Genomic DNA, 113,204 nt, shown 5'->3' with positions numbered 1-113,204 from the left:
ACGCTCGGCGCGAGCACGAGCTTCGGGATCCAGCGATCGGCGAAGGCCGACATCGGCGACGTACGCCGTGCGGCGGCAGCGCCGGATCCGTTTCCGCTAAGAGGGGCAGCCACTTGATTCGACTCCTGGAACGAGGGCGACGCAGGCCGGGCCGGCGCCGGGTACGACACGGGCCCGCGGGCGAGCCCGTTTGCTGCACATGCAAAAACGCCCGGCCGATGAAGCGTGTCCGGCCGGGCGCCTGGCGCGCGTTACTTGACCTTCGCGGCCTTCGCGAGCGCGGCGACCGCGCTCTTCGAATCCTGCTGCGAGTTCATGAACTTCGTCACGACGTCGGTGATCGCGCCGGCGGTCGCGTCGCCTTGCGCCATGCCGTGCGCGAGCGACGGCACGAAGCCGCCCGACTTGATCGCGGTCTGCTCGTCGGCATACGACTTCTTCGCGCAGTCGTCGAACTTGTCCATCTTCACGCCGAGACGCACGGGCACCGAGCCCTTCAGCAGGCTGAACTGCTCCTGGAACTCCGGCGTCATGATCGTCTTCGCGAGCGCGAGCTGGCCCGGCGTCGCGTTCTTCTCGCCCTTCTGCTGGAAGAACACGAACGAATCGACGTTGAACGTGTACGAATTCGCGGTGCCCGGCACCGGTGCGCAGACGTAGTCCTTGCCCGCCTTCTTGCCGGCGTTCTCGAACTCGCCCTTCGCCCAGTCGCCCATGAACTGCATGCCGGCCTTGCCGTTGATGACCATCGCGGTCGCGAGGTTCCAGTCGCGGCCGTTACGACCGGTGTCGAAGTAGCCCTGGATCTTGCGCACCGTGTCGAACACCGACAGCATCTGCGGCGACGTCAGCGTCGCCTGGTCGAGGTCGACCAGCGCCTTCTTGTAGAACGCCGGGCCCTGCGACAGCACGACGTCTTCCCACAGCGTCAGGTCCTGCCACGGCTGGCCGCCCATCGCGACCGGCTGGATGCCCGCGGCCTTCAGCTTGTCAGCCACCGCAAAGAATTCGGGCCAGGTGGTCGGCACCTTCGCGCCGACCTTGTCGAGCGCGGCCTTGTTGATGTACAGCCAGTTGACGCGGTGCACCGAGAACGGCGCGGCGACGGTATGGCCCTTGTACTTGATGATCTTGTCGATTTCCGGCGGCAGGTTCTGCTTCCAGTCGCCGGCGGCCGAATCGATGTTGACGAGCACGCCCTGATCGGCCCAGTCCTGGATCAGCGGGCCCTTGATCTGCGCGGCCGACGGGGAATCGCCGCTGATCACCTTGGTCTTCAGCGCGGTCATCGCCGCGGCGCCGGCGCCGCCCGCGACCGCGAAGTCCTTCCACACGTAGCCCTGCTTCTGCAGGTCGTCCTTCAGGACGCCGACGGCCTTCGACTCGCCGCCCGAGGTCCACCAGTGCAGCACGGTTACGTTCTCGGCTGCCTGCGCCGCCACGGCGCCAGCCATCAGACCCGCGGCGCAGAGCGCGCCCATGATCGAGCGAACTTTCATTACTTATCTCCTCCAGACTGAATCAACTCGTGAGGTTCCCCGACGGGGAACCGGCTTCTTGATAAACGACGGGGAAATCGAGCCGCGGGACGCATGCAGCGTACGGGGCCGATGACCGGCCGGGCTCTTACAGAAAGCGTGAATCGAGATTCAACGGCGTGTCTCCTCTTTGTGTTTCTGGCCCACCGCGATGCCGCGGCGCGAGCCCGGGGGCGACGGCGCGCGATGATGCGCTCCGTCAATGTCCGATACCATTCGGCACAAGGCGTTCCCGAAGGCGAAGCTCGCGCAGTTCATCGACCGCACTTCTTTTTTTCTTCACCCAGGTGCTACCCCTTGCGGCGGATTGTAGTTAAACTACAATTCAGTGTCAAAAATATTTTTATCGCACTACGGATCGCTTCCAGCACCCCCAACACGGCGGAGACACATGCATACCGATTCCAGCTTTACCTTCGTACTTTTCGGCGGCACCGGCGATTTGTCGATGCGCAAGATCCTGCCCGCGCTGTTCGAAGCGCACCGTGCGAACATGCTGGCGGACGGCGGTCGGATCGTGGCCGTCGCACGACACGAATCGGATCGGGCGGGCTATCTCGAATGGGTCGACACGCACGTGAAGCCGCATGCGGCGAAGGCGGCCGGCAACGCGTTCGACGACGCGGCGTGGAAGTCGTTTCTCGACCGCATCGAGTACGTGAAGCTCGATCTCGGCCGTGCGGAGGACTACGTCGTGCTGCGCGACGCGATCGCATCGCTGCCCGGCATCCGCGTGTTCTATCTCGCGACCGGCCCGTCGCTGTTCGTGCCGATCTGCAAGGCGCTCGCGTCGGTCGGCCTGAACGAAGGCTCGCGCATCGTGCTCGAGAAGCCGCTCGGCTACGACCTGAAGTCGTCCAACGCGATCAATGACGCGGTCGGCGAGATTTTCGCGGAAGGCCAGATCTACCGGATCGACCACTACCTCGGCAAGGAGCCGGTACAGAACCTGCTCGCGCTGCGCTTCGGCAATGCGCTGTTCGAGCCGCTGTGGCGCCGCGAATGGGTCGAGAGCATCCAGATCACGATCGCGGAAGAGCTCGGCGTCGAGGCGCGCGGCGATTTCTACGACAATACGGGCGCGCTGCGCGACATGGTGCAGAACCACCTGCTGCAGTTGCTGTCGATCGTCGCGATGGAGCCGCCGCACTCGATGGATTCCGACTCGGTACGCGACGAGAAGCTGCGCGTGCTGCGCGCGCTGAAGCCGATCGATCCGCGCGACATCGGCAAGGTCGCGGTGCGCGGCCAGTATCATGCGGGCGTGATCAAGGGCGCGCAGGTGCCGGCCTACGCGACCGAGCCGGGCGTGAAGCCCGACAGCCAGACCGAAACCTTCGTCGCGCTGAAGGTCGAGATCGAGAACTGGCGCTGGGCCGGCGTGCCGTTCTTCCTGCGCACCGGCAAGCGTCTGGCCGACCGCGTCGCGGAGATCGTCGTCAACTTCCGCCCGGTGCCGCACTCGGCGCTCGGGCCGACCGCGCTGCGCCCCGGTTCGAACCGTCTCGTGATCCGGCTGCAGCCGAACGAGACGATCCGCCTGTACTGCCTCGCGAAACAGCCGGGCGAAGGAATGAACCTCGCGAGCGTGCACCTCGACCTCGCGTTCGACCAGTTCTTCAAGGAAGGGCAGATGGAGGCGTACCAGCGCCTGCTGCTCGACGTGATCAACGGCCGGCTCGCCCTGTTCGTGCGTCGCGACGAACAGGAAGCCGCATGGCAATGGGTCGAGCCGATCCTGAACGAATGGGCGCGCACGCTCAAGCCGCCGAAGCCGTACGCGGCGGGCACGTGGGGGCCGGCCGCGTCGAGCGCGATGCTCGCGCAGCACGACACCTGCTGGCTCGAAGAAGAAAACTGATGCAAACCGTTGCGGCGTACGCCACCGTACGCGGCAACGTGCTTCACGATTCGTACGATTTGAACAGACAAAGCAGTCCGGAGGAGATGTGATCGAGATCCACGCTTTCGACACCCAGGAAGCGCAAAGCGAAGCGCTCGCGCGCGCCGTCGGCGATGCGCTGCGCGCGGCGCTCGCCGGCCCCGCGCGCCCGACGCTCGCGGTGTCCGGCGGCACCAGCCCGCGCCCGTTCCTGCATACGCTGTCGCACGCGGCGCTCGGCTGGGCCGGCGTCGACGTCACGCTGGTCGACGACCGCTGGGTGCCGGACGACGACGCGGCCAGCAACGCGCAACTCGTGCGCGACACGCTGCTGCAGCGCGCGGCGGCCCCTGCCCGCTTCCTGCCGCTCGTCGACACGCGCAGCACGCTCGACGCGCACGTCGCCGCGTTGAACGCGAACCCCGACTACCGCGTGCCGACCGTCGCCGTGCTCGGCATGGGCGAGGACGGCCACACCGCGTCGATCTTCGCCGACGCGCCCGAATGGGACCACGCGATCACGACGTCCGAGCGGTTCGTCGCCGTGCATCCGGGCGCGGCGCCCCATGCACGCGTGAGCTATTCGCTCGATGCGCTCAAGCGCGTCGACCGGCTGTTCCTGCTGATCGCGGGCGCCCGCAAACGCGACGTGCTCGACGCCGCGGCCGCGTCGCTGCAGAAGAACGCGATTTCCCAACTGGCCAACGACAAGGGGACCCAGCTCGATGTCTACTGGTGCGCAAAGTAAGGCGGTCGTCGCGGGTCAGCATGCCGACGGCCCGCGCCTGCTCGCGGACGTCGGCGGCACCAACGCGCGCTTCGCGCTGGAAACCGGCCCCGGCGAGATCACGCAGATCCGCGTGTATCCCGGCGCCGACTATCCGACGATCACCGACGCGATCCGCAAGTATCTGAAGGATGTGAAGATCAGCCGCGTGAACCACGCGGCGATCGCGATCGCGAACCCGGTCGACGGCGACCAGGTCACGATGACCAACCACGACTGGAGCTTCTCGATCGAGGCGACGCGCCGCGCGCTCGGCTTCGACACGCTGCTGGTCGTCAACGACTTCACCGCGCTCGCGATGGCGCTGCCGGGCCTGACCGATGCCCAGCGCGTGCAGGTCGGCGGCGGCGCGCGTCGCCAGAACAGCGTGATCGGCCTGCTCGGGCCCGGTACCGGGCTCGGCGTGTCGGGGTTGATCCCGGCCGACGACCGCTGGATCGCGCTCGGCAGCGAAGGCGGCCACGCGTCGTTCGCGCCGCAGGACGAGCGCGAGGATCTGGTGCTGCAATACGCGCGCAAGAAGTTTCCGCACGTGTCGTTCGAACGCGTGTGCGCGGGCCCCGGCATGGAAATCATCTATCGTGCGCTCGCCGCGCGCGACAAGAAGCGCGTCGCCGCGACCGTCGACACGGTCGAGATCGTCGAGCGCGCGCATGCCGGCGACGCGCTCGCGCTCGAAACGGTCGAATGCTTCTGCGGGATTCTCGGCGCGTTTGCGGGCAGCGTCGCGCTGACGCTCGGCGCGCTCGGCGGCGTGTACATCGGCGGCGGCGTCGCGCTGAAGCTGGGCGAGCTGTTCACGCGCTCGTCGTTCCGCGCGCGCTTCGAGGCGAAGGGCCGCTTCACGCACTATCTCGAGAATATTCCGACCTACCTGATCACCGCCGAATACCCGGCGTTCCTCGGCGTATCGGCGATTCTCGCGGAGCAGTTGTCGAACCGTTCCGGCGGTGCGTCGTCGGCCGTGTTCGAGCGAATCCGCCAGATGCGCGACGCGCTGACGCCGGCCGAGCGCCGCGTCGCCGATCTCGCGCTGAACCATCCACGCTCGATCATCAACGATCCGATCGTCGACATCGCGCGCAAGGCCGACGTGAGCCAGCCGACCGTGATCCGCTTCTGCCGTTCGCTCGGCTGCCAGGGGCTGTCGGACTTCAAGCTGAAGCTCGCCACCGGCCTCACCGGCACGATCCCGATGAGCCACAGCCAGGTGCATCTCGGCGATACGGCCACCGACTTCGGCGCGAAGGTGCTCGACAACACGGTGTCCGCGATCCTGCAACTGCGCGAGCACCTGAATTTCGAGCACGTCGAGAACGCGATCGAGATCCTGAACGGCGCGCGCCGCATCGAGTTCTACGGGCTCGGCAACTCGAACATCGTCGCGCAGGACGCGCACTACAAGTTCTTCCGCTTCGGCATCCCGACGATCGCGTACGGCGACCTGTACATGCAGGCCGCGCCGGCCGCGCTGCTCGGCAAGGGCGACGTGATCGTCGCGGTGTCGAAGTCGGGCCGCGCGCCCGAGCTGCTGCGCGTGCTCGACGTCGCGATGCAGGCCGGCGCGAAGGTGATCGCGATCACGTCGAGCAACACGCCGCTCGCGAAGCGCGCGACCGTCGCGCTCGAGACCGACCACATCGAGATGCGCGAGTCGCAGTTGTCGATGATCTCGCGAATCCTGCATCTGCTGATGATCGACATCCTCGCGGTCGGCGTCGCGATCCGTCGCGCGTCGACGAACGGCGAACTGCCCGAAGCCGTCGCGCAGGCGAAAGCGCGCGCCAGCGACGACGAAACGGCCGACGTGCTCGACTGGCTGAGCCACGGCGCGTCGCCGGCGGCGAAGGACGTCGCGCGGGACTGACGCTTCGGCGAAACGCCGTCGATCCACGACACCCCGCACGCTGGATTCAAGCCCGGCGTTCGGGGTGTTTCGCATGAGCGGACCACCCCGCACGACCGTGGCCCGGCAGGCATCGACGATGCCTTCTGCCGACGGCGCGCGTGACGTCATACGTTCGTACACGCTCCCATTTTCGAACAAGTCCAATTGTCAGCAGTTGCCCAGGCTCGGTAACTTCCTTCACTCCGCGTGATGCCGCCATCCCGGCCCGACGTGAGAAATGACGTGTTTCTCACGGCCCCCGATTGGCATCGACAGCATCACGTTCATCCAGTTTGCGGAGAGGGATATGCGTAGACCAAGCTTTTCAGCCGCATGGGCAGCAGCAATGCGCATTTACGCGCCGATAAATCCCGCGGTGAAAGTTGCGCGAACGATTGGGGGCAACGTGACCACCAATATCCAGCGATGGGACAAAGCAGAAGTGATCAAATTCCCTCCTTCGCTGGAAGGCAGTACCTTGGACGATAGGCAGGGGATCGTTCTCTTCGAGGTTTCAGCCTCGTCGATAGCCTGAGAGAGGAATACTATAATGAACAACACCTATGCGTTTGGTGCACATCGAGATCTCACGCCGATGGAGCTGTTTTTCCTTGTCTTTATCGATGAGACATGCAAGGAGCTTGGTGTTGACGATGTAGCAGCAGTGGTTGCCATTGTGGCCGGTCAAAATTGGATGCCAACACGAGCGAAGCCCTTTGGTACCACGCCGGGTACTTCTGTTGCGTCGATATTGAGTCGCAAGTATCTGAACTACGATTTGAAGAAGAAGATCCTCCCAACGCTGACCAATGCCAGCGTCAAGCGCTTGAAGTTCATTCTGGTAAGAAACATTGGGGTTTTCGTTGGGCGCGCGGTTCCTGTCGTTGGCTGGGTCATTGCTGCCAAGGATGTCACGATGATCAGCATTCGTTCCGTGTCGCGCTATAACGCGCTTGTTAAGCCTGAGGACAAGGTGTTCTGATGAGCCAGTTTACATGGAACGAGTTTGAGGATTTTGTGAGAAGGGAGGCCGGTGTTAGTCCCAAAAAAATTCTCACAAAAAGTCATGCCATCGAAGGTGATTTGGATATCACTGGCGACGATGCGGTCGAATTTATGGAGCGCTTCTTCGATAAATTTCCGGTGCAAGTTGGAGATTTTGAGTTCAATCGCTACTTCTCAGGAGAGGGCTTTAGCTTGATTGAAGTGGCGCGGATGGTTTTCTCCAGAAAACGCCGAGAAAAATATGACAAAGTGCCACTGACTCTGGGCATGCTCTATCAGGCTATTTTGGATGGAGAGTGGAGCAATCAGCGCTTGGAAAGCCTACCGCGCTGATTGCACCTCGCCAAATGGGCCGGTTTATTTTTAGGCGATGTGTTGGATCTGTGCATACCTCCGGAGTCCGCCATGAGTCAGGATCCGCTGCTCCGGTGTGTGATGTTCTGGGCACTGATGTTCGTGGTACAACCCAGCCACGCCACGGATACGTCGTCGTCGCCACAAGCCGGCGCCCGAACCTACGCGTAGAACTACAAGGACATGGTGCTCGCCGAATGCACCGCGACCGCTTATCGGAATGAGCCGTCCGCTGCGATGGACGCGAGAAGCAGCGCCAGTGCACTAAAGGATTGGACCGACTTCGATCTGGAGCGGAACCCCGACGCGGGCAAATCGCTGGTCAATCGTTTTCTTGCTCGCGACTGTCGCAATCCGGTCGTCGAATCTGAAATCAAGGGTGTGAGATTCGATTTTTTAAAATGCCTGGATCTGTATCACAGCCAGGAACTCGAGACCGAAGTCGGGCGATTCGTAACCAACCCGAAGCGCAGCTATCGACTCGACAATCGCTCGCCAGACCGTTCCAAGTGATGTAGAGGTGGGAAGTTCAAACCCGTCCACCGCGCTCCTCCGTCAGTTCCGCGGCGCCGCTCAGGCGCCCGCCTTCACCGGCCGCCCGTGCCAGCGCAGCACCAGATAGCGCCCGACGAAGCACAGCACGCCGGTCACGCCAATCGTCACGCCCATCGCGAACGGCGTGCCGTCCGCGAGTGCACCGATCGCAACGCTCGCCAGCGCGCCGAGCGCGAGCTGCATCGCGCCGAACACGGCCGCCGACGCGCCCGCGTTGTGCGGATAGCGATGCATCAGGTCGGTCGTGCAGTTCGCGGACAGGATCCCGACCACGCCGACGACGAAGAACAGGCACACGACGATCGACCACAGCCCGCCCAACCCGGTCAGCGCGACGAACGCGACCGCGAGCGACGCGATGCAGCTCACGAGCGACGCGGCCGCGATGATGCGCAGCGAACCGATACGGCCGACGAGGCGCGTATTCGCGAAGTTGCCGATCATGATCCCGACGACGTTCAGGCCGAACAGCAGCCCGTAGTGCTGCGGCGACACGTGGAAATACTCGATGTACACGAACGGCGTCGCGGTGATGTACGAGAACATTGACGCGAACGCCATCCCGCCGCACAGCATGTGCCCCCATGCGACGGGGTCGGACAGGATGCGCCCGTACGACGCGAACGACGCGAGCACGGCCGCGCTCTTGCGCCGCTCCTTCGGCCAGGTTTCGGGCACGCGCAGGTACGCGGTCGTCGCGCAGAGCGCGCCGAACACGGCCAGCACGACGAACACGCCGCGCCAGCCGGAGAAACGCAGGATCTGGCCGCCGATCAGCGGCGCGAGCAGCGGCCCGACCGCGGTGACGATCGCGACCATCGACAGTACCTTCGCCGCGTCGCTCGGCTCGTGCGCGTCGCGCGCGATCGCCCGCGCGAGCACCGACGCGGCGCCGGCGCCGAGCGCCTGCAAAAAGCGCACGACGATCAGCATGTCGATCGAACCCGCCACGAAGCAGCCGATACTCGCGAGCGTGAACAGCGCGATCCCGCCGAGCAGCACGGGGCGGCGGCCCCACGTGTCGGACAGCGGGCCGTACAGCAGCATGCCGATCGAGAAACCGGCCATGAAGCTCGTCAGCGTGCGCTGCGCGGCGCCGGCGCTGACGGAGAAGCCCGCGGCGATCGACGGCAGGCTCGGCAGGTACATGTCGGTGGCGATCGGCCCGCAGGCCGCGAGCGCGCCGAGCAACAGGATCAGCCGGGCATCGGGCCGGCGCCGGACGACGTGGGACATGGGTATCCGGAATGGGAGCCCGCGCGCATCGGGGCGCGCGTGGCGGTGAAGACGGGAAGCCGCGCCGCAAGCGGCGCGTTCAGGCCCATGATTGTACGCGCAACTTTTTTGCGTGCCTCGGGCTGCATGCGGCGGCGGGCAGGAACCCGCCCACGCGCGTCGTGCGCCGAACCAGCGCGCGGGCGGATTCGATTAAGCTTGCTGCTTGCCGCTCTTGTCTGACCTATTCGACGTACGACCGACCCGATGACCGCTTTCCTGCTGATCTGGAGCCCCAAGAAATGGCCATGGCCCGAATTGCCCGACGTCGCCGCGCGCGTGAAGGCCGGCGAGGCCGTGCATGACGTATGGGGCTGCGGCTTCGCGCGCGGCATCCTGCCCGGCGACCGCGTGTTCCTGCACCGCGTCGCGAAGGAGCCCAAGGGCGTGTTCGGCTCCGGCTACGTGACGCGCGCGCCATACGAGGTGCCCGATTCGTCGACCAGGCGCGGCTACCGGCTGTGCATCGACTTCGTGTACGACTGGCTGGTCGACGCGCACCAGGACGTCGTGATTCCGCGCGACGCGCTGCGCGTCCATCCGTATTCGGTACAGACCTGGGATGCGCAGAGTTCCGGCTCGTCGATCAAGCCGATGGTCGAAGGTCCGCTCGAAAAGCGCTGGGCCGAGCTGACCGGCAAGCGCAAGCCGCCGCGGTAAGCGGAAACCGGGTCGCATCGGGGCCGCCTTTCTGTCCGGCCGATTCCCCCGGCGCGCCGAAAGGCCGCGGACCGGCCGGCGGGCTTGCCGCGCGTGTCTCCGGTACAATCAGACGATCGTTCCGCCCAGGCGCCGCGGCCCGTGCACCGGCCCCCGCGCCCTTCTCTCGCAGGTTTCGCTCATGTCCAACAATCAGATCCTCTTCGAACGCGCCCAGAAGACCATTCCGGGCGGCGTCAACTCGCCGGTGCGCGCCTTCCGCTCGGTCGGCGGCACGCCGCGCTTCGTCGCGCGCGCGCAAGGCCCGTATTTCTGGGATGCCGACGGCAAGCAGTACATCGACTACATCGGTTCGTGGGGCCCGATGATCGTCGGCCACGTCCATCCGGAAGTGCTGTCGGCCGTGCAGAACGTGCTCGCCGACGGCTTCTCGTTCGGCGCGCCGACCGAAGCCGAGATCGAGATCGCCGAGGAAATCTGCAAGCTCGTGCCGTCGATCGAGCAGGTACGGATGGTGTCGAGCGGCACCGAGGCGACGATGAGCGCGCTGCGTCTCGCGCGCGGCTTCACGGGCCGCAGCCGCATCGTCAAGTTCGAGGGCTGCTACCACGGCCACGCGGACAGCCTGCTGGTCAAGGCCGGCTCGGGCCTGCTGACGTTCGGCAACCCGACGTCGGCCGGCGTGCCCGCCGACATCGCGAAGCACACGACCGTCCTCGAATACAACAACGTCGCCGCGCTGGAAGAAGCGTTCGGCGCGTTCGGCGACGAGATCGCCGCGGTGATCGTCGAGCCGGTCGCCGGCAACATGAACCTCGTGCGCGGCACGCCCGAATTCCTGAACGCGCTGCGCGCGCTGTGCACGAAGCACGGCGCCGTGCTGATCTTCGACGAGGTGATGTGCGGGTTCCGCGTCGCGCTCGGCGGCGCGCAGGCGTACTACGGGATCGCGGCCGACCTCACCTGCCTCGGCAAGGTGATCGGCGGCGGGATGCCGGCCGCCGCGTTCGGCGGCCGCCGCGACATCATGGCCCACCTCGCGCCGCTCGGCGGCGTCTATCAGGCCGGCACGCTGTCGGGCAACCCGATCGCGGTCGCCGCGGGGCTGAAGACGCTGCAGCTGATCCAGGCGCCCGGCTTCTACGACACGCTCACCGCGCAGACGAAGCGGCTCGCCGACGGCCTCGCGGCCGAAGCACGCGCGGCCGGCGTGCCGTTCGCGGCCGACTCGATCGGCGCGATGTTCGGCCTGTACTTCGCCGAGCGCGTGCCGGGCAGCTTCGCGGAAGTCACCAAGAGCGACGTCGAGCGATTCAACCGCTTCTTCCACCTGATGCTCGACGAGGGCGTGTACTTCGCGCCGTCCGCGTACGAAGCCGGCTTCGTGTCGAGCACGCACGACGACGCGGTGATCGACGCGACGCTCGCGGCCGCGCGCCGCGCGTTCGCGGCACTCGCCGCCTGACCCGGGGTCGCGCGCATGTTCTCGGATACCGACTTCGCCCACATGCAGCGCGCGCTCGCGCTCGCGGCGCGCGGCATGTACACGACCGCGCCGAATCCGCGCGTCGGCTGCGTGATCGTCAAGGACGGCGACGTGATCGGCGAAGGCTTCACGCAGCCGGCCGGCCAGGACCACGCGGAAGTGCAGGCGCTCAAGGACGCGCGTTCGCGCGGCTACGACGTCGCGGGCTCGACCGTCTACGTGACGCTCGAACCGTGCAGCCATTTCGGCCGCACGCCGCCGTGCGCGAACGCGCTGATCGACGCGCGCGTCGCGAAGGTCGTCGCCGCGATGGAAGACCCGAACCCGCAGGTGTCGGGGCGCGGCCTCGGAATGCTGCGCGACGCGGGCATCGACGTGCGCTGCGGGCTGCTCGCGAATGAAGCCGGCGAGCTGAACATCGGCTTCGTGTCGCGGATGACGCGCGGCCGCCCGTGGGTGCGGATGAAGACCGCCGCATCGCTCGACGGCCGCACCGCGCTGCCCTCGGGCGAAAGCCAGTGGATCACTGGCGAGGCCGCGCGCCTCGACGGCCATGCGTGGCGCGCCCGCGCGTGCGCGATCCTCACCGGTATCGGCACCGTGCGCGAGGACAATCCGCTGCTGACCGTGCGCGGCATCGACACGCCGCGCCAGCCGCAACGCATCCTGGTGGACAGCCGCCTCGACCTGCCGCTCGACGCGCGGCTGCTCGAAGGCGCGCCGTTGCTGATCTTCTGCGGCCGGCTCGACGCCGCCGGCGAACTGCGCGCGAACGTGCTGAAGTCGCGCGGCGCGGAAATCGTGCCGCTCGCGAATGCGCACGGCAAGGTCGACCTGCCCGCGATGCTGGCGGCGCTCGGCGCGCGCGGCGTCAACGAGCTGCACGTCGAGGCCGGCCACAAACTGAACGGTTCGCTGCTGCGCGAACGCTGCGTCGACGAATTGCTGGTGTATCTGGCGCCGAGCCTGCTGGGCGCCGACGCGGCCGGCATGTTCGATCTCGCCGCGCCGGCCAGCCTCGAGGCGCGCACCCGGCTATCGTTCCACGGTATCGAACGGCTCGGCGACGACCTGCGCATCCTCGCGCGTGTCGCGCCGCCCGACGCCTCTCACTGAACGGAATCGCCACGATGTTTACCGGAATTGTCGCGGCCGTCGGCCGCATCGAAACGATCGCCCCGCTCGGCACGTCGGCCGATACGGGCGTGCGCCTGACCGTGCAGGCCGGCGGGCTCGATCTCACCGATGTCGCGTTGGGCGACAGCATCGCGATCCAGGGCGCGTGCATGACGGTGATCGAGAAGACCGACACCACGTTCGACGTCGACGTGTCGCGCGAAAGCCTGAACCGGACGGTTGGCCTCGCGCAGCCCGGCGAAGTGAACCTCGAGAAGGCGCTGCGCGCGCATGACCGCCTCGGCGGGCATATCGTGTCGGGCCATGTGGACGGCCTCGGTACCGTGTCGCGCTTCGCACCGGTCGGCGAGTCGCACGAACTGCGAATCGTCGCGCCGCGCGAACTCGGCCGCTATCTCGCGTACAAGGGGTCGATCACGGTGAACGGCGTCAGCCTGACCGTCAATACGATCGACGATCGCGCGGACGGCTGCGAATTCTCGATCAACCTGATTCCGCATACGGTCGAAGTCACGACGCTGCGTCACGTGAAGGCCGGCGACAAGGTCAATCTCGAAGTCGACATGATCGCGCGGTATGTGGAGCGGATGCTGTCGGCATCGCAGGGCGTGCATCAGGACTGAACAAGCAGATCCTCTGTATATGGAATGACGGCTGGCGGTTCGTTTCGGCATTGTTTGGGCGTCGCCACGGCCCCGTCGCTCCTCCACTCACCGACCGCCGTGCCGATCGTATGCGGTAACCGAGCTGGCGCCACCGGGCATTGCTCGTACCCTACTTCGTGCCGTGCCGCTCTTTCTCTGGTCATCCGAAATGCCGGCATCGCGATCGGGTTCGGTCGATGGCCGTCGGGCCAGCCCACATCTGGCCGAACGGCCAACGACGCGCACGGGCCATGCCGTCGCGCTAAGATGCGTCGACAGCGGTTTCCACGCCACCACGTACGACGCGCCGCGTAGCGGCCGCCACTCTTCCCATTGGAGTCCCCCATGTCCATCTCGATGTACCAGGCTTCGCTGCCCGTCCTGATCCGCGGCCTCACCAACCTGCAGCACATCCTCGGCAAGGCACAGGCGCATGCGGCCGAAAAGCAGATCGATCCGTCGGTGTTCATCGGCGCACGCTTGTACCCGGACATGCTGCCGCTCGTCCGCCAGGTCTACATCGCGACCGATACGGCGAAGGGCTGCGCCGCGCGGCTCGCCGGCGCCGAGATCCCGAGCTACCCGGATGTCGAGCAGACCTTCGACGAACTGCACGCACGCATCCAGAAGACGATCGACTACCTGAAGAGCTTCGACGCCGCGCAGATCGACGGCAGCGAGACGCGCCAGATCGTGCTGAAGATGCGCGTCGGCCCGATCGAGTTCACCGGCCAGTCGTATCTGCTGAATTTCGTGCTGCCCAACTTCTTCTTCCACGTGACGACCGCGTACGACATCCTGCGCCACAGCGGCGTCGAGCTCGGCAAGCTGGACTACCTCGGCGGGCGCAACGAGCACGCGTGACGCGCGGCCGGGCCACGTCCGGCCCGCAACCGTCCGCACCCGCGCGCAGGCCGGCCGCAGCGCTTTCCGGAGCACGCGCGGGCCCCGCGCGGCCCGCGCCAGCCGAAACGCCGTCCGGCTGGCGTAAAATACGCACTTTCCTCTTTCTCGCCCCCTTATGACGCTCGCCTCCACGCTCGACATCATCGCCGAGCTGAAAGCCGGCCGGATGGTGATCCTGGTCGACGAAGAAGACCGCGAAAACGAGGGCGACCTCGTGATCGCCGCCGAATTCGTCACGCCGGAAGCGATCAACTTCATGGCCAAGTACGGCCGCGGCCTGGTTTGTCTGACGTTGACGCAGGAACGCTGCAAGCAGCTTCACCTGCCGCTGATGACCTACCGCAACGGCACGCAGTACGGCACCGCGTTCACGGTCAGCATCGAAGCGGCCGAGGGCGTGACGACCGGCATCTCGGCCGCCGACCGGGCGCACACGATCGCCACGGCGGTCGCGCACGACGTGCGCCCCGAGCACATCGTGCAGCCGGGCCATGTGTTCCCGATCATGGCGCAACCGGGCGGCGTACTCGTGCGCGCGGGCCACACCGAGGCCGGCTGCGACTTCACGGCGCTCGCGGGCCTCACGCCGGCCGCGGTGATCTGCGAGATCATCAAGGACGACGGGACGATGGCGCGCCTGCCCGACCTGATCGAATTCGCGAAGGAACACAACCTGAAGATCGGCACGATCGCCGATCTGATCCAATACCGCAGCCGCACCGAATCGATCATCGAGCGGATCGCCGAGCGCACGATGCAGACCGCGCACGGCACGTTCCGCGCGGTGCTGTACCGCGACCAGCCGAGCGGCTCGCCGCACATCGCGCTGGTGCGCGGCGCTCCGTCGCCCGATGTCGATACGCCGGTGCGCGTGCACGAGCCGCTGTCGGTGCTCGATCTGCTCGAGACGGGCATCTCGACCCACTCGTGGACGCTCGACGCCGCGATGCGCGACATCGCGGAACGCGACCTCGGCGTGATCGTGCTGCTCAACTGCGGCGATACGAAGGAACACCTGATCGACGTCTTCAAGGCGTTCGACGAGGAAGAAAGAGCTGCCGCGCTCAAGCGCCGGCCGGTCGATTTCAAGACGTTCGGCATCGGCGCACAGATCCTGCGCGATGTCGGCGTCGGCAAGATGCAGGTGCTGTCGAATCCGCGCAAGCTGGGCAGCATGTCCGGCTACGGCCTCGAAGTCACGGGCTTCATTCCGATGCCCGGCGGCGAAGCCAAGTCCTGCCCGGCGTCCCACGCGTAACCCGCCACGGCGCTTTCGCCCTATAACCGTTCATCCACACCACGGACCAGATCATGGAAATCGGACAATACCAACCGAATCTCGAAGGCGACGGCCTGCGTATCGGCATCGTGCAATCGCGCTTCAACGAGCCCGTGTGCAACGGCCTCGCCGACGCGTGCGTCGAAGAACTGGAACGCCTCGGCGTCACCGGTGAAGACGTGCTGCTCGTGTCGGTGCCCGGCGCGCTGGAAATCCCGCTCGCGCTGCAAAAGCTCGCCGAAAGCGGCCAGTTCGACGCGCTGATCGCGCTCGGCGCGGTGATCCGCGGCGAGACCTACCATTTCGAACTCGTGTCGAACGAGAGCGGCGCGGGCATCACCCGCATCGGCCTCGACTTCAACCTGCCGATCGCCAACGCCGTCCTGACGACCGAAAACGACGAGCAGGCCGTCGCGCGCATGACCGAAAAGGGTCGTGACGCGGCACGCGTCGCGGTCGAGATGGCCAACCTGACGATGGCGCTCGACCAGCTCGGCGACGACGAGGACGAAGAGGAAGACGAAGACGAAGACGACGAAGAGGAGCGCGCATGAAGAAGAGCGCCCGCCGACAATCGCGCGAGCTGGCGACGCAGGGCCTGTACCAGTGGCTGCTGTCGAACGCGCCCTCCGGCGAGATCGACGCGCAACTGCGCGGCGCGCTCGGTTACGACAAGGCTGACAAGGAACTGCTCGAAGCGATCCTGCACGGCGTGATCCGCGAGCATGCGACGCTCGTCGAAGCGCTGGCGCCGTCGCTCGACCGTCCGATCGATCAGCTGTCGCCGGTCGAACGCGCGGTGCTGCTGATCGCGACGTTCGAGCTCACGCACCATGTCGAAACGCCGTACCGCGTGATCATCAACGAAGCCGTCGAACTTGCGAAGACGTTCGGCGGCTCCGACGGCTACAAGTACGTGAACGGCGTGCTCGACAAGCTCGCCGCGAAGCTGCGCCCCGCCGAAACGCAGGCGCGTCGCAACGGCTGATACCGTTGGTTGGTCCACGGGCGCGCAAGCGCCCGTTTTTCATTCTTTTCTCCCTCCGCCCTGCCCGCCGATGAATACCACCGCCGATTCGCTCGTCACGCTCGCCGCACGCGTCGACGCGATCCAGCCCTTTCATGTGATGGAACTGATGAAGGAGGCACAGCGGCTCGAGTCCTTGGGGCGCGATGTTATCCACATGGGCATCGGCGAGCCGGATTTCACCGCGCCGGAGCCGGTTGTCGAGGCCGCCGCGGCCGCGCTGCGCCGCGGCGTCACGCAGTACACGAGCGCGCTCGGCATCGCGCCGCTGCGCGAGGCGATCGCCGCGCACTATGCACGCGCATACGGCCTCACGGTCGCCCCCGAGCGGATCGTCGTGACGGCCGGCGCATCGGCCGCGCTGCTGCTCGCATGCCTCGCGCTGGTCGGCCGCGATGACGAAGTGCTGATGCCCGATCCGTCCTACCCGTGCAACCGGCACTTCGTCGCGGCGGCGGAAGGCCGTCCGGTGCTCGTGCCGAGCGGCCCGGACGCGCGCTTCCAGCTCACCGAACACGACGTCCGCACGCACTGGAACGAGCGCACGCGCGGCGTGCTGCTCGCGTCGCCGTCGAACCCGACCGGCACGTCGCTCGAACCGGACGAACTGAAGCGGATCGTCGAAGCGGTGCGCGCACGCGGCGGCTTCACGATCGTCGACGAGATCTACCAGGGGCTCAGCTACGACGCCGCGCCCGTGTCGGCACTGTCGTTCGGCGACGACGTGATCACCGTGAACAGCTTCTCGAAGTATTTCAGCATGACGGGCTGGCGGCTCGGCTGGCTCGTCGTGCCGCCCGCGCTCGTCGGCACGTTCGAGAAGCTCTCGCAGAACCTGTTCATCTGCCCGTCCGCACTCGCGCAACATGCGGCGCTCGCCTGCTTCGAGCCCGCGACGCTCGACATCTACGAAACACGCCGGCTCGAATTCAAGCGCCGCCGCGATTTCATCGCGCCGGCGCTGGAGCGGCTCGGCTTCACGGTGCCGGTGATGCCGGACGGCGCGTTCTATGTGTATGCGCATTGCGGCGGCGTCGCGCACCCGGCGGCGGGCGACAGCGCTGCGCTCACGCAGGCGATGCTGCACGACGCTGGCGTGGTGCTGGTGCCGGGCATGGACTTCGGTGTCCATGCGCCGCGCGACTATATCCGCCTGTCCTATGCGACGGCCTACTCGCGGCTCGAAGAGGCGGTCGACCGGCTCGGGACGCTGTTCGGGCAGCGCTGACACCGCGACCGGCGCACCGGGCGCTTCACGCACCGCAAAAAAGAAAAGCACCCGAATCGGGTGCCTTTCTCATGCCCAGTCGTGCCGGCTGAAGCCGCGCGACGCCGGTGACGTTATGCGCCGAGCTCCGAATGATCGGCATGCGACTGCTTCGCGGTATCGACGCTCGCGTCGTCCTGCGACGCGGCTTCCTTCGGCGCCGCCTTGACCGAGGTCGTACCGTCGAGCGTCGCATGCACGCGCTTCGCGCCGCCGGCTGCGGCCGTCACGGCAGCGGCGGTGACGATCGGCTTCGCGGGTTGCGCGGGCGCCTGCGGCGCGTTGATCGGCACGCTGCGGCCACGCGCGACGTCGCGCAGGCGACCGCGCTCGGCCATCACCTTCGAGCCGTAGCCGTTGTCGTCGGGGTTCGTCGAGCCGTTATACAGACGCAGGCCATTCGCGAGCGAGCCGCCGCGCGCGATGCAATCCTTCAGCACCAGTGCGCCGACCTGCAGGTTCGCAAGCGGCTGCAGCGCGGTATCGGTGCCACCGAAATACTCGAACTTGTCGGAATGGACCTTCGACATGACCTGCATCAGCCCCTTCGCGCCGACGCCGCTTTCGGCGTACGGGTTGAAGCCCGATTCGATCGCCATCACGGACAGCAGCAACAGCGGATCCAGGCCGACGTCACGACCGGTCTGGAACGCAGCCTTGACGAGCTGCCCGAGCGGCTCCTGCGCGACGCGGTAACGGCGCGACAGATAAGTGGCGACGAGCGCCTGTTCGCGGTTCGACGCGAGCGCGCGATCGTCGCGGGCATCGGCCGCCACGCGCTGAATCGGAATCAGCTTGGCCAGTGCGACCGGCGACGGGCCGGTGCGGGCCGGATCGGACGCATCGCCCTGCGCGCCTTGAGCGCCCTGCGCGGCGGTTTCCGGTGCGACATCGAGGCCGACCGCAAGCGCATCCGTTTCGGGACTGTCTTCCTGCTGCGGCTGCGCACCGGCAGGCGCGAAGTTCGGCAGCGGATGGCCGGACAGCAGACGCGCCGGACCGGCCTGCACGGCCGCGGATACGACCGGCATCAGCTTCGCGGCGAGCGTGCCGCGGACGGTTGGCAGCAGCCACAGTGCGAGCGCAACCGCGACAGCGAAACAGCCGACAACGCTGAATAGATGGTGACTGACACGCGTCCCGCGACGCAGCAAGTTGCGCACGATTTGCGCATGCTGCTCAGTGGGACGCCACGATAACCAAGCGTTCATTCAGATCATCTCCCATGAACATGACTCGTGCGGCTCGCTCAGCTCGAAGGCGAGACAGAAAACGCGCCGCGGAATCACGACGCCGCACGCCTTGGTTGGGACGCGCAAGCATCGGGGAAACGGTATAAGTACCGTTCGAGGCCACGGTGTAAGAGGGCCGGCGCCTTCGCACATTGGGCGAGGCGGGCATACGCGGTGGCACCCACGCAAAAAACCAGCGTCTGGTAGCGCTGGCTAGGACTACGACAAAAGCCGTCGAAGACGCCGTGCAGGGTTCGGCGGACGGTGACGCGCTGCGTCAAAGATCGGTGATTGGCGGCTCGAAGCCTTTTACCCTGCAACCAATGTGAGCGGATTCTAGCAGGGTTTTATAGATCGTCAACACTATAAAAACTCAAATCTATAACAAAAAGTAATTTAAAACACCTCTTCAGAACGCGAGCCCCGTGCCGTAGGGGGTTTGCGCGCGATCGACTTTTTCTCCGCCGGGCGGCCGCATGGCTGCCCGGGGTAAAATCGTCGGTCAATTCGGGGTCGCAGCCGGCCGCTGCCCCGCCCATCGCTGCCCGCTCATGCGGGCTGCCCGGACCTTCTTCATGAAATACAAAGACTTACGCGATTTCATTCAGCGCCTCGAGGCGCTCGGCGAACTGCGGCGCGTCACGCAGCCCGTGTCGCCCGTGCTCGAAATGACCGAGCTGTGCGACCGCGTGCTGCGCGCCGGCGGCCCCGCGCTGCTGTTCAACGCGCCGCCCGGCAATGCATTTCCGGTACTCGGCAACCTGTTCGGCACGCCGCGCCGCGTCGCGCTCGGGATGGGCGTCGATGCGGGCGACGATGCCGCGCTCGGCTCGCTGCGCGATCTCGGACGCCTGCTGTCCGCGCTGAAGGAGCCCGATCCGCCGAAGAGCCTGAAGGACGCCGGCAAGCTGCTGTCGCTCGCGAAGGCGGTGTGGGACATGGCGCCGAAGTCAGTGTCGTCGCCGCCGTGCCAGGAGATCGTGTGGGAAGGCGCGGACGTCGACCTGAACAAGCTGCCGATCCAGACCTGCTGGCCCGGCGATGCGGGGCCGCTCGTCACGTGGGGCCTGACGGTCACGCGTGGGCCGAACAAGTCACGCCAGAATCTCGGCATCTACCGCCAGCAGCTGATCGGCCGCAACAAGCTGATCATGCGCTGGCTCGCGCATCGCGGCGGCGCACTGGATTTCCGCGAATTCGCGCTGCAGAACCCCGGCAAGCCGTATCCGGTCGCGGTCGTGCTCGGCGCCGATCCGGCCACGACGCTCGGCGCGGTGACGCCCGTGCCCGATTCGCTGTCCGAGTACCAGTTCGCCGGCCTGCTGCGCGGCAGCCGCACGGAGCTCGCGAAGTGCCTGACGCCCGGCGTCGACACGCTGCAGGTGCCCGCGCGCGCGGAGATCGTGCTCGAAGGCTTCATTCATCCGCAGGAAGGCGCCCCTGCCCCCGCTCCGGCCGGCGCGCCGCCGCGACCGGCAGGCAACGCGGCGGCCGCGTACGAACACGCGCTCGAAGGGCCGTACGGCGACCACACCGGTTATTACAACGAGCAGGAGTGGTTTCCGGTGTTCACCGTCGAGCGCATCACGATGCGCCGCGACGCGATCTACCACTCGACCTACACGGGCAAACCGCCCGACGAGCCGGCGGTGCTCGGCGTCGCGCTCAACGAGGTGTTCGTGCCGCTGCTGCAGAAGCAGTTCACGGAAATCACCGACTTCTACCTGCCGCCCGAAGGCTGCAGCTACCGGATGGCCATCGTCCAGATGAAGAAGAGCTACGCGGGCCACGCGAAGCGCGTGATGTTCGGCGTGTGGAGCTTCCTGCGGCAGTTCATGTATACGAAGTTCATCGTGGTCGTCGACGAGGACGTGAACATCCGCGACTGGAAGGAGGTGATCTGGGCGATCACGACGCGCGTCGACCCCGTGCGCGACACGGTGATGGTCGACAGCACGCCGATCGACTATCTCGACTTCGCGTCGCCGGTAGCCGGACTCGGCTCGAAGATGGGGCTCGACGCGACCAACAAGTGGCCGGGCGAAACCAGCCGCGAATGGGGCCGCCCGATCGAGATGGACGCGGCCGTGAAGGCGCGCGTCGACCGGCTGTGGCAGGAGATCGGCCTCTGACGCCAGGCGGCCGGTGCCTTGCCGGCCTGCGCATCGCAATCGCCGCAAATACCCAGAAGATGAGCTTTCCGCCCGCCTCCATGCTGTCCGACGGATTCTTTCTGTCGCTTTCGTTGTGTCTCGACATCGGCCTCGTGAACGTCGCGATGCTGTCGCTCACGCTATCGCACGGCTTCCGCCCGGGCTTCTGGCTCGGCGTCGGGTCATGCGTCGGCGATCTCGTCTACGCGGCGCTCGCGCTCGCGGGAATGGCCGTGCTGCTGCAGTTCGAACCCGTGCGGTGGATCGTGTGGATCGGCGGCGGCGCGGTGCTGCTGTTCCTCACGTGGAAGATGGCGCGCGAAGCGCTGGCGCCCGCCAAGGCGGCCGACGACGACGCGGACGACACCGCGCCGCCACGGGCGAGCGCACGGCGCAGTTTCCTGCGCGGGATGCTGCTCGCGATGTCGTCGCCGAGCGCGATCCTGTGGTTCGCGGCGGTCGGCGGCGCGCTGATCGCGAAAGCCGGTGCGACCACGCCGGCCACCGCGTCGGTGTTCCTGTCGGGCTTCTTCCTCGGCGGCCTCGCGTGGACGCTTTTCATGTGCACGCTCGCCAGCCAGGGCCGCAAGCGCGCGGGCGCCGGCCTGATGCGTGCGTGCCATGTCGCGTCGGCGCTGCTGTTCGCGTATTTCTCGTACAGCGTGATCGTCGGCGGCTACCGCGACCTGATCGTGCACGCGGTTTAATCGCCATCGCGCTGCCGCGCCGGCCACGGCGCCGAACGTCAGCCCCGATGAAAAACGGCGCAACGCCCCTCGCGGAACGTTGCGCCGTTTTGCCGCGCGCGGTCAGGCCGCGCGGGACGAATCAGCGACGCCAGTAGCCGTGATGGCCCCAGCCGCCATAACCATGGCGCCAGTACGGACGACCGTAGTAGCCACCGACGACCACCGCGGGCGGCGGCGCATAGTAAGCCGGCGCCGGCGCGTAATAGACGGGCGGAGGTGGCGGCGCGTAGTACACGGGCGGCGGCGGTGCATAGACGGGATACGCGGGTGCGACCGGGATACCGATGCCGACCCCGATCGACACGTGAGCCTGCGCGGCGCTTGCGGCGCCCAGGCCCAGCGCGGCGGCGGCGATGAACGGAATGAGCTTTTTCACTTCGATTCTCCTGCTGGAGCGGTATTTTGGCGCTCCTGTCGGCAACGGCGGGCATGCACGTCGCATGCAAGCAATGTAGCGAAAACCCGCCCCGCGCGTATCGCGCATTTGTTGCAAATTGCAATTGCACGCGGCCCGAGGCGTCGCGCGGCGCGGTGCCCGATGCAGGCTGCCACCCTTGCGCGTCGCATGATTCCGTCCGAGGAGCCCGGCCCCGACACCATGACCGGTCAGTCTTACCGGCTCCGGTACGTGTAACGGGCACGCGTACGTAATGAACGATTACAAATTCGAGACAAGATGCCGACATTTCAAGCGGGCCGCGGACGCGCGGCATTTCGGGGGTCGGATTCGCAGATCAAGATTCGGCCATGGCGCCTGACGTCGGCCCACATACGAATCGCACCGCATACCGGTAATTCATACGTGCGTCCGCCCGACCATCTGCCTTCCCCGACACCGCCGTCATTCCTGCGATACTGGCGGCTGCTTCGTTTCCGCTTACATCCGCCGCCATGCCGCTTCCCGACACACCCCGCCTCGGCTTCATCGGCGCCGGCCGCCTCGCGCGCTGTATCGCGCAGCGCTTCGCGCAGGCCGGCTTCCCGGTCGTCGCGATCGCGAGCCGCACGCCCGCGTCGGCCGCCGGCCTCGCCGCACGGATCGACGGCTGCCGCGCGGTCGACACCCCGCAGCAGGTAGTCGACGCCGCCGACCTGATCTTCGTGACGACACCCGACGATCATCTCGCGTCGAGCGCCGCGGCGCTGCGCTTCGACGCATCGCGCGCCGCCGGCCAGGCGCTCGTCCATTGCAGCGGCGCGTCGGCGGTTGCGCTGCTCGATCCGGCGAAGCAGCAAGGCGCGGCCACCGGCGGCTTCCATCCGCTCTATCTGTTCGGCGGCACCGATGCCGACCTTGCGCGCATCGACGGCTGCTCGATCACGATCGAAGCGGACGGCGCGCTGCACGCGACGCTGCTGCGACTTGCCGCCGCACTGGGCTGCCATCCGCTGTCGATTCCGGCCGGCGGCCGGATGCTGTATCACGCGGCCGCGCACTACGCGGCGAGCTTCGCGCTGTGCGGGCTGTCGGAAGCGGTCGAGCTGTGGCGCGGCCTCGGTTTCGACGAGGACGCCGCGCTGCGCGCGCTGTTGCCGATGCTCGCCGGCACGATCGAGACCGCCCGCGACAAGGGGCTCGCGAATGCGCTGGCCGGGCCGGTATCGCGCGGCGACACGGGCATCGTCGAGCGCCAGCTCGCGCTGCTCGAGGCGCGCGGCGGCGATCATGCGGCGCTGTACGCGCTGCTGACGCGCCGCGCGGTCGCGCTCGCGGCGAAGCGCGCAGCACCGCCGGCGTCGTTGCCGGCGCTGGCCGAAGCCGTCGAAACCTCGCTCGCACGCGTGGCCGCGCACCCCTCCCCGTCGCGAGACGAGGCGTGATAAGGTGTCGGCCGATGCGCCGCCAACCGGCGTTGGCGGCCGCACGCTACTGACTGTATAAAAAGGATGCCAACGATGTTCGGCGAGATCGCCCGTTTTCTGCTCAATACCGTCTTCACGCTATTCGGCGCCGCGCTGATTCTGCGCGTCTGGATGCAGGCCGTTCGCGTGCCGCCGTACAACCCCGTCACGCAAGCCGTCCTGCAGGCGACCAACTGGCTCGTGCTGCCGCTGCGTCGCGTGATCGCGGGCGTACGCGGCATCGACTGGGCCAGCGTCGTCGCCGCGCTGCTCACCGCGCTCGTCTATGTCGTGCTGATGGTCGTGATGGCCGGCTTCGATCCGGCCGCCGTGATCGCGACGCTCGTCGTGGTCGCGCTGCTCACCGTCGTGAAGTGGGCGCTCAACCTCGTGATCTGGATGACGATCCTGATGGCGCTGCTGTCGTGGCTCAACCCGCGCTCGCCGGCGATGCCGATCCTCTACCAGCTCACCGCGCCGTTCCTGAACCCGCTGCGCCGCGTGATCCCGAACCTCGGCGGCATCGACCTGTCGCCGATCCTGCTGTTCGTGATCGTGCAGGTGCTGCTGATGATCGTCACGCGCGCCGCCGTGTCGCTGACGATGTTCGGCATCTGATCGGCGCGACGCCCTATGCCGCCGGCCCCTGCGCCGGCGGTGCGCCAAGCGTGTCGATCACGCCGAACTGCGCGGGCATCATCGCGTAGCACACCCGCACTTTCTCGCGCGACAGCCGCTCGAGCAGCCGCTGCGCTTCTTCCTCGGTGACGACGAACTCGACCTCGATCGCGAGCGAACCCTGCAGTTCGAAGAAGCGATCCTCGTGCAGCACGCGATGCTGGCCGAAACCGGCCATCGCGCGAAACGCGGAACCGCCCGCGACGCCCATCCGGTTCGCCTCTTCCAGCAGCCATTCCCACAGCGGCTTGCGGCGCAGCCGGTGCCGCTCGTGCACATAGAAGCGTAAAAAGACCCTGTCCATCGCCCCCTCCGATGGCGGCCCCGCTCAGGCCGCCGCGAGCCATGCGCGCGCGGTCCACATGCCGAGCGCCGTCAGCGCGAACGATCCAGTCAAGTGTAGGGCAGCCACCGCCAACGCCCATCCGAATTCGCCCTCGAGCGCGTGCGTCATCACTTCGACCGAATAGGTCGAAAACGTCGTGAGGCCGCCGAGAAAGCCCGTGATCACGAACAGCCGCCACTCGGGCGGCAACCCGACGCGAACGGTGAACACGACGGCGGCCACGCCGATCACGTAGCCGCCGATCAGGTTCGACGCGAGCGTGCCGAGCGGCACCGCGGGAAAGAAGGCGTTGAGCGCAAGGCTCAGGAACCAGCGCAGCAACGCGCCGAGGCCGGCGCCGACGAAGATCGCGACGATCGAATAGAACAAGGGCATCCCTCATGGTCGGCACCGCGCGGCGCACGCGGCCTACGCTGAACTGTATGCGGAATCGCGCCGCGCCGGCAATGCCGACGGGCCGGGTCAGCAGGCGGCGAATCGTGTCGCGAACGCATGACGCGTTTCACGATTTTCACACGCGTGCCGTCGTGGATATTTACCGAACGATTACATCCGACATTACAAATAAACTTTGAATCGACTGATTATTTATCCGCCTTTTAAAAACCGATAAAGCAGTTCGATCCGGTTCACGACAACCCTGCACAACGCCCACGTCAAAAGGGCTCCACGTACTTTCCCTTATCAGACATTCCCGTATCCGGCCGATATTCGATGTAATTACCGTCGGCGATTTCGTAAAATTGTTTCGCCACTCCACCCGATCGACATGGAGACTCAAAAATGAACAATATGCACCTGTCATCCATGTTGATCCCGGCGCTGTGCGCGTCGCTGCTCGCGTCGAGCGTCGCGCTCGCCGACGGCAGCGGCCCGCCACCCTACGTCGAAGGCAACCGCGCACCGAAAGGATTCGCGCGCCCGCCGTTCCACACGAAGCCGCGTGCGAGCACGGCCACGATCGCCGGCCTCACGCCGGCGCTCACGCGGCATGCATACGGGTTCGACGCGATCGCGAACCAGGGCGACGGAATGGTCGTCGCGATCGTCGACGCGTACGACGACCCGAAGATCGAATCCGATCTCGGCGTGTTCAGCACCGCGTTCTCGCTGCCGGCCTGCACGTCGTCGAACGGCTGTTTCACCAAGGTGTACGCGCACGGGGCACGGCCCAAGCCCGATTCGGGCTGGGCGCTCGAGATCTCGCTCGATGTCGAATGGGTGCATGCGATCGCACCGAAGGCGAAGATCGTGCTCGTCGAGGCCGCATCGGCCAGCTTCAGCGACCTGCTGGCCGCGGTCGACGTCGCGGTCAAGCGCGGCGCATCGGTCGTGTCGATGAGTTTCGGCGGCAACGAATTCAGCAGCGAGACCGGCTTCGATGGCCACTTCAACGTACCGGGCGTCACGTTCGTCGCATCGTCCGGCGACAGCGGCACCGGCGCCGAATACCCGGCCGCGTCGCGTTACGTGGTATCCGTCGGCGGCACGACGCTGTCGTCGGACACGGCCGGCAACTACATCGGCGAGGCGGCATGGAGCGGCAGCGGCGGCGGCGTGAGCAACGTCGAGGCCGAGCCGGCCGGCCAGACCGCGTGGCCGGTTCCGGTGGCCGGCAAGCGCGGCGTACCCGACGTCAGCTACGACGCGAATCCGTCCAGCGGTTTCGCGGTGTACGACTCGGTCACCTATCAGGGGCAGGCCGGCTGGTTCCAGGTCGGCGGCACGAGCGCGGGGGCGCCACAATGGTCGGCGCTCGTCGCGATCGCGAATTCGCTGCGCACGGCGGCCGGCAAGAAATCGTTGAGCGGCACCTACGACACGCTCTATACGGTCGGTAAAACCGCGTACGGCAGCGACTTCCACGACGTGACGACCGGGTCCAACGGCAATTGCGGCAGCATCTGCAATGCGGCGGGCGGCTACGACTACGTGACAGGCCTCGGTTCGCCGATCGCGCCGGCGCTCGTGCAGGCGCTCGTCGCGCGGCCGTAATCGCGCGGCCTCGGCCGGTGGATTCGCGGCACGTGGTTCAGCCGCCGCGCCACGCGCGGTCGAGCGCGTTCAGCGTCGCCAACGCGCCGCCCTTCAGCCCGATCACGTCCGTCCGGCGCGCATGCGCTTCGCGCGCGTTGATGCGGATCACGTCGGCGCCGAGCCGTTCGCTCAGCAGGCGCACGGTCGGAATCGCGGTGCCCGCGCCGATCTCGACCACGGCGACGCGCCCGGCCTGCGCGATCCAGTCGTCGAGCGCGCGCTCTTGCGCGTCATAGCGCGCACCGAGCCAGCCGGTGTCACCAAACATCAGGATGTTCGGCCGCGCGAGCCCGCCGCAGTGCGGGCAGCGCGGCATGTCGCTCACGAGGCGGCACGTCGCTTCGTCGACAGCCGGCACGAACGGCGCCGCATCCCACGTGTCGTCCGTGCACGGGCGCAGGCACTGCATCGCATGAATCGAGCCGTGGATCTCGACGATGCGCGCCGGATCGAAGCCGGCTTTCTGGAACTGGCCGTCGACGTTGCTGGTCAGCACGAAGCCGCCGTTCGGCATCGCGTCGATCCAGCGGCGCAGGATCGCGAAGCCGGCGTGCGGCACCGTCGCACGGTACAGCGCGAGACGATGCCCGTAGAAGCCCCAGGCGAGGGGCGCACGTGCACGAAACGCGTGCGGCGACGCGATCTCGTGGAATTCGAAACGCTCGTGGCGCAGCGCCGGATACGCGCGCCAGAAACCATCCGTGCCGCGAAAATCGGGCAGTCCGGAATCGACGCCGATGCCCGCGCCGGCCGTGACGAGCAATGCGTCGGCGCGTGCGAGTGCGGCGACGGCGGACGCTATGAGATCGGCGGGAAGCGGCGCGGCGGCGGAATCAGCGGGATCGGAAGAAGGCATGATGGAGAAGCAGTGGCGTCGAGCGTTGCACGAGTGGCGTCGCGATCATACGCCGGTTCGGACGCTGCGCTGCATCGGCTACGCAATGCGGCGTGCTGCACTACACGCGCCGGCTATGGGCGAGGCGAGTGCCGGCCGTCCGCACGCGCCGCACCGGCGATGCCGCCAACCGGCGCCCATGCTCGCTCAGTCAGCCGAATCGTCCTGCGCAACCGGCATCTCGTCGACCGCGAAATAGACCGGCTTGCCGAGTTGCCGCGCAAGCGCCACGTCCGCATCCGCCCCGCGCGACGCGCCGTCGATGCACAACACCGCATCGCAACGTCGCAGCAGCCGGTGCGCGGCCGGATACAGGAAGGTTTCGCTGACGGCATCGCCGACCTGCGTCGACCCGGCCGCGGCCGCGAGCGGCAACGACACCCATTCGCCGATCATCGCACGTGCCCGCGGCGATACACGGCGAGCGCCGCCGCTTCCAGCCGGTGCAGGTTCGCGGCGATGCGGGCAGGGTCGCCGTCCGTGCCGCTGCGATAGGGGCCGGCGACCAGCACGAGCTGCGGCGTCATGCGGCGCGCGCGCCGGCGGTTTCCCGCAGCGCGACGTACTGCAGCAGCATGATCGTCTTCGCATCGACGATCTCGCCGCGCTCGACCGCGTCCAGCGCCGCCCGCAGCGGCATCTCGACGACTTCGAGATCTTCACCCTCTTCCGCGATGCCGCCGCCGGCATTCGTGCGCAGCGACGCATCGTATTCGCCGACGAAGAAATGCAGCTTCTCGGTCACTGAACCCGGGCTCATGAACGCCTCGAACACCTTGCGCACGCCGCGCACGCGATAGCCGGTCTCCTCCTCGGCCTCCGCGCGAATGCGCGCTTCGGGCGTTTCGTCGTCGAGGAGGCCGGCCGCCGCCTCGAGCAGCATGCCGTCGTGCCCGCTCACGAACGCCGGCATCCGGAACTGCCGCGTCAGCAGCACGTCGCCCGTCTCGGCATGGCGCAGCAGGATCGTCGCGCCGTTGCCGCGATCGTAGGTCTCGCGGCTCAGGCGCTGCCACGTTCCGTCGCGGCGCAGGAAATCGAACGTCACCTTCCGCAGCACATACCAGTCGTCGGACAGCACCGTCGTATCGACGATGCGGACCCGCTCCCGCGTTGCAGCCATTGCAGCCTCCGGTTCGACAAAGGACGGCGCCCATGGTAACGTGCAGCTTCGTGCAATTTCAAGAATTTTCGTGCAAACACGATGCTGACGACACAACGCAAGAAGGCGATCCTCGACGCGCTCGCGCGCGACGGCCAGGTACTGGCCGCCGAGTTGAGCGTGCAATTCGGCGTATCCGAAGACACCGTGCGCCGCGATCTGCGCGAGCTCGCGGCCGAAGGGCTGCTGCAGCGCGTGCATGGCGGCGCGCTGCCGGCGTCGCCGGCCATCGCGCCGTTCGCGCAGCGCGAGGCGCTCGAAACCACGGAGAAGCGACGCATCGCGCGGCGGGCCGCGCAGATGATCGCGCCCGGGCAGGTGGCGATCGTCGACGGCGGCACGACCTCCGCGCTGCTCGTCAGCCAGTTGCCGGCCGACCTGCGCGCGACGATCGTCACGCACAGCCCGAGCGTCGCGGTCGCGCTGGCCGCGCATCCGTCGATCGACGTGATCCTGATCGGCGGGCGGCTCTACAAGCATTCGATCGTCGCGGTCGGCGCCGCGGCGATGGAAGGCATCGCGCGCATTCATGCAGACCTGTACTTCATGGGCGTCACGGGCGTCCATCCGGTCGCCGGCCTGAGCACCGGCGATTTCGAGGAAGCGGCGATCAAGCGCGCGCTGGCCGAACGCGCGGCCGAGACGGTCGTGCTCGCGTCGCAGTCGAAACTGCGCGCGGCGTCGCAGTTCGTGATCGGCGACCTCACGCTGGCGCAGACGATCGTCGTCGAGAAGGAAACCGACGCCGCGCTGACGAAGCCGATCGAGGCCGTGGGCGTGACGGTGGTGCGCGCGTAGCGCGCGGGGCGCTCGCATGCGCCGAATCGGTTGCGGGCGGCACCGCGCCCGTACCGAATCCATGTCAGCGTGCTGACAGGCACCGCTTGCTAACATGGGCGATCGCCCGATCGCCACGTGCTACCCGCCCGATGCCCCCGCCCTCCACCACGACGCCTCAGGTACCGCCCGCCGGCGACGCTCCGCCGCCCGGCATCCTCGCGCTGTTCATCGCGTTCGCGCAGATCGGCCTGACCAGCTTCGGCGGCGGTCTCAGCGGGCGGATGATGCGCGACTTCGTCCACGAGCGGCGCTGGCTCGACGAAGAGGCTTTCCTCAACGGCCTCGCGCTGTCGCAGGCGTTGCCGGGTGTCAACGTGAAGAACCTCGCGATCTGGATCGGCTACCGGCTCGCCGGATGGCGCGGCGCGGTGGCCGGCTTCACCGGCATCATCGCACCGCCGGCCGTGCTGATCGTGCTGTTCGGCGTCGCGTTCTCGACCCTCACCCGCTTCCCGCTCACGCATGTCGCACTCGCCGGCGCGGCGGCCGCGGCGATCGGGCTATCGATCTCGATGGCGATCACGGCGGTGCGCCGGCTACCGCGCCGCGCGCTGCCGTTCGCGGTAATGACGCTCACGTTCGTGTCCGTCGCGGTGCTGCACTGGCCGCTCGTATGGACCGTGCTGATCGGCGGCACGCTGAGCGTCGCGCTCGAATACCGCCGTGCGGCCGCCGCGCCGGCCGGGAGCGACGCACGATGAACGCGTCCGCACATTACGCAGCGCTGTTCGGCGTGTTCGCGCCGCTGTCGATCGCGACGATCGGCGGCGGGCAGGCGGTCATCGCGGATATCCAGCGGCAGGTCGTCGACGTCCATCACTGGATGAGCGCCACGCAATTCGTGAACGACTTCGCGATCGCGCGGATGGCGCCGGGCCCCGGCTCGCTGCTGGCGACGCTGATCGGCTGGCAGGTGGCCGGTTTCTGGGGCGCGGTGATCGCGACGCTCGCGCTGTTCGGCCCGACCGCGTTCCTGATCTACGGCGTCGCGCATCTATGGCGGCGGCACCGGGGCGCACGCTGGCAAATCGCGCTCGAAGCCGGCCTGCGCCCGGTCGCGGCCGGCATGATCCTCGCGTCGGTGTGGGTGCTGCTGCAGGCGCTCGACGGCGGCTGGGCCGCCCGCGCGATCGCGGTTGCGTCGACGCTGTGCGTGATCTACACGCGCGTTCATGCGCTGCTGCTGATCGCGATCGGCGCGCTACTGCTCGTGGGTGTACACACGCTCGGCGGGGTGTAGCGCGGCGGCGCCGTCATCGCACCGGCCGTCGCGTGATCGTCTAAGCCCCACGAAACACCGGCGCACGCCGCTCCGCGAACGCGCGCAACCCTTCGTCGAAATCCGCGCCTTCGCACGCCTGGCGACGCAGCTCGGTGATCCGCTCGAACGCGTCGGCCGGCAACGGCCGTGCGTCCTGCAGCACGCGCAACTGCTCCTTCACCGCGTGCACCGCGAGCGGCGCCTTCGCGGCAATGGTGCGCGCGACGTCGAGCGCCGCGTCGTCGACCCCGCCCGCGTCAGCCAGCCGGTTCACGAGCCCGTGATGCGCGGCGCGTTCCGCATCGAGCGGCTGCGCGCAGAAGAACATCTCCTTGAGCACATGGATCGGCAGGTTGTCGTGGAAGCGCAGCAGGCCGCTCATCGAATACGGCAGGCCGATGTTCGCGGGCGTCATCGCGAAACGCGCGTCGCGCGCCGCGACGACGAGATCGCAGCTCATCACGAGATCGACCGCCCCGCCCCACGCCGATCCGGCCACCGCCGCGATCACCGCGCCCGGATAGGTCCGCACGCGCCGCAGCGCGCGTTCGAGCGGTTTGCCATACGCGAGCGGATCGCGGTCGTCGGCCAGTTCGCGCAGGTCGTGCCCCGCGCTCCACACGTCGCCGCTGCCGTCGTTGGACAGGATCACGACCGGCGGCGGACGGTGCCCGGCCAACGCATCGAGATGCGCGACGAGGGCATCGAGCAACGGCGCGTCGAGCGCATGCCGTCGCGCCGGATTCCCGAACCGCACGCGCGCGATCCGCTCGCCGATCCAGTCGACCGTCACGCTCGAGGCCCCGTCGTGTTTCGTCATGTCGGTCATTGCACGGCCTCCGCCACCGCATCGGCCTGGAAGATCGCGCGCCCGGCCAGCAGTGCGTCGATCGCGTCGTCGCCGTAGCCGGCTTCGCGCAGCACATCGACCGTATGCTCGCCGAGCAGCGGCGGCGCATGGCGCGTGCGCGGCGCGGGCACGTCGTCGTCCATCCCGCCGAGCGGCGTGACGACCTGGCGCAGCGTGCCGAGCGTCGGATGCGCGACCGGCTCGACCAGCCCGCAATGCGCGAGCTGCGGATCGTCGAACACTTCGTCGAGCGTATGAATCGGGCCGGCCGGCAGCCCGGCCTCGACGAACCGTTGCGTCCAGTCGCGCTTGCCGCGCGTGCGCAACCGGCTTTCGAGCAGCGCCTTGAGCTCATCGCGATGCACGACGCGCGCATCGTTGGTCGCGAAGCGCGGATCGTCGGGCAGCGCGGGCAGATCCAGCAACTGGCACAGCCGCAGCCACATGTCGGTCGTGATCGGCGCGAGGTTGAGCGGGCCGTCGGCCGTCTCGAACACGCCGTACGGCGCGATCACCGCATGCGCATTGCCGGTACGGCGCGGCACGTCGCCGAGGCTCAGGTAGCGTTGCCCATGCACGCTCAGCAGCGCAACGAGGCTTTCGAGCAGCGACGTGCCGACATGCTGGCCGCGCCCGGTGCGCTCGCGCTCGAACAGCGCGGCCATCACGCCGGTCGCGACCCACATCCCCGAGCTGAGATCGCCGATCGCGGTGCCCGTGCGGGTCGGCTCGCCGTCCGGGAAACCGGTGAGGCTCATCAGCCCCGCATAGCCCTGCGCGATCTGGTCGAAGCCCGGCCAGTCGCGCAGCGGGCCGCGCGGGCCGAACGCGGTGACGCTGCCCATCACGAGCCGCGGGTCGCGCGCGCTGAGCTCAGCATAGCCGAGCCCCATCGCGTCCATCGTGCCCGCCTTGAAATTCTCGATCACGACGTCGGCCTGCGCGATCAGGCGCCGCACGACGTCGAGGCCGGCCGGCTGCCGGAAGTCCACGCAGATGCCGCGCTTGTTGCGGTTGCAGGACAGGTAGTACGTGCTCACGCCGCGATCGAACGGCCCCCACGCGCGGCTCATGTCGCCGTGCGGCCCCGATTCGACCTTGATCACGTCGGCGCCGAGATCCGCGAGCACCATCGAGCAGAACGGCCCCGACAGCGCGCGACTCAGATCGACGACCTTGATTCCTGTTAATGCCTGCATTCCGGACTCCTGATATTGATGGGTATGTCTCGAACGACTGCGGCATTTCGCTCATTCGGGCAGCGTCTGGTGCCGCGTCTCGACCGCGAACGGCAGAATCAGGATGCCGAGCCCGAACACGGCCGCGGTCCATGCGACCGGCACGCCGAGCGATCCGTAACCGTGAATCGCAGCGCCGAGCAGGAAGTTCACGCCCGCGCCGATGAAGCGGCCGACCGACGCGTTGAACGCGAACGCGGTGGCCCGCACGCGCGTCGGATATTGCTCGGGCAACCACAGCGAGAAGATCGCGAAGTTGCCGCCGAAGAAGCCGAGGAACGCGAGCGATACCATGAACGCAGCGAGCCCGTTCGACTGGTAGAACGCCCAGCCGAACGCGAACACGATCGATGCGGCCATCCCCGCGAAATACACGCCGAGCGCGGTACGCCGGCCGAGCCGTTCCGACAGCCACGGCGCCACCAGGCAGCCGGCAATCGTCGCGCACGACAGGATCGCCGCGCCGATCGACGCAAGCCGCAGCGCGCCGACGTGATCGATGCCCGCGCGCGCCGCCAGCGTGGTGACCGCGCTCGCCTCGTAGACGGAGCCGGCCCACAGCCCGACGATCGCGACGCCGACGAGGCTCGCGCTCGTCAGCGTGCGGCGCCGGAACGCCGGCGCGAAGATCTCGCGCAGCGGATGCGCGCGCCGTGCGTCGGCCACGTCGCCGTCGCGCGCGTCGTGCCGCCGCCACTGCCCCGGCTCCTTCACGCGCATCACCGTGAACACCGCGAGCAGCGCGGGCGCCAGCCCGCACAGGAACATCGCGCGCCAGCCGTAGGTCGCGCCGATCGTGTAGTTCAGGCAGGCCGCGATGAAGAAGCCGAAGTAGTAGCCCGTCTGCAGGTAGCCGGCGCCCATCTTGCGGCGGTCTTCCGGCCAGCTCTCGGCGACGTAGGTGCCGGCGAGCGCCCATTCGCCGCCGACGCCGATCCCGGCGATCAGCCGGCACGCGGCCAGCGCCCACACGTCGTGCACGAACGCGGCCGCGCCGGTGAACACCGAATAGATCAGGATGCTCGCCGCGAGCGTGCGCACGCGGCCGAAGCGATCGGCGAGCGGCCCCCAGATGAACGACAGCCCCCAGCCGATCAGAAACAGCGCGAACAGGATCGAGCCGTACATCCCCAGATTCGCGGGCGTCGCCGCGATGCCGGACGCCGGCAGCAATTCCGTCAGCGCGGGAATCAGCACGAGCGCGTAGATCACCGAATCCACGCCGTCGAGCACCCAGCCCGCGTACACCGCCCAGAAGCCCTTGACCTGCTCGCGCGTGAGCGGCGTGCGCCGCGGCTTCGCGCCGGCCGCCGGCGCGTCGATCGCCTTGAACATCTTCGTCTCCTTGCCGGCGGGGGCCGGCTCTTGCGCCGCGTCCGGTCCGGAATGGCCGGCAGTCGGGCTCTTTTGTGAGACGAGTATAGAAACGCTATCGATCGCTGAAAAATATGATATTCATCTTGCTCGATCGGATTGGCTTATGGCTCGAATGGGGCACGATTCGGGTTTGAATCGGGAGACGGCGGCGATGGACTTGAGACAGTTGCGCTATTTCGTGAAGGTCGTCGAATGCGGCAACGTCACGCACGCGAGCGAGGCGCTGCACGTCGCGCAGCCGGCGGTGAGCCAGCAGATGCGCAATCTCGAGCAGGATCTCGGGATGCAACTGCTCGAACGAAGCGTGCGCGGCGTCGCGCCGACCGCCGCCGGCCGCACGCTGTACCGGCACGCACTCGAACTGCTGCGCCAGGCCGACGGCACGCGCGAGCTGCTGCACCGCGACGCCGACACGCCGCAGGGCCGCGTGACCGTCGGCATGCCGTCGAGCACCGCGCGCGTGCTGGCCATTCCGCTCGCCCGCGCGGTGCGCGACCGCTATCCGGGCATCATGCTGGAGCTGATCGAAGCGCCGAGCGCCGATCTCGACACGCTGCTCGAACGTGCGCGGCTCGATCTCGCGATCGTCGTCGATGCGGTCGACACGCGCGGGATCGCGATCCACCGGCTGCTGACGGAAACGCTGTACCTGATCACGTGGCCCGGATTCCCGGTGCCGGACGCCCCCGTGCCGCTCGACGCGATCGCGCGGATGCCGCTCGTGCTGCCGAGCGCGCCGAATACGATCCGCAACCGCGTCGACTGGGCGATGCGCGAGGCCGGGCTGTCGTACGAGATCAGCTTCGAGGCGAGTTCGACCGGGCTGCTGTTCGCGGCCGTGATGGCGCAGCTCGGCGTGACGATCCTGCCGTGGACCGCCGCGCACGTCGAGATCGAGGAACGCAAGCTCAAGCTGTCGACGGTCGCGCACCGGCTGTTCGCGCGCGACCTGTCGCTGTGCTGGCACGACACGGCGCTCGTCAGCAACGCGGTGCAGAAAGTGAAGGCCGAAATCGTCCGGCTGTTCGATACGCTCGGGCAGCGGCCGGAATGGGCGGCCGGCCGGGCATTGACAACGCCCCCGGCGCCCCTTAACGTGGCTCCATCGTAACCATCACCGGTTCAGCTTAAGAGGTTGTCGGCTCGCTCGTGCTCGACACCTCCGCCTTCCTCGAAGGCCTGCTGCTTGGCGCCGGCCTGTTCACGTCGGTCGGTCCCAAGGACGCCTTCGTCATCAAGCGCTCGATTTCGAGCCCTCACCTGCTCTCCATCGCCGTCGTCTGCGCGGGCAGTGACGCATTGCTGATCGTGCTCGGCGCGCACGGGCTGTCGGCATTGCTGTCGCGCCATGCCGCCGTGGTGGCGGCCGCGCTGTGGGCCGGTATCGCGTATCTCGCGGGCCACGGCCTGCTCGCGCTGCGCTCGGCGATCGTCGGACGGGAGCCTGAGCATGTAGATGGCTCACGCGTCGCTAGCGAACCCACGCGGTCGCGCACGCTGCTCGCGACCGCCGCGGTTTCGCTGCTCAATCCGTATGCATGGATCGATACGGTGCTGCTGCTCGGGACCGTGATCGTGAGCCACCCGCCGTCTGCCCGCGCGCCGTTTGCGATCGGCGCGATGACTGCGTCGCTGGCGTGGTTCCTGATGCTCGTCTATGGCGCACGCGCGTGCCCTGCGTGGTTCGCCCGTACGCTCGCGTGGCGCGTGCTTGACGGCTTCGTCGCGGTGATGATGCTCGGCTTCGCGGTGCGTTTCGCGATCGACGCGCTTTAGGCGTCAGCGGCCCGATACCGATATCGCGCGGAACGCGTCGTGCGCGTGGGCATGCAGCTCGAACCCGATACCCGGCGCCTGCGGCACGCGCGCGTATCCTGCGTCGACGATTTCGCCATCGGCGAGTCCGCTGAAGGGTTCGAATGCGAACGGGCTGACTTCCGCGCCGCCGAGCCCGAGCGCCGCGACGACATGCAACGAGAACAGATGGCCGCCGTGCGGCCAGAACGCGTCGCGCCGCCAGCCGCGCGACACGAAGTGATCGACGATCTGCAGATAGCCCGGCAGCCCGTAGCTGTGCACGGGATCGAACACCAGCACGTCGCGGTCGGCACGCAAGCCGCCGTAGCGGTCGAGCAGCTTCGCCTCCGCGAGCGAGAACAGCGCTTCGCCTGCCGCGATTGGCGGTGCGTACCGCGCGGCGACGTCTGCCTGGAGCGGCAGGTCGAGCGGATCGCAGATGTCCTCGAACCACCACAGATCGAACGGCGCGAGCATGTCGACGGCCCGGTCGACGGTCGTCGCGTCGTACGTGTTCATCGCGTCGACCGCGAGATGCGAAGGGCCTGCGAGCTGTGCGGCAGCGGCTTCGATGCGGCGCCGGTCCTGCTCGAAATCCGCACCGCCGATCTTGATCTTCGCGTACGTGTAGCCGAGATCGACGATCCGGCGCATCTCGTCCGACAGGCGTGCGAGATCGTCATGCGGATAGCGGTAGCCGCCGCCCGCGTACACGCGCACGCGTGGTGCTGCCGTGCGTTGGAGGCGCTCGGCGAGAAAGCGATGCAGCGGCAGGTCGGCGATCTTCGCGGCGGCGTCCCAGATCGCCATGTCAAGCGTGCCGACCGCGACGCAGCGTTCGCCGTGCCCGCCCGGCTTCTCGCCGGCCATCATCGCGCGCCAGGCGCGGAACGGATCGAGGTTCGTGCCGGCTTCGTCGGCGAGCGTGTCGGCGGCGGCGAGCAGACGCGGCGCGAACCGTTCGCGGATCAGGCCGCCCTGCGCGAAGCGGCCAATCGACGCGTAGCCGTAGCCCGTCACCGGGCGGCCGTCGCGCACGACGTCAGTGACGACCGCAACGACGCTCGTGGTCAGGCCGCCGGATGCAATCGCCGGATCGGCATAGCGGGATACGGGAATCGCGCGTTCGTGGACCGCGGTGATACGCATGGTCGGGCTCCGGAGGGGCGTGCGGCGCAGGCGGGAGGTTCGTGCGCTGCAGCGGAAACGGTGGGCGGATCGCTGCATCTTAGGGGTTTGCGTGACGGCGTGCAGAGCCGGCGGCGAGCGTTATCGCGTCGTGGCTGGGCAACCACGCGTCGCATTCTTCGTGGTGGCGGTCGGATAGCCGAGCGCGTCGAGCGTGTAACTACGCTCGGCGCGCTGTTTCCGAACCTCGCGGAATCTCCGTTTGCCCCCGACTTCGTGAACCGGATGTGGAGCGATAACGGTATGCGTGCCTTGGATCGAATCGACCGACCCGTCAGGCAAAGACGAAGTACTTGCGCACCGTCTCCACCACTTCCCACGTGCCCTTCATGCCGGGTTCGATCACGAACACGTCGCCAGCTTTCAAGTGCTGCGGCTCCTCGCCTTCCGGCGTGATGATGCAGTAGCCATCGAGGAAGTGGCAGTACTCCCATTTTTCGTAGTTCACCTCGAACTTGCCCGGCGTGCAGATCCAGGTACCCATGATCTTGCTGCCGTCCTTCGAGACGTACGCGTTGAGGTTCACGGTGTGCGGATCGCCGCCAATGCGCTTCCACTTGGTCGCGTCAAGGACAGGCGTCGGGCAGGTTTTGCGCAGAACGGTGATGAAATCGGACATGTCGGCTCCAGACTGACGATCGTGTGAGAGGTCTGTCACGTTAGTTCGAAAGCCTTGCCCGGGCTTGTATGCTTCCGACGCCGACTCGTCTATTTTCGACATGGGCGGGCGTGTAAGCGCGCCGCCATCGCGTTTGTAGTCGGGCCTCGGCACCGCAGCGCCGCTCTTGTTACTGCCGACTTGCTGGCGCGTAGCCGGCGCATCGCGCGGGTGCGTGCACCCCGAGCGCGAAGCCGGTTTGCCGGCTGCTCCAACGCATCACTTGTAACATCACGACCAAACCCTGTACAATCACCCGTTCTGCGGGCGTCGTATAATGGCCATTACCTCAGCTTCCCAAGCTGATGACGTGGGTTCGATTCCCATCGCCCGCTCCACTTTCCGGCTGCACAACAGCCTGCGCATGAGCCGCCTCGTCGAAGGCGGCTTTTTTGTACCATGCGCCGAATCGCCCGGCAGCACTGCTGCGCAACGGGTCCTCGCCCGAACCGAGCCTTTCTCTGTACCGATGATGCACGACGATCCGAACGAAGCCGGCCTGCCGCCGCACGACGACGCCATTCCCGACGAAGCCGACCAAGCTGCCGAAGGCGCCGACGAAGTCAACCCGCTGCACCACCGCCGCATCCGCAGCTTCGTGACGCGCGCCGGCCGCGTGTCGACCGGCCAGCGCCGCGCGCTCGACGAGTTCGGCCCGCGCTTCGTGGTTCCGTTTGCGCCGGAAATGCCCGACTGGGACGCGATCTTCGGCCGCAGCGCGCCGCGCATCCTCGAGATCGGTTTCGGGATGGGCGCGTCGACCGCGGAAATCGCCGCGCACCGCCCGGGCGACGACTTCCTCGGCGTCGAGGTGCACGAGCCGGGCGTCGGCGCGCTGCTGAAGCTGATCGGCGAGCAGAGTCTGTCGAACATCCGCATCATCCAGCACGACGCGGTCGAGGTGCTCGAGCACATGATCGCGCCGGCAAGCCTCGACGGCGTGCATATCTTCTTCCCCGATCCGTGGCACAAGGCGCGTCACCACAAGCGCCGGCTGATCCAGCCGCCGCTCGTCGCGCATCTCGCGTCGCGCCTGAAGCCCGGCGCGTACCTGCACTGCGCGACCGACTGGCAGAACTACGCGGAGCAGATGCTGGAAGTGCTCGGCGCGGAACCGACGCTCGAAAACACGGCCGCCGATTACGCACCGCGCCCCGACTACCGCCCGGTGACGAAATTCGAACGGCGCGGGCTGCGGCTCGGCCACGGCGTGTGGGACCTGGTGTTCCGCAAGCGAGCAGACTAAGCGCGCCCCCGCTCCGCGCAGAATAAAGAAAGCCCGACCGGCATCTCACGCCGGTCGGGCTTTTTTCATGGAGCGGCGCATCGACCGCTCGCCAACCTCACGCCCAGTTCAGCCACCCGCTGTAACCCACCAGCAACACGAACAACCCGAACGCGATCCGATACCACGCGAACACCGTGAAATCGTGCGTCGCGACATAGCGCAGCAGCCAGCGCACGCACACGAACGCACTGACGAACGCGGCAACGAGCCCGAGCGCGAACAGCCCGAGCGAATCGACGGTGAACGCCTGCCAGTCCTTCACGGTTTCATAGAGCGTCGCGCCGAAGATGATCGGAATCGCGAGAAAGAACGAGAATTCGGTGGCCACGCGGCGGTCGAGCCCGAACAGCATCCCGCCGATGATCGTCGAGCCCGAGCGCGACATGCCGGGCACCAGCGCGAAGCACTGCGCGATCCCGACCTTGAGCGCGTCGAGCGGCGTCAGCGCATCGACCGACATCACGCGCGGCGGCTCGCTGCATTCGCGCTGCCGCGCCTCGGCCCACAGGATGATCGCGCCGCCCACGACGAGCGCGAAGGCGACGGGTACCGGCGAAAACAGCACGGCCTTGATCTTCTTCTCGAACAGGAGGCCGAGCGCGATCGCGGGAATCGTCGCGATCACGACGTTCAGCGTGAAGCGTTGCGCATCGGTCCGGCTCGGCAGCCCGGACACGACGGACACGATCCGTTGCCGGTATTCCCAGCAGACCGCGAGGATCGCGCCGAACTGGATCACGACGTCGAACGTCTTCGCGTGCGAATCGTTGAAATTCAGGAAGCTGCCCGCGACGATCAGGTGACCGGTGCTCGACACCGGCAGGAATTCCGTCAGCCCCTCGACGACGCCGAGGATCAATGCCTTGCAGATCAGGATCCAGTCCATCCGTGGCCCAACTCCGAAATGGTCGAAAGAAAAGGCCACTCTTGCGCGCGCGGCCCGCCCGGCCGTGCGCGCGCCGTCGTCACTTTTCGACGATCGCCACGCGTATGCCGTTTGTAAGGATCGTAATTGTACCGGGTTCGTAGTTCACCCCGGCAAATTGCAGTTGTTCCGGCTTGAACGTGTAGATCGGGTAGTTGGTCAGCAACTGCGTCGCGAGCAGGCCGGCGGCAGCGCCGACCTGCTGCGCGTACATCTGCGCGTCGCCGTCGAGCACGAGGCTGTCGACGGCCGGCGCCTTCAGCACGACCGAGCGGCTCGGCGCGTCGTACGCGAGCTGGCCCGACACGGTGAACTTGCCGCTGACAGGACCGCGCAGGAACGGGCTCGCGAAATTCGCGTCGAGCTGCACGGCCACGCGGTTCTGGTCGGGCAGCAGGTTGACGGCCGGGTTCGCGAGCGACACGTCGACGACCTGCGCGACCGTCTTCTGGTACGGGAACTTGCGCGCGACGGCCTTCTGCACGTCGCCGCGCGAGAACGTGTAGTGATCGGGGATGAACGGGAACGTCGACGCGCACGCGGCAAGCGATACGCACACGCCGACGGCGCCGACAGCGGCAGCGAGAAAACGGCGCCGGCCGGGCGCGCGAGGGACGATCATGCTGATTTCTCTCCTGGATGCGCCGGCCGCGTCGCGGCCTCGAGGCGCGTGAGCCACGCGAGCGCGTCGTCGCGCGACGCGCCGCACAGGTCGGCGGACGGCTGCAGCCCGGAGCAGCACGCGGGGCGCTCGGGCCGGCCGAAGATCATGCAGCGCAGGTCGTCGCCGAGCTGCACGCAGCGCACGCCGGCCGGCTTGCCGTCGGGCATGCCCGGAATCGGGCTGGAAATCGACGGGGCGATGCAGCACGCGCCGCAGCCCTCGCGGCACGCGTGCGGCGGCAGGGCTTCGGCGGGCACCGGGCGGACAGGCATTTCGACGGACACTCGGCTCTCTCGACGAACAACGAAAAACGGTGCGGCAACCGGACGCGGCGTCCGGCAGCCCCACCCCGCATTGTGCCATCGCCGGCTGCGACGTTATTACACAATGCGGCCCGATCGCGCGTTCATATACTCGAAAGCATCTAAAAAAGCGCGAGACCGTCATGCATTCTGGTTCTGCCGACACGATGTTCCGTCCCGATTTGCTCACGAAATACGGCGCGAACGGGCCGCGCTATACGTCGTACCCGACCGCGCTGCAATTCCGCGACGATTTCGATCCGGCCGACTACGTCCGCGCGGCGGGCGACCCCGGCGCGTCGTCGAGCGACCTGTCGCTGTACTTCCACATCCCGTTCTGCAACACCGCGTGCTTCTACTGCGGCTGCAACAAGATCGCGACCAACAACCGCCGCCGCGCGCGCCCGTATCTCGACCAGCTCAAGCGCGAGATGGCGCTGCAGGCCGCGCTGTTCGATCCGTCCCGCCCCGTCACGCAACTGCACTGGGGCGGCGGCACGCCGACCTTCCTGTCCGACGCCGAAACGGCCGAGCTGATGGCGGCCACGCGCGAGCATTTCGCGCTCGCGCCGGACACCGACGCCGAGTTCTCGATCGAGATCGACCCGCGCACGGTCACGCCGGCGACGCTCGTCCACCTGCGCACGATCGGCTTCAACCGGCTGAGCCTCGGTGTGCAGGATTTCGACCCGGTCGTGCAGCAGGCAATCAACCGCATCCAGCCGCGCGCGATGACGGCCGACCTGCTCGCCGCCGCACGCGCGACCGGCTTCCATTCGGTGAGCGTCGACCTGATCTACGGGCTGCCGCACCAGACGGTCGCGGTGTTCGCGCGCACGCTCGAGACGATCATCGAACTCGCGCCGGACCGCCTGTCGGTGTTCGGCTACGCGCACATGCCGCACCTGTTCAAGATGCAGCGGCAGATCGACGATGCGGCACTGCCGCCGCCGGAAACGCGCATCGCACTGCTCGGCCTCGCGATCGACATGCTGACGTCGGCCGGCTACGTGTACATCGGGATGGACCACTTCGCGCGGCCGTCCGACGAGCTGGTGCGTGCGCAGCGCAACGGCACGCTGCAGCGCAATTTCCAGGGCTACAGCACGCGCGCGGATACCGACCTGCTCGGCTTCGGCGTGTCGTCGATCGGCAAGGTCGGCGACGTCTACGCGCAGAACGCGAAGGACCTGCCCGCGTACGGCGCCGCGCTCGACGCGGGCCGGCTGCCGATCGCGCGCGGCGTACGGCTGACGCCGGACGACCGGCTGCGCCGCGACGTGATCACGCAACTGATGTGCAACCTCGCCCTGCCGTTCTCGCATGTCGAGGCCGCGCACGGCATCCGCTTCGTCGATCATTTCGCGCGCGAGCTCGATGCGCTGCGCCCGTTCGAGCGCGACGGGCTGCTGACGATCGCAGGCGACCGGCTGACGATCCATCCGGCCGGCCGGATGGTCGTGCGCAACATCGCGATGGCGTTCGACGCGTACCTCGGCCAGACGCCGCGGCAGCGCTACTCGCGCACGGTTTGAGGCCGGTTCGCACGGCAACGGGCGGTCGCGGGCCGCACGCGGTCGGCCGGTTTGATAGAGTGTGAGGCTTACATCCGCTTCGCCAGCCCCCAAGATGCGCACCACCAAAGCGACCCACGCGGTCGAACGCCTGAAGACCCGCTCCGGCAACCCGCACTTCGCGGCCGTCGCGATGGCGGGCGGCCTGTTCTATCTCGTCGACCGCTCGGGCGGCACCGCCGAGAAGCGCTGCGAGCCGCTGCCGCTCGACGAATTCGTCAAGTTCGTCGACGAATTCGGCCCCAAAAAGCCGCGCAAGGCGAGCAAGCTCGACCTTGCGTTCGAGGCGCAGATCAAGAAGAGCAAGGGGTAAAGGTCTGTTGCAGGCCGCCTGAAGGCTTCGCGGCCGTGCCGTTTGGTACAATCACGAAGTTTCTCTATCCCCGCTGATGGCCCACCAGGCTGCGTGACCACACCATGAATATCGAAAACGCGCGTTTCAACATGATCGAACAGCAGATCCGTCCGTGGGACGTGCTGGATCTGGATGTCCTGGGCCTGCTGTCGATCGTCAAGCGTGAAAACTACGTGCCGGCCGAATACCGCGATCTCGCGTTCGCCGATCTCGAACTGCCGCTGCCCGGCGGCGCCAGCAAGATGCTGTTCCCGCGCGTCGAAGCACGCGTGCTGCAGGAACTGACGGTCAAGAAGCACGAAAACGTGCTCTTGATCGGCGCGGGCTCGGGCTACCTGGCCGCGCTGTTCGCGCATCGCGCGCAGCACGTGACGGCCGTCGAGATCGATCCGACGATCGCGAAGTTCGCGGAAGACAACCTGCGCAACGACGGCGTGACCAACGCCGAAGTCGTGCTCGGCGACGGTTCGCGCGGCTGGGCCGCGAAGGCGCCGTACGACGTGATCTGCGTAGCGGGCGGCCTGCCGGTCGTGCCGCAGGAAATGCTGGAGCAGCTGAAGGTCGGCGGCCGCCTGTCGGCGTTCGTCGGCGGCCGTCCGGTGATGAAGGCGCAGATCATCACCCGCATCGACGACAAGCAGTACCGCGTCGCCGACGTGTTCGAAACGTACATCGACCACTTGGTCAACGCGATCGAGCCGTCGCGCTTCAAGTTCTGAGCGGCGGAGCCTCCATGCAGATCCTGACGCCCGCGATGCTCGCGGAATGGCTCGGCGACACGGCGCGCCCCGCGCCGGTCGTCCTCGACGTGCGCGAGCCGTGGGAAATCGCGACCGCGCAGATCGCCGGCAGCGTGGCGATTCCGATGCAGCAGATTCCCGCGCGCAGCGAAGAGCTCAACGACGAAGCGGAAATCGTCTGCGTGTGCCATCACGGGATGCGCAGCGCGCAGGTCGCGATGTTCCTCGAATCGCGCGGCTTCACGAAGCTGTACAACCTGCAGGGCGGCATCGACGCGTGGTCGCGCGACGTCGATCCGTCCGTGCCGCGCTACTGATCGCTCCTTCCGGCGGCACATCATGCGTCGCCGCGCCGCCCGGCACTGCCGCCGGTCGCACCGATCCGCCGAACGGGCGCGCACCGCGCGCCCGTTTCTCTTTTCCTCCCCGCTTTCCCTGCGTTTCGACGCCGCAGCGCCGTCGTGCACCATTTGCGCCCGTGCATCTGCACCGCAACGGACCGCGCATGCTGCACGACGCGTCATCCGCACCGCCCCGATGCCCGACGATGGCCCGCGCAGGCACGCCGGGCGTGCATCCGCGCGACTGGCACATGCCTTGCGTTACACGATGGCCGGCGCCGCCAGGGCGCACGCGCATCCAACACGACAAGGGGATCTCGATGAAACGTCGCAGTCTGTTGAAGTTCGGTTCGATGGCCGGCGCGCTCGCGCTGGCGGGCAAGAGCCCGTTCGCGCACGCGGCCGACGCGGGCACCGGCCCGATCAAGGTCGGCGTCCTGCATTCGCTGTCGGGCACGATGGCGATCTCGGAGACGTCGCTGAAGGACACCGCGCTGATGACGATCGCCGACATCAACAAGAGCGGCGGCGTGCTGGGCCGCAAGATCGAACCGGTAGTGGTCGATCCCGCGTCGAACTGGCCGCTGTTCGCCGAGAAGGCGCGCCAGCTGCTCACGCAGGACAAGGTCGCGTGCGTGTTCGGCTGCTGGACGTCGGTGTCGCGCAAGTCCGTGCTGCCGGTGTTCGAGGAGCTGAACGGGCTGCTCTACTACCCGGTGCAGTATGAAGGCGAGGAAATGTCGCGAAACGTGTTCTACACGGGCGCCGCGCCGAACCAGCAGGCGATTCCGGCCGTCGAGTACCTGATGAGCGCGGAAGGCGGCGGCGCGAAACGCTTCTTCCTGCTCGGCACCGACTACGTGTATCCGCGCACGACCAACAAGATCCTGCGCGCGTTCCTGAAATCGAAGGGCGTGAAGGACGCCGACATTCAGGAGGTCTACACGCCGTTCGGCCACAGCGATTACCAGACCATCGTCGCGAACATCAAGACCTTCTCGCAGGGCGGCAAGACGACCGTGGTCTCGACGATCAACGGCGACTCGAACGTGCCGTTCTACAAGGAGCTCGGCAACCAGGGGATCAAGGCGACCGACGTGCCGGTCGTCGCGTTCTCGGTCGGCGAGGAAGAGCTGCGCGGCATCGATACGAAGCCGCTCGTCGGCCACCTCGCCGCGTGGAATTACTTCATGTCGGTGAAGAACCCGACCAATACGAAGTTCAAGGACCAGTTCGCCGCGTGGGTGAAGGCGAACAACCTGCCGGGCGGCGCAAAGCGCGTGACCAACGATCCGATGGAAGCGACCTACGTCGGCATCCACATGTGGAAGCAGGCCGTCGAGAAGGCGAAGAGCACCGACGTCGACAAGGTGCGCGTCGCGATGATCGGCCAGACGGTGGCCGCACCGTCGGGCTTCACGCTCGCGATGGACGGCAACCATCACCTGCACAAGCCGGTGATGATCGGCGAGATCCGCGGCGACGGGCAGTTCAACGTCGTGTGGAAGACCAAGACGGCCGTGCGTGCGCAGCCGTGGAGCCCGTTCATCGCGGGCAACCAGGGCAAGCCGGACGTCGTCAGCTCGATTCCGGCGTTCCTGCGCCGGCAGCGCGCGGCGCTGGCCTGACGCCGTGCGGCACGTCGCGCTTCGTGTGCGACGTGCCGCACGCACGCCCGCCCGCTGCCGATGTGCCGGCCGCGCTTGCCGTGACCCATCGCCCGCGCCGGCGCCACGCCGCACCGCTCCCCTTCCCCACGCCCGACAGGATTCCCCGATGCCTACACGCTTTCGCCGAGCCGCCCGCGCGATCGTGGCATACGCCGCCCTCGCGGGCCTGCTGCCGCACGCCGCGTTCGCGCTGACGGCGGTCGACACCGCCGCGCTCGCCGGCGACGACTTCGACGCGAAGACGGCCGCGATCGAACGGCTCGCCGCCGACACCGATCCGCGCGCCGTCGCGGTGCTCAACGCGCTGTCGAGCGGCGATGCGCTCGCGACCGGCGACGGCCACCTGCTGATCCAGTCCGGCGACACCGCGCACGACGCGCTCACGCAGGCCGCGACGCCGGCCGGCGACGCGCAGCCGGTGATGCTGAACAACCTGCTGCGCACGAAGATCGCCGGCGCGCTGTCGGGCCTCGCGCTCGCGTCGCCCGACGTGGCCGCGCGGCGCGACGCGATCGACGCGCTGCTGAAGTCGCCCGACCCGGCGCTCAAGCCGATGATCGACCGAGCGCGTGCAAAGGAAACCGATCCGGCGCTGAAACGCCGCCTCGATGCGCTGTGGGCGATCGCCGCGCTGCACGATTCCGATCCGGCGAAGCGTCTCGAAGCCGTGCAGGTGGTGGCTGCCCGCAGCGACCTCGACATGATCGAACAACTCCGCCCGCTCGTCGCGAAGAACGCGGACGGCAGCTACGCGGAACCCGACGCGCGCGTGCGCGACGCCGCGCAACACGGGCTCGATACGTTGCACGCGCTGCAGCGTCGCGGCGAAATCGTCGGCACGTTGTTCGCGGGCCTGTCGCTCGGCAGCGTGCTGCTGCTCGCCGCGCTCGGCCTCGCGATCACGTACGGGCTGATCGGCGTGATCAACATGGCGCACGGCGAATTCCTGATGATCGGTGCGTACGCAACCTATGTCGTGCAGACGCTGATCCAGCGCTACGCGCCCGGCGCATTCGACTGGTATCCGCTCGTCGCCGTGCCGGTGTCGTTCGCGGTGGCCGCGCTCGTCGGCATCGTGCTCGAACGGCTCGTGCTGCGGCACCTGTACGGCCGCCCGCTCGAAACGCTGCTCGCGACCTTCGGCGTGAGCCTGATCCTGATCCAGGCCACCCGCATGCTGTTCGGCGCGCAGAACGTGCAGGTCGTGAACCCGTCGTGGATGAGCGGCGGCGTGACGGTGATGCAGAACCTGATCCTGCCGTACAACCGGCTCGCGATCCTCGCGTTCGCGCTCGCGGTGGTGTTCGTCGCATGGGCCGTGCTGACGAAGACGCGGCTCGGCCTGTTCGTGCGTGCGGTCACGCAGAACCGCCGGATGGCCGCCTGCGTCGGCGTGAAGACCGCCCGCGTCGACGCGTATGCGTTCGCATTCGGCGCGGGCATCGCGGGCCTCGGCGGCTGCGCGCTGTCGCAGATCGGCAACGTGGGCCCCGATCTCGGCCAGAACTACATCATCGATTCGTTCATGGCCGTCGTGCTCGGCGGCGTCGGCCAGATCGCCGGCACGGTGCTCGGCGGCTTCGGGCTCGGCCTCGCGAGCAAGGCGATCGAACCGTTCTGGGGCGCCGTGCTCGCGAAGATCGCGGTGCTCGTGATGATCGTGCTGTTCATCCAGAAACGCCCGCAGGGGATGTTCGCCCCGAAGGGCCGCAGCGCGGAGGCTTGACGTGACTTCATACACCGATTCGATGTCGAACCCGGTCGCCGACGCGTCGAAGCCCGCTGCCGCCGCGCGCGCGGCGGACGGCTTCGCGCTCGGCCTGCCGCCCCGCCCCGCGCTGCTGTCGCGCCGCGCGTGGCTCGCGCTCGTCGCGCTGTGCGTGGCGATCGGCATCGGCGTGCCGCTCGCCGCGCTGGTTGCGCCCGAAGCCAGCGCATTCCATCTGTCCGCGTACACGATGACGCTCGCCGGCAAGCTGATGTGCTACGCGATCGCCGCGCTCGCGCTCGATCTCGTGTGGGGCTACTGCGGCATCCTGAGCCTCGGTCACGGCCTGTTCTTCGCGCTCGGCGGCTATGCGATCGGCATGTACCTGATGCGCGAGATCGGCCGCGACGGCAAGTACGGCAGCGACCTGCCCGACTTCATGGTGTTTCTCGACTGGCACCAGTTACCGTGGTACTGGAGCGGCACGCAGCATCTCGCGTGTGCGCTCGCGCTGGTCGTGCTCGTGCCGGCCGTGCTCGCGTGGGTGTTCGGCTTCTTCACGTTCCGCTCGCGCGTGAAAGGCGTGTACCTGTCGATCATCACGCAGGCCATGACGTTCGCCGCGATGCTGCTGTTCTATCGCAACGAGACGGGCTTCGGCGGCAACAACGGCTTCACCGATTTCAAGCGTATCGCCGGTTTCGCGATCACGTCGCCGGGCACGCGCACGGTGCTGTTGCTGCTGACGTTCGCGACCCTCGTGCTCGCGTTCATCGCCGCGCGCGCGATCGTCACGAGCAAGCTCGGGCGCGTGGTGACCGCGGTGCGCGACGGCGAGACGCGGCTGATGTTCCTCGGCTACAGCCCGCTCGCGTACAAGCTGTTCGTGTGGACCGTGTCGGCCGTGCTGTGCGGCATCGCCGGCGCGCTGTACGTGCCGCAGGTCGGCATCATCAATCCCGGCGAGATGTCGCCCGGCAACTCGATCGAAATGGCGATCTGGGTCGCGGTGGGCGGGCGCGGCACGCTGATCGGGCCGATCGTCGGCGCGTTCGCGGTGAACGGCGCGAAGAGTTTCTTTACCGCGTACTTCGCCGAATACTGGCTGTTCTTCCTCGGCCTGATCTTCGTGCTCGTGCCGCTCCTGCTGCCGCGCGGGATCATGGGCCTCGTCGAAACCGTGCTCGCGAAGGGGAAACGCGCATGAACGGAACGGCTCTCTACCAGTTCACGCCGCCGCCCGAAGACGAGCTGCTCGCCGTCAGCGGCAGTGCGTCGATGGGGCGCGTCGTGCCGGACGGCATCGATACGTCGCACGGCACGATCCTCTATCTCGAGGATATCGAGGTGAGCTTCGACGGCTTTCGCGCGCTGAAGAAGCTGTCGCTCGCGATCGACGCGGGCGAGCTGCGCTGCGTGATCGGCCCGAACGGCGCGGGCAAGACGACGATGATGGACGTGATCACCGGCAAGACGCGGCCCGACGCGGGCAAGGTGTTTCTGGGCCAGACGATCGATCTTGCGCGGATGAACGAACCCGGGATCGCGCGGGCGGGCATCGGCCGCAAGTTCCAGAAGCCGACCGTGTTCGAACAGCATCCGGTGTGGGAAAACCTCGAACTCGCGATGCAGACCGACAAGGGCTGGCTCGCGTCGCTGCGCGCGCGGCTCGACCGCACCGCGCAGGGAAAGATCGAGGAAACGCTCGCGCTGATCGGCCTCGAAAGCCACGCGTATCGCGCGGCCGGCGAGCTGTCGCACGGGCAGAAGCAGCGGCTCGAAATCGGCATGCTGCTGATGCAGCGCCCCGCGCTGCTGCTGCTCGACGAGCCGGCGGCCGGGATGACCGACCACGAGACGATGGAACTCGCCGAACTGCTGAACACGCTGCGTGGCACCTGCTCGATGATGGTCGTCGAGCACGACATGGAGTTCGTCGCGGCGCTCGCGGGCGACACGGGGCGCGTGACGGTGATGGCCGAAGGCGCGGTGCTCGCGCACGGCACGCTCGACCAGGTCAAGCGCGACGACGCGGTGATCGAGTCTTACCTCGGACGATGATGCGATGCTGAAAATCGAAGCGCTGAACCAGTACTACGGCGGCAGCCATATCCTGCGCAACGTGAACCTCGTCGCCGACGACGGCAAGCTCACCGTGCTGCTCGGCCGCAACGGCGTCGGCAAGAGCACGCTGCTGCGCTGCCTGATGGGCGTCGTCGCCGCGAAAAGCGGCAGCGTGTCGTGGCGCGGCGCCGCGCTCGGCGCACTGCCGCCGTATGCGCGTGTAGCGGCCGGACTCGCGTACGTGCCGCAGGGCCGCGACATCTTTCCGCGGCTCACCGTCGAGGAAAACCTGCTCGTCGGCGCGGCGAGCCGCAAGGCGCCATCGAAGGTACCCGACCGCATCTACGACCTGTTCCCGGTACTGAAGGACATGCGCGCGCGGCGCGGCGGCGACCTGTCGGGCGGCCAGCAGCAGCAGCTCGCGATCGGCCGTGCGCTGATGAGCGAGCCGCAGTTGCTGATCCTCGACGAGCCGACCGAGGGCATCCAGCCGTCGATCATCCAGGACATCGGCCGCACGCTGCGCCAGCTCGTCGACGAATCGAACATGACCGTGCTGCTCGTCGAACAGTATTACGATTTCGCGCGATCGATCGCCGATCGATATTGGGTGATGAGCCGCGGCGAGATCGTCGCGGGGGTGACGCGCGGGACATGGAGACGAATGGCGTACGGGAGCTGATCGCGGTGTGACGGGCGGCACGGCGGTAGGCACGGCGGTAGGCACCGCGGTAGGCACGGCGGTAGGCACGGCGGCTGACATGTACGGCCGGCGCGCGGAACGCCCGTACGCAGCGCTTTCAACGCACGCGGCATCTGCATTATTGTTCCGGTAGCATCCACGTTCTTCGCACCCGCTTCCTCGTTTCCCGTTCGCCGCCGATGTCCGCCCCCGATTCGCATGCCCCGCTGTCCCGCCCCGCCGTCGCCAAGTCGTGGCGCGGCCGCCTCGAACTCGGCTTCGAGCGGCACGGCGCGCGCACGACGCTCGCGCACCGGCTGCACGACGGCCCGCTGCGCGTGCAGCGGCCGCTGTACCCGGAAGGCGACGCGATCTGCCATGCGGTGATCGTCCATCCGCCGGGCGGCGTCGCGGGCGGCGACCGGCTCGACATCGACATCGCGCTCGGCGACGGCACGCACGCGGTACTGACGACGCCCGGCGCGACCAAGTGGTACAAGTCGAACGGTCTCGATGCGACGCAGCGCATCGGCATCGCGGTCGGCGCGCATGCGAAGCTCGACTGGCTGCCGCAGAACAACCTGTTCTTCGACGCGGCGCACGCGGCGCTCGACTTCACGGTGACGCTCGGCGAAGGGGCAAGCGCGATCGGCTGGGACGCGACGCAGCTCGGCCGGCAGGCGGCCGGCGAAACCTGGGCGACGGGACGCATCGCGTCGACCTCTGCGCTGGTCGCCGCCGACGGCCGGCCGCTGTGGACCGAGCGCGCGCTGCTCGACGCGCGCGACCCGCTACGCGGCGCGCTGCAGGGCCTCGCCGGCTTTCCCGTCTACGGCACGCTGTGGGCGGCCGGCGCCGCATGCGACGCCGCGCTGGCCGAAGCGCTCGCCGCGCGCATGCCGTTCGACGACACGCTGCGCGCGGGCGCCACCTGCGTGACGCCCGGCGTCGTGCTGGTGCGCGCGATGTCGACGTCGATGGAAGCGCTGCAGCGCCACTTCACCGACTGCTGGCTTCACTTGCGCCCCATCGTGCACGACGTCGACGCGCGGCCGCTGCGTCTCTGGCAAACCTGACCCCGCACGCATCACGCACCGTTTCGGCGCAACGTCACCCCGCGCGCCGCACGCTCTCCATGCATCACGCACCACGATCGCGCATGACGGCACGCCGGATGCCCATGGCACGCACCTTGCTGCTTACATAAGCGATACACGACGCACGCAAAACGGCGCGGTGCTACGATGATCCGCCCCCCTGCCCGGTCGCATGCGCACCGATAAAAATTACGTTTTCCTGAACGCCTGCCTTCATGAAACTGACTCCCCGCGAAAAGGACAAGCTGCTGATCTTCACGGCGGCGCTGCTCGCCGAACGCCGCCGCGCGCGCGGCCTGAAGCTCAACTATCCGGAGGCGGTGGCCTTCATCACCGCGGCGCTGATGGAAGCCGCGCGCGACGGCAAGACGGTGGCCGAGGTGATGCACTACGGCACGACGCTGCTCACGCGCGACGACGTGATGGACGGTGTACCGGAGATGATTCCCGACATTCAGGTCGAAGCGACCTTCCCCGACGGCACGAAGCTCGTGACCGTCCACCACCCGATTCCGTGAGGCCCCGCATGATCCCCGGCGAAATCCTCACCGACGACGGCGAACACGAACTGAACGCGGGCCGCGCGACGCTGTCGCTCGTCGTCGCGAACACCGGCGACCGCCCGGTGCAGGTCGGCTCGCACTACCACTTCTTCGAAGTCAACGACGCGCTGTCGTTCGACCGCGCGGCCGCGCGCGGCTTCCGGCTCAACATCGCGGCCGGCACGGCCGTGCGCTTCGAGCCGGGCCAGACGCGCACCGTCGAGCTCGTCGCGCTGGCGGGCGAGCGCGCCGTCTACGGTTTTCAGGGCAAAGTGATGGGGCCGCTGTAAGCCGCGCCCCGCTCTTCAGGAACAGCACATGACACTACGCTTGAGCCGCCGCGCGTACGCGGAAATGTTCGGGCCGACGACGGGCGACCGCGTCCGGCTCGCCGATACCGAACTACTGATCGAGATCGAACGCGACTTCACCACGTACGGCGAGGAAGTGAAGTTCGGCGGCGGGAAAGTGATCCGCGACGGGATGGGCCAGTCGCAGCGCGTGGCCGCCGACGTGCCCGATACCGTCATCACCAACGCGGTGATCCTCGATCACTGGGGCATCGTGAAGGCCGACATCGCGATCAAGCACGGCCGCATCGCCGCGATCGGCAAGGCCGGCAACCCCGACATCCAGCCGGGCGTGACGATCGCGATCGGCGCCGCGACCGAGGTGATCGCCGGCGAAGGGCTGATCGTGACGGCGGGCGGCATCGACACGCACATCCACTTCATCAGCCCGCAGCAGATCGACGAGGCGCTCGCATCGGGCGTCACGACGATGCTCGGCGGCGGCACGGGGCCGGCCACCGGCACCAACGCGACGACCTGCACGCCGGGCCCGTGGCACATGGAGCGGATGCTGCAGGCCGCCGACGGCTGGCCGATCAATCTCGGTTTTCTCGGCAAGGGCAACGCGAGCCTGCCGCAGCCGCTCGTCGAGCAGATCGCGGCCGGCGCGATCGGCCTGAAGCTGCACGAGGACTGGGGCACGACACCCGCCGCGATCGACAACTGCCTGTCGGTGGCCGACGACACCGACACACAGGTCGCGATCCACACGGACACGCTGAACGAGGCCGGCTTCGTCGAATCGACGGTCGCCGCGTTCAAGGGCCGCACGATCCACACGTACCACACCGAAGGTGCGGGCGGCGGCCATGCACCGGACATCCTGAAGGTGTGCGGCGAGATGAACGTGCTGCCGTCGTCGACCAATCCGACGCGCCCGTACACGATCAACACGCTCGACGAGCATCTCGACATGCTGATGGTGTGCCATCACCTCGATCCGTCGATCGCCGAGGATCTCGCGTTCGCCGAATCGCGCATTCGTCGCGAGACGATCGCGGCCGAGGACATCCTGCACGATCTCGGCGCGCTGTCGATGCTGTCGTCCGATTCGCAGGCGATGGGCCGCGTCGGCGAAGTGATCATCCGCACCTGGCAGACCGCGCACAAGATGAAGGTGCAGCGCGGTGCGCTGCCGGAGGACACCACGCGCAACGACAACTTCCGCGCGAAGCGCTACGTCGCGAAGTACACGATCAACCCGGCGCTCACGCACGGCATCGCGCATGAAGTCGGTTCGATCGAACCGGGCAAGTGGGCCGACCTCGTGCTGTGGGAGCCCGCGTTCTTCGGGATCAAGCCGTCGATGATTCTCAAGGGCGGGATGATCGCCGTCGCGCAGATGGGCGACCCGAACGCGTCGATCCCGACGCCGCAGCCGGTTCACTATCGCGAGATGTTCGCGACGCGCGGCGGAGCGCTCGCGCGCACGTCGCTGACCTTCGTGTCGCAGATGGCGGCCGATGCGGGCATCGCGGAGCGCTACGGCCTCGCGAAGCGGATCGTGCCGGTGCGCAACTGCCGCAACGTGACGAAGGCCGACATGATCCACAACGCATGGCGTCCGTCGATCAGCGTCGATCCGGAAACCTACGACGTGATCGCCGACGGCCAGTTGCTCACTTGCGAACCGGCGACGGTGCTGCCGATGGCGCAGCGCTATTTCCTGTTCTGATTCGGAATCCCCAGTTTCATGCGTACCCTCGACAAACGTATTGCCCCGAACGTGAAACTCGCCGCGTCGCTCGTGGCGCGCGCGCCGACGCTCACGCTCGCCTATGACGCCCGCTGCAAGAGCCGCCTTGCCGCGACGCTCGACACCGGCGAGGACGTCGCGGTGCTGCTGCCGCGCGGCACCGTGCTGCGCGACGGCGACGTGCTCGTCGCCGAGGACGGTGCGCTCGTGCGCGTCACCGCTGCCCCCGAAACCCTGCTGCTCGTGCGCGCGGCCGACCCGCTCACGCTGATGCGCGCCGCATACCATCTCGGCAACCGTCACACGCCGGTCGAGATCGGCGACGGCTACCTGAAGCTCGAGGCCGATCCGGTGCTCGCGGACATGCTGCGCCGGCTCGGCACGCAGGTCGAGGAAACGCATGCACCGTTCCAACCGGAAGCCGGTGCGTACGGCGGTGGCCACAAACACGGGCACGACGCAACGTTCGCCGAGGATTACGCGCTTGCGCAGCAGGTGTTCGGCGAACACCACGGGCATGCGCATTCGCACGATCACGATCACGATCACGATCACGATCATCAGCATGGTCCCGGCTGCACGCACGGCCACCACGGTCATGACCACCACTGAGCTCGTCGCGCTGCTGCACCTCGCGTCGCCGGCTTTGCCGATCGGCGCGTACAGCTATTCGCAGGGCCTCGAAGCCGCGCTCGACGCGAACCTGATCCGCGACGCCGATTCCGCGCGCGACTGGATCGCGAGCGGCCTGACCGACGTGCTCGCGCACGGCGAACTGCCGTTCCTCGCGCACCAGCTCGCCCGCTGGCAAACACACGACACGCATGCGCTCGCCGCCGAAAATGCCTGGTTCGTCGCGAGCCGGGAATCGGCCGAACTGCGCCGCGAAACCGAACAGATGGGCTGGTCGCTCGCGCAGCTGTGCGCATCGCTCGAATGGGGCGACGCCGCACGCCGCGCGACGCTCGCGTCGCTGTCGCCGATCGCGCTGCCGACCGCGTTCGCGTACGCGGCTGCCGCTCACGACGCCGGCGCCGACGCGACGCTCGCCGCGTACGCATTCGGCTGGGTCGAGAACCAGACGTCCGCCGCGCTGAAGGCCGTACCGCTCGGCCAGCTCGCCGGGCAACGCATCATCGTCGCGCTGCGCGGCGCGATCGACGCGGCCGTGCGCCGCGCGCTCGCGACACCCCCGACGCCGTCAACACGTTCGCGCCGCAGCTCGGCATCCTGTCCGCGCGGCACGAAACCCAGTACTCGCGGTTGTTCCGCTCCTGAACTTGATCCACGCCATGAACGCACCCGCTCCCTCCTCCGTCCGCCGCACGAAGAAACTGCCGCCGCTGCGCGTCGGCATCGGCGGCCCTGTCGGCTCCGGCAAGACCACGCTGCTCGAAATGCTGTGCAAGGCGATGCGCGACCGGTACGACCTCGTCGCGATCACCAACGACATCTATACGAAGGAAGACCAGCGACTGCTGACGGTCGCGGGCGCACTGCCCGAGGAACGCATCATGGGCGTCGAGACGGGCGGCTGCCCGCACACGGCGATCCGGGAAGATGCGTCGATCAACCTCGAGGCCGTCGACCGGATGCTCGCGCGCTTTCCCGATGCCGACATCGTGTTCATCGAGTCCGGCGGCGACAATCTCGCGGCGACCTTCAGCCCCGAATTGTCGGACCTGACGATCTACGTGATCGACGTCGCGGGCGGCGAGAAGATTCCGCGCAAGGGCGGCCCGGGCATCACGAAGTCCGACCTGCTGGTGATCAACAAGACCGACCTCGCGCCGCTGGTTGGCGCGAACCTCGACGTGATGGCGTCCGACACGAAGAAGATGCGCGGCGAGCGGCCTTACGTGATGACGAACCTGAAAGCGCTCGACGGCGTCGCGGACGTGATCGCGTTCATCGAGAAGAAGGGCTTGCTGACGGTGTGAGCGGCATGGCGACGGCGCACGTCGCCGCCATGCGTTCGGGGGCGGCCTTGCGCCGCCCTTCGTCTATTCGTCTTCGGAAGCCGCGCTCGACTGGTCCGGCAACGCACGCGCGCCGGCGGCGGCAGGCGGCAGCAGCGCGGCGAGCACGTCGACCGTGCGCGCGGTCGCGCCGCGGTGACGCGCCGCGAAGGCCGCGCCGGCCGCACCCATCGCGATACGCCGCGCCTTGTCGGCGAACAGCGCGTCGAGCACGTGCGCGAGATCGAGCGGATCTTCGACCTGCATCGCCGCCCCTGCCGCGACCGCGTCGGCGGTCGCCTGCGTGAAGTTGAACACGTGCGGCCCGATCAGCACCGGCACGCCGACCGCGCACGCTTCGATCAGGTTCTGCCCGCCGAGCGGCAGCAGGCTGCCGCCGATGAACGCGATGTCGGCCGCCGCGTAGTACGCGCCGAGCTCGCCCATCGAATCGCCGAGCAGCACCGTCACGTCATCCGCCAGCTGTTCGGCGGCCGGCCGGCCCGCCGCGAGCGCGGCCGCATCGGCCGCCCACACCGAGCGCCGCACGCACTTGAGCCCGCTGCGCGCGACGAGCGCCTCGACTTCGGCAAAGCGCTGCGGATGACGCGGCACGAGCACCAGCAGCGCGCCGGGCGTGCGCATTTCCGCGAACGCCTGCAGCACCAGCGCCTCTTCGTTCTCGCGCGTGCTGGCCGCGACCCACACCGGCCGCGCGCCGATCGCGTCGCGCCATGCATGGCCGCGTGCCGCGAGTTCCGGCGGCGTCGTCATGTCGAACTTCAGGTTGCCGAGCACGGTCACGTTGCGCGCGCCGAGCGACGTCAGCCGCTCCGCGTCGGCCGGGCTCTGCGCGAGCACGCGCGAGAAGCCGCCGAACACGTCGCGCGTCGCCGCGCCGAACTTCGCCGCGCGCCGGAACGAACGCGCGGACATCCGCGCATTGGTCAGCACGAGCGGCACGTCCGCACGCCGGCACTCGTCGATCAGCGTCGGCCACACCTCGGTTTCCATCACGAGGCCGAGCGTCGGCCGCCACGCGCGCAGGAAGCGCCGCACCGCCCCTGGCATGTCGTACGGCAGGTAGCAGCGCAACACGCGATCGCCGAAGATCTGTTCGCCCGTCGCACGGCCGCTCGGCGTCATGTGCGTGAGCAGGATGCGCGCATCGGGACGCGCGCGCATCAGCGCATCGATCAGCGGCTGCGCGGCGCGCGTCTCGCCGACCGACACCGCATGCACCCAGATCAGCGGCGCGCGGTCGTCGCGCGAGCGGCCCGCGACGTGACCGAAGCGCTCGCCGATATGCTCGCGATAGCCGCGCTCCTTGCGCGAGCGCACATAGAGCCGGATCACGGCGGCCGGCGCGACGAGCCACCACAGCGCGCGATAGATCGCCCTCAGCATGCGGCCGCCCGGGAGTGGCGTCGAAGCAGGTGCGCGCTCAAACCAGCGCCCTGCCCGTCAGGCGTTCGAGAATGCCGAGCGGCGCGCATTCGCGGCGCACCATCGCATCGACCGGCAGGAAGAAGGTCTGCTCCAGCATGAACTGGCCGGACATCACAGCGTGCGAAGTCTGATCGGAGAAACATATCCACACGCTGCCCGGCGGAAACGGCATCGTCTGCTGGGCACACGTCTTCTGGTAGTCGAGATCGGCCTTCATCCCGTCGTGCAGGTTCAGCATCAGGTGGTCGTACGCGCTGCGCGGCGATTTCGTCACGTGCAGCAGGTTCAGCAGCCACGCCGAGCCCGGCAACTGCGGCCGGATCTTCGGCAGGAAGCGCTTCGCGACATCCTCGAACGGCTCGCCGACGCGCCACACGCGCGGCACGCCGGCCGGGTTCACGTTCGTGAACACGCGCAGGATGCGCTCGCCGTAGTTCGGCCGTGACGGGAATGCGTCGACGTGCAGGCGGCTGTCGTCCTTGCGCCACGACGTCTGGCGCGTTTCGACCTGCATCAGTCGCAGGCTCGTCGGCGCGACGCGCAGCTTGCCGCGGTATTCGGGGAAAAGGCCGTCGACGAGCGTGCCGGCCTGCTGCTGGAAGCGCGCGACGAGCGCGCGCACGGCCGACTGCGTGACGCTGTCGCCGAGCACGCCGGCGAGCGCGCCGCCGTTCGGCGCGAGGCTGATGTTCTTGCGTTTCGGATCGGCGAGCGCCGGATCGAGCAGCGCTTCCTCGCCGCCTTCGATCGCGAAGCGCAGGTGCGGGAAATACAGCACCTTGCCTTCCTCGACCGCGGCGAGCAACTGCTCGCGCGGCACCGACAGGTTGTGTCCGCTCCAGTCGGCGGACGGGACTTCGATGATCTGGGATTCGCTCATGATCGGTTCGCGTGTGGACAGCGTTACAGGAGACCGAAGCCCGCGAGCGCCGACTTCACCTGCGCGATCGACGGGGGCTGCCCCGCCGTGCCGAGATTGACGACGTTCGGCGACCAGTAGCCGCCGGTCCGCCAGGCCGTCGCGAAATTGTACAGTTCGACCGTCGGACGCTTCAGCGCGGCCGCGATGTGAACCAGACCTGTATCAACCCCGACCGTCGCGGCCGCGCCGTCGATCAGACCGACCACGGCCGGCAGCGACAGTTTCGGCGGCACGATCGCCGCCGCGCCGAATTCCTTCGCGAGCCGCTCGCTGGTCGCGCGCTCCGCGTCGTTGCCCCACGGCAGCACGAGCGACGCGCCGCGCCGCACGAGCGCCTGGCCGAGCTCGATCCATGCGGCATCCGGCCACTGCTTGTCGGCGCGCGACGTCGCGTGGACGAACACGACGTACGGCACCGGCAGGTTCAGGCCGAGCGCGGCCACCGCGAGCGCCGCCGCCCGCGTGTCGAGGCCGAATTCAACCGGATCGGCCGGGGTCGGCGCCGGGTCGTCCAGCGCGGCCGCGACGAGCTGGCGCGAGCGCTCGACCACGTGCGTGCGCGGCGCGATCGGCACGCGCTTGCGATAGAAGAAGCGCACCGGCCATTCGTAGCCGGCGCCGTCGGTCCGGTTGCCGAGCCCGACGAGCGGCCCGCGCGCCCAGCTCGCGACCCACGCGGTCTTGATGAGGCCCTGGCAGTCGATCACGAGGTCGTACTGCTCGGCCGCGAGGCGCCGGCGAAATGCGCGGATCTCGCGCCACGTCGCACCCGAGAACGGTTTCTTGCGCCAGCGGCGCAGCGAGAACGGCAGCACGTTGCGCACGCCGTCGACGAGCCGCACGAGGTCGACGAAGCTTTCCTCGACGAGCCAGTCGATCTGCGCATCGGGGTGGCGGCGCCGGATATCGGCGATCACCGGCATGTTGTGCACGACGTCGCCCAGCGACGACACGCGCACGATCAGGATCTTTTGCACGCTGAAAAAACGCCGGCTGACAGCCGGCGACAGACATAAAGGGGGATTTTATCCCGGCCGGACGACCGGACAGACAAAAAGCGGCCGCGCGCCCGGGGCACGCGCCGCTTTTCGAGACAAACACGGCCGACGAACCGGCCGTCGTACGGGCGGCCCGCCGGCCGCCGGCGCTCAGAACGGCAGCTTGACGTCCGGCTTCGCGGCCGTCAGCACGCGGCGGAAGTCTTCCTGGATGCGCTTGAGCCCTTCCTGCGTCTCGGCCTCGAAGCGCATCACGACGACCGGCGTCGTGTTCGACGAACGCGCGAGGCCGAAGCCGTCCGGGTACTCGACACGCAGGCCGTCGATCGTCACGACTTCGTCGGCGCCGTCGAACTTCGCCTCTTTCTGCAACTGCTCGATCAGGCGGAAATTCTCGCCTTCGTCGAGCCAGAGCTGCAGTTCGGGCGTGCTCATCGCGTCCGGCAGGCTGTTGAGCAGCGCGCTCGGATCGGCCGTCTTCGCGAGGATCTCTAGCAGGCGCGCACCGGTGTACAGGCCGTCGTCGAAGCCGTACCAGCGATCCTTGAAGAACACGTGGCCGCTCATTTCGCCGGCGAGCGGCGCACCGGTCTCGCGCAGCTTCGCCTTCACGAGCGAGTGACCCGTCTTCCACATCAGCGGCTCGCCGCCCTTCGACTTCACCCACTGCGCGAGGTGGCGCGTGCACTTCACGTCGTAGATGATCTGCGCGCCCGGGTTGCGCGACAGCACTTCTTCCGCGAACAGCATCAGCTGGCGGTCCGGGTAGATGATCTGGCCGTCCTTCGTGACGACGCCCAGGCGGTCGCCGTCGCCGTCGAACGCGAAGCCGAGCTCCGCATCGGTGTCCTTCAGCGCCTGGATCACGTCCTGCAGGTTTTCCGGGTGGGCGGGATCGGGGTGATGGTTCGGGAACGTGCCGTCGATGTCGGTGAAGCGCTCGACGAGTTCGCAGCCGAGCGCCTTGAACAGGCGCGTCGCGAGCGGGCCGGCGACGCCGTTGCCGGCGTCGACCACGATCTTCAGCGGCCGCGCGAGCTTCACGTCGCCGACGATGCGCGCGATGTATTGATCCGCGACGTCGATCTGCTCATAAGTGCCGCTGCCGGACTCGAACCGCTCGTCGACGATGCGGCGGTACAGCGCCTGGATCTGCTCGCCGTAGATCGCGGCGCCGCGCAGCACCATCTTGAAGCCGTTGTAGTCGGGCGGGTTGTGACTGCCCGTGACGACGATGCACGAATCGACGCGGCGCTCGCCGCCCTTCAGCGCCAGCGGCACGTTCGCCGCGAAATAGCCGACCGGCGTCGGCACCATGCCGACGTCGACGACGTCGACACCGGCCGCACGCAGGCCGTCGGCCAGCGCGCCGACCAGTTCCGGCCCGGACAGGCGGCCGTCGCGCGCGACGACGACCGCATCGCCGCCCTGCGCACGCACTTCGCTGCCGAATGCCCGGCCGATTCCGCGCGCCGTGTCGACGTCGAGTGTCTTGCCGACCACGCCACGAATGTCATATGCCTTGAAGATGGATTGGGAGATCATCGATTCTCTTCTCTCAGTTGCGTGCATGGAAAATTGTCTGGCTTGGCTGGCCGCCTCTCGCCGGTGCCGCGCATGATACAGGCGGCCCCGCAAAACAAGGAACGGAACGGCTGGAGCGGTCGCGATCCCACTTATAATCGCGGCTTTTGATGACGCGCATACCGCCTATTTTAATGCCTAGCCGTCCCGCCGCCGCCCACCCGCCGCTCGCGGCCGCCTCTCGCGCGCGCCGCCGCTGCCGCGCATGCTGAAGCGCTTCGGCAACCCGGACGTCGCGAAGGCCGTCGCGAACCTCGTCTGGCTGGGGCTCGAACGGCTTACGCAAATCGGCGTCGCGATCGCGATCAGCGGCCTGCTGGCCCGTTATTTCGGGCCAGATGTGTTCGGCAAATGGCAGTATGCGAATACGCTTCTCCTGGTACTGGCGCCGCTCACCTGGGTGTGCGGCGCGGAAATCCTCGTCCCCACCATCGTCCAGCGCCCGCCCGCCCAGCTCGGCGCGGTGCTCGGCAGCGCGTTCGTGCTGCGCATCGCCGTGTCGGTCGCCGCGCTCGCCGCGACCTGGATCGCGATCGCTGCGGGCGCCTTCGACCCGCTGGTCGGCGCGATGCTCGCCGGCCTGGCCGTCACGATGGTGTTCCGCGAGCCGTTCGTCGGCGTGATCAACGCGTGGCTGCAGAGCATGACCTACAGCAAGCCGCAGCTCGTCACCAGCATGCTCACCGCGCTCGCCAAGGCGCTGCTCGTCTGGCTCCTGGTGCGCGCGGCCGCCGGCCCCGCCCGTTTCGCGTGGCTGTGGGCGCTGGAAGCCGCCGCGATCGGCCTCGCGCTGCTGCTGTACTACCGCCATCGTAACGGCGGTGCGCTCGGCTGGACGTTCGACAAGCCGCTGTTCCGGCACTTTGCCACGGCCGGCACCGTGTTCTGGCTCGGCCTCATCTGCATGTACCTGTTCCTGAAGCTCGACCGCCTGATGCTCGAGCGCCATGTTTCGTTCGCCGATCTCGGCCGCTATTCGGCCGCGCAGCAGCTCAACGAGAACTGGATCACGCTCGCGCTGATGCTCGCGCAGACCATCGCGCCCGCGTTCGTCTATCGCGTGCAGGACGTCGCGCGGCTGCGCCGCAACATCGTCCGGCTGATCGCGATGACGGCCGGCCTGATGACGGCCGGCGCGCTCGTGCTCGACGCCGCCGCCCCGCTGATCGTCGGCAAGGTGTTCGGCCGCGGCTATGAGGCGTCCGTCGACATCTTCCGCTGGGCCGTCTGGCTGTCCGTGCCGGCCGGCATCGAGGCGATAGGCAATCTTATCGTTCTCAAATATCAAGCAAAATTCGTGTTGCTGACGAAATGGCTGCTCGCGCTGGCCGTCGCCGCACTCGTCAACCTGTTCGCGATCCCGCGGCTCGGCCTGTACGGCGCGCTCGTCGGGCTGGCGGCCGGCTACCTCGCCGCTGCCGCCGTCAACTTTTATTACATCCGTTTCAAGCTGCGAACATGACGCCCCCTGATTGCCCGCCCCCGCTCGACGACGTGGCCGTGCTGATGCCGGCCTACAACGGGCACGACGACGTCGTCCGGACCCTCGCGTCGTTTCGCGAGGATGCGCCCGTGCACGTGCTGATCGTCGACGACGGCAGCACGCCGCCGATCGTCGCGCCCGACCTGCCGGGCCTCGCGATCGACGTGCTGCGCATGCCGCGCAACGGCGGCATCGAACGCGCGCTGGCGGCCGGCATCGACGCGCTCGCGGCCCGCGGCTTCCGCTACGCGGCCCGCATCGATGCAGGCGATCTCGCCGCGCCGCAGCGCTTGGCGAAAGAACGCGCCTATCTCGATGCCCATCCGCGCGTCGCCTGCGTCGGCATGTGGACCCAGGTCGTGTCGCGCGCCGGCGAGCCGCGTTTCATGCTGACGCCGCCCGCCGATCCGCGCACGCTGCGCCGCACGCGCTTCCTGCGCTCGCCGCTCGTGCATCCGTCTGTGATGTTGCGCATCGACGCCGTGCGCGAAGTGGGCAACTATCGGGCGAAGTACCGCGCGGCCGAGGATCTCGATCTTTTTTTACGGTTAATGCAACGCTACGATTGCGCGAACCTGCCGGAACTCGGCCTGTATTACGAGCTTAACGAGGGCGGGATCAGCGCGACCAAGCGCCGGCGCCAGCTGATGTCGACGCTCACGCTGCTGCTGCGCCACTTCAACGTGCTGAACCCGTACGACTGGGCCGGCCTCGCCAAGAACCTGCTGCACTTCGTGACGCCGTACCGTACGCTGCAGCGCATCAAGCAGACGCTGTTCGCCGCGCGACCGTCCGCCTGACGCGTACCCGGCCCCGTTCGCCCATTTCGACGCTTTATTTTTTCTTTTTTTCATGTCCGCCACCTCCCCGCTGCGCATCGCGCTCGTCTGCAACACGGCCTGGGCGATCCATACGTATCGCCACGGGCTGATCCGTGCGCTCGTCGCGCGCGGCGCCGAGGTCGTGGTGATCGCGCCGCACGACCGCACGGTGCCGTTGCTCGAGCAGATGGGCTGTCGCTACGTGGCGCTTACCGTCGCATCCAAAGGCACGAGCCCGCGCGAGGATCTCGGCACGCTCGCCGCGCTGGTGCGTCACTACCGCGCGCTGCGGCCCGATCTCGTGTTCCATTACACGATCAAGCCGAACATCTACGGCTCGGTGGCCGCGTGGCTCGCGCGCGTGCCGTCGATCGCCGTGACGACGGGCCTCGGCTACGTGTTCATCCAGAAGAGCCGCGCGGCGAGCGTCGCGAAGCGACTGTACCGGTTCGCGTTCCGCTTCCCGCGTGAGGTGTGGTTCCTGAACCGCGACGATCTCGCGACCTTCACCGACGAGCGCTTGCTCGCGCATCCCGACCGTGCGCGGCTGCTGCACGGCGAAGGCGTCGATCTCGAACAGTTCTCGCCCGTGCCGCTGCCGGGCGGCGACGCACCCGTCTTCATCCTGATCGGGCGACTGCTGTGGGACAAGGGCGTGCGCGAATACGTGGAGGCCGCGCGTCTCGTGCGCGAGCGCTTCCCGAATGCGCGCTTCCAGCTGCTCGGGCCGCTCGGCGTCGACAATCCGAGCGCGATCGGTCGCGCGGACGTCGACGCGTGGGTCGACGAAGGCATCGTCGAGTATCTCGGCGAAGCGCACGACGTGCGACCGCACATCGCGGCGGCCGACTGCGTCGTGCTGCCGTCGTACCGCGAAGGCGTGCCGCGCACGCTGATGGAGGCATCCGCGATGGGCCGCCCGATCGTCGCGACCGACGTGCCGGGCTGCCGCGACGTCGTCGCCGACGGCGAAACAGGTTACCTGTGCCGTGTGCGCGACAGCGCGAGCCTTGCCGAACAATTGAATCGCATGATCTCGCTCGGGCCGCAAGGCCGTGCGGCGATGGGCGCACGCGGCCGGCACAAGGTCGCGGCGGAATTCGACGAACAGCAGGTCGTCGAACGCTACAGGGAGACCATCCATTCGTTGACAGGATTCACACTCTGAAGGAGCGCATCAGCAATGACCGCTAAAGGCACCATCCTCGTCACCGGCGGAGCCGGCTATATCGGCTCGCACACGACCGTCGAGCTGCTCGACAACGGCTACGACGTCGTGATCGTCGACAACCTCGTCAACAGCAAGGCCGAATCGGTGCGCCGGATCGAGCGGATCACGGGCAAGACGCCCGCGTTCCACCAGGTCGACGTGTGCGACGAAGCCGCGCTCGCGAAGGTATTCGACGCGCATCCGATCACCGGCACGATTCACTTCGCGGCGCTCAAGGCCGTCGGCGAATCGGTCGCGAAGCCGCTCGAGTACTACCAGAACAACATCGGCGGGCTGCTCGCCGTGCTGAAGGTCATGCGCGAGCGCAACGTCAGGCAGTTCGTGTTCAGCTCGTCCGCGACCGTGTACGGCGTGCCCGAACGCTCGCCGATCGACGAATCGTTCCCGCTGTCCGCGACGAACCCGTACGGCCAGTCGAAGCTGATCGCCGAGCAGATCCTGCGCGATCTCGAAGTCTCGGACCCGTCGTGGCGCATCGCGACGCTGCGCTACTTCAACCCGGTCGGCGCGCACACGAGCGGGCTGATCGGCGAGGACCCGGCCGGCATCCCGAACAACCTGATGCCGTACGTCGCGCAGGTCGCGGTCGGCAAGCTCGAAAAGCTGCGCGTGTTCGGCTCCGACTACCCGACGCCGGACGGCACCGGCGTGCGCGACTACATTCACGTCGTCGATCTCGCGAAGGGGCACATCGCCGCGCTCGACGCGCTCGCGAAGCGCGACGCGAGCTTCGTCGTGAACCTCGGCACCGGCCAGGGCTACAGCGTGCTGGAAGTCGTGCGCGCGTTCGAGAAGGCGTCGGGCCGCCCGGTGCCGTACGAACTCGTCGCGCGCCGCCCGGGCGACATCGCGGAGTGCTATGCGAACCCGCAGGCCGCGGCCGACATCATCGGCTGGCGTGCGACGCTCGGCATCGAGGAAATGTGTGCCGACCACTGGCGATGGCAGGAGGGGAACCCGCGCGGTTTTGTATAATCCGCTGTCCATTTTCCGAGCGGTCCCATGCTCAGCTTCGCGTCCGGCTTCATCGTCTCCCTGCTCGTCACGCTGTTCATCGTGCGCTACGCGCACCTTCACGAGAAATTCTCGATCGACGGCGACCTGGCCGGCGTGCAGAAATTCCACGTGCGGCCGGTGCCGCGGGTGGGAGGCATCGGGATCCTCGCCGGGGTCGTCGTGGCCGGGCTGCTCGTATCGCGGCGCTATCCGACGATCGCCGGCAGCATTCTGGGGATCGTCGCCTGCGGGATGCCGGCGTTCCTGTCGGGCCTCGTCGAAGACCTGACCAAGCGCGTGTCGCCGCGCGCACGGCTGCTCTGCACGATGGGCGCGGCCGCGCTGGCGTTCTGGCTGCTGGGCATCGCGGTCAAGCGCATCAGCGTGCCGCCGCTCGATTTCCTGCTCGGGTATGTCGCCATCTCGGCGTTCATCACGGTGCTCGCGGTCGCGGCGCTCGCGAATGCGATCAACATCATCGACGGCTTCAACGGGCTCGCGTCGATGGTCAGCTTCATGATGTTCGCGTCACTCGCGTATGTCGCGTTCCACGTCAACGACCCGGTCGTGATGTCCGCGTCGATCATCATGATGGGCGCGGTGCTCGGCTTCTTCCTGTGGAATTTCCCCGCCGGGCTGATCTTCCTCGGCGACGGCGGTGCGTATTTCATCGGCTTCATGCTCGCGGAACTCGCGATCATGCTCGTGATGCGCAACCGCGAGGTATCCGCGTGGTACCCGGTGCTGCTGTTCATGTATCCGATCTTCGAGACCTGCTTCTCGATCTACCGGAAGAAGTTCATCCGTGGGATGTCGCCGGGGATTCCGGACGGCGTGCACCTGCACATGCTCGTGTACAAGCGGCTGATGCGCTGGGCCGTCGGGACGAAGCATGCGCACGATCTGACGCGGCGGAATTCGCTGACGTCGCCGTATTTGTGGCTGCTGTGCCTCGTCGCGGTGATTCCGGCGACGCTGTTCTGGCGGCATACCGTGCATTTGTTCGTGTTCGTCGTGCTGTTCGCGCTGACCTATGTGTGGCTTTATCTCAGCATCGTGCGGTTCAAGGCGCCACGATGGATGGTGGTGAGGAAGCATCGGCCCGGCCGCTGAACCGCGTAACCGGTTTCTGGACGAAAAAAAGCGCCCTGCAGGGCGCTTTTTCTCTTCTTGCCGCTCAGTTCACGGCCGGGGACCGCATCACCCGTTCGATACGACGCGCACCGACGGCACGCTCTGCAACACGGGGGCAACGGCCGTCTGGTATTCCGGCACCCAGCGCCGCAGATCGCGCCGTACCTCGTCGTCGGACAGCACGCGATGCTGCATCAGCCACGGCAGCAGTTCGTCGAGGAAATTGTCCGGCACTTCGCGCGCACGTGCGATCCGCAGCTTCGGGTGCGGCGTGCGCGTTGTCGCTTCGTCGTCAGCGAGCAACTCCTCGTAGAGCTTCTCGCCCGGCCGCAGCCCGGTGAACTCGATGCGGATCTGTTCTTCCGAAAAACCGTACAGGCGGATCAGGTCGCACGCGAGATCGACGATCTTCACCGGCTCGCCCATGTCGAGAATGAAGATTTCGCCGCCATGCCCCATGCTCGATGCCTGCAGCACGAGCTGCGACGCCTCCGGAATCGTCATGAAGAAACGCGTGATTTCCGGGTGCGTGACCGTCACCGGGCCGCCCTTCGCGATCTGCTGCTGAAACTTCGGAATCACGCTGCCCGCGCTGCCGAGCACGTTGCCGAAGCGCACCGTCTCGAACTGCGTACGCCCGCTCGACTGCTGCAACGCCTGGCAGGCCATTTCCGCGAGACGCTTGCTCGCGCCCATCACGTTGGTCGGATTGACCGCCTTGTCGGTCGAGATCAACACGAAGTGACGCACGTCGTGGCGGATCGCCGCCCGCGCCACGCGATAGGTGCCGAGCACGTTGTTGCGCAGCGCCTGCCACGCGTTGTGCTCTTCCATCAACGGCACGTGCTTGTAGGCGGCCGCATGGAACACGATGTGCGGCGCGTGACGCGACATCACCTGGTCGAGCAGCAGCGAATCCTTCGCATCGCCGATGATCGGCACCACGGGCAGATCCGGAAAACGCTCACGCAATTCCTCGGTCAGCCGGTACATCGCGTATTCCGAGAGATCGAATGCAACGAGCTGCGCAGGGGCGAAGCGCAGGATCTGCCGGCACAACTCGGAGCCGATCGAGCCGCCCGCGCCGGTCACCATCACGACGCGGCCGCGCAGCAGCGCTTCGACGTGCGGCGTATCGATCGTCACCGCGTCGCGGCCGAGCAGATCCTCGAGATCGATGTTCCGTACCTGCGACAGGAAGCCCTGCCCCGGCATCAGCGCGGTCAGCGACGGCAGCACCATCGCCTTCACGCCGGCCCGCACGCACAGGGTCGCGACGCGACGCTGCGCTTCGACCGACGCCGACGGAATCGCGATGATCGCGTATTCGACCTTCATCGCATCGGTCCAGTGCTTGAGGTCGTTGAACGAGCCCAGCACCTTGTAGCCGTAGATTTCGCGCCCCTGTTTCGTGACGTCGTCGTCGAGCAGGCCGACCAAGCGCCATTCACCGGAGCGCGACAGTTCGCGCGCGAGGCTCGCGCCGGCCGTGCCGGCGCCGAGCACCAGCACCGGCTTGCCCTTGCCGACGAGCCCGCCGTACAGGTAGTACTCCTTCGTCGCGCGATACAGCGCGCGGGCGCCGCCCATTGCCAGGAACAGCATCAACGGCGACACGAGCAGCACCGAGCGCGGAATGATCGGCTGCGGCTGGAACATCACGGCACCGATCATCACGATCACGCCGCCGCCGGCCACCGCCTTCGCGATGCGCATCAGGTCGGGCAGGCTGGCAAACACCCACAGCCCGCGATACAGACCGAAGCCGCGGAACATCAGCGCATAGACGGGCAGTGCCCACGTCAGCGCCATCAGCGCGCCGCTCAGGAAATCATGCGGAATGCTGCCGTTGAAACGAACGAGATAAGCGAACAGCCATGCGGCGACAACCGCCGTCAGGTCGAACAGGAAAGCACTCAGGGACAGCCAAGATGCTCTGGATCGCAACATCGGCGGGAAACCTCAAGAATTGTTTTCGGCGGCCGCTTGAAACCGGCGCCAACGCAGGTCGATCAACCATCCGAACCATGCCAGGACGCCATACCACGCAAGCAACGACAGCCATTGCTGCAGTTCGGGGCGACCCTTTGCCCACGTGGCCAGAATTATGCCTGCGAGCATGATGAGGTACCAATAAAGGGCAGTCCGGCCGTGACTGACGCCCGACCGGACCATCCTTTGATAATAATGCTCGCGGTGGGCCTGCCAGAACTTTTCTCTGCGTAACAGACGTCTCAAAAGTGTTACAGATGCGTCTGCAATAAAGGGCGCGAATACCATTGCGGGGAACCAGATCGGCCAGACATCGGTACGCCAGCCCCAATAGCCCAGTGCGCCGGCCAGGAAGCCGAGCGGAATCGAGCCGGCGTCGCCGAGAAACAGTCTCGCCGGATGGAAATTGAGCAGAAGAAAGCCGAGCGCCGCGCCGGCCACTGCCGCGCCCGCCACGGCGAGATCGGGCGACGTATGCGGGCCGCCGAGCGCCGCGACCGCGTATCCGCCGAAGCCAAACAGTGCCATGCCGCCCGCGAGACCGTCGGCGCCGTCCATGAAGTTGTACAGGTTCGTCAGCCAGACCATCGCGAAACCCACGCCGGCGAGCAGCCACCACGGTGCGTCGACCGGGAAGACGACGATCAGCGCGACGACTGCCGCGAGGTGCGCGGAGAATCGCACGCGGGCCGGCAGCCCGCGCCGGTCGTCGATCTGCGACATCGCGGCGAGTCCCGCGGCGGCGATCGCGATCAGCCAAAGCCGCGGCGCCAGCATCAGCAGCGCAACGACACAGACGGGCACGATGCCCCATCCGCCGACGCGCGGTGTCGGCAGCGTATGGAGCGAACGGTCGTTCGGAATGTCGGTGGCCAGGCGCCAGGCCCACCCGGTGGCGAGCAGTACGCGGAGAATCGTCGTCGAGGCGAATGCGGCGGCCAGGGCCACCGCGGCCGTGGTGAGCCAGGTGGGATTCGCGAGAAGCATGTGGCTTTTATTTTCGTGTATCGCGCGAACGATACCATGCGGCGGTCGCTTCGAGGCCCTGGCGGGTCGTATAGGGCGGCTGCCAGTCGAGCACCCGCTTGATCCGACCGGTATCGAGTTGCAGACTGCCCGTCAGGCGGTCGATAGCCGCACTGCGACCGGTCAGCTTTCCGAGCACACGCAACAGCGCCGGCGGCACCGCGATCAGCCTCGCCGGCTTGCCGAGCGCGTCGCCGACGAGGCGAAGCAGGCCCGCGACCGTCGGGGCGTCGTCGTCGGCGACATGAAAGCATTCGCCGGCCGCTCGCGGGTCGATTGCGCAACGCAGCAGCGCGTCGGCGAGATTGTCGACGTAGACGATGCTGCGGCGCGCCGAAACCGCGCCGAGCGGCAACGGCATCCCGCGCGCGACCGCGTCCATCATCCGCAGGAAGTTGGCACGGACGGCGGGGCCATAGACGAGCGGCGGACGAACGACGACGACATCGAGCCCCACGGATGCGCCGAACTGCGCGAGCTGCCGTTCCGCCCGCAGCTTCGAACGGCCGTATGCATCCTGCGGGTCGGGTTCGAACGCTTCCGACAGCGGTATTCCGCCGTCGCCCTCTCCGACCGCCTTGATGCTGCTCGCGAACACGATGCGGCGCACGCCGTGATGGCGCGCGGCGTCGGCGAGACGCAGCGTGCCGGCGACGTTGGTGGCATCGAACGCGGCGTCGGGATCGGGGGACTCGTCGCGCATCACGTGCACGCGCGCGGCGAGATGGATCACGCAATCGGCGGTCAGGTCGGTTGGCCACGCTTCATCCAGACCCGCGAAATCGGCGGTGTCGTGCACCCATTCGCGCACGCCCTCGATGCAGCCGCCCGGACGTCGTACCAACGCGGTCACCGTATGTCCGGCATCCAGCGCACGACGACAGACCGCGCGGCCGACGAAGCCGTTCGCGCCGGTGACGACGAGGTGACTCACCAGAGCCTCCAGCCAAAGCGGTTGTAGAACTTGAAGGCCGACGCGGCGAACATGCGGATGTGCGCGAAGCCCTTGCGCGACGCCCCCCACCGTGATGGATGACGCGCACCGACGGGACGTACGCGACGCGGGCGATCTCGTGCGTGCGCAGGCTCAGGTCGTAGTCCTCGAAGTACAGGAAATAGCGTGGATCGAAGCCGCCGAGTTTCTTCAGGACTTCGGTGCGGAACAGCATGAAGCAGCCGCTGACGATGGGGGGATCCCAGACGACCTCGCGGTCGTTGATGACGTCGCGCATTTCGTAGCGGGCGAGGCGCTTCGCAAAAGCTGCCCGAAACCGCGCCGGCAGGAAGCCGCGCACGAGCAGATCGAGCACCGCCGGGTAACGGCGGCAGAGATACTGCTGCCCGCCTGTGTCATCGCCGATCCATGGTGTGAGCGCGCCGACGTCGGGACGCGAACCGAGAAACGCACGGGCGGCAACGAGCGCGTCTGCGTCGAGATCGATGTCAGGATTCAAGATCAGATGAAACGGGCGTGTCGACGATTCGATCGCGAGATTGTGCCCCCGTCCGTAGCCAACGTTGCCGTGGCCCGACAGAATCCGGGTGGTAATACCTTTCGTATCGAGATCATCAATCAATGCAGCAACGTCGCCCAGCCCGCCGTTGTCAACCAGGAATAGTTCGACCGGAGCGGGCGACGAGGCAGTGCACAGACGCGTGCACGCTGCGCCCAAGCTAGTCAGCGTCTCGCCGAGTTGAGCAATATCCGGCTGATAAACGACGATGGAAACCGACAATCCTTCGGTATCACTGGGTTGCGGGCTTGTTACATTCATCCGTAGTTCGGCTATGCGCTTGCAAGATGAAGCGCAGGTTAGACAGTCCGGCAGGTTGCGGCAACGCAGGTGCCGCCGCAGCCTCGCTCGACAGGCCGGCGAACTTGCGATGCATTTCACGGTGCCAACGGCGCAATTCTAACGTCAGCACGGTCGTCGCCGGCATAAAAAGCTGTCCGATAATTCCGGCACGCCATTTGATGTCGTCGGTGAGCACCAGTCGACACACGCCGCCTTGTGGAGCACGCCATACCACCCTCGCTGCGGTCTTCGCCATACGAGGTTTACCCGTCGGGATCTCGACTCGCTTCGCGCCTCTCGTCGGCAAATCCGAGAACTGTTCTCTGCGCTCGATGAGACCATCCGGAACAGGCTTCCGTCCGATAATGCGACGCTCGACCATGCGGTCCGGCGCGCGCGTCCCTATCTCACCGACGTCTCGCCCCTGTTGAGAAACGAATGCCAACTCGACTGCCGTTCGAACCCGGTGAACTCGGCAGTCGCTACGCTCAACGCTTCAGTCCGCGTATCGGAACACAAGCGGGATGTATTGTCCGACGGGCAGCACACGGCAAACGTCGATCGTACCGACGCTCACAACTGGCCGGATGAAGCCGAAACCGAGCCGTCTGCAGCCCGCTCGGCGATTGCTACGCGAGAATCGGACGTTGTCGGCATGCGTACGTTGAACGCGGAAATGCTGTCGTCGACAAGTTAGCGGATCACGGCGTCGTTGCGAACCCTCAAACGACGGCTCACCGGAAGTACTGCCGGACGCGCCGCCGTCCGGACGTGCCGTCGCGTAACTTCGGATCAGGTTACGGCGTCGATGCCCGACCGGGATCGACGCCCCACTATGCGGCAACCGGTCACCGACTGCCGGGCTTCCCGGGCATTACGCCGAGGATTTCATTGATACGATCCGCCGCATGGTGACCGGCCGTGGTCAGCGACAGATTGACGCGCGCGCTCTCGCGCGCACGTGCGCCGAGCTCACGCGCCCATTCCTGATTCTCGAACACCTTGCGCATCGCTTTCGCCGCCTCATCCACCGACGGTTCCGCCCAGTGGAGATTCGCGTCGTTTGGAGGAATTGGCCGCCCCAGTTTCACGAGATCGTAAGGTACGAGAAGGCTGTTGCTGTCGTCCATGAAGTCCACGTTGCCCGAGTAGTTCGTCGCAATGACGGGCTTTCCCATCAGCATGGCTTCCGCCATCGTGAGACCCAATCCCTCGCTTCGATGCAAAGACACGTACGCGTCGCAAGCATCCATGAGCGACAGTACCTCGTCCGGCGAATACACCTGATCGATGATCTTGATCTTCACCCCGACATCTCGGCCGCAAGCCGCAATTCCTTGATCTGGGCCGGATGACGATCACCGAATGAAGTCTTCAGCACCAGACAGACCGGGTCGTCCGGCCCGAATGCCTTGCTGAATGCCCGAATCAACCCCATCGGGTTTTTGCGCTCCATGATGCTCATCATGTGGAACGTAAACAGGAACGTATATTCGCCGTCGTCCAGTCCGAAGTAGGCTCGATCCCGACGCTGATACTGGCCAAGCTGCACCCCCGGGAAAATCGTCCTCACCGGAATGGTCAACCGTTCGCGCAACCCCTTGGCAACAAACTCGGTCGCAGTCCAGACCTCATCGACACGTGCGGCTTGCTCGAGCCAGCTGTCCGGTATCGAATCGAATTCCCAGTACCAGTATGCGATCCGGTAGGTTCGCTGCGCACGCTCGAGCAAATCGGATCGCCCGTATACATCGTCAAAGAACGGTTCCGGCTGCGTGTGAATGATCGTAACGTCGAAATCTTCCGTACCGGAGAAATCGACGTGATGCGGATCATCTCTCTGATCGGTACGAATGTCGCGCAAGGATGTCTGCATCTCGATCTCGCGCATCCCCTTCACCAACGCCTCCGCCGAGACGCGCAGACCCGACGGATAACAGAAGTGCGCGATCACGTTGACGCCGGGCTTCGCCAGCGAAGCGGCCACCGTATCGATCTCCAGCGATTCGCACCACGAACGGACGTCGTGCGGCAACGCGGCTTCGTCCGTTCGCAACCATTCGACCAGCGCACGCGCCTCGGCCGCGTTACGCAACACCGACGGGAAACGATCACGCCAGTCTTCACGGGCGTTGTATGCCGTTCGAATCTGCTCGGCAGGCGACAAGTCGATCGGCCAGGTTTCCGGCACGCCCCACGACTCGTGGACCCGGTATGTTGCGGCAAACCAGGCGGCAAATGCAGCACGTCCGAAAATCGTCAACCCGTCCGGATGGAGTCGTTGCCATGCCGGTGTAAAGCGATAGGCTTCCACGAGCTCACGAGCCGGCGCTTCCGATGCTTGCCAGAAGAGCCACCAGATTTGCTCGAGTTGCAGGTCCGCTTCGACACGCCCATGCTGGATGAACCATTCGAACAGATCCGCTTGCCCGGCTGGCGTCAACCCGTGCGGCATGAGTGCGCGGACATCCTGGCGGAACATGAAGATCTGCCGTGCCGGTGCACCAAAATCCTGTTCGAACAATTGGCCGATCGCCGCGACGCCGGCTTCCGTCAGGCCGAGGTCGCGCCCGCCGCCTGTGAGCAGCCACTGTGCAAACGCACCGTTACGTCCAGCCGAAAGTGCCTGCGGAAACCGCACGCGAAGATCGGCCCGGCGTCGCAACAGATCCAGACACCAGCGCGCGGCGCTCCAGATATCGGAGACCTTGTGGACCGGCTGCGGGGGCCACACAACTTCGTCTCGCGCCAATCCTGCGACTTCCATGCAAATACCTTCGTCGTCGAGACGAAGCTCCCTCGCCGACAACGGAAGCGAACCGGTTTCTCGAAGCTGTCGGTCGAGTTCCGCACGAACGCCGACGCCTCCCTGCAAACGCAGAGCCGGAATGGCGCACTGCCCGTCCAGTTCGGGGTGAAGATACGGGTCCTCGTCAATGCCCAAATGACGGATGTCGTCGGCCAGGCGCCGGATATCCTCGACCGGATTGCTATTCCCTCTCGTCGCCCCTTCGTGATGCACGAGACAGGCATACGGCGTATAGGCCGTACGATAGCCGGCACGCCAGATCCGCATGCACAGCGCTACGTCGCTCATCGCGATCAGATACGATTCGTCAAACCCGCCAACCTCTTCGAAGGCATCCCTGCGCACCATCTGGCAGGCGCCCATGATCGCAAGCCAGTTTCGCGGATGATCCGGCGAGCCGAATACATCCCATTCGATACCACCGCCGCTCCGGTACATCAATGCGGCGAGATGGATGCCGATCGACACGCCTGCATGCTGCAACTCCAGCGACGGATAGATCAGCTTCGTACCCACGACACCTACGCCTGGACGCATCGCAAATCGGACGAGTTCCTGCAGCCAGTCGCTCTTGATGATCTCGATGTCGTTGTTCAGGAACAGCAGAAACTCGCCGCGCGCTCTCACCGCACCGAAGTTGCACGCGGCCGAATAATTGAACTTGTTCCGGAAATGAACGATTCGAACCTGCGGTTCGGATTTCAGCTGCTCGTAGTATGCGAGCGTCTCGGGATCATCCGATCCCGTATCGACGATGACGACTTCCTTGTTCGGATAGTCTGTTGCATGCAGCAGGCCCTCCAGGCACATCCGGAGCAGCTCCGGCTTGTTCTTGGTGGGAATGACGATCGAAACCAGCGGCGCCCGCTCGATCTGCCAGGTGGCATGCTGGGTGCCGTTCGGTTGGGTTTCAACGGTCACCGCGCTGCTGACGCCGTGACGCTCCCAATATCGCTGAATGACCGCGCGATGATCACCGGCCTCATTCGTGCCGGGTGCAGGCCGCTCTTGGCTCGCCCCCGGCTTGCGATGGCATAGTACCTTCGGGACACGAATGATGTTCTGCGCATGATCGCTGACGCGCAGGTTGAGATCCCATTCGACGGCCGTCGCGGCAGTGATGTCCACCCCTCCCGCCAGCGTCACCAACGCGCGGCGAAGCAACGTCAACCGTCCGAAATAGTTGAACGCGTAGAGAAGATCAGGTGACCAGGATGGTTTGAAATACGGCCGCTCGCGGGTTTGCGACGCCGACTGCACGTCCTCGTCGCCGTAGACGATGTCTGCCCGCGGCGACTTCGCGAGTACGGAAACAACGTCGCTCAGCGCACCAGGCGCCAGAATATCCCCACTATCGAGAACCGCGACGAACTTGCCCTTGGCGTGATCGAAGCCCATGGCAAGGTTCGCCGGCCGCCCTGTCGCCACGCCAGGCGCGGTAACAGCAATCACGCGCGAATCAGCGCTCGTCCACTCTTCGACGAGTTTCAGTATCGCCGCATCGGAGCCAGAGTGAACAACGATGGCTTCCCAGTTTCGATACGATTGCGCGCGAATCGAACCGACCGTTCTCGAGACGCTCTCGATCGATTCGACATCGGCAAGCAAAAAGCTCACGAGCGGCCCGTCGACCTTGATCCGGACATCAGGGCTCGACCGGGTTTCGACCGTGCGAATCCAGTCCGCATACCGACCCGACGACCCTGCACCGGGAACGCCGACGTCTTGTAGGACTTCGACCTGAGCGCTCGCGGCTTGCTGCTCGCGAAGCAAGGTTGCGCGCCGCTGCCGCAGGAACTCGAGCCGCGCCGGCATCCGCCACGGCGTAGCCAGCCACCATGCAGCCTTGGCTACCTGACGTGCGCGCCCCCGCGCAGCGGGAGGCATCATCGCCCCGATCCGGCGTGCCGGCGATGTCGCGCGCCAGAACATCGATTGCGTAACGGCCTGATACTGCTGCTCGACCAATTCGGCACGGTGACTGGCTTGCTGTGCCATCACGTCCCGGCCAGACAGCGCCGAACGCAATTCAGCGATCTGGTTCTCCGCGTCCTTGTGGCGACGCTTGTGGTCATGCTCCACCTCCGCCCGCCGGCTTTCCATCACCTCTACCTGGCGCATCAACTCCTTGTTCAGGCGTTCAAGCTCCTGGTGCTTTGCCTCGTGCTCTTCAAGTACTTTTTGCACCTCCGTCCGCCGCACGAGCTCTACGGCATCGCGCTCCCGTTGCTCCGCGTCCGCCAGCCGAGCGGACAAGCTCTCGACCTGCGCAGCCAACTCAGCCGTCCTCGCGGACACGAAATCGTCAAAAACGTTGGGCGGATACTTGAACGCATCGATGAGCTCGGATCGCTCGCCGGCGACATAGAAGCGGTTGAGGCCATCCGAATAGACATGGACGTAGTTCGCGTCCAGAAGGATGCTCTCCCACTCGTGATGGGATTCCTTCTGCGTCAGCGGCAGCGTTGCCTCCACCACAACAATCCACGGTCGGTTGCGTTTCCAGTCGTTGCCGGCCAGCACCGCGCGCTCGGCTCCTTCGACATCGACTTTCAGAAAATGCACCTCTCGCCCTGCACTGACGTGCTCTCGCCAGATGTTGTCGAGGGTCGTCAGGACAACATCCTGAACGTTCTCGCTCCACCCGGCCGCGACATGTCCGTCGGCGATCTTGCCGTCAAGCGTGGACAAGCCGGTGTCTTGAAACAAATGGATACGGCTCGTACCCGTGTTTTCACCCACCGCGACCCGGAGATTGATGTCGCGAGGACGCCGGTTTTCGAGCTCGGCAAAGTAGACCGGATTGGGTTCGACATTGATGCCGCTCCACCCCATCTCACTGAATGCCCGAGTCACCGAATGCTCGTCGGGAGACCATGCGCCGACATCGATGTAAAAGCCGGCCATCACATGCTGCAGCGCGCGATGCAGCATGACGTCTTCGAGATTTTGCGCGTAGGAAACAAGAGGCATAAATTTTCACTTACCTGAGCTATGAAAATTCGAGTCGGCATCGACGAAAACATCGGCGCCGCCCCGATTTCCTGCATTTCTGGCCATGACCGTGCCGTGCATGCCGGCCGCGCCGAACACGCCGTCAACGATCAGTTCGCTCATGGACGTTCGAGCATCCATGCAAGCGTATTGCGAAGCGGTATCGCGTGAGTCGAACCGATCGCGTGTTCAAGCGCCCGGCAATTTCCGACGAGCTTGTGGACCTCGTTCGCGCGCACGAACTGCGGATTCACCGCCACCTCGAGTTCATGCCCGGATAGTTCCTGCACCGTCGCCAAGACGTCCTGCAGCGAATACCCGATACCTGAGCAGACGTTGAACGTGCGTCCTGCGAAGTCGGCTTCGATCAACTTCCGGTACGCGGCGACCACCATGCGCACATCCGAGAAATCTCGCACGACATTCAGATTGCCCAACTCGATGCGCTCTGCGCGCGCGCTGAAATGTCGAACGATCTTGGGCAGCAGGAATCGCTCGTCCTGACCGACGCCCGTGTAATTGAACGGCCGCACGATGACGATCGGAAGTTTGTCCTGCCACATGCGCGCGACCATTTCCATCGCCAGCTTGCTGATTGCGTAATCGTTTGCGGGCGCCGGCGCAGTGGATTCGTCGATGATTTCCCGATCGGAATTGCCATAGACGTTCGCACTGCTTGCCAACAACACGGCTCGCGGCTGACATGCGGCGCGCGTCAGCGCATCAAGCAGATTGCGCGTCCCGACCACGTTGGTCTGATAGATCGCGCCGACATCGCCGTGCTGAACGAACGCAATGGCCGCCAGATGCACGACGGCATCCGGTTTTTCGTCGGACAGCACGCGAACCAGCGCGTCGGTATCAAGCAGATCGCATACGTGCGTTCGCCACGGCGCAGCGGCAACCGGCTTGTGAACGATCCCGCAAACTTCGTGCCCCGAGCGGATCAACTCCTCCGCCATATAGCGGCCGGTAAATCCGTCCAGGCCCGTGACGAAAACTTTTGCCATGGCCTTAGAACGAGAAGCCTGCTTCGATGCGACGAATGTCCGCCTCGACCATCATCTGGCAAAGCTGCTCGAGCGTCGTCTTCGGCACCCAGCCGAGTTCCTTGCTCGCCTTCTCGGGGTTGCCGATGAGCAGATCGACTTCGGCGGGCCGGTAAAATTTCGGGCTGACCTTGACCACGGCCTTGCCGGTTCGGGTATCGACGCCCGTCTCGTTTTCGCCCGCACCTTGCCACGCGAGTTCGATGCCTGCCGCCTGGGCTGCCATCGACACGAAATCCCGCACCGTCTCGGTCCGGTTCGTCGCAAGCACGTAGGTATCGGGGCGTTCCGCCTGCAGCATGCGCCACATGCCTTCGACGTACTCCTTCGCATAGCCCCAGTCACGCTTGGCGTCGAGGTTGCCGAGTTCCAGCACGTCGAGCTTGCCGAGACGGATCTTCGCCAGACTGTCCGTAATCTTCCGCGTCACGAATTCGCGCCCGCGCAGCGGCGATTCGTGGTTGAACAGGATGCCGCTGCAGCCGAAGATGTTGTAGCTCTCGCGATAGTTGATCGTCATCCAGTGCGCGTAAAGCTTTGCGACGCCGTACGGACTGCGCGGATAGAAAGGCGTGCTTTCAACCTGCGGTACGGCCTGTACCTTGCCGAACATTTCCGACGTGCTGGCCTGGTAGAAGCGGATCGCAGGATTGACCGTGCGAATCGCCTCGAGCAGGTTGAGCGCGCCGATACCGGTAATCTCGGCGGTGGTTGCCGGCTGATCGAACGACACGCCGACGAAACTTTGGGCCGCCAGGTTGTAGACCTCGGTCGCTTGCGTCGTCTGAAGCAGGCGAATGCTTGCGCCAAGATCGGTCAGGTCGTATTCGGCGAGGTGAAGATTAGGATGATTGCTGACGCCGAGCTCGTCGATTCGCCAGAAGTTCACCGAGCTGGTGCGCCGATAGGTGCCGTAGACGGTGTAGCCCTTCTCGAGAAGCAGCTCCGCAAGATACGCGCCGTCTTGCCCGGTAATGCCAGTGATGATTGCAACAGTCATGTTCTTTCCAGTTTGTTCAGCATGTTGAAGCTCCGGCCAGAATCGTCGATCGGGGTCACGCCATGAGAGCGGCCGATACGACATGAATCCAGGCCGGATTCCAATCGTGGTTAATTGCCCTTCGCCGCGACGACATCGCGCCCGTAGTTGTCGTCGAGACGCACGATGTCGTCTTCACCGAGATACGAGCCCGATTGAACCTCGATCAGTTCGAGCGGAATCTTCCCCGGGTTCTGCAAGCGATGCGTCACGCCCAGCGGAATATAGGTCGACTGATTCTCGCTCAGCAAAATGACCTGGTCGCCGTTGAAGACGCGCGCGGTACCGCGGACAACGACCCAGTGTTCAGCCCGATGATGGTGCATCTGAAGGCTGAGCGACGAGCCCGGGTTGACGATAATGCGCTTGACCTGAAAGCGTTCACCCTGATCGATACTCTCGTACGAACCCCACGGCCGGATGACCTTCCGGTGCGTCACCGACTCGTGTCGCCCCGACGCGCTGAGACGCTCGACGATCTTCTTCACACGCTCGGACTGGTCGCGATGCGTGACGAGGACCGCGTCCGCCGTTTCGACGATGATCAGATCCTTGACGCCGATGGCCGTGACCATTCGATGATCGGCCCGGATATAACTATCGGAAACATCGTCAGTCAGGACGTCGCCCGACAGCGTATTGCCCGTATCGTCGGTATCCGAAATATCCGCGAGCGCGGCCCATGAGCCGATATCGCTCCAGTTCAGACCTGCGGCCGCGACCATCACCGCATGGTCGGTTTTCTCCATCACCGCATAGTCGATCGAGATGTTCGGGCATTCCTGGAATGCATCGGCGTCAAGTCGGACGAAATCCTCGTCGCGCTTTGCCTGCTTGACCGACAGCGTGACCTGCTCGAGCACGGCTGGCTCGAATCGCTTGAGTTCGTCGAGATACACCGACGCCTTCAGCATGAACATGCCGCTGTTCCAGTAATAACCGCCTTCCGACACGAACCGCGCCGCCGTTTCCGCATCCGGTTTCTCGACGAATGCATCGACACGGAACGCGTCGTCATGCGACGCCAATGCGTTCCCGCTGCGGATGTAGCCGTAGCCGGTGTGCGGCTTGGTCGGCTCGATACCGAACGTGACGAGATGCCCGTCGTTTGCGATATCGCGCGCCGTGTCCGCCAGCTTCGCGAAAATCGCATCGCTCAGGATCACGTGGTCGGACGGCAACACGAGCAGCAACGCGTCCGGCGACTGCTCCATCGCAAGCAACGCCGCCGCCGCGACCGCGGGCGCCGTATTGCGCCCTACCGGCTCCAGAACGACCGCCGACGCGGCCACGTCGATGCTGCGCAACTGATCGGCCACGATGAAGCGTTGTTCCGCATTCGTGATCATGATCGGCGCTTCGACGCCGGGCACGCCCTGCAGACGCAGCACGGTCTGCTGAACCAGCGTGTGTTCTCCGGCCAGCTTGAGGTACTGCTTGGGATAACCGCCCCGGGACAACGGCCAAAGACGGGTGCCGCTACCGCCGCACAGAACTACAGGGAAGATGTTCACGTCAACTCCGTTACGATATACCTTCTATTTTTCCAACCGCCGGATCAGTACCACTCATTAATTCCGGCGGCATCCGGCCTGCATCGCCGGGCACGCGCTCAGACGAGCGCGCCCACCCGTGACGGCCAGGCCAGACCGATATCCTCTTCGTTCAACGTCAGATTTGGACTGTATGAGGAATCATTCCGCAGCAGCTCTCCCCAGTGCTTTTGCATGTACTCGGTCTCGCCGTCGAATCGAGCCTGTTTGACAGGATCGTCCTCGTAACCACGCGTCGCCGACTCATGGTGATACAGCTCCGCATACGGCGTCCAGACATTGCGATAGCCGGCCTTCAGCAAGCGAAGACAGAAGTCGATATCGTTGAACGCGACACCCAGATCCCGTTCGTTCATTCCAGCCACTTCGCGATAGGCAGCCTTGCGCACGATCATGCATGCAGCGGTCACTGCGGAGAAGGCGCCGATCAGGCTGGCGCGACCGAAGTACCCGAACGATCCGCGAGGAATGTGTTTGTGTACATGTCCCGCCACGCCGCCAAGCCCCAGCACCACGCCGGCATGCTGGACGGTGTCGTTCGGATAGAGCAGTTTCGCGCCCACCGCGCCGACGCCCGGTTGCAATGCAATACTGACCATTTCCGTCAACCAATCGGGAGAAATCACCTCGATATCGTTGTTGACCAGTCCGACGACCTCGCCGCTCGCCACCTCGACGGCCGCATTGCACAACGCCGCGAAATTGAACGGCCGATCGTCGCGCAATATCCGGAAACGCACGTCGTTCTCGAGCGACGCGAGGTAATTCAGTGTGTCTGGATCATCCGAGCCGTTGTCGACGATGACGATTTCGTAGCGTGTGTACGTCGTCTTGCCAACAATGCTCGTGATGCACTGCCGAATCAGGTTCAGCCCGTTTCGGGTCGGGATGATCAGGCTGACGAGCGGCGCCGGATCCGGCAACGCATACCGCGCACGGTAGCCGTTTCCTGCGTACTCCGCCACACCGCGGACACCCGTTCGCTCGAAGTGGTCGTTGAGCGCCCGCTCACCGGCCACTACCGCGTAGGGCTTGGCGTCGGTCCCCGACGAGGTGCTTTCAGCATGAACCCGCCAGTGATACAGCACCCGTGGAATGTGATGAATTGCAGCCGCGCCCGCACGCTCGACACAGCGAAGGGCCAGATCATAGTCCTGAGACCCCTCATACCCCTCGCGGAAACCGCCGACTTCGTCGAGCAGCGCCTTTTGAAACACACCCAGATGACTGAACATGTTCTGTGAAAGGAACAGATCGGGGTTCCAGTCGCACTTGAAGTACGGTTCACGGCGCTTGCCCGAGCCATCGATCTTGTCTTCATCAGAATAGATCATTCGAATCGACGGATCGCGTTCGATCACATCCGCGACACAATAAAGCGCCTGCTCCGGCAACAGGTCGTCGTGATCGAACAGCGCGACCCACGTGCCCGTCACGAGTTCGAGCGCAGTATTCGATGCGGCAGAAATATGGCCGTTCTTCTGCCGGAACGCGACCTTGATCCGCGGGTCTTGGGAGGCGTAACGTTCGAGCAGCGGGCGGATGGCCGGATTCGTCGACACGTCGTCGGCAATGCAGAGTTCCCAATGCGGATAAAGTTGTCCGCGGATGGACTCGATCGCCTCCGCCAGCCAAGCGGGATCGGGATTGTAGACGGGCATCACCACTGAAATCAGCGGCGGATTCGCGAAACCGGCGATACGCTCGCGAATGGCCGCGCGCGTTGCGTCGTCAACCTGATCGTAACGGCGAACCCATTCTGCATAGAGAACCGGATCGATGACACCCGGCGCGCCCGCGCGCAACCATGCGATCCGGCTTCTGATGCCGGCAACTCCTTCCCGGCGGAAGATACCGTAAGCCTTGCGCACGACCAGTCGCAATCCACCGTCACCCGCCACCCGGTTCACGAACGAGCGTGCTTTGCGCAACTTCATCGGTTCAGCACCCAGCCATACCGGCGTTCGACTTCACAACCATCACTCCCCCACCGAAGCAGCATATTGCGACACGACGTCGTCGACTTCCCCGAAAGCGCGCACACGCCCGCGCTCCATCCACAGCGCCTTGTTGCACACCTTGCGGATCTCCTTGTTCGAGTGCATCGCGAGCACAACGATCTCGGCGCGGTCGTGCAGTTCCTCGAGACGCGCCTCGGCCTTGTGCATGAACGACGCATCGCCCACGCCCATCACTTCATCGAGCAGCAGGATCTCGGCGTCGACCGCCGTGGACACGGCGAATGCAAGCCGCATCTTCATGCCGCTCGAATAGGTACGGATCGGCAGATCGAGGTAGTCGCCCAATTCACTGAAATCAGCGATATCGTTCTGCTTTTTGCGAATCTCCGCGTCAGTCATGCCGAGCAGCAGGCCGCGCAACCGGATGTTCTGCATACCGGTCGAGTTCTCGTCCATGCCGAGGCTGATGTCGAGCAGCGGCACGGCCTTGCCCACGCGTGACAGCGAGCCGGCTGTCGGAGGATAAATGCCGGCCATCGCGCGCAGCAGCGTCGACTTTCCCGCGCCGTTGTGACCAATGAGCCCCACGCGATCGCCTCGATCGAAGCGGAAACTCAGATCGTCGAGCGCCCGTACGACGATGACGCCGTCGTTGCCCTCCGCGATCCGGTTGCGTCGCCCCATGCGAAGCACCTGTTTCTTCAGCGAGCGGCCCTGGACGTCGTAGATCGGCAAATCCAGCGTCACGTTCTTCAGTTCAATGTGTGCCATGTCGCCCCCTTCAGACCCAGTACGGAAGACGTTTCAGATAACGACCGGTCATGAGCAGTGCGATCGGCCATCCAACGACCGCCATGCCAATGGTCACTCCCCACGTCAGCGCGCTCGGCATTTGTCCGATCAGCGGGCCGCGAACGACATCGATCAGGTAAGCAAGCGGATTCCATTCGACGATGAACGAAAAGCGATTCAGCGCGTCTGGACGAAAGATGATGGGTGTTACATAGAATGCGACTTGAAGCAGCGCGCCAATGATCTGCGGAAGGTCGCGGAATCGTGCGGACAACAGGCTTGTCAGCATGGCGATCCACATTGCATTCAGCACATACAGAAGCAGCCCCGGAATGAACATCGGCAGCGTCTCCCAGCTTTTGACGCCGAAGATCATCAGAAGACCGATGACAATCACGAAGTTGTGTGCCAGCACGATCAGGTTCCGCCATACGACTTGCAGAATGTAGATCAGCTTCGGTGTGGGCACCTGGCGTATGTAGGCGCCGCTGCTGATATACGCGATGCTTCCCTCCTGGATCGTCTGCGAAAAAAGCCCCCACAGCACGATGCTCGATGCGAGGAACGGCAGATATTCGTTCATCTTTTGTCCGAACAACGTACCGTAGACCACGCCGAGCGACGTAATCATCACACCCATGCTGATCGTGAGCCAGAACGGTCCGACACTCGAGCGAGCATAGCGCTGCCGGATTTCGAGCCAGCCGAGCAGCGTCCATAACCGCCACGAGGCAATGCTCTGTTTGAGATCAGCAAGTGAAAGAGTCAGCATGCAAGCTTTCTAGTTGAATGAGATTGAAAAATGGGCCGGTACATCAGAGCGCACCGGTACGACCGGTCAGTCCGTGCCAGATGCCGAGCAATGAGAGCCGCAGGTGCGCCACGCGAGGCTGCATGAACAACGCGTAGATCGCAAGCCGGACCGGCATCTTGACCAGTTCGGTCGACTTCCAGCTCCACGGTACGTAGGAACGCCGGATCAGCGCGATCGCGTTGCGGAACAGATAGTAGTGCCGAACCGCGCTGTGCCCCGGGTAGCTCCGCCCGAACACCTTCACCGGCTCGCCGCCCAGTTCATGCTTCAACCGCAACGCCGGCGCGCCGAGCACCGAATACCCCTTCGAGCGCGCGCGGACACACCATTCGAGATCGACGAAATCGATGAACAGCGAATCGTCCATCGGGCCGATGTCGCGCCATACAGCGAGATTCACGCACGATCCCGACGTAATCAGAAAGTCGACCTCGACCGGTTGCACACCGTCCGGCTGAACCCGGCGCAGCTTCACGTACCCGAAGCGGACGAACGGCGCGACGCCGCCCAATCGCGCATCCTCGTACGCGGGGCCGACGAGCGCCACGCGACGATTACGCATGCGCTCGGCCGCCATTGTCCGAGGCAGTTCGACCAGCAATTCGTCTGACGGCTCGCTATCCTGATCGAACAGCAATACCGACGTACAGTTCGCCGCGGCCAGCCGTTCGATGCCCTGGTTGAGCGCCGTCGCGATGCCAAGATTGGCGCCGTTCGCGACATAGTCGATACGCGCGTCGAGCCCGAGCGCTTCCGGCGCACTGATGCTCTCCGTGTTATCCACCACCACGCATGGCCATACTTTGGCGAGCCGGTTCGCACGGACTACGCAACCGCTATCCGGCCGGTAGAACACGATCACGACACCGGTCTGCTCCTGAACCGCGGAATTCTGATTCAAGTTACTCACTCAGGCACAGCTTCAGCGCATCGGCCCAGTCCGGCAACCGCAACCCGAATGCTTCGGTCAGCTTGTCGTGCGACAGTCGCGAATTGGACGGGCGCTTGGCGGGAACCGGGTAGTCGCTCGCCGGAATCGGCAACACCTTCGGCGCATGCTCGCCCATCGCCTGGGCGAAGATTGCCTCGGCAAACCCGTGCCACGACGTGGCGCCCGCGGACGTGAAGTGATAGACGCCGGAACGCTGCGCCCACCAGTCCGCGTCATCGGCCGCCAATGCCTGCGCGACGATGTGCGCGGTCGCGGTGGCGATCGTCTTCGACCATGTCGGCGCGCCAACCTGATCCGCGACGACACGCAACTCAGGACGCTCGCTCCCGAGCTTCAGCATCGTCAGCAGGAAGTTCTTGCCGCGGCGGCCGTACACCCAGCTCGTCCGCAGGATCAAGTGTGCGCAACCTGTCGCCGCGATGGCCTGCTCGCCCTCCAGCTTGGTCAGCCCGTAGACGTTCTGCGGGTTGGTCGCGTCCGTTTCGACATAGGCCCCCTCTTTGGTGCCGTCGAACACATAGTCGGTCGAGTAATGAACCAGCGCTGCACCGAGGCGCGCCGCTTCCTCTGCGAAAGCACGCGGGACTTCGGCATTCAGCCGGCGCGCGGCGTCGACGTCCGTCTCGGCCTTGTCGACGGCCGTGTACGCGGCCGGGTTCACGATGATCGACGGCTTCAGCTCGCGCACGACACTGCGCACCCGATCGAGGTCGGACAGGTCGAGCATCGAGCGGTCGCATGCCACCACGCGGCCGAGCCCTTGCAGCGAGCGCAGCAGTTCGAACCCGACCTGGCCATTCACACCCGTCACAAGGATCGTCGGCTCAGGAGTCACACCCACCTCACGCATAAACTTCGGCTTCGCTCAAACGCTTGCCGGCCGCATCCTTCGCCGCCAGCAGCGGCTCGAAATCGATCGGCCACTCGATCCCGATCTCCGGGTCGTTCCACACGATGCTGCGCTCGTGTTCGGGGAACCAGTAGTCGGTCGTCTTGTAAAGGAACTGCGCGGCCTCCGACAGCACGACGAACCCGTGCGCGAAGCCGGGCGGCACCCACAGTTGCCGATGGTTGTCGTTCGACAGCACCACACCCACCCACTTGCCGAAGTTGGGCGAATCCTTGCGAATGTCGACGGCGACGTCGAACACTTCGCCCTCGACCACGCGAACGAGCTTGCCCTGCGCGTGCTGGATCTGATAGTGCAGGCCGCGCAGCACGCCCTTCGACGAGCGCGAATGGTTGTCCTGCACGAATTCGACGCCGGGTGCGACCTGCTCGGCGAATTCCTTCCCGTTGAAGCTTTCGTAGAAGAACCCGCGCGCGTCGCCGAACACCTTCGGCTCGATGATCTTGACTTCGGGCAGCGCCGTTGCCGTTACTTGGATGGCCATGCGACTTGATCCGTAAGAATGTTCTTCAGGTACTGACCGTATGCGTTCTTCGCGAGCGGCTGGGCGAGCTTCAACACTTGCTCCGCGTCGATCCAGTTGCGGCGATACGCGATCTCTTCCGGACAGGCGACCACGAGACCTTGCCGCTTCTGCAGCGTCGCGATGAAACTGGCCGCCTCGATCAGCGAATCGTGCGTGCCGGTATCGAGCCAAGCGTAGCCACGCCCCATGATCTCGACGTTCAGCGCGCCGCTGTCGAGATAGCGCGAGTTGACGTCGGTGATTTCGAGCTCGCCGCGCGGCGACGGCTTGATGTCGGCCGCGATGTCGCACACCTGGTTGTCGTAGAAGTACAGGCCGGTCACCGCGTAGTTCGAACGCGGCTTCGCGGGCTTCTCCTCGATCGACAGTGCGCGGAACGACTTGTCGAATTCGACGACGCCGTAACGTTCCGGGTCGTGCACGTGATAAGCGAACACCGTCGCGCCCGTTTCCTGCGCATGCGCGCGCTCGAGCTGCTTCGCGAGGTCGTGACCGTAGAAGATGTTGTCGCCGAGGATCAGCGCCGACGGATCGTTGCCGACGAACTCCTTGCCGATGATGAACGCCTGAGCGAGACCGTCGGGCGACGGCTGCACCGCGTACTGGATGTTCATCCCCCACTGGCTGCCGTCGCCGAGCATCGACTCGAAGCGCGGCGTGTCCTGCGGCGTCGAGATGATCAACACGTCGCGAATGCCCGCGATCATCAACGTCGACAGCGGATAGTAGATCATCGGCTTGTCGTACACCGGCAGAAGCTGCTTCGAGACGACGTGCGTGATCGGATACAGCCGGGTACCGGAACCGCCAGCGAGAATGATGCCTTTACGTGCCATCGCTTCTCTCCTCAAGTGCGTTTCGCGTAGTTCGTCTCGACCCACTTGCGGTACTCGCCCGATGCGACCTCATCGGCCCACACCTGGTTGTCGAGATACCAGTCGACCGTCTTTGCCAGGCCGGTCTCGAACGTTTCCGCGGGCTTCCAGCCGAGTTCGCGTTCGAGCTTGCGCGCATCGATCGCGTAGCGGCGATCGTGGCCGGGCCGGTCGGTCACATAGGTGATCTGGTCACGGTACGAACCCGCTGCCTTCGGGCGCGCCTTGTCGAGCAGGTCGCACAGCGTATGCACGACTTCGAGGTTCTTCTTCTCGTTCCAGCCGCCGACGTTGTACGTCTCGCCCGGTACGCCGCGCGCGAGCACTTCGCGGATCGCGCTGCAGTGGTCGCCGACATACAGCCAGTCGCGCACGTTCTGCCCGTCGCCATACACCGGCAGCGGCTTGCCCGCGAGCGCGTTCGCGATCATCAGCGGGATCAGCTTTTCCGGGAACTGGTACGGGCCGTAGTTGTTCGAACAGTTCGTCGTCAGCACCGGCAGGCCATACGTATGGTGATACGCGCGCACCAGGTGGTCGGAACCCGCCTTCGTCGCGGAATACGGGCTGTTCGGCGCGTACGGCGTCGTCTCCGAGAATTGCGGGTCGGTGGCCGACAGCGAACCGAACACCTCGTCGGTCGACACGTGCAGGAAACGGAACGCGGCCTTGTCGGCGTCGTTCAGACCGTTCCAGTACTGGCGGGTAGCCTCGAGCAGCGTGAACGTGCCGACGACGTTGGTCTGCACGAAGTCCGCGGGACCGTGGATCGAGCGATCGACGTGGCTTTCCGCGGCGAAGTGCAGCACCGCGCGGGGCTTGTGCTCGGCCAGGAGGGCGTCCAGCGCGTCACGGTCGCAGATGTCGACGCGCGCGAACACGTGCTTCGGGTTTCCGTCCAGCGACTGCAGCGTGCGCAGGTTCCCTGCATACGTCAGCTTGTCGACGTTGAGCACGGCTTCGTCGGATGCGCGCAGCCAGTCGAGTACAAAATTGGCACCGATAAAACCCGCGCCGCCCGTAACCAGGATCATGAGGCTCCCTCAAATAGTGTGCGGCAGACGCCATCAGGCGCCTGCCACCTCAGATTCGCAAATGCCAGTAGCTTGTGATTGCCACGTCAGACCGGGAATTTTAACCGGTCGACATGGCCTCCAAAGTCATGAAATGCTAATTTTGTTGGGGAAAGCGACAATTATAGGTAGCCGTCCCCTGCAAAAGCCATGCCGCTAACAACTTGATACAGCCCTTCGAACCCTTTCCGGGCATGAAATTTCTTGCCAAATCAACGCACGGTTGCGGAACACAAATTGCGCAACACTGCAGTGACTGGATAATTTTTCCCGTGTTCTCGATACTCGCGAAATCCCCTGCCCCATGACTTCCCCTCCCATCGCCATCGGCGACATCCAAGGCTGTCACACCGCTTTCCAGGCGCTGTACGAAAAGCTTTCGGCGCCCACCGACGCCCCCCTCTGGATCGCCGGCGACGTCGTCAACCGCGGCCCGGGCTCCCTTGCCGCGCTGCGCGCGGTCGTCGAGCTCGGCCCGCGCGCGACCGTCGTGCTCGGCAATCACGACCTCCACCTGCTCGCGGTCTCGGCCGGGCTGCGCACCGAGCGCCCGGGCGACACGATCGGCGAGATCCTCGACGCGCCCGACGCCGACGCGCTGCTCGACTGGGTCCGCCACCGCCCGTTCGTGCATGTCGAAGACGGAAAGCTGCTCGTGCACGCCGGCGTGTTGCCGCAATGGGACGCCACGCTCGCGCTCGAACTCGCGGACGAACTGCAGCGCGCGCTGCGTGCCCCCGACTGGCGCGACACGCTGCAAGGCCTGTACGGCAACGAGCCGAATCAATGGACGCCGAACCTGAAAAAACGCGACCGGATGCGCGTCGCATTCAACGCGTTCACGCGCCTGCGCTTCTGCACGCCCGACGGCGCGATGGAATTCAAGGCAAATGGCGGCCCCGACAGCGCGCCGCCCGGCTACCTGCCGTGGTTCGACGTGCCGGGGCGCCGCACCGAGGACGTGACGGTCGTGTTCGGCCACTGGGCCGCGCTCGGCCTGATGTTGCGCGACAACGTCGTCGCGCTCGATTCAGGATGCGTATGGGGAAATCAGTTGTCGGCCGTGCGGCTCACGGCCGACCCGGCGCAGCGCACGGTCACGCAGGTGCAGTGCGAAGCGTGCCGTTCGCCGGGCGGCGAATGACGGCACGCTGACGCGCGCCCGCCCCGGCCGGCCGCGCGTCAGCCCTCGCGCCCCGGCACGGGCGCATCGGCTGCCGCGTCGCCCGTCGCACCGGCGCCGAGCTCGGTCGCCGGATACGCATGCTTCTGCAGCTCGGCGAGCGACTCGGCCGTCGGCTTGCCGACCCTCTCCTGCAGCGTCGCCAGTGCGGCCGCGATCGCGTCGCGCGCCGCGGCAGACGTCGCCCGCCGGTCACCGCCCGGCGCGATCGGTTCGCACACGTACAGATGCGCGACGAGCGGGCCGCCGCGCAACACCATGTCGAGCGACGTGCCGAGCGACAGATCGCCCGTGTAGGCCGGCGCGACCGACTGCCGCCCGTGCGCGTCCTCGTACATCAGGCAGATCGGCTGCACCGCGCAGCCGGCCGATACCGCAGCCTGGAACAGGTTCGCATGGAACGGCAGCAGATCCTGGCCATCGGACGTCGTCCCTTCCGGAAACACGCACATCAGCCCGCCGGTACGCAGACGCTCGGCCATCTCGTGCATGATCCGCATCGCCTCGGTACGCTTCTCGCGCTGCAGGAACACGGTGTCGAGCTTCTCGGCGAGCCAGCCGACGACCGGCCACTGCCGCACCTCGGCCTTCGACACGAACGGCGTCGGCCGCCACGCGTTGACCGCATAGATGTCGAGCCACGACACGTGGTTGCCCACGACGAGCGCGCTCGCGTCGAGCCGCGCGCCGTCGTTGTGGACGACGAGGCGCATCCCGCAGATCCGCAGCAGCTTGAGCGACCAGCGGCGTATCAGCTCGGCGCGGCGCGCGGGCGTGACGTGCGAAAAACGCAGCGCGACGATCACCATGCCGCGCAACAGGTGAAAGGCGAGACGCAGCTTGCGAAAGGCGATCATGGCGAAGGTTCCGCGTGGTTCAGTGGCGCTCGAACGCGACCCGTCCGGCCACGAGCGTGGTACGCACGGCGGCCGGCAGTTCGTAGCCGAGGAACGGCGAATTGTGGCCCTGGCTCTTCAGCGCACGCGGCTCGACGCGCCAGTGCGCACGCGGATCGAACACGCACAGGTCGGCCGCGCCGCCTTCGGCGAGGCGCCCGGCCGGCAGTTGCAGCACGTCCGCCGGCGCGGACGTGATGCGGCGCAGCGCCTGCGCGAGCGGCGTGCGCGTCTCGTCCGCCCACTTCAGCGTCAGCGACAGCAGCAATTCGAGCCCCGTCGCGCCCGGCGTCGCTTCACCGAACGGCAGCAGCTTCTCGTCGTCGTCGACCGGCGTGTGATCCGAGCAGATCGCGTCGATCGTGCCGTCGGCGAGCGCCGCGCGAATCGCTTCGCGATCGCGCTCGCTGCGCAGCGGCGGATCGAGCCGGAACTGCGAGTCGAAGTAGCCGATGTCGACGTCGATCAGGTGGACGTGGTTCACGCCGACGTCGCAGGTCACGGGCAGCCCCTCGGCCTTCGCTTCACGCACGAGCGCGAGCCCGGCCGCCGACGACAGTCGCGCGAGGTGCACGCGCGCGCCCGTCACGCGCATCAGTTCGAAAATCGTGTGGAGTGCGATCGTCTCGGCCGCGACCGGCACGCCGGACAGCCCGAGCCGCGACGCGAGCGCGCCGCTCGCAGCCACGCCGCCGCGGCCGATGAACGCGTCGAGCGGACGCAGCCACGTCGTGTAGCCGTAGGTGCTCGCGTACTGCAGCGCGCGCAGCAGCACCTGCGTGTCGCGCACCGGCACGTTGGCATGCGTGAAACCGACGCAGCCGGATTCGGTCAGCGCGACCATCTCGGTGATCACCTCGCCCTTGAGGCCGACCGTCAGCGCGCCAAGGGGATGCACGTTGGCCTGGTGCAGGTTACGCGCGCGGAACTTGAGCATTTCGACGAGGCCTGGCTCGTCGAGCACGGGATCGGTGTCCGGCGGGCACACGAGGGTCGTGACGCCGCCCGCGACGGCCGCGGCCATCTCGGACGCGAGCGTCGCCTTGTGTTCGTAGCCCGGCTCGCGCAGCCGCGCGCACAGGTCGACGAGGCCGGGCGCGACGATCAGGCCCGACGCGTCGATCGTCTGGTCCGCGTTGAAACCGGCGGGCGCGCTGCCCAGCGCGGCGATCTTGCCGTCCGCGACGAATACGTCGGCCTGCCCTTCGGTGCCGGCGACCGGGTCGATCAGCGTGCCGCCTTTGATATGAATCTTCATGCGCTGTCTGTGAATGCGTTGATTGCGTTGAATGCCTGAACGAGGAGGCGCGAAAGCCAGCTCAGTCGCTGTTGCCGGCGACGATGCCCATCACCGCCATCCGCACGGCGATGCCGAACGTGACCTGGTTGAGGATCACCGATTGCGGACCGTCGGCGACCTGCGAATCGATCTCGACGCCGCGGTTCATCGGCCCCGGATGCATCACGATCGCGTCGGGCGCGGCGAGCGCAAGGCGCTCGGGCGTCAGGCCCCACGTCTTGAAGTACTCCTGCGCGGACGGCAGCAGCGCGCCGCTCATCCGTTCGTTCTGCAGACGCAGCATGATGATCACGTCGACGCCCTTCAGCCCCTCGTCGAGGTTGTGGAACACCTTCACGCCCATCTGCTCGAGACCGCCCGGCAGCAGCGTGCGCGGGCCGATCGCACGCACTTCCGGCACGCCGAGCGTGGTGAGCGCGTGGATGTCGGAGCGCGCGACGCGCGAATGCAGGATGTCGCCGACGATCGCCACGCGCAGCTTCGTGAAGTCGCGCTTGTAGTGACGGATCGTGTACATGTCGAGCAGGCCCTGCGTCGGGTGCGCATGACGGCCGTCGCCGGCGTTGATCACGTGCACGTGCGGCGCGCAGTGCTCGGCGATCAGGTACGGCGCGCCGCTCGACGCGTGGCGCACGACGAACAGGTCGGCATGCATCGCCGACAGGTTGTTGATCGTGTCGAGCAGCGATTCGCCCTTGCTCGTCGACGACGCGTTGATGTTCAGGTTCAGCACGTCGGCCGACAGGCGCGTCGCGGCAATCTCGAAGGTCGTGCGGGTGCGCGTCGAGTTCTCGAAGAACAGGTTGAACACGGACTTGCCGCGCAGCAGCGGCACCTTCTTCACTTCACGGTCCGTCACGCTGACGAACTGCTCGGCGGTATCGAGGATGTGATTGACGATCGAGCGCGGCAGGCCCTCGATCGACAGCAGGTGCTTCAGCTCGCCGTTTTTCGTGAGCTGCGGGTTGCCCTTCAGGAAACCGTAGCGAAACCGGTCGGGGCTCGCGGCCGCCGCGGGATTGCCGGTGCGGCCAGTGGTGTCGGTGGTCATGGTGTGCGTGATTCCAACTATGCAAACGGGCCGCGGTGCAAACCAGCGGCCCGGGATACGGTTCGCGTGCCGTTCAGGCGCCGTGCGACTCGCTGTGGGCCTCGATACGCAGCGTGAATCGCGCATCATCGCGCGCGAGCACGAGCGTCGCGTCGGCCGGCACGTCGAGCGTGCCGCCCGCGAAGCGCGCGGCGACCGGCAGCTCGCGGCCGCCGCGATCGGCGAGCACCGCGAGCTCGACCGCGGCCGGACGGCCGTAGTCGAACAGCTCGTTGAGCGCCGCGCGCACGGTGCGCCCGGTGTACAGCACGTCGTCGACGAGCACGATGCGCGCGCCGTCGATCTCGAACGGCAGCGACGTCGGGCTGGCCTGGCTGTGTAGCCCTTTCTTCGCGTAATCGTCGCGGTGCAGCGCGACGTTGACGACGCCGAACGCCGGTGCGCCGAGATCGCGCGCGAGGCGCTCGGCGAGCCACGCACCGCCGCTGTAAATGCCGGCGAGCCGCGGGCCGCCCGGTTCGGCGAACGCCGTGCCGTACGCGGCGCGGATCTGGTCGAGCAGGACGCGGTAAAGCGCCTCGGCGTCAATGGTGCTCATGGTCGGACAATTGATCGAGATACTGTTGAAGAATGACGCGCGCGGCTTCGGCATCGAGCATGTCGGTGCGAGCGCGGCCGCGCACGTTGCGCTCGCGCAGCCCGGCTTCCGCCTCGACCGACGAATAGCGCTCGTCGACCCACGTGACGGGCAGCCCGAAGCGGCCGTTCAGCTGGTTGCCGAAACGCTTCGCCTGCTGCGTCATGTCGTGCGGCGTGCCGTCCGGATGCATCGGCAGGCCCACGACGAGCGCATCCGGCCGCCATTCGGCCAGCAGGTCGCCGACCGCCTTGAAGCGGTGCTCGCGGTTCAGGTTCTGGATCACGACGAGCGCACGGGCCGAGCGCGTCAGCGCGTTGCCGATCGCGACGCCGATCCGTTTTTCGCCGTAGTCGAACGCCAGGAGCGTCGCATCGCGCGCGCTCGCGCCACTCATGCGTGCCCTGCCTCGCCGGACAGCATCGACGAACTGACGCCGAGCAGGCCGAGCGCGGCTTCGAAGCGCTCTTCGGCCGGCGTGTCGAACACGATGCGCGGATCGGCGGCGACGGTCAGCCAGCCGTTGCGGGCAATTTCTTCCTCGAGTTGCCCGGCGCCCCAGCCTGCATGGCCGAGCGTGAGCAGGAAGCGCTTCGGGCCGGTGCCCGTCGCGACCGCCTCGAGCACGTCCTTCGACGTCGTCATCTCGAGCCCGCCGTCGACGGACATCGACGAGTTGTAGCTCGCGCCCTCGACCGGCTCGTGCAGCACGAAGCCGCGCTCGGTCTGGACCGGACCGCCGAAGTACACCGGAATGTGCAGCAGCGGCTCGATGTCGAGCTTCAGGTCGATGCGGTTGAACAGCGATTCGAGATCGATGTCGGTCGGACGATTGATGACGAGGCCGAGCGCACCGCGCTCGCTGTGATCGCAAAGATAGACCACCGTCCCCGAGAACGTCGGATCGGCCATGTTCGGCATGGCGATCAGGAACTGGTTGGTGAGATTGATGCGATCGGAAGGCTTTGACATGGTTTGAATTTTAGCAAAGACGCCGCGACCTGACCGGGCCGCGATCAACAAGCAACGCCGCGCCACGCTGGCAACGGCGCGCGCGGATCACACGGCACTCTAACACGCGCGCGGGCGCTGTCGGCAGCGTGTTGCAGGCCCGCGCGGCAAGGGGTGCCGTCGCGTGTCCGTCCCCTTGTTCGTCAGGTCCGGCCGAGCGCCGCGCCGAGCGCTTCGGACGCCGCAGTAAGATCCGGCGGCGCGACGCCGGCCGCGATCTTCAGAAGCGCCGCGCGCAGCATGTCGGACGCGTGGCGGTGCGCATCGAGGCCGCCGTCGGCGAGCGGCACGCCGTGCGCCGCGCGGCGCCATGCCAGACCGAGCGTGTCGGCCAGCAGCGCCGCGTGACCGAGCCCGAGCGCGCACGCGGCCGTGCCGACCCGGTAGGCGGCGGCGGACGCATGCCACGCGGCGCCCGGGTCGGCCGCGGCCGGGTTGGCCGCAAGGTCGGCCATCGATGCATCGGCGGTCTGCAGGAAATCCTCATAGGCATGCGCGTTGACGGTCACGACGCCGAGCGCGCGGGTCGGCGCGGCAGTGACCGCCTCGTGCTCGGCCCGCGCGGCATCGGCCTCCCACAAGGCTTCGGAGGCGGGCGTGCCGGCCACGTGCCAGTCGACCGTCAACCCGTAGTCGTGCAGCACGTCGACGAGCGCGACGTCCTCGGCCGCGGCGCCGAACAGCGCGAAATCGCGCCACAGCAGCGCCACCGTCTCGCGCACCAGTTCGGGCGGCGCGCTGCGACGGCCCTGCGCGTGCTCGCCGAGCAGCAGGTTGGTCCGCGCGAGAAAGCGCTTCAGCTCGGGCGCGCCGCTTGCGCGCAGCGCGCGCACGCACGCGACCGCGAGCCGCCAGAAATCGTACGGCCCGTCGTCGGTGAGCGCGGCCAGCATCGCGTCGAGTTCGTCGAGCGTCGCGCCCGGGGCGCCGTGTTCGGCACGCAGCACGCCGAGCAGCGCCTGCTCGTAGCGGGCACGAATCCGGATCGCGAACGCATCGGGCAGCGCGCGCAGCGTGGCAGGCGGCACCGCGCGGCCGACCAGCGCGAGCGCATCGAGCGGCGCGCTCGTGCGCAGGTCCGCGGCGCTTTGCGCGCACAACGCACGGAAATGCCCGAAGAGAATGGGCGAGCACGCAAGCTCGCGCAGGTTGTGGCGCCCGACGGCCGCACGAAAATCGCGCAGCGCGGCACGCCAGCCGGCCGAAGCCGGCTCGGTGGCGAGGAGCGGCACGGCGGCCGACAGTTGCCCGGCGAAACGCGCGGCCGACAGCCAGCCGGCTTCCGCGAGCACCGCCGCGGCCGCGGAAAGCGGCGCCGCTGCATCGTCGCGCCGCTCGAATGCGTCGGCGGCCGCCGCCAGCCATGCGTCGGCCGCACGCACGGCCCCGCCACGCGGGTTGGGCAATGCGTCAGGGTGGGGAACGTTCGCCGGATCGGACGTCATGGACACGCGCGCCTGTCATCGTCAAGTCGCTCGCGCGAACCGCGGCGCGCGAACGCCGGGCCGGTGCGAGGCCTGAGCGGAGTGTCCGTGGGCGACGGGCCCGGTCAGATCTGGACCATCTCGAAGTCTTCCTTGCGGGCGCCGCATTCGGGACACGTCCAGTTGATCGGGACGTCTTCCCAGCGCGTGCCCGGGGCAATGCCCTCTTCCGGCAGCCCGGCTTCTTCGTCGTAAATCCAGCCACAAATCAGGCACATCCAGCTCTTGTATTCCATCTTAAGCCGCGTCGGGGAAAAGTCGGTAAATTCGGGAGCCATGATGGTACCGTGTCGGGGCCGGACTGCCTAGCAATCGCGCTGGAGGACGGCGCCTACGTTGCGCTGCGCTAAAAAATCCGTCGTACCGGCCGGATTCCACCGCATAATGGTTGAAAAGTGCGGCCTGCCGGGCAACACAGGGCCGAACCCGCCCATTCGCCTCGCCGTCCGCATGTCCGTCGCTCGTCCGTTTTTCTCTTGCCCCATTTTTACATGTCCAGCAACGCCCCTCCGATCGTCCTCACCTTCGGCCTGTCCGATCCCACCGGCGGCTCCGGCCTCCAAGCCGATCTGATGACCCTGGCGAGCATGGGCTGTCACGGCGTGTCCGTCCTGACCGGCTATACCGTGCGCGACTCGGCCGCCTGTGATGAAGTCACCGGCCTCGATCCCGACGTCGTCGCCGCGCAGGCGCGCATGCTGCTCGAAGACATGCCGGTTGCCGCGTTCAAGATCGGCGCGGCGACGCGCGCGGAAGTCGTCAGCGCGATCGCCGAAGTCGTCGCCGACTACGACGGCGTGCCGCTCGTGCTCGCGCCGGACTTCACGCTCGACGACGAACACGTCCTCGCCGCCGACGACCTGCGCGAATCGATCGCCGACCTGCTGGCGCCGCAAACCACGTTGCTGGTCGCCGACCACGCGACGCTGATCGCGCTCGCGCAGCCGGACGGCGATGCCGAGGCGCCGAATCTCGACGCGGCCGTGTCGCACCTGCTGTCGCAGGGCTGCGAATACATCCTGTCGTCGGAAACCGGTTCGCACCGGCTCGTCAATACGCTGTACGGCGAGGAAGGCCAGCTTCGCGAAGACATGTGGGATCGCTCGCCGCACCGGCTGATGGGCATCACCGATACGCTGGGCGCGGCCATCGCGGCGCTGCTCGCGAACGGCCAGGAGCCGCCCGAAGCCGTGCGCGAGGCGCAGGAATACCTGTATCAGGCCGTGCGCGACGCGTTCCGGCCCGGCATGGGCGCGTACCTGCCCGACCGGTTCTTCTGGGCGCGCAGCAACGACGAGTCCGACACGCCGCCGGCCGTGAAGGCCGACCCGGTGCCGAGGACGTCGCACAGGCATTGAGCTGCGCGCGGCGGGCAGGTCCCGCCGCCGCGAACGGCATGCCGAATTTCACGTGCAAATAAAAAAGACCCGCATCGCTGCGGGTCTTTTCTTTTGGCTGGAACGCACATCGCTGCGCGCTCCGGACACCATCGACCGAAGTCGATTACATGTCCATGCCCATGCCGCCCATGCCGCCCGGCATGCCGCCCGGCATCGGTGCGTCTTCCTTCGGCAGTTCTGCGACAGCTGCGTCCGTCGTCAGCAGCAGGCCTGCAACCGAAGCTGCGTTCTGCAGTGCGGTGCGCGTGACCTTGGTCGGGTCGACGACGCCGGCTTCAACCATGTCGACGTACTCGCCCGTTGCTGCGTTGTAGCCGTAGTTGCCCTTGCCTGCAGCAACTGCCGCCACCACGACGCTGGCTTCTTCGCCGCCGTTCGTGACGATCTGGCGCAGCGGCTCTTCCATTGCGCGCAGCACGATCTTGATGCCGGCGTTCTGGTCGGCGTTCGCGCCGGTCAGGCCTGCGATCGCGGTACGAGCGCGGATCAGCGCGACGCCGCCGCCTGCCACGATGCCTTCTTCCACAGCTGCGCGGGTTGCGTGCAGTGCGTCTTCGACACGTGCCTTCTTTTCCTTCATTTCGACTTCGGTCGCAGCACCGACCTTGATCACTGCAACGCCGCCTGCCAGCTTGGCCACGCGCTCTTGCAGCTTTTCACGGTCGTAGTCCGACGTCGCTTCCTCGATTTGCGCGCGCACTTGCTTCACGCGTGCTTCGATGTTCACGGCTTCGCCTGCACCGTCGATGATCGTCGTGTTTTCCTTGCCCACTTCGATGCGCTTCGCCTGGCCCAGTTCTGCCAGCGTTGCCTTCTCGAGCGTCAGGCCGGTTTCTTCCGCGACGACTTGACCGCCGGTCAGGATCGCGATGTCTTCCAGCATCGCCTTGCGACGATCGCCGAAGCCCGGCGCCTTGACCGCGACGGTCTTCAGGATGCCGCGGATGTTGTTGACGACCAGCGTCGCGAGTGCTTCGCCTTCGACGTCTTCTGCGATGATCAGCAGCGGACGGCCAGCCTTCGCGACTTGCTCGAGCACCGGCAGCAGATCACGGATGTTCGACACCTTCTTGTCGTGCAGCAGCACGAACGGGTTGTCGAGGACGGCGACTTGCTTGTCCGGGTTGTTGATGAAGTACGGCGACAGGTAGCCGCGGTCGAACTGCATGCCTTCGACGACGTCGAGCTCGTCGGCCAGCGACTTGCCGTCTTCGACGGTGATCACGCCTTCCTTGCCGACCTTGTCCATCGCTTCAGCGATGCGATCGCCGATCGACGAATCGCTGTTCGCCGAGATCGAGCCGACCTGTGCGATTTCCTTGTTGGTCGTGCACGGCTTGCTGATCTTCTTCAGCTCTTCGACAGCCGCTGCGACTGCCTTGTCGATGCCGCGCTTCAGGTCCATCGGGTTCATGCCCGATGCGACGTACTTCATGCCTTCGCGAACGATCGATTGCGCGAGGACGGTTGCCGTCGTCGTGCCGTCGCCTGCGTTGTCGCTGGTCTTGGAAGCGACTTCCTTGACCATTTGCGCGCCCATGTTCTGAAGCTTGTCCTTCAGCTCGATTTCCTTCGCGACCGACACACCGTCCTTGGTGACCGTCGGGCCGCCGAAGCTGCGCTCGAGCACGACGTTGCGGCCCTTCGGACCCAACGTGACCTTGACTGCGTTGGCGAGAATGTTCACGCCTTCGACCATCTTCGAACGGGCGGAATCGCCGAATACGACGTCTTTAGCTGCCATCTTCTAACTCCTTGAATTCTTGGGAATATGTACCGTCGGAGGACGCTTACTTGGCGTTGACCACGGCCATGATGTCTTCTTCGCGCATGACCAGCAGTTCCTGGCCGTCGACCTTCACGGTCTGACCTGCGTACTTGCCGAACAGGACACGATCGCCGACCTTCACGTCGAGCGCGATCGGGGCGCCCTTGTCGTCGCGCTTGCCCGGGCCGATCGCCAGGACTTCGCCCTGATCCGGCTTTTCAGCAGCGGCGTCGGGGATCACGATGCCCGAGGCGGTCTTGGTTTCCTGATCCAGGCGCTTGACGATCACGCGATCGTGCAAAGGACGAAGGTTCATATTCACTCCTCTCTTGACTGAGATTGAAGAACGCTTAGGGAATCTGCCCGGCTTATCGCCCGGCAGAGAATTGTTAGCACTCTCGTGCAGCGAGTGCTAATTATATGGACGGGTTTTGACAAATTCAAGAAGGGGAACCAGAGGAATTTTCGAGGCGGCGACGCGGCGGGAAAAACCACGAAAACAGCAAAAAACCCTTTTAAAACAATATATTGCCGAGCACAACCACCCCCGCAGACGGGCCCGCGCGGCCCGCGCCGCTCATCCAGCCCCGTTTGGACACCGGGTAAGCCCGGAGTTCCTGAGACCGATGACATCGCATCGAAAAAACCGTGCGGACGCCGATTTCGTCTGCCGCGACGTGCTCGTTCGCCGGCGTCGCCGGGCCGCTTTCACGCGTCGGCGCAGTCCGCGTCCGGCAGCGGCCGGAAGGTCCGGCCCTCCGTCTCGACGGTCGTGGCCAGCCGCCGCGCGAGCCCCTTCGCGCCCTCGCGCATCACGACGTCGTGATTCCATCGGAACAGCGGCCGTGCCAGCGGCTCCAGCCAGTTCATCCAGCCATGCGTGCGGATGTGCCAGTCGTAGCGCACGACGGTGCGCGCGCCGGCGGCGGCGAACGACCAGCGTCCGTCGCCCTCGATCGCGCCGCTCGCATGGCCTTCGAGCACATGCGGCCGCTCGACGCGCCGCACGCGCATGTCGAAGGTCAGCCGGTAGGGCAGCGCGCCCTTCCATGTATACCGGTGCAAGGCGCCGACGCCGCGCGCGTCGCCCGGCTCGAGCTCGACGGTGCGCACCGCGCCCTTCCACCAGTCGGGCCAGCGGTCGACCTGATAGATCGCATCCCAGACCGCCGCGAGCGGCGCATCTACCCGCCAGGTCGTCGAAAACCGGTATTCCGCCATGCAGCCTCCGGCATGCGCGTTCTGGAACGCGGATCGGCGCGCCGTCAGGGCGCGAAGAAACGCTCGGGAAACGCGACGTCGATCTCCACGTCATCGAGCGTCACGGTTTCGAGCGGCGTGTCGTCATCGTTCGCGTAGCTGATGACCTTCAGCGGAAAACCGTCCGCGGCGTCGAGCCACAGCCGGTAGCGATGCACGCCGTCGACCGCGTGCGCGGGCGCGCCCGTGACCAGCACGCGCAGCGCGGTCCGGCCGCCGACGGCCTCCTCGCCTTCGGTCACCGTCGCGCCGCCCTGCTGCAGCGCATGCACGTTGCGCAGCAGTTCGCCGACGTCCGAGCGGTCGACCCGGTGGCCGGTGCGGTCGCGCACGAGCGGATTGGACGGCGACAGCGTCAGCGCGGGCGGCGCATGCGTACCGAACGGGCGCAGCCGCACCTTGCCGTCGCCGGGATCGTACGCGAGCACCGCGCCGCGATGCGGCGACACGAAATCCATCCGGACGAAGCCCGGCTTCAGGTACGCGTAGCGGATTTCGGTGCGCTCGCCGTCGCGCGCCGACGAACGAATCGTCGCGCGGTACGAGCGGACGTGGTCGAAATGCGACTGCGCGACGGTCACGGGATCGGCTGTCATGCTCGCTCCTATCAGGCTCGCGGCCAGCAACGCGGCGATCACGGCGCCGCCTCGACATCGAGTACGCCTTCCATCCCGCGCTCGCGATGGCTGCGGAAAAACAGCAGCCGGTGCGTGCAATAGTAGGCGAACCGGCCCGGCTGCTGCGGCGTGAAACGAAACGTTCTCGGCGTGGTGCCGAGCTCGGTATGCACCGCGATGCCCGCCTGCGGCGGCGCGTCGATCTCGAAGCTGTGCGGCACCACGCCGGGCTCGGCCGATACGGTCAGCTCGACCGGCACATGCGCGCGGACGATCACGTGGTTCGGCCGGAAGAAATAGCTGCCGCCGACGATCGTCACGCGCTGCACGCCATCGGCATCGACCGGCACGCGCACGAGTGCATCGCCCTGCGCTTGCGCAAGCATCGTGCCCACGACGAACGCCGCCAGCACGAGTCCCTTCATCATCGCCGTCTTCATCGCCTGCTCCCTGCGGGCACCGCACGTCATCCCTTCCACGCGTCGGTCGGCCCGCCCAGCGCGCCGCATGCGTCGATCGCGAGTTCGCGCAGACGCCGTTCGTCGCCACGGCCGGACAGCGCATAACCCATGCCGCGATCCGACCAGAAATACGTGTATCGACCGTCGGCCGACATCGCCCGCGGCGCGAGGCGATGCGCATCGTATGCGGTCATGTACAGCGTCACGCGCGCGCCGTCCGCGCGCTGGTACATGAGCTGCGCGGCCGGCCCCGCGTCGCCGGGCAGCAATCGACCGCCCAGCAGCGCGTAACCGTATTCGCCGAACGACGGCGCGCGTACCGGCCGGCCGATGCGCGCCGACAGCCACGCGGCGAGACGCTTGGGATCGGCCGCACCGACTTCCACCGGATGCTCGCGGTCGGCGGCGTACACGGCGTACGCGACATCCGCGCGCGCGGCGAACGCCGGTTCGCGACCGAACGCCAGCCAGCCCGCATGCAGCACGACACCGATCAGCAGCCCGGCCGCCAGCCCCGCGAACGCGTGGGCGACGGCGCGCCAGCGCGGCGCGCGGCGCTGCACGAACAACGCGGGCGCGGCGGCCGGCAGCGGGAACAGCGCCTTCAGCGCATCGCGCTGCGCACGGTAGTGCGCGAATCGTTCAGCTTCCTGCGGATCGGACTGCAGGCGCTCAAGCACCTCGCGCCGCTCGTGCCCGGACAGTTCGCCGTCCAGCAATGCGGACAGCAGTTGCGCCGACGCATCGTCGTCCTGCTGGTTCGAAGGCTTGCGCGGATCGTCCATCATGGCTTCCCGATCACCCGTAACGTGGCCGTGCCGTGCGACAACGGCGCGTCCGACAGCAACGCGCGCATCTGCGCGCGCGCCCGCGCGAGCCGCGACATCACCGTGCCGACCGGCACGCCGAGCACTTGCGCGGCATCGCGATAGCTCAACTCCTCGAGCGCGACCAGCAGCAGCACCTCGCGCTGCTCGACCGGCAGCCGGTACAGCGCGCGCTGCACGTCGCGCAACTCCAGGCCGCCGACCTCGCCGACCGGCGCGGCCATCGTCTGCCACGGCGCCGTCGCGTCGTCGACCGCGATCTCGTGCCGCGCGCGCAACTGATCGATGAAGCGGTGCAGCAACAGCGTCAGCAACCACGCGCGCAGGTTGCCGCCGTCGCGCGGCGGCCGGTTCAGCGCACGCTCGAGCGTGTCCTGCACGAGATCGTCGGCCCACGCGCGCTCGCCCGTCAGCGCACGCGCATAGCGCGTGAGATGCGGAAGCCACACCAGCAGGTCCGACTCATAGCTCATCGGGATGCCTCGCGCGTCGCCGCGCGGTCATGGCCGTGCGACGTGCCACATGCCGCCGATTCCGTCGCCGCCCGCGTCGCCGGCCTTGTGGTCCATCTTCCAGCGATACAGCGGGCGGCCGCGGTATGCCCACTGCTTTTTGCCGTCGTCGCGGGCGACGAGGCTCAGCGCGCCCGACGCCTTGTCGTACGCGTCGGCGAGCGCGGGCGGCCAGTTGGCCGCGCACGTGCCGTCGCACATGCTCTTGCCCGGCGCATCGCGATCGAACACGTACAGCGTCATGTGCGCTTCGTCGACGAGTTTCCCGTCGCCGACCTGTGGCGGTTCCGCGGCCGCCGGCCGCACGATCGCCGCCGTCAGCGCGGCGGCGAAGAGCATCCGTTTCATTCCCGTTCTCCTTGACGTCGTGTCGCGACACGGTGCCGCCGGACGGGACGATCGGTTGCGTCGCGATTATTATCCCGCCGGCCGGCGGTGCCGGAACTCGGTATGTAAACGGACAGGGACGGCCGGTTATTCCATGCCACGCCGCGACGCGCGGCGGCGATCATTCATGCGACGAAAGCGAGCGGAAGCCTGAAATGACAACGCGGCATGACATCGCTGTCATGCCGCGTTGCGCGACCCCTATTGCAGGGGCCGCATCGCGCGAGGGTCTCGCACGACGGCCGATGCGGCGCCGTCGTGCGGGTTCGGCCGGTTACCTCGGCAATGCGCCGGTCAGCGACTGGAGCAGTGTCGTCACCGGTGCGAGCGGGTTGTTCGCCGAGCCGTTGCCCGAATGCGGCGTCACCGACAGGCCCGGCGCGGAACCGAGCACCGTGCCCACCGACGTGCCGGCCGCATTGACGACCCTCGCCGTCGAGTTGGCTCCCGTCGTCAGCAGCGAACCGACCGCGCCGGCCGTACCGCCGGCCGCATTCGCGCCCGCGCCGAGCAGGCTGCCGCCCGCCGCTGCCGTCGAACCGGCCGCCCCCGACAGCGCGCCGGCCGCTTGGCCGAGCGCCGCCGGACCGGACGCGAGTGCGCCCGTCACCGAACCGAGCGCACCGGTCAGTGCGCCGGCCGGGTTGCCGCCGCCCGTCAGGCCGCTCACGAGGTTCGTGATCGGGGCGATCGGGTTATTGCCGGCCGCACCGGACAGCGTGCCGACCACCTGGTTGACGACGCCTTGCACCGGCGCCAGCGGATTGGAGCCGCCGAGGTTGCCGAGGGCACCCGTCACCGAGTTCAGCGCGCCCGTCAGTGCACCGGCCGGATTGCCGCTGCCGAGCGTACCGACGACCTGGTTCACGACGCCCTGCACCGGCGCCAGCGGGCTCGTGCCGCCCAGTGCGCCCAGTGCACCGGCCACCGAGCCGACCGCGTTGCCGAGGGCGCCCGTGGCCGTCCCGACCACGTTGCTCAGCGTGCCGGCCGGGTTGCCGCCGCCGAGCGTGCCGACGACCTGGTTCACGACGCCTTGCACCGGCGCTAGCGGGTTCGTGCCGCCGAGGTTGCCGAGCGCGCCCGTCACCGAACCGAGTGCGCCGGTCAGCGCGCCGGCCGGATTACCGCCCGGCAGTGCGTTCTGCAAACCGTTGACGAGGTTCGTGATCGGCGTGATCGGGCTGCCGCCGCCTGCACCCGACAGCGTGCCGACGACCTGGTTCACGACGCCCTGCACCGGCGCCAGCGGGTTCGCGCCGCTGAGCGCGCCCGTCACCGAGTTCAGTGCGTTCGTCAGCGCACCCGCAGGATCGCCGTTGCCGAGCGTGCCGGCGAGTTGCGTGACGACGCCTTGCACCGGCGCGAGCGGGCTGCCTGCACCGCCGACGTTGCCCAGCGTGCCGGTGATCGTGTTGACCGCGTTGCTCAGTGCGCCGGTCGGGTTGCCGCTGCCGAGCGTGCCCGTGACCTGGTTCACGATGTTCTGGATCGGGGTGATCGGGTTCGCGCCGCCGCCGAGGTTGCCCAGGGCGCCGGTTACGGTGCCGAGGGCGCCGGTTACGGTGCCGAGGGCGCCGGTCAGTGCGCCAGCGGGGTTGCCACCGCCGATGCCGCCCAATGCGCCCGTCACAGTACCGAGTGCTCCAGTCAAGGCGCCAGCCGGGTTGTTGCCGCCAACGCCGCCCAGTGCGCCTGTCACCGTGCCGAGGGCGCCGGTCAATGCGCCAGCGGGGTTGCCACCGCCGATGCCGCCCAATGCGCCCGTCACCGTGCCGAGCGCGCCAGTCAAGGCGCCAGCCGGGTTGTTGCCGCCAACGCCGCCCAGTGCGCCGGTCACCGTACCGAGGGCGCCGGTCAATGCGCCGGCCGGGTTACCGCCGCCAACACCGCCCAATGCGCCCGTCACCGTGCCGAGGGCGCCGGTCAGTGCGCCGGTCGGATTACCGCCGCCAACACCGCCCAGTGCGCCCGTAACGCCATTCACTACGCCTTGCACCGGCGCGAGCGGGTTCGAGCCGCTGCCGAGGTTGCCCAGCGCCCCCGTGACCGTACCAACGACGCCGGTCAGCGCGCCGGCCGGATCGCCACCGCCGATCGTCCCCGTGAGCCCGTTCACGACACCCTGAACCGCTGCGAGCGGATTCGAACCTCCGCCGAGATTGCCCAGTGCGCCCGTTGCCGTGCCGAGCGCGTTGCTCAGCGTCCCCGTCGCCGTATTCAGCGCACCGGTCAATGCGCCGGCCGGGTTGCCGCCACTCAGCGCACCCGTTACCTGATTCACCACACCCTGAACCGGTGCCAACGGGTTCGCGCCGCCACCGATGCCGCCCAGTGCGCCGGTTGCCGTACCGAGCGCATTGTTCAGCGTACCGGTTGCCGTGTTCAGCGCGCCGGACAGTGCACCGGCCGGGTTGCCACCACCGAGCGCACCCGTTACCTGATTCACCACACCTTGCACCGGCGCCAGCGGATTCGCACCACCGCCAATCCCGCCCAGTGCGCCCGTTGCCGTGCCGAGCGCATTGCTCAGCGTCCCCGTCGCCGTGTTCAGCGCCCCCGTCAACGCACCAGCCGGGTTGCCCCCACCGAGCGCACCCGTCACCTGGTTCACCACACCCTGCACCGCCCCGAGCGGCTGCACCGTGCCGCCACCACCGCCGAGTGCGCCGGTCACCGCCCCCACGGTGCCCGACAGCACTTGCCCCGGCTCGCCGAGCGATGTCTGGATCGCGCCCGCCCCGCCCGCCGTCACGGTGACCGAGCCCAGCGGCGACGTGCCCGTCGCGGCCAGCCCGACCGACACGCTGTTCGTCGGCGGATTGACGATCACCTGCGGGATCGGGAGCGAGTCGAGCGCCCCCGCCATCGCGGAACCCGAAGCCAGCACCCCGAACACCGTCGCGACCGACAGCGCCACACCCGTCAATTTAAAATTCTGTCCCATCGTTATTTTCCCCATCTCGGTTGGCACTACGTTGACAAAGCATGGGGACGGATTGCACGAAGCGTGCCAATTCCAAAAACGGGATTGATTCGTCTGCCTAATGACTAGCAATAACGTTTTTTAATCGATTTCGGGCGAAATTCCTGAATTGCGGAGCCCGCATCGTCTGATGAAAAAGGCCGCCGGAACGCGGATGTAACGTAACGTTTGCGAGCCCCGTAGTAACGTGTTCCGGTACATTCCGCGTAACGTCGAAACACGCGGGCACGATGAGACCCCATACCGCCATAGCGGACTGCCCATTACGCATTTCAGCAATATGAAAATGCATTGATAAATCGCGAATTTGCTGATTTTCTTTTATCGCGCGATTTTCTTTCTTATTGATTACGCAGATCATTTCCAATTGCGCGGATTTCGATAAGCCGGACAGCAGAATGAAAAACTGTGAAGCAAGCGCATTGCCGCCGGCGCGTGCCGGCGGCTGAAACCGCATCTGCGCGCCGCACGGTCAGCCGAAGCGGGCAGGCCGGTACGGATGGGGATCGATATAGGTCGGCGCGCCCGTCATCATTTCGGCGAGCAGGCGGCCGGTCGCGGGCCCGAGCGTGAGCCCGTGATGGCAATGGCCGAACGCGAACCATAGATGACGGTGGCGCGGCGCGGGCCCGATCACCGGACGCATGTCGGGCGTGCACGGCCGCATCCCGAGCCAAGGCTCCGGATCGAGCCGCTCGCCGATGCCGAACGCGTCGCGCGCCAGCGGTTCGGCGCGCGCGAGCTGCACGCCGGTCGGCGGCGCGTCGCGCGGCGCGATCTCGACGCCCGTCGTGAGCCGCAGGCGGCCGCCCTCCATCGGCGCGACGACGAAGCCTGCCTCGGTATCGCACACGGGCACGTTCAGCGGCGTGCGCGTCGGCCGGTAATGCATGTGATACCCGCGCTTCGCGCGCAGCGGAATCCGGTAGCCGAGCGGCGCGAACACCTGATCGGACCACGGCCCGAGCGCGACCACGGCCGAGCGCGCCGAGATCGGCCCGTGTTCGGTCCGGACCTGCCAGCCGTCGTCGACCTGCACGAGCGTCGTCGCGTCGCCGCGCACGAACGTGCCGCCGTCGCACTCGAACAGCCGCGCATACGCCTTGGTCAGCCCGCCCGGGCTCGACACGGTCTTCGGGTCCTGCCAGTGAAACGCGCCGCAGAAGGCGTCGCCGATACCGGGCTCGCGCGCACGCAGCGCATGCGCGTCGAGCACGGTCATCCGCAGCCCGTGCGCGGCGGCCACCCGCTGCTGCGCGCGCGCTTCCGCGTCGAACAGCGCGGGCGAACGGAACGCCTCGATCCAGCCTCCGTCGTGCACGAGCGGCTGCGCGTCGGTGCGCGCGAGCAGCGCATCGTGCTCGACGACGCTCGCCGTGACGAGCGGCAGCAGGTCGCGCGCGGCGGCCGCGAGCCGCCGCGGCGACGATTCGCGCCAGAAGCGCGCGAGCCAGCCCGCGTACGCGGGCAGCGCGCGGTAGTCCCAATAGAGATCGACCGAGCGGTTGCGCGCATAGCGCAGCAACGTGCCGAGCCGGCGCGGAAACGCATACGGCACGACCGACGAGCGCTCGATCAACCCGGCATTGCCGTGGCTGGTTTCCTCGCCGGGCGCGCGCCGGTCGACGAGCGCGACGCGCAGTCCGCGATCCTGCAGATGCAGCGCCGACGACACGCCGACGATGCCGGCCCCCAGAACGATCACGTCAAAATCCATGGTTCCCCGCACTGCGTCGAGATGGGATGCGCCGTGCGCCGGCCCCGCGGCCGGCACGCGGCGGCGCTTACTTCGCGATGATGTCGCGCTTGAAGTACTTCTGCGACAGCGCGCTCAGCGTCCCGTCCTTCTTCAGCGCGTCGAGCGCGCCAACGATCTTCGCCTGCAGCGCCTTGTCGTTCTTGCGCAGCCCGAAGCCGGTGCCTTCGCCGAGCGTCGCCGGATCCTTCAGCGGCTCGCCGACGATCTGGTAGTCGCGGCCGGCCGGCTTGTCGAGGAATCCGTCCTGCGCGGTCTGCGCTTCCTGCACGGCCGCGTCGAGACGCCCCGCGACGAGATCGGCGTAGATCTGGTCCTGATCCTGGTACGACACCACGGCCACACCCGCATTGGCCCAGTGCGCCTTCAGGAAATCCTCCTGCGACGAACCCTGCAGCACGCCGACGTGCTTGCCGCGCAGGCTCGCGACGTCGGGCTTCAGCGGCGAGCCGCGCTTCGCGACCATCACGATCGGCACCACGTAGATCGGCGGCGTGAAGTCGATGCTCTGCTTGCGCTTCGCGGTGATGTTCATCGCCGAGTTGATCGCGTCGAACTTGCGCGCCTGCAGCGCCGGGATCAGCCCGTCGAACGCATTCTCGACCCACACGCACTTCATGTTCAGCTTCGCGCACACCGCGTTGCCGACGTCGACGTCGAAACCCTGCAGCTGACCGGACGGCGTCTTGCTCTCGAACGGCGGATAGGCGGCTTCGATCCCGAAGCGCAACGTGGTCGGTTCCGCATGGGCCGTGACGGCCGCGCACGCGAGCGCCGCGGCGGCGCAGAGGGAAAGTTTCCAGTTCATGGTGGTCCTTCTGTTCTGGAGTGTGGCGATGAAGATCGGGTCGTACGGCGCGCCGGGTCGGCATTCGAGGCAGGTGGCCGCCGCATGGCGACGTGTCGGGTCGCGCACGCAGAAATATAGACTTAAAGTCTACTATAGACCATAGGGGATACGAGAACGTCACGCCGCCGCACCTCGCCAAAATTTCGTCACCCAGTCAGAACACCATTGATTTCATGGTGTTTTTCATACGCCACGTAAAGAATCAAAGTCTCGAAAAGAAAAATCCCACCGGTTTTGTTTGTCTATATTAGACTTTTAGTCCACAACCTACCGCACCGGACGCCGTCTTTCGAGACTTTCCGTCCAGCCCGAACCGGAGATGCCCCCATGACGCAAACCGTCCCCACCCTGCCGCTGACCGTGGACGAAGCCGCGGTGCGCGCGGCACTGCCATCGCTCGACGTGCTCGGCACGCTGCGCCGCATGTTCGCGTCGCTCGCCGCGGCGCGCGCGGTGCAGCCGCCGCAGACGCTCACGCTGTTTCCCGACCAGGCCGGCGACTTCATCACGTATCTCGGCGCACTCGCCGACGAGCAGGTGTTCGGCGCGAAGCTGTCGCCGTATGTCGTGACGGGCGGCAAACCTGTCGTCACCGCATGGACCGCATTGATGTCGATGCAGACCGGCCAGCCGCTGATGTGGTGCGACGCCGGGCTACTGACCGTCGAGCGCACGGCCGGCACGACGGCGCTCGCGGTCGACTGCCTCGCGCCGCGCGACGCGCGCCATCTCGCGATCGTCGGCGCGGGCGCGGTCGGCCTTGCACACCTGAAGCACACGGCGGCACTGCGCGACTGGGACTCGATCCGCGTGTACTCGCCCGCGCTGGCCGGCGATGCGGCGCTGCAGGCGAGCCTCGCCGCGCTCGACCCGCGCGCCCGCGCGGCGGCGAGCGTCGAGGCCTGCGTGCGCGACGCGGACGTGGTGATGCTGTGCACGTCGTCGGGCACGCCCGTACTCGGCGACGGGATGCTCACGCGCCCCGCGCTCGTCACGTCGATCAGCACGAACGTCGCACGTGCTCACGAAATCCCGCCCGCGTGGCTGCCGGACATGGACGTCTACTGCGACTACCGGCACACGACGCCCGCAAGCGCCGGCGAGATGCAGATCGCGGCGGCCGAGCATGGCTGGGATGCCGGCCGGATCGTCGGCGACCTGCCAGCGCTCGTCGCCGGCAGTTGCGCCGCGCCATCGCGCACGCGTCACGCGCTGTTCCGCTCGATCGGCCTCGGGCTCGAGGACATCGCGATCGCGCACGCGCTGTACATGCATCTGACGCACGCATGAGCGGCACGCGCACGCGGGGCCGATACAATGGCGCAACCGCCGCGGCGGCCGCGCGCGGGCGCACGGGCATGCCGCCCCACGGTGCGCCGGCGCGCCGGCCCGACACGCTGCCCGGCTCCCGCCCACCCGAGATCGCGACACCGATGCGCAAGAAGAAATCTCCCGTCAAAGACCTGCTGCTCACCCGCTATGCGCCGATCGCCGACGGTATCGCCGCACTGTTCTTTCCGTACGCGGAAGTCGTGATCCACGACCTGCACGACCAGACCGTGCTGTATCTCGCGAACAATCTGTCGAAGCGCGAGGTCGGCGACGATTCCGCGCTCGAGGAAATCGATCATTCGGCGCGCGAGCGCGTGATCGGCCCGTACGAGAAGCTGAACTGGGACGGCCGGCGGATGCGCTGCGTCAGCAACGTGCTGTTCGACGACGAAGGCCGGCCGGCCGGGATGATGTGCATCAACTTCAACATCGCGGTGTTCGACGAGGTGCGCGCGACGCTCGACCTGTTCATCAAGGGCGCGGGCGTCGTCGCGCAACCCGACGAACTGTTCCGCGACGACTGGCAGGAGCGCATCAACACGTTCCTGCACGGCTGGCTGCGCGAGCGGCAGGTCGGGCTGAACGGGCTCACGCGCGAGCACCGGCGCGAACTCGTCGAGGCGCTGTACGCGGAAGGCGCGTTCCGCGGCAAGAGCGCGGCGAACTACGTCGCGAACGTGCTCGGGATGGGGCGCGCGACGGTCTACAAGCACCTCAAGCACCTGAAGGAAACGCAGGGCGACGCCTGAGCGCGATGCGGCGGGCGTGATGACGGCACGCTCCGGACACCGGTACCGGACTGCCGATGCCGCGTCGAGCCTTCACGATGCGCGGGCGTGCCCCGGATTCCGCCCGGGCCTGCGGACGACGGAGCTTGGAAGCATAAAGTGATATAGTCGCAGTTACATTTTTTTGCCGTCCCGTACCGCCCATGACGACCGCTCCCGCCCCGACCGCCCGCCCGACCCTGACCGTCGAAATCTGGTCCGACCTGATCTGCCCGTGGTGCTGGATCGGCAAGCGCCGCTTCGACGAGGCGCTGGCCGCGTTCGCGCACGCCGACCGCGTCGACGTCGCGCTGCGCGCGTACCGGCTGATGCCCGGCCAGCCCGTCGAGCCGGTCGAGGCGATGCTGGCGGGCAAATACCGGATGTCGCCCGCGCAGGTCGACCAGATGCTGCGCCAGGTGACCGATGCAGCGGCGAGCGTCGGCCTGCGCTACGACCTGCCCGGCACGCTGGTCGGCGACACGCTCGACGGCCACCGGCTCGTGAAGCTCGCGGAAGCCACGGGCCGCGCGCACGCGCTGACCGAGCGACTCTATCGCGCGTACTTCTGCGAACACGGCTCGCTGTTCGATCATGTCGCGCTGACCGAATTCGCGGTCGAAGCCGGGCTCGAGCGCGCGGCCGTCGAAGCGGTGCTGCGCAGCGATGCGTACCGCGACGAAGTCGAAGCCGACATCGCGCGCGCCGCGCAAATCGGCGGGCGCGGCGTGCCGCTGTTCGTGTTCGGGGGCCGCTACGCGGTGTCGGGCGCGCAGCCGGCCGACGCGTTCGCGCAGGCGCTCGACCAGGCATGGCGCGACGGCATCGTCGCACTCGACGGCAGCGATGCGGCCGCCTGCGGCCCGGACGGCTGCGAACTGCCGGCGCGCTCGTAACGCGCATCGGGGCCGCGCGCCACTACGCGACGCTCCTGCCACAAACCGGCAGGAAGCCCGCGCCGGCGACCTCTACAATGCATCCTTCAAATAACGATCAGAAGGCTGCAAGCCCATGACCCACGGGATTCACGGCGAGAAGCGCTGGTACGCGCTGATCGTGCTCTGTCTCGGCGTGCTGATGATCGTGCTCGACAGCACGATCGTGAACGTTGCGCTGCCGTCGATCAGTACCGACCTCCACTTCACCGAAACGGCCCTCGTCTGGGTCGTCAACGCGTACCTGCTGACGTTCGGCGGCTGCCTGCTGCTCGGCGGCCGGCTCGGCGACCTGTACGGCCAGCGGCGCATGTTCCTCGCGGGCCTCGTCGTGTTCACGCTCGCGTCGCTGGCGTGTGGCCTCGCCCAATCGCAGGCGATGCTGATCGCCGCACGCGCGGTGCAGGGGCTCGGCGGCGCGGTCGTGTCGGCCGTCTCGCTGTCGCTGATCATGAATCTCTTCACCGAGCCCGGCGAACGCGCGCGTGCGATGGGCGTCTACGGCTTCGTCTGCGCGGGCGGCGGCAGCATCGGCGTGCTGCTCGGCGGACTGCTGACGAGCTCGCTGTCGTGGCACTGGATCTTCCTCGTCAACCTGCCGATCGGCGTCGCCGTCTATGCGATGTGCGTCGCGTTGCTGCCGCGCGTGCGTGCACCGGCCGGCGCCGCGCGGCTCGACGTCGCCGGCGCGATCACGGTGACCGCATCGCTGATGCTGGCCGTCTACGGGATCGTCGGCGGCAACGAGGCCGGCTGGCTGTCGACGCAGACCATCGCGCTGATCGGCGCGGCCGTCGTGCTGCTCGCGCTGTTCATCGCGATCGAGTCGCGCGCCGCGCATCCGCTGATGCCGCTCACGCTGTTCGCCGCGCGCAACGTGGCGCTCGCGAACGCGATCGCCGTGCTGTGGGCAGCCGCGATGTTCGCGTGGTTCTTCCTGTCCGCGCTGTACATGCAGCGCGTGCTCGGCTACGGGCCGCTGCAGGTCGGGCTCGCGTTCCTGCCGGCGAATTTGATCATGGCCGCGTTCTCGCTCGGGCTGTCGGCGCGCATCGT

General features: G+C 66.8%; 111 protein-coding genes, 1 tRNA gene and 4 pseudogenes (2 of these 116 only partly in view). 55 read left to right on the top strand and 61 right to left on the bottom strand.

Translation table 11 applies throughout. The features are described from left to right. Both SY91_RS06980 and SY91_RS06975 read right to left on the bottom strand, forming a co-directional pair. On the bottom strand, positions 1-113 hold the 5' portion of the coding sequence (locus tag SY91_RS06980) for a carbohydrate ABC transporter permease (RefSeq protein WP_011544827.1). Its footprint begins 826 nt before the window's first position; 113 of the gene's 939 nt are visible here — the first part of the coding sequence; its start codon is at positions 111-113; its stop codon lies off the left edge, out of view. Between the two features lie 138 nt (positions 114-251). Then, positions 252-1,499, bottom strand: a complete 1,248-nt coding sequence (locus SY91_RS06975) for an ABC transporter substrate-binding protein (RefSeq protein ID WP_006496596.1) — start codon at positions 1,497-1,499, stop codon at positions 252-254. 430 nt (positions 1,500-1,929) lie between these two features. Here SY91_RS06975 and zwf point away from each other — a divergent pair, with 430 nt between their 5' ends. The 7 genes from zwf (at position 1,930) to SY91_RS06940 (ending at position 7,967) form a co-directional block, all read left to right on the top strand. Beyond that, positions 1,930-3,399 carry a glucose-6-phosphate dehydrogenase gene (gene zwf, locus SY91_RS06970; RefSeq protein ID WP_011544826.1) on the top strand — a complete coding sequence of 490 codons (1,470 nt, stop codon included), beginning with the start codon at positions 1,930-1,932 and terminating at the stop codon, positions 3,397-3,399. 88 nt (positions 3,400-3,487) lie between these two features. Then, positions 3,488-4,168: a 6-phosphogluconolactonase gene (gene pgl, locus SY91_RS06965; RefSeq protein ID WP_023475215.1), complete on the top strand. Its 681-nt coding sequence runs from the start codon at positions 3,488-3,490 to the stop codon at positions 4,166-4,168. Beyond that, complete coding sequence (locus tag SY91_RS06960; RefSeq protein WP_023475216.1) at positions 4,146-6,074, top strand: bifunctional transcriptional regulator/glucokinase; 1,929 nt, start codon at positions 4,146-4,148, stop codon at positions 6,072-6,074. The genes pgl and SY91_RS06960 overlap by 23 nt, the downstream gene beginning before the upstream one ends. Before the next feature lie 328 nt (positions 6,075-6,402). Next, on the top strand, positions 6,403-6,630 hold the full coding sequence (locus SY91_RS06955) for a hypothetical protein (protein ID WP_124591697.1): 228 nt from the start codon (positions 6,403-6,405) through the stop codon (positions 6,628-6,630). Positions 6,631-6,645: 15 nt separating this feature from the next. Further along, positions 6,646-7,077: an STM2901 family protein gene (locus tag SY91_RS06950; RefSeq protein ID WP_043886823.1), complete on the top strand. Its 432-nt coding sequence runs from the start codon at positions 6,646-6,648 to the stop codon at positions 7,075-7,077. Then, entirely contained in the window at positions 7,077-7,433 is a 357-nt protein-coding gene (locus SY91_RS06945) for a DUF1493 family protein (protein ID WP_043886824.1), read from the top strand. Before SY91_RS06950 ends, SY91_RS06945 begins: the two co-directional genes overlap by 1 nt. A gap of 204 nt (positions 7,434-7,637) precedes the next feature. Continuing rightward, entirely contained in the window at positions 7,638-7,967 is a 330-nt protein-coding gene (locus SY91_RS06940; protein WP_124476220.1) for a type VI secretion system amidase immunity protein Tai4, read from the top strand. Between the two features lie 60 nt (positions 7,968-8,027). On the opposite strand, the gene SY91_RS06935 is transcribed toward SY91_RS06940, so the two are convergent. Then, entirely contained in the window at positions 8,028-9,245 is a 1,218-nt protein-coding gene (locus SY91_RS06935; RefSeq protein WP_023475217.1) for a Bcr/CflA family multidrug efflux MFS transporter, read from the bottom strand. A gap of 246 nt (positions 9,246-9,491) precedes the next feature. Between SY91_RS06935 and SY91_RS06930 the strand changes: the two genes are divergently transcribed. The 9 genes from SY91_RS06930 to SY91_RS06890 all read left to right on the top strand — a co-directional run bounded on the left by SY91_RS06930 (position 9,492) and on the right by SY91_RS06890 (position 17,651). Beyond that, a complete protein-coding gene (locus SY91_RS06930; RefSeq protein WP_023475218.1) occupies positions 9,492-9,944 on the top strand; it encodes a hypothetical protein in 453 nt (150 codons plus the stop codon). A 181-nt stretch (positions 9,945-10,125) separates the two neighbouring features. Continuing rightward, positions 10,126-11,409, top strand: a complete 1,284-nt coding sequence (gene hemL / locus SY91_RS06925) for a glutamate-1-semialdehyde 2,1-aminomutase (protein ID WP_023475219.1) — start codon at positions 10,126-10,128, stop codon at positions 11,407-11,409. Positions 11,410-11,424: 15 nt separating this feature from the next. Continuing rightward, the gene (gene ribD / locus SY91_RS06920) at positions 11,425-12,546 is read left to right on the top strand and encodes a bifunctional diaminohydroxyphosphoribosylaminopyrimidine deaminase/5-amino-6-(5-phosphoribosylamino)uracil reductase RibD (protein WP_023475220.1); all 1,122 of its coding nucleotides are present in this window, start codon (positions 11,425-11,427) and stop codon (positions 12,544-12,546) included. 14 nt (positions 12,547-12,560) lie between these two features. Continuing rightward, positions 12,561-13,190: a riboflavin synthase gene (locus SY91_RS06915; protein WP_023475221.1), complete on the top strand. Its 630-nt coding sequence runs from the start codon at positions 12,561-12,563 to the stop codon at positions 13,188-13,190. Positions 13,191-13,556: 366 nt separating this feature from the next. Further along, positions 13,557-14,075: a DUF1993 family protein gene (locus SY91_RS06910; protein WP_023475222.1), complete on the top strand. Its 519-nt coding sequence runs from the start codon at positions 13,557-13,559 to the stop codon at positions 14,073-14,075. A gap of 157 nt (positions 14,076-14,232) precedes the next feature. Next, positions 14,233-15,375, top strand: coding sequence for a bifunctional 3,4-dihydroxy-2-butanone-4-phosphate synthase/GTP cyclohydrolase II (gene ribBA / locus SY91_RS06905; RefSeq protein WP_006476660.1), 1,143 nt, complete (start codon positions 14,233-14,235; stop codon positions 15,373-15,375). Between the two features lie 53 nt (positions 15,376-15,428). Beyond that, a complete protein-coding gene (gene ribH / locus SY91_RS06900) occupies positions 15,429-15,950 on the top strand; it encodes a 6,7-dimethyl-8-ribityllumazine synthase (protein WP_023475223.1) in 522 nt (173 codons plus the stop codon). Further along, positions 15,947-16,384 (top strand): transcription antitermination factor NusB, encoded by a 438-nt coding sequence (gene nusB, locus SY91_RS06895; protein ID WP_006476662.1) that lies wholly within the window; start codon positions 15,947-15,949, stop codon positions 16,382-16,384. The genes ribH and nusB overlap by 4 nt, the downstream gene beginning before the upstream one ends. Positions 16,385-16,454: 70 nt before the next feature. Continuing rightward, complete coding sequence (locus SY91_RS06890; RefSeq protein ID WP_023475224.1) at positions 16,455-17,651, top strand: pyridoxal phosphate-dependent aminotransferase; 1,197 nt, start codon at positions 16,455-16,457, stop codon at positions 17,649-17,651. 113 nt (positions 17,652-17,764) lie between these two features. Here the strand turns inward: SY91_RS06890 and SY91_RS06885 are convergent, their stop codons facing one another. Further along, on the bottom strand, positions 17,765-18,901 hold the full coding sequence (locus tag SY91_RS06885) for a transglycosylase SLT domain-containing protein (protein ID WP_023475225.1): 1,137 nt from the start codon (positions 18,899-18,901) through the stop codon (positions 17,765-17,767). Between the two features lie 596 nt (positions 18,902-19,497). Here SY91_RS06885 and SY91_RS06880 point away from each other — a divergent pair. Both SY91_RS06880 and SY91_RS06875 read left to right on the top strand, forming a co-directional pair. Continuing rightward, entirely contained in the window at positions 19,498-21,054 is a 1,557-nt protein-coding gene (locus SY91_RS06880) for a UbiD family decarboxylase (RefSeq protein WP_011694201.1), read from the top strand. Positions 21,055-21,113: 59 nt separating this feature from the next. After that, positions 21,114-21,782, top strand: a complete 669-nt coding sequence (locus SY91_RS06875; RefSeq protein ID WP_043886827.1) for a LysE family translocator — start codon at positions 21,114-21,116, stop codon at positions 21,780-21,782. 121 nt (positions 21,783-21,903) lie between these two features. On the opposite strand, the gene SY91_RS06870 is transcribed toward SY91_RS06875, so the two are convergent. Further along, on the bottom strand, positions 21,904-22,200 hold the full coding sequence (locus SY91_RS06870; RefSeq protein WP_006488565.1) for a hypothetical protein: 297 nt from the start codon (positions 22,198-22,200) through the stop codon (positions 21,904-21,906). Between the two features lie 515 nt (positions 22,201-22,715). Between SY91_RS06870 and SY91_RS06865 the strand changes: the two genes are divergently transcribed. Together SY91_RS06865 and SY91_RS06860 are read left to right on the top strand one after the other, a co-directional pair. Beyond that, positions 22,716-23,645 carry a Rossmann-like and DUF2520 domain-containing protein gene (locus tag SY91_RS06865; RefSeq protein WP_023475228.1) on the top strand — a complete coding sequence of 310 codons (930 nt, stop codon included), beginning with the start codon at positions 22,716-22,718 and terminating at the stop codon, positions 23,643-23,645. 75 nt (positions 23,646-23,720) lie between these two features. After that, complete coding sequence (locus SY91_RS06860; protein ID WP_006488584.1) at positions 23,721-24,284, top strand: YggT family protein; 564 nt, start codon at positions 23,721-23,723, stop codon at positions 24,282-24,284. 13 nt (positions 24,285-24,297) lie between these two features. Here the strand turns inward: SY91_RS06860 and SY91_RS06855 are convergent, their stop codons facing one another. After that, on the bottom strand, positions 24,298-24,648 hold the full coding sequence (locus tag SY91_RS06855; RefSeq protein WP_023475229.1) for a DUF190 domain-containing protein: 351 nt from the start codon (positions 24,646-24,648) through the stop codon (positions 24,298-24,300). A 24-nt stretch (positions 24,649-24,672) separates the two neighbouring features. Continuing rightward, positions 24,673-25,059, bottom strand: a complete 387-nt coding sequence (gene crcB, locus SY91_RS06850) for a fluoride efflux transporter CrcB (protein WP_011544810.1) — start codon at positions 25,057-25,059, stop codon at positions 24,673-24,675. Positions 25,060-25,473: 414 nt separating this feature from the next. Between crcB and SY91_RS06845 the strand changes: the two genes are divergently transcribed. Continuing rightward, on the top strand, positions 25,474-26,685 hold the full coding sequence (locus tag SY91_RS06845) for a S53 family peptidase (RefSeq protein ID WP_043886831.1): 1,212 nt from the start codon (positions 25,474-25,476) through the stop codon (positions 26,683-26,685). 37 nt (positions 26,686-26,722) lie between these two features. Here SY91_RS06845 and SY91_RS06840 read toward each other — a convergent pair whose 3' ends face one another. The 3 genes and pseudogenes from SY91_RS06840 to SY91_RS06830 all read right to left on the bottom strand — a co-directional run bounded on the left by SY91_RS06840 (position 26,723) and on the right by SY91_RS06830 (position 28,745). Next, a complete protein-coding gene (locus SY91_RS06840; protein WP_023475231.1) occupies positions 26,723-27,583 on the bottom strand; it encodes an SIR2 family NAD-dependent protein deacylase in 861 nt (286 codons plus the stop codon). 186 nt (positions 27,584-27,769) lie between these two features. Next, a pseudogene (locus SY91_RS06835) lies at positions 27,770-28,149 on the bottom strand (DUF4406 domain-containing protein). After that, entirely contained in the window at positions 28,146-28,745 is a 600-nt protein-coding gene (locus SY91_RS06830; protein WP_023475232.1) for an NUDIX domain-containing protein, read from the bottom strand. Before SY91_RS06830 ends, SY91_RS06835 begins: the two are co-directional and overlap by 4 nt. 81 nt (positions 28,746-28,826) lie before the next feature. On the opposite strand from SY91_RS06830, the gene SY91_RS06825 reads away from it, so the two are divergent. The 3 genes from SY91_RS06825 (at position 28,827) to SY91_RS06815 (ending at position 30,864) form a co-directional block, all read left to right on the top strand. Beyond that, entirely contained in the window at positions 28,827-29,582 is a 756-nt protein-coding gene (locus SY91_RS06825; RefSeq protein ID WP_023475233.1) for a DeoR/GlpR family DNA-binding transcription regulator, read from the top strand. A 131-nt stretch (positions 29,583-29,713) separates the two neighbouring features. Continuing rightward, the gene (locus tag SY91_RS06820; protein WP_023475234.1) at positions 29,714-30,325 is read left to right on the top strand and encodes a chromate transporter; all 612 of its coding nucleotides are present in this window, start codon (positions 29,714-29,716) and stop codon (positions 30,323-30,325) included. After that, positions 30,322-30,864 carry a chromate transporter gene (locus SY91_RS06815; protein ID WP_023475235.1) on the top strand — a complete coding sequence of 181 codons (543 nt, stop codon included), beginning with the start codon at positions 30,322-30,324 and terminating at the stop codon, positions 30,862-30,864. Before SY91_RS06820 ends, SY91_RS06815 begins: the two co-directional genes overlap by 4 nt. Before the next feature lie 40 nt (positions 30,865-30,904). Here the strand turns inward: SY91_RS06815 and scpB are convergent, their stop codons facing one another. From scpB to SY91_RS06800, 3 genes are read right to left on the bottom strand one after another with little or no spacing between them, the layout of a single operon-like run. Further along, the gene (gene scpB / locus SY91_RS06810) at positions 30,905-31,714 is read right to left on the bottom strand and encodes a methylmalonyl-CoA decarboxylase (RefSeq protein ID WP_023475236.1); all 810 of its coding nucleotides are present in this window, start codon (positions 31,712-31,714) and stop codon (positions 30,905-30,907) included. Further along, the gene (locus tag SY91_RS06805; RefSeq protein ID WP_023475237.1) at positions 31,711-32,934 is read right to left on the bottom strand and encodes a CaiB/BaiF CoA transferase family protein; all 1,224 of its coding nucleotides are present in this window, start codon (positions 32,932-32,934) and stop codon (positions 31,711-31,713) included. The genes scpB and SY91_RS06805 overlap by 4 nt, the downstream gene beginning before the upstream one ends. A 51-nt stretch (positions 32,935-32,985) precedes the next feature. Next, positions 32,986-34,308 carry an MFS transporter gene (locus SY91_RS06800; protein ID WP_023475238.1) on the bottom strand — a complete coding sequence of 441 codons (1,323 nt, stop codon included), beginning with the start codon at positions 34,306-34,308 and terminating at the stop codon, positions 32,986-32,988. Positions 34,309-34,501: 193 nt separating this feature from the next. Between SY91_RS06800 and SY91_RS06795 the strand changes: the two genes are divergently transcribed. Together SY91_RS06795 and SY91_RS06790 are read left to right on the top strand one after the other, a co-directional pair. Continuing rightward, positions 34,502-35,461: a LysR substrate-binding domain-containing protein gene (locus SY91_RS06795; protein ID WP_185921126.1), complete on the top strand. Its 960-nt coding sequence runs from the start codon at positions 34,502-34,504 to the stop codon at positions 35,459-35,461. Positions 35,462-35,499: 38 nt separating this feature from the next. Beyond that, positions 35,500-36,126: a LysE/ArgO family amino acid transporter gene (locus SY91_RS06790; RefSeq protein ID WP_023475240.1), complete on the top strand. Its 627-nt coding sequence runs from the start codon at positions 35,500-35,502 to the stop codon at positions 36,124-36,126. 3 nt (positions 36,127-36,129) lie between these two features. Here the strand turns inward: SY91_RS06790 and SY91_RS06785 are convergent, their stop codons facing one another. Continuing rightward, complete coding sequence (locus SY91_RS06785) at positions 36,130-37,296, bottom strand: enolase C-terminal domain-like protein (RefSeq protein ID WP_023475241.1); 1,167 nt, start codon at positions 37,294-37,296, stop codon at positions 36,130-36,132. A gap of 313 nt (positions 37,297-37,609) precedes the next feature. Continuing rightward, entirely contained in the window at positions 37,610-37,954 is a 345-nt protein-coding gene (locus tag SY91_RS06780; protein ID WP_006496617.1) for a cupin domain-containing protein, read from the bottom strand. A 302-nt stretch (positions 37,955-38,256) separates the two neighbouring features. Between SY91_RS06780 and SY91_RS06775 the strand changes: the two genes are divergently transcribed. Together SY91_RS06775 and trmB are read left to right on the top strand one after the other, a co-directional pair. Beyond that, a tRNA-Gly gene (locus SY91_RS06775) sits at positions 38,257-38,331 on the top strand. A gap of 131 nt (positions 38,332-38,462) precedes the next feature. Continuing rightward, a complete protein-coding gene (gene trmB / locus SY91_RS06770) occupies positions 38,463-39,239 on the top strand; it encodes a tRNA (guanosine(46)-N7)-methyltransferase TrmB (protein ID WP_043886834.1) in 777 nt (258 codons plus the stop codon). Between the two features lie 97 nt (positions 39,240-39,336). Here trmB and SY91_RS06765 read toward each other — a convergent pair whose 3' ends face one another. The 3 genes from SY91_RS06765 to SY91_RS06755 form a co-directional block, all read right to left on the bottom strand. Beyond that, positions 39,337-40,167 (bottom strand): undecaprenyl-diphosphate phosphatase, encoded by an 831-nt coding sequence (locus tag SY91_RS06765; RefSeq protein ID WP_023475243.1) that lies wholly within the window; start codon positions 40,165-40,167, stop codon positions 39,337-39,339. Positions 40,168-40,246: 79 nt separating this feature from the next. Continuing rightward, positions 40,247-40,828: a DUF1439 domain-containing protein gene (locus tag SY91_RS06760; RefSeq protein WP_023475244.1), complete on the bottom strand. Its 582-nt coding sequence runs from the start codon at positions 40,826-40,828 to the stop codon at positions 40,247-40,249. Next, positions 40,825-41,142 (bottom strand): YkgJ family cysteine cluster protein, encoded by a 318-nt coding sequence (locus SY91_RS06755; RefSeq protein WP_043886886.1) that lies wholly within the window; start codon positions 41,140-41,142, stop codon positions 40,825-40,827. Before SY91_RS06755 ends, SY91_RS06760 begins: the two co-directional genes overlap by 4 nt. A 173-nt stretch (positions 41,143-41,315) precedes the next feature. Here SY91_RS06755 and hemN point away from each other — a divergent pair, with 173 nt between their 5' ends. The 16 genes and pseudogenes from hemN to ureG all read left to right on the top strand — a co-directional run bounded on the left by hemN (position 41,316) and on the right by ureG (position 55,931). Next, complete coding sequence (gene hemN, locus SY91_RS06750; RefSeq protein ID WP_023475246.1) at positions 41,316-42,707, top strand: oxygen-independent coproporphyrinogen III oxidase; 1,392 nt, start codon at positions 41,316-41,318, stop codon at positions 42,705-42,707. Positions 42,708-42,801: 94 nt separating this feature from the next. Continuing rightward, a complete protein-coding gene (locus SY91_RS06745; protein ID WP_006476690.1) occupies positions 42,802-43,059 on the top strand; it encodes a hypothetical protein in 258 nt (85 codons plus the stop codon). A gap of 104 nt (positions 43,060-43,163) precedes the next feature. Further along, positions 43,164-43,820 carry a protein-L-isoaspartate O-methyltransferase family protein gene (locus SY91_RS06740; RefSeq protein ID WP_023475247.1) on the top strand — a complete coding sequence of 219 codons (657 nt, stop codon included), beginning with the start codon at positions 43,164-43,166 and terminating at the stop codon, positions 43,818-43,820. Positions 43,821-43,834: 14 nt separating this feature from the next. Continuing rightward, complete coding sequence (locus SY91_RS06735; RefSeq protein ID WP_023475248.1) at positions 43,835-44,158, top strand: rhodanese-like domain-containing protein; 324 nt, start codon at positions 43,835-43,837, stop codon at positions 44,156-44,158. A 344-nt stretch (positions 44,159-44,502) separates the two neighbouring features. Continuing rightward, positions 44,503-45,810: an urea ABC transporter substrate-binding protein gene (gene urtA, locus SY91_RS06730; RefSeq protein ID WP_011544779.1), complete on the top strand. Its 1,308-nt coding sequence runs from the start codon at positions 44,503-44,505 to the stop codon at positions 45,808-45,810. Positions 45,811-45,958: 148 nt separating this feature from the next. Then, positions 45,959-47,578 carry an urea ABC transporter permease subunit UrtB gene (urtB, locus tag SY91_RS06725; RefSeq protein ID WP_023475250.1) on the top strand — a complete coding sequence of 540 codons (1,620 nt, stop codon included), beginning with the start codon at positions 45,959-45,961 and terminating at the stop codon, positions 47,576-47,578. A gap of 1 nt (position 47,579) precedes the next feature. Further along, positions 47,580-48,767: an urea ABC transporter permease subunit UrtC gene (urtC, locus tag SY91_RS06720; protein WP_023475251.1), complete on the top strand. Its 1,188-nt coding sequence runs from the start codon at positions 47,580-47,582 to the stop codon at positions 48,765-48,767. After that, the gene (gene urtD, locus SY91_RS06715; protein ID WP_023475252.1) at positions 48,764-49,621 is read left to right on the top strand and encodes an urea ABC transporter ATP-binding protein UrtD; all 858 of its coding nucleotides are present in this window, start codon (positions 48,764-48,766) and stop codon (positions 49,619-49,621) included. Before urtC ends, urtD begins: the two co-directional genes overlap by 4 nt. Positions 49,622-49,625: 4 nt before the next feature. After that, positions 49,626-50,317, top strand: a pseudogene (gene urtE / locus SY91_RS06710) (urea ABC transporter ATP-binding subunit UrtE). A 189-nt stretch (positions 50,318-50,506) separates the two neighbouring features. After that, positions 50,507-51,382 carry an urease accessory protein UreD gene (locus SY91_RS06705; RefSeq protein ID WP_023475253.1) on the top strand — a complete coding sequence of 292 codons (876 nt, stop codon included), beginning with the start codon at positions 50,507-50,509 and terminating at the stop codon, positions 51,380-51,382. A gap of 236 nt (positions 51,383-51,618) precedes the next feature. Next, positions 51,619-51,921, top strand: coding sequence for an urease subunit gamma (ureA, locus tag SY91_RS06700; RefSeq protein ID WP_006406310.1), 303 nt, complete (start codon positions 51,619-51,621; stop codon positions 51,919-51,921). A gap of 8 nt (positions 51,922-51,929) precedes the next feature. After that, positions 51,930-52,235 carry an urease subunit beta gene (locus tag SY91_RS06695; RefSeq protein ID WP_011544772.1) on the top strand — a complete coding sequence of 102 codons (306 nt, stop codon included), beginning with the start codon at positions 51,930-51,932 and terminating at the stop codon, positions 52,233-52,235. 28 nt (positions 52,236-52,263) lie between these two features. After that, positions 52,264-53,970, top strand: coding sequence for an urease subunit alpha (gene ureC, locus SY91_RS06690; protein ID WP_023475254.1), 1,707 nt, complete (start codon positions 52,264-52,266; stop codon positions 53,968-53,970). 18 nt (positions 53,971-53,988) lie between these two features. Continuing rightward, entirely contained in the window at positions 53,989-54,603 is a 615-nt protein-coding gene (gene ureE / locus SY91_RS06685) for an urease accessory protein UreE (protein WP_023475255.1), read from the top strand. Further along, positions 54,590-55,269 (top strand): annotated as a pseudogene (locus SY91_RS06680) (urease accessory protein UreF). Before ureE ends, SY91_RS06680 begins: the two are co-directional and overlap by 14 nt. Positions 55,270-55,283: 14 nt before the next feature. Further along, positions 55,284-55,931: an urease accessory protein UreG gene (ureG, locus tag SY91_RS06675; protein ID WP_023475257.1), complete on the top strand. Its 648-nt coding sequence runs from the start codon at positions 55,284-55,286 to the stop codon at positions 55,929-55,931. A 63-nt stretch (positions 55,932-55,994) separates the two neighbouring features. On the opposite strand, the gene waaA is transcribed toward ureG, so the two are convergent. The 4 genes from waaA to SY91_RS06655 form a co-directional block, all read right to left on the bottom strand. Continuing rightward, positions 55,995-57,356, bottom strand: a complete 1,362-nt coding sequence (gene waaA, locus SY91_RS06670; protein WP_023475258.1) for a lipid IV(A) 3-deoxy-D-manno-octulosonic acid transferase — start codon at positions 57,354-57,356, stop codon at positions 55,995-55,997. A 37-nt stretch (positions 57,357-57,393) separates the two neighbouring features. Continuing rightward, complete coding sequence (locus tag SY91_RS06665; RefSeq protein ID WP_023475259.1) at positions 57,394-58,278, bottom strand: Kdo hydroxylase family protein; 885 nt, start codon at positions 58,276-58,278, stop codon at positions 57,394-57,396. A 23-nt stretch (positions 58,279-58,301) separates the two neighbouring features. Next, positions 58,302-59,297 (bottom strand): lipopolysaccharide heptosyltransferase I, encoded by a 996-nt coding sequence (gene waaC / locus SY91_RS06660; protein WP_006485129.1) that lies wholly within the window; start codon positions 59,295-59,297, stop codon positions 58,302-58,304. 171 nt (positions 59,298-59,468) lie between these two features. After that, positions 59,469-60,863: a phosphomannomutase/phosphoglucomutase gene (locus SY91_RS06655; RefSeq protein ID WP_023475260.1), complete on the bottom strand. Its 1,395-nt coding sequence runs from the start codon at positions 60,861-60,863 to the stop codon at positions 59,469-59,471. A gap of 244 nt (positions 60,864-61,107) precedes the next feature. On the opposite strand from SY91_RS06655, the gene SY91_RS06650 reads away from it, so the two are divergent. The 5 genes from SY91_RS06650 to SY91_RS06630 are packed head-to-tail and all read left to right on the top strand — an operon-like array spanning position 61,108 to position 66,546. Continuing rightward, positions 61,108-62,364, top strand: a complete 1,257-nt coding sequence (locus SY91_RS06650) for a lipopolysaccharide biosynthesis protein (protein ID WP_023475262.1) — start codon at positions 61,108-61,110, stop codon at positions 62,362-62,364. Continuing rightward, positions 62,361-63,185, top strand: coding sequence for a glycosyltransferase (locus SY91_RS06645; RefSeq protein WP_023475263.1), 825 nt, complete (start codon positions 62,361-62,363; stop codon positions 63,183-63,185). The genes SY91_RS06650 and SY91_RS06645 overlap by 4 nt, the downstream gene beginning before the upstream one ends. A 52-nt stretch (positions 63,186-63,237) precedes the next feature. After that, positions 63,238-64,374: a glycosyltransferase family 4 protein gene (locus tag SY91_RS06640; protein ID WP_023475264.1), complete on the top strand. Its 1,137-nt coding sequence runs from the start codon at positions 63,238-63,240 to the stop codon at positions 64,372-64,374. Between the two features lie 15 nt (positions 64,375-64,389). Continuing rightward, positions 64,390-65,412, top strand: a complete 1,023-nt coding sequence (gene galE / locus SY91_RS06635) for a UDP-glucose 4-epimerase GalE (protein ID WP_023475265.1) — start codon at positions 64,390-64,392, stop codon at positions 65,410-65,412. A 27-nt stretch (positions 65,413-65,439) separates the two neighbouring features. Further along, complete coding sequence (locus SY91_RS06630; protein ID WP_023475266.1) at positions 65,440-66,546, top strand: MraY family glycosyltransferase; 1,107 nt, start codon at positions 65,440-65,442, stop codon at positions 66,544-66,546. 87 nt (positions 66,547-66,633) lie between these two features. Here SY91_RS06630 and SY91_RS06625 read toward each other — a convergent pair whose 3' ends face one another. The 19 genes and pseudogenes from SY91_RS06625 to rfbB form a co-directional block, all read right to left on the bottom strand. Next, entirely contained in the window at positions 66,634-68,517 is a 1,884-nt protein-coding gene (locus SY91_RS06625; RefSeq protein ID WP_023475267.1) for a polysaccharide biosynthesis protein, read from the bottom strand. A gap of 12 nt (positions 68,518-68,529) precedes the next feature. Further along, a complete protein-coding gene (locus tag SY91_RS06620) occupies positions 68,530-69,546 on the bottom strand; it encodes an MraY family glycosyltransferase (RefSeq protein ID WP_023475268.1) in 1,017 nt (338 codons plus the stop codon). A gap of 7 nt (positions 69,547-69,553) precedes the next feature. Further along, a complete protein-coding gene (locus SY91_RS06615; protein ID WP_023475269.1) occupies positions 69,554-70,519 on the bottom strand; it encodes a UDP-glucose 4-epimerase family protein in 966 nt (321 codons plus the stop codon). Then, positions 70,516-71,360 (bottom strand): annotated as a pseudogene (locus SY91_RS06610) (glycosyltransferase family 2 protein). The gene SY91_RS06615 and the pseudogene SY91_RS06610 overlap by 4 nt, the downstream one beginning before the upstream one ends. Beyond that, positions 71,332-71,826, bottom strand: a complete 495-nt coding sequence (locus SY91_RS06605) for a hypothetical protein (protein WP_185921125.1) — start codon at positions 71,824-71,826, stop codon at positions 71,332-71,334. The pseudogene SY91_RS06610 and the gene SY91_RS06605 overlap by 29 nt, the downstream one beginning before the upstream one ends. Positions 71,827-72,229: 403 nt before the next feature. After that, positions 72,230-72,688, bottom strand: a complete 459-nt coding sequence (locus SY91_RS34945) for a glycosyltransferase family 4 protein (RefSeq protein WP_260632424.1) — start codon at positions 72,686-72,688, stop codon at positions 72,230-72,232. Beyond that, positions 72,685-77,163, bottom strand: a complete 4,479-nt coding sequence (locus SY91_RS06600; RefSeq protein ID WP_260632423.1) for an FkbM family methyltransferase — start codon at positions 77,161-77,163, stop codon at positions 72,685-72,687. The genes SY91_RS34945 and SY91_RS06600 overlap by 4 nt, the downstream gene beginning before the upstream one ends. A 6-nt stretch (positions 77,164-77,169) precedes the next feature. Then, the gene (locus tag SY91_RS06595) at positions 77,170-77,307 is read right to left on the bottom strand and encodes a hypothetical protein (protein WP_023475272.1); all 138 of its coding nucleotides are present in this window, start codon (positions 77,305-77,307) and stop codon (positions 77,170-77,172) included. Next, complete coding sequence (locus tag SY91_RS06590; RefSeq protein ID WP_011544753.1) at positions 77,304-78,194, bottom strand: NAD-dependent epimerase/dehydratase family protein; 891 nt, start codon at positions 78,192-78,194, stop codon at positions 77,304-77,306. The genes SY91_RS06595 and SY91_RS06590 overlap by 4 nt, the downstream gene beginning before the upstream one ends. 4 nt (positions 78,195-78,198) lie before the next feature. Then, positions 78,199-79,233 (bottom strand): GDP-mannose 4,6-dehydratase, encoded by a 1,035-nt coding sequence (gmd, locus tag SY91_RS06585; protein ID WP_023475274.1) that lies wholly within the window; start codon positions 79,231-79,233, stop codon positions 78,199-78,201. Positions 79,234-79,343: 110 nt separating this feature from the next. Further along, a complete protein-coding gene (locus SY91_RS06580) occupies positions 79,344-80,786 on the bottom strand; it encodes a mannose-1-phosphate guanylyltransferase/mannose-6-phosphate isomerase (RefSeq protein WP_043886841.1) in 1,443 nt (480 codons plus the stop codon). Between the two features lie 98 nt (positions 80,787-80,884). Then, a complete protein-coding gene (locus SY91_RS06575) occupies positions 80,885-82,762 on the bottom strand; it encodes a glycosyltransferase family 2 protein (RefSeq protein ID WP_023475276.1) in 1,878 nt (625 codons plus the stop codon). A 42-nt stretch (positions 82,763-82,804) separates the two neighbouring features. Then, the gene (locus tag SY91_RS06570; RefSeq protein WP_023475277.1) at positions 82,805-83,557 is read right to left on the bottom strand and encodes an ABC transporter ATP-binding protein; all 753 of its coding nucleotides are present in this window, start codon (positions 83,555-83,557) and stop codon (positions 82,805-82,807) included. 10 nt (positions 83,558-83,567) lie between these two features. Next, entirely contained in the window at positions 83,568-84,350 is a 783-nt protein-coding gene (locus SY91_RS06565) for an ABC transporter permease (RefSeq protein WP_023475278.1), read from the bottom strand. 43 nt (positions 84,351-84,393) lie between these two features. Next, positions 84,394-85,293 (bottom strand): glycosyltransferase family 2 protein, encoded by a 900-nt coding sequence (locus SY91_RS06560; RefSeq protein ID WP_023475279.1) that lies wholly within the window; start codon positions 85,291-85,293, stop codon positions 84,394-84,396. Between the two features lies 1 nt (position 85,294). Continuing rightward, on the bottom strand, positions 85,295-86,194 hold the full coding sequence (gene rfbD, locus SY91_RS06555; RefSeq protein ID WP_043886842.1) for a dTDP-4-dehydrorhamnose reductase: 900 nt from the start codon (positions 86,192-86,194) through the stop codon (positions 85,295-85,297). Continuing rightward, positions 86,187-86,738 (bottom strand): dTDP-4-dehydrorhamnose 3,5-epimerase, encoded by a 552-nt coding sequence (gene rfbC / locus SY91_RS06550; protein ID WP_011544743.1) that lies wholly within the window; start codon positions 86,736-86,738, stop codon positions 86,187-86,189. The genes rfbD and rfbC overlap by 8 nt, the downstream gene beginning before the upstream one ends. After that, entirely contained in the window at positions 86,723-87,616 is an 894-nt protein-coding gene (gene rfbA, locus SY91_RS06545; protein ID WP_011694186.1) for a glucose-1-phosphate thymidylyltransferase RfbA, read from the bottom strand. The genes rfbC and rfbA overlap by 16 nt, the downstream gene beginning before the upstream one ends. An 11-nt stretch (positions 87,617-87,627) precedes the next feature. After that, positions 87,628-88,689, bottom strand: coding sequence for a dTDP-glucose 4,6-dehydratase (gene rfbB, locus SY91_RS06540; protein ID WP_012328028.1), 1,062 nt, complete (start codon positions 88,687-88,689; stop codon positions 87,628-87,630). A 343-nt stretch (positions 88,690-89,032) separates the two neighbouring features. Between rfbB and SY91_RS06535 the strand changes: the two genes are divergently transcribed. Next, the gene (locus SY91_RS06535; protein WP_023475281.1) at positions 89,033-89,872 is read left to right on the top strand and encodes a symmetrical bis(5'-nucleosyl)-tetraphosphatase; all 840 of its coding nucleotides are present in this window, start codon (positions 89,033-89,035) and stop codon (positions 89,870-89,872) included. Positions 89,873-89,910: 38 nt separating this feature from the next. On the opposite strand, the gene SY91_RS06530 is transcribed toward SY91_RS06535, so the two are convergent. The 8 genes from SY91_RS06530 to SY91_RS06495 all read right to left on the bottom strand — a co-directional run bounded on the left by SY91_RS06530 (position 89,911) and on the right by SY91_RS06495 (position 96,526). Continuing rightward, the gene (locus SY91_RS06530; RefSeq protein ID WP_011544739.1) at positions 89,911-90,768 is read right to left on the bottom strand and encodes a lysophospholipid acyltransferase family protein; all 858 of its coding nucleotides are present in this window, start codon (positions 90,766-90,768) and stop codon (positions 89,911-89,913) included. A 19-nt stretch (positions 90,769-90,787) separates the two neighbouring features. Then, on the bottom strand, positions 90,788-92,065 hold the full coding sequence (locus SY91_RS06525) for a dihydroorotase (protein WP_023475282.1): 1,278 nt from the start codon (positions 92,063-92,065) through the stop codon (positions 90,788-90,790). A gap of 61 nt (positions 92,066-92,126) precedes the next feature. Then, positions 92,127-93,158: an aspartate carbamoyltransferase catalytic subunit gene (locus SY91_RS06520; protein ID WP_006476735.1), complete on the bottom strand. Its 1,032-nt coding sequence runs from the start codon at positions 93,156-93,158 to the stop codon at positions 92,127-92,129. A 73-nt stretch (positions 93,159-93,231) separates the two neighbouring features. After that, positions 93,232-93,756, bottom strand: a complete 525-nt coding sequence (pyrR, locus tag SY91_RS06515) for a bifunctional pyr operon transcriptional regulator/uracil phosphoribosyltransferase PyrR (RefSeq protein ID WP_023475283.1) — start codon at positions 93,754-93,756, stop codon at positions 93,232-93,234. Next, complete coding sequence (gene ruvX / locus SY91_RS06510; RefSeq protein WP_006476737.1) at positions 93,743-94,192, bottom strand: Holliday junction resolvase RuvX; 450 nt, start codon at positions 94,190-94,192, stop codon at positions 93,743-93,745. Before ruvX ends, pyrR begins: the two co-directional genes overlap by 14 nt. Beyond that, positions 94,189-94,767 (bottom strand): YqgE/AlgH family protein, encoded by a 579-nt coding sequence (locus SY91_RS06505; protein WP_011544736.1) that lies wholly within the window; start codon positions 94,765-94,767, stop codon positions 94,189-94,191. Before SY91_RS06505 ends, ruvX begins: the two co-directional genes overlap by 4 nt. Before the next feature lie 182 nt (positions 94,768-94,949). Continuing rightward, the gene (locus SY91_RS06500; RefSeq protein WP_023475284.1) at positions 94,950-96,251 is read right to left on the bottom strand and encodes a hypothetical protein; all 1,302 of its coding nucleotides are present in this window, start codon (positions 96,249-96,251) and stop codon (positions 94,950-94,952) included. Between the two features lie 104 nt (positions 96,252-96,355). Further along, positions 96,356-96,526 (bottom strand): rubredoxin, encoded by a 171-nt coding sequence (locus SY91_RS06495; protein ID WP_004186709.1) that lies wholly within the window; start codon positions 96,524-96,526, stop codon positions 96,356-96,358. A 255-nt stretch (positions 96,527-96,781) separates the two neighbouring features. On the opposite strand from SY91_RS06495, the gene SY91_RS06490 reads away from it, so the two are divergent. Continuing rightward, positions 96,782-97,648 carry a hydroxymethylpyrimidine/phosphomethylpyrimidine kinase gene (locus SY91_RS06490; protein ID WP_011544733.1) on the top strand — a complete coding sequence of 289 codons (867 nt, stop codon included), beginning with the start codon at positions 96,782-96,784 and terminating at the stop codon, positions 97,646-97,648. Between the two features lie 145 nt (positions 97,649-97,793). On the opposite strand, the gene groL is transcribed toward SY91_RS06490, so the two are convergent. From groL to SY91_RS06430, 12 genes are all read right to left on the bottom strand, one after another. Further along, the gene (groL, locus tag SY91_RS06485) at positions 97,794-99,434 is read right to left on the bottom strand and encodes a chaperonin GroEL (RefSeq protein WP_006476740.1); all 1,641 of its coding nucleotides are present in this window, start codon (positions 99,432-99,434) and stop codon (positions 97,794-97,796) included. 46 nt (positions 99,435-99,480) lie between these two features. After that, positions 99,481-99,774, bottom strand: coding sequence for a co-chaperone GroES (gene groES, locus SY91_RS06480; protein WP_004186661.1), 294 nt, complete (start codon positions 99,772-99,774; stop codon positions 99,481-99,483). A gap of 392 nt (positions 99,775-100,166) precedes the next feature. Continuing rightward, complete coding sequence (locus tag SY91_RS06475) at positions 100,167-100,679, bottom strand: SRPBCC family protein (RefSeq protein ID WP_011544731.1); 513 nt, start codon at positions 100,677-100,679, stop codon at positions 100,167-100,169. 44 nt (positions 100,680-100,723) lie between these two features. Next, complete coding sequence (locus tag SY91_RS06470) at positions 100,724-101,356, bottom strand: LolA family protein (RefSeq protein ID WP_023475286.1); 633 nt, start codon at positions 101,354-101,356, stop codon at positions 100,724-100,726. After that, positions 101,353-101,775 (bottom strand): Heme/copper-type cytochrome/quinol oxidase subunit 2, encoded by a 423-nt coding sequence (locus SY91_RS06465; protein WP_023475287.1) that lies wholly within the window; start codon positions 101,773-101,775, stop codon positions 101,353-101,355. Before SY91_RS06465 ends, SY91_RS06470 begins: the two co-directional genes overlap by 4 nt. A 26-nt stretch (positions 101,776-101,801) precedes the next feature. Then, on the bottom strand, positions 101,802-102,584 hold the full coding sequence (locus tag SY91_RS06460) for an anti-sigma factor family protein (RefSeq protein ID WP_043886884.1): 783 nt from the start codon (positions 102,582-102,584) through the stop codon (positions 101,802-101,804). Next, positions 102,581-103,096, bottom strand: a complete 516-nt coding sequence (locus tag SY91_RS06455) for a sigma-70 family RNA polymerase sigma factor (RefSeq protein ID WP_023475289.1) — start codon at positions 103,094-103,096, stop codon at positions 102,581-102,583. The genes SY91_RS06460 and SY91_RS06455 overlap by 4 nt, the downstream gene beginning before the upstream one ends. Before the next feature lie 27 nt (positions 103,097-103,123). After that, positions 103,124-103,483, bottom strand: a complete 360-nt coding sequence (locus SY91_RS06450; protein ID WP_023475290.1) for a hypothetical protein — start codon at positions 103,481-103,483, stop codon at positions 103,124-103,126. Positions 103,484-103,796: 313 nt separating this feature from the next. Beyond that, a complete protein-coding gene (locus SY91_RS06445) occupies positions 103,797-106,469 on the bottom strand; it encodes a hypothetical protein (RefSeq protein ID WP_185921124.1) in 2,673 nt (890 codons plus the stop codon). 97 nt (positions 106,470-106,566) lie between these two features. Further along, positions 106,567-106,965: a hypothetical protein gene (locus SY91_RS06440; protein ID WP_185921123.1), complete on the bottom strand. Its 399-nt coding sequence runs from the start codon at positions 106,963-106,965 to the stop codon at positions 106,567-106,569. A 15-nt stretch (positions 106,966-106,980) separates the two neighbouring features. After that, positions 106,981-108,225 carry an NAD(P)/FAD-dependent oxidoreductase gene (locus SY91_RS06435; RefSeq protein ID WP_124476183.1) on the bottom strand — a complete coding sequence of 415 codons (1,245 nt, stop codon included), beginning with the start codon at positions 108,223-108,225 and terminating at the stop codon, positions 106,981-106,983. Positions 108,226-108,292: 67 nt separating this feature from the next. Then, positions 108,293-109,072 (bottom strand): ABC transporter substrate-binding protein, encoded by a 780-nt coding sequence (locus tag SY91_RS06430; RefSeq protein WP_077179305.1) that lies wholly within the window; start codon positions 109,070-109,072, stop codon positions 108,293-108,295. Between the two features lie 369 nt (positions 109,073-109,441). Here SY91_RS06430 and SY91_RS06425 point away from each other — a divergent pair, with 369 nt between their 5' ends. The 4 genes from SY91_RS06425 to SY91_RS06410 all read left to right on the top strand — a co-directional run. Next, complete coding sequence (locus SY91_RS06425) at positions 109,442-110,404, top strand: ornithine cyclodeaminase family protein (RefSeq protein WP_185921122.1); 963 nt, start codon at positions 109,442-109,444, stop codon at positions 110,402-110,404. Further along, positions 110,401-111,195 (top strand): transcriptional regulator, encoded by a 795-nt coding sequence (locus SY91_RS06420; RefSeq protein ID WP_006476753.1) that lies wholly within the window; start codon positions 110,401-110,403, stop codon positions 111,193-111,195. The genes SY91_RS06425 and SY91_RS06420 overlap by 4 nt, the downstream gene beginning before the upstream one ends. Positions 111,196-111,377: 182 nt before the next feature. After that, positions 111,378-112,109 (top strand): DsbA family oxidoreductase, encoded by a 732-nt coding sequence (locus SY91_RS06415; RefSeq protein ID WP_124591707.1) that lies wholly within the window; start codon positions 111,378-111,380, stop codon positions 112,107-112,109. A gap of 115 nt (positions 112,110-112,224) precedes the next feature. Then, positions 112,225-113,204, top strand: the 5' portion of a protein-coding gene (locus SY91_RS06410) for a DHA2 family efflux MFS transporter permease subunit (protein WP_185921121.1). It continues 460 nt past the right edge of the window; 980 of the gene's 1,440 nt are visible here — the first part of the coding sequence; it begins with the start codon at positions 112,225-112,227; its stop codon lies beyond the right edge, outside the window.

Origin of the sequence: Burkholderia cenocepacia (assembly GCF_014211915.1) — a bacterium.
Lineage (GTDB): Bacteria > Pseudomonadota > Gammaproteobacteria > Burkholderiales > Burkholderiaceae > Burkholderia > Burkholderia orbicola.
The sequence above is the reverse complement of the archived record's forward strand: the minus strand, read 5'-3'. Positions and strand labels throughout refer to the sequence as shown.

Bases quoted from the DNA above. Each gene is read 5' to 3' on its own strand.
- SY91_RS06440 (WP_185921123.1), bottom strand. From the start codon at position 106,965: ATGCGGTTTCAGCCGCCGGCACGCGCCGGCGGCAATGCGCTTGCTTCA.
- SY91_RS06885 (WP_023475225.1), bottom strand. From the start codon at position 18,901: ATGAACGCTTGGTTATCGTGGCGTCCCACTGAGCAGCATGCGCAAATC.
- ribD (WP_023475220.1), top strand. From the start codon at position 11,425: ATGTTCTCGGATACCGACTTCGCCCACATGCAGCGCGCGCTCGCGCTC.
- SY91_RS06950 (WP_043886823.1), top strand. From the start codon at position 6,646: ATGAACAACACCTATGCGTTTGGTGCACATCGAGATCTCACGCCGATG.
- waaA (WP_023475258.1), bottom strand. From the start codon at position 57,356: ATGCTGAGGGCGATCTATCGCGCGCTGTGGTGGCTCGTCGCGCCGGCC.
- rfbC (WP_011544743.1), bottom strand. From the start codon at position 86,738: ATGGCCATCCAAGTAACGGCAACGGCGCTGCCCGAAGTCAAGATCATC.
- SY91_RS06595 (WP_023475272.1), bottom strand. From the start codon at position 77,307: ATGAGCGAACTGATCGTTGACGGCGTGTTCGGCGCGGCCGGCATGCAC.
- SY91_RS06650 (WP_023475262.1), top strand. From the start codon at position 61,108: ATGCTGAAGCGCTTCGGCAACCCGGACGTCGCGAAGGCCGTCGCGAAC.
- SY91_RS06450 (WP_023475290.1), bottom strand. From the start codon at position 103,483: ATGAAACGGATGCTCTTCGCCGCCGCGCTGACGGCGGCGATCGTGCGG.
- SY91_RS06495 (WP_004186709.1), bottom strand. From the start codon at position 96,526: ATGGAATACAAGAGCTGGATGTGCCTGATTTGTGGCTGGATTTACGAC.
- rfbB (WP_012328028.1), bottom strand. From the start codon at position 88,689: ATGATCCTGGTTACGGGCGGCGCGGGTTTTATCGGTGCCAATTTTGTA.
- trmB (WP_043886834.1), top strand. From the start codon at position 38,463: ATGATGCACGACGATCCGAACGAAGCCGGCCTGCCGCCGCACGACGAC.
- SY91_RS06845 (WP_043886831.1), top strand. From the start codon at position 25,474: ATGAACAATATGCACCTGTCATCCATGTTGATCCCGGCGCTGTGCGCG.
- SY91_RS06655 (WP_023475260.1), bottom strand. From the start codon at position 60,863: ATGATCTCCCAATCCATCTTCAAGGCATATGACATTCGTGGCGTGGTC.
- ruvX (WP_006476737.1), bottom strand. From the start codon at position 94,192: ATGAGTGGCGCGAGCGCGCGCGATGCGACGCTCCTGGCGTTCGACTAC.
- SY91_RS06425 (WP_185921122.1), top strand. From the start codon at position 109,442: ATGACGCAAACCGTCCCCACCCTGCCGCTGACCGTGGACGAAGCCGCG.
- SY91_RS06590 (WP_011544753.1), bottom strand. From the start codon at position 78,194: ATGGCAAAAGTTTTCGTCACGGGCCTGGACGGATTTACCGGCCGCTAT.
- SY91_RS06435 (WP_124476183.1), bottom strand. From the start codon at position 108,225: ATGGATTTTGACGTGATCGTTCTGGGGGCCGGCATCGTCGGCGTGTCG.
- SY91_RS06705 (WP_023475253.1), top strand. From the start codon at position 50,507: ATGTCCGCCCCCGATTCGCATGCCCCGCTGTCCCGCCCCGCCGTCGCC.
- SY91_RS06815 (WP_023475235.1), top strand. From the start codon at position 30,322: ATGAACGCGTCCGCACATTACGCAGCGCTGTTCGGCGTGTTCGCGCCG.
- SY91_RS06935 (WP_023475217.1), bottom strand. From the start codon at position 9,245: ATGTCCCACGTCGTCCGGCGCCGGCCCGATGCCCGGCTGATCCTGTTG.
- SY91_RS06825 (WP_023475233.1), top strand. From the start codon at position 28,827: ATGCTGACGACACAACGCAAGAAGGCGATCCTCGACGCGCTCGCGCGC.
- SY91_RS06530 (WP_011544739.1), bottom strand. From the start codon at position 90,768: ATGATCGCCTTTCGCAAGCTGCGTCTCGCCTTTCACCTGTTGCGCGGC.
- nusB (WP_006476662.1), top strand. From the start codon at position 15,947: ATGAAGAAGAGCGCCCGCCGACAATCGCGCGAGCTGGCGACGCAGGGC.
- urtD (WP_023475252.1), top strand. From the start codon at position 48,764: ATGAACGGAACGGCTCTCTACCAGTTCACGCCGCCGCCCGAAGACGAG.
- SY91_RS06520 (WP_006476735.1), bottom strand. From the start codon at position 93,158: ATGACCACCGACACCACTGGCCGCACCGGCAATCCCGCGGCGGCCGCG.
- SY91_RS06525 (WP_023475282.1), bottom strand. From the start codon at position 92,065: ATGAAGATTCATATCAAAGGCGGCACGCTGATCGACCCGGTCGCCGGC.
- SY91_RS06535 (WP_023475281.1), top strand. From the start codon at position 89,033: ATGACTTCCCCTCCCATCGCCATCGGCGACATCCAAGGCTGTCACACC.
- SY91_RS06910 (WP_023475222.1), top strand. From the start codon at position 13,557: ATGTCCATCTCGATGTACCAGGCTTCGCTGCCCGTCCTGATCCGCGGC.
- SY91_RS06645 (WP_023475263.1), top strand. From the start codon at position 62,361: ATGACGCCCCCTGATTGCCCGCCCCCGCTCGACGACGTGGCCGTGCTG.
- scpB (WP_023475236.1), bottom strand. From the start codon at position 31,714: ATGACCGACATGACGAAACACGACGGGGCCTCGAGCGTGACGGTCGAC.
- SY91_RS06755 (WP_043886886.1), bottom strand. From the start codon at position 41,142: ATGCCTGTCCGCCCGGTGCCCGCCGAAGCCCTGCCGCCGCACGCGTGC.
- SY91_RS06740 (WP_023475247.1), top strand. From the start codon at position 43,164: ATGAATATCGAAAACGCGCGTTTCAACATGATCGAACAGCAGATCCGT.
- SY91_RS06875 (WP_043886827.1), top strand. From the start codon at position 21,114: ATGAGCTTTCCGCCCGCCTCCATGCTGTCCGACGGATTCTTTCTGTCG.
- SY91_RS06880 (WP_011694201.1), top strand. From the start codon at position 19,498: ATGAAATACAAAGACTTACGCGATTTCATTCAGCGCCTCGAGGCGCTC.
- SY91_RS06460 (WP_043886884.1), bottom strand. From the start codon at position 102,584: ATGATGGACGATCCGCGCAAGCCTTCGAACCAGCAGGACGACGATGCG.
- groES (WP_004186661.1), bottom strand. From the start codon at position 99,774: ATGAACCTTCGTCCTTTGCACGATCGCGTGATCGTCAAGCGCCTGGAT.
- SY91_RS06890 (WP_023475224.1), top strand. From the start codon at position 16,455: ATGAATACCACCGCCGATTCGCTCGTCACGCTCGCCGCACGCGTCGAC.
- SY91_RS06830 (WP_023475232.1), bottom strand. From the start codon at position 28,745: ATGGCTGCAACGCGGGAGCGGGTCCGCATCGTCGATACGACGGTGCTG.
- SY91_RS06820 (WP_023475234.1), top strand. From the start codon at position 29,714: ATGCCCCCGCCCTCCACCACGACGCCTCAGGTACCGCCCGCCGGCGAC.
- SY91_RS06785 (WP_023475241.1), bottom strand. From the start codon at position 37,296: ATGCGTATCACCGCGGTCCACGAACGCGCGATTCCCGTATCCCGCTAT.
- SY91_RS06860 (WP_006488584.1), top strand. From the start codon at position 23,721: ATGTTCGGCGAGATCGCCCGTTTTCTGCTCAATACCGTCTTCACGCTA.
- SY91_RS06420 (WP_006476753.1), top strand. From the start codon at position 110,401: ATGAGCGGCACGCGCACGCGGGGCCGATACAATGGCGCAACCGCCGCG.
- SY91_RS06575 (WP_023475276.1), bottom strand. From the start codon at position 82,762: ATGAAGTTGCGCAAAGCACGCTCGTTCGTGAACCGGGTGGCGGGTGAC.
- ribH (WP_023475223.1), top strand. From the start codon at position 15,429: ATGGAAATCGGACAATACCAACCGAATCTCGAAGGCGACGGCCTGCGT.
- SY91_RS06490 (WP_011544733.1), top strand. From the start codon at position 96,782: ATGTCCAGCAACGCCCCTCCGATCGTCCTCACCTTCGGCCTGTCCGAT.
- SY91_RS06505 (WP_011544736.1), bottom strand. From the start codon at position 94,767: ATGTCAAAGCCTTCCGATCGCATCAATCTCACCAACCAGTTCCTGATC.
- ribBA (WP_006476660.1), top strand. From the start codon at position 14,233: ATGACGCTCGCCTCCACGCTCGACATCATCGCCGAGCTGAAAGCCGGC.
- SY91_RS06565 (WP_023475278.1), bottom strand. From the start codon at position 84,350: ATGCTGACTCTTTCACTTGCTGATCTCAAACAGAGCATTGCCTCGTGG.
- SY91_RS06765 (WP_023475243.1), bottom strand. From the start codon at position 40,167: ATGGACTGGATCCTGATCTGCAAGGCATTGATCCTCGGCGTCGTCGAG.
- SY91_RS06455 (WP_023475289.1), bottom strand. From the start codon at position 103,096: ATGAGCTATGAGTCGGACCTGCTGGTGTGGCTTCCGCATCTCACGCGC.
- SY91_RS06445 (WP_185921124.1), bottom strand. From the start codon at position 106,469: ATGGGACAGAATTTTAAATTGACGGGTGTGGCGCTGTCGGTCGCGACG.
- SY91_RS06500 (WP_023475284.1), bottom strand. From the start codon at position 96,251: ATGACGTCCGATCCGGCGAACGTTCCCCACCCTGACGCATTGCCCAAC.
- SY91_RS06855 (WP_023475229.1), bottom strand. From the start codon at position 24,648: ATGGACAGGGTCTTTTTACGCTTCTATGTGCACGAGCGGCACCGGCTG.
- groL (WP_006476740.1), bottom strand. From the start codon at position 99,434: ATGGCAGCTAAAGACGTCGTATTCGGCGATTCCGCCCGTTCGAAGATG.
- ureA (WP_006406310.1), top strand. From the start codon at position 51,619: ATGAAACTGACTCCCCGCGAAAAGGACAAGCTGCTGATCTTCACGGCG.
- SY91_RS06665 (WP_023475259.1), bottom strand. From the start codon at position 58,278: ATGAGCGAATCCCAGATCATCGAAGTCCCGTCCGCCGACTGGAGCGGA.
- SY91_RS06865 (WP_023475228.1), top strand. From the start codon at position 22,716: ATGCCGCTTCCCGACACACCCCGCCTCGGCTTCATCGGCGCCGGCCGC.
- galE (WP_023475265.1), top strand. From the start codon at position 64,390: ATGACCGCTAAAGGCACCATCCTCGTCACCGGCGGAGCCGGCTATATC.
- SY91_RS06955 (WP_124591697.1), top strand. From the start codon at position 6,403: ATGCGTAGACCAAGCTTTTCAGCCGCATGGGCAGCAGCAATGCGCATT.
- SY91_RS06975 (WP_006496596.1), bottom strand. From the start codon at position 1,499: ATGAAAGTTCGCTCGATCATGGGCGCGCTCTGCGCCGCGGGTCTGATG.
- urtA (WP_011544779.1), top strand. From the start codon at position 44,503: ATGAAACGTCGCAGTCTGTTGAAGTTCGGTTCGATGGCCGGCGCGCTC.
- SY91_RS06475 (WP_011544731.1), bottom strand. From the start codon at position 100,679: ATGGCGGAATACCGGTTTTCGACGACCTGGCGGGTAGATGCGCCGCTC.
- SY91_RS06960 (WP_023475216.1), top strand. From the start codon at position 4,146: ATGTCTACTGGTGCGCAAAGTAAGGCGGTCGTCGCGGGTCAGCATGCC.
- SY91_RS06430 (WP_077179305.1), bottom strand. From the start codon at position 109,072: ATGAACTGGAAACTTTCCCTCTGCGCCGCCGCGGCGCTCGCGTGCGCG.
- SY91_RS06795 (WP_185921126.1), top strand. From the start codon at position 34,502: ATGGACTTGAGACAGTTGCGCTATTTCGTGAAGGTCGTCGAATGCGGC.
- rfbD (WP_043886842.1), bottom strand. From the start codon at position 86,194: ATGCGTGAGGTGGGTGTGACTCCTGAGCCGACGATCCTTGTGACGGGT.
- SY91_RS06780 (WP_006496617.1), bottom strand. From the start codon at position 37,954: ATGTCCGATTTCATCACCGTTCTGCGCAAAACCTGCCCGACGCCTGTC.
- SY91_RS06840 (WP_023475231.1), bottom strand. From the start codon at position 27,583: ATGCCTTCTTCCGATCCCGCTGATTCCGCCGCCGCGCCGCTTCCCGCC.
- hemN (WP_023475246.1), top strand. From the start codon at position 41,316: ATGCATTCTGGTTCTGCCGACACGATGTTCCGTCCCGATTTGCTCACG.
- SY91_RS06800 (WP_023475238.1), bottom strand. From the start codon at position 34,308: ATGTTCAAGGCGATCGACGCGCCGGCGGCCGGCGCGAAGCCGCGGCGC.
- ureG (WP_023475257.1), top strand. From the start codon at position 55,284: ATGAACGCACCCGCTCCCTCCTCCGTCCGCCGCACGAAGAAACTGCCG.
- SY91_RS06600 (WP_260632423.1), bottom strand. From the start codon at position 77,163: ATGCCTCTTGTTTCCTACGCGCAAAATCTCGAAGACGTCATGCTGCAT.
- ureC (WP_023475254.1), top strand. From the start codon at position 52,264: ATGACACTACGCTTGAGCCGCCGCGCGTACGCGGAAATGTTCGGGCCG.
- ureE (WP_023475255.1), top strand. From the start codon at position 53,989: ATGCGTACCCTCGACAAACGTATTGCCCCGAACGTGAAACTCGCCGCG.
- gmd (WP_023475274.1), bottom strand. From the start codon at position 79,233: ATGACTGTTGCAATCATCACTGGCATTACCGGGCAAGACGGCGCGTAT.
- SY91_RS06760 (WP_023475244.1), bottom strand. From the start codon at position 40,828: ATGATCGTCCCTCGCGCGCCCGGCCGGCGCCGTTTTCTCGCTGCCGCT.
- hemL (WP_023475219.1), top strand. From the start codon at position 10,126: ATGTCCAACAATCAGATCCTCTTCGAACGCGCCCAGAAGACCATTCCG.
- SY91_RS06940 (WP_124476220.1), top strand. From the start codon at position 7,638: ATGGTGCTCGCCGAATGCACCGCGACCGCTTATCGGAATGAGCCGTCC.
- SY91_RS06745 (WP_006476690.1), top strand. From the start codon at position 42,802: ATGCGCACCACCAAAGCGACCCACGCGGTCGAACGCCTGAAGACCCGC.
- SY91_RS06945 (WP_043886824.1), top strand. From the start codon at position 7,077: ATGAGCCAGTTTACATGGAACGAGTTTGAGGATTTTGTGAGAAGGGAG.
- SY91_RS06735 (WP_023475248.1), top strand. From the start codon at position 43,835: ATGCAGATCCTGACGCCCGCGATGCTCGCGGAATGGCTCGGCGACACG.
- pyrR (WP_023475283.1), bottom strand. From the start codon at position 93,756: ATGAGCACCATTGACGCCGAGGCGCTTTACCGCGTCCTGCTCGACCAG.
- zwf (WP_011544826.1), top strand. From the start codon at position 1,930: ATGCATACCGATTCCAGCTTTACCTTCGTACTTTTCGGCGGCACCGGC.
- SY91_RS06695 (WP_011544772.1), top strand. From the start codon at position 51,930: ATGATCCCCGGCGAAATCCTCACCGACGACGGCGAACACGAACTGAAC.
- SY91_RS06620 (WP_023475268.1), bottom strand. From the start codon at position 69,546: ATGCTTCTCGCGAATCCCACCTGGCTCACCACGGCCGCGGTGGCCCTG.
- rfbA (WP_011694186.1), bottom strand. From the start codon at position 87,616: ATGGCACGTAAAGGCATCATTCTCGCTGGCGGTTCCGGTACCCGGCTG.
- SY91_RS06915 (WP_023475221.1), top strand. From the start codon at position 12,561: ATGTTTACCGGAATTGTCGCGGCCGTCGGCCGCATCGAAACGATCGCC.
- SY91_RS06805 (WP_023475237.1), bottom strand. From the start codon at position 32,934: ATGCAGGCATTAACAGGAATCAAGGTCGTCGATCTGAGTCGCGCGCTG.
- urtB (WP_023475250.1), top strand. From the start codon at position 45,959: ATGCCTACACGCTTTCGCCGAGCCGCCCGCGCGATCGTGGCATACGCC.
- SY91_RS06465 (WP_023475287.1), bottom strand. From the start codon at position 101,775: ATGAAGACGGCGATGATGAAGGGACTCGTGCTGGCGGCGTTCGTCGTG.
- SY91_RS06415 (WP_124591707.1), top strand. From the start codon at position 111,378: ATGACGACCGCTCCCGCCCCGACCGCCCGCCCGACCCTGACCGTCGAA.
- SY91_RS06930 (WP_023475218.1), top strand. From the start codon at position 9,492: ATGACCGCTTTCCTGCTGATCTGGAGCCCCAAGAAATGGCCATGGCCC.
- SY91_RS06625 (WP_023475267.1), bottom strand. From the start codon at position 68,517: ATGTTGCGATCCAGAGCATCTTGGCTGTCCCTGAGTGCTTTCCTGTTC.
- SY91_RS06640 (WP_023475264.1), top strand. From the start codon at position 63,238: ATGTCCGCCACCTCCCCGCTGCGCATCGCGCTCGTCTGCAACACGGCC.
- SY91_RS06630 (WP_023475266.1), top strand. From the start codon at position 65,440: ATGCTCAGCTTCGCGTCCGGCTTCATCGTCTCCCTGCTCGTCACGCTG.
- SY91_RS06570 (WP_023475277.1), bottom strand. From the start codon at position 83,557: ATGGCACACATTGAACTGAAGAACGTGACGCTGGATTTGCCGATCTAC.